The sequence below is a fragment of the Campylobacter concisus genome (assembly GCF_902460895.1).
GTDB lineage: Bacteria > Campylobacterota > Campylobacteria > Campylobacterales > Campylobacteraceae > Campylobacter_A > Campylobacter_A concisus_BC.
Map to the genome: position 1 here is coordinate 29722 of NZ_CABPVL010000002.1, position 81275 is coordinate 110996.

An 81275-nucleotide genomic window follows, 5' to 3' on the forward strand; every position below is an offset into this window, starting at 1 on the left:
ATAAAGATGATTATTATTTGATCGTTGTTTTTATTATAGGCTTTATCGCTTCTATTCTAAATTTAGATCATATTGATTTTAAAAAGGCAAAGTATAAAATTCTTTCATTGCTTTTAAGTTCTCTTAGTTCTATGTTTCTTTGCTGGATAAGCTATGAGATATTTTTTTATTTTTTAAATACTTTTAAGGTTTCTCTTGCTCTCAGTGGCTTCGTTTCTTGGCGTGGCACCGAGTGGATAAATTCAATAATTGATAGAGCAATTAATAAAAAACTTGAAAAGGAGTAATAATATGACACTTGGCGAAAATCAAGAAGCGTTCATGCGTGATGTTGAAAAGCTTTTGATCTATCTTCATATAAACGGCTATTCTGTAAGGGGTGGCGAGCTTGAAAGGACGCAAGCCCAGCAAGAAATATACTATAATACTGGCAAAAGCAAGACGATGCAGTCAAATCATTTGAAACGTTGTGCTATTGATCTTCATATTTTTAAAAATGGCGTATGGCTTCAATCTAAGCAAGACTTACAAGAAATAGGCAATTACTGGGAGAGCCTAAATAGTCTTAATCGTTGGGGTGGCAATTTTAGTTCTTTTCTTGATACGCCACACTTTGAAAGAAATTGTTAAAATTTCTTGACATTTATCTTAAAATCTAGGTCTCGCAAAGCTTGCCACTAAAATCAGAGCCGAAATTACTCGTTCATGAAATTTTAAAATTTTACTTGACGATGACTAAATAAAGAAATTTTCGCCATAGGGTTTTTAAATGCATGTAGTGCTTTAGCACTGAAGCATGCCACCTTGAACGTGCGAGGGGTTTTTACTTCGACTTCGTCTCGTAACTGCAAGCAGACAGGGGATTTTTAAAAAAAAGGGGGGGGACGGCTTTTTTGCAAGCTCGCAACTGCATGCAGACCGTAATTCAAGCTCTCTTCTCACTTAACAAAGAAACAAAATTTAAATTTCTAAAAATCTATTTTTGCAAATTTTTAAAATTGTCAGCTACTTTTATCCTGCACAAACGAAATGGCAAAAATTTCAGGTTTTGCGATCTTTTTTATCTCTTCTTTTGCCATGGCAAATTCTTTTGCGCCCTCTATTTTTAGTGTGTGGCCGCTAAACTCAAAGCTTAAATTTAGCTTCTCACAGGTTATATCAAGTGCCTTGGCTAGCGCAAGGATGAAGCTTAGCCACCTTACACACTCAGCCTTCGGTAATAAATTTTTATACTTTTCAAACTCATAAATATTTTTCTTGCCATTTGTGCCGATGACTGCGGCTATTAGTGCCTTTTGCTCGTGTGAAAAGCCGTAGTTTAGGGCATTTAGTATGATATAAGCCGAGTTTTTGTGATCGCCGTAAAAGCCTATCTCTTGACCGACGTTGTGAAGCTTTGCGGCAATTAGCAGCGTCTCAAGATAGCTCTCATTTAGCCCATGAAGCTTTTTAAGTGCCACAAAGATGTCCTTTGCGTATCTTGCCACGGCTTTGTTGCAAGAGAGGATGAAACGGTCTTGCAGGCTTTTGACGCTTGGGTTAAAATTTTCTGGAAATTTAAGACTTGGACGCAAAAAGTCTTTTAAAAAGACGCCCTCTCTTACGCCAACGCCACTTGTGATGACATTTTTGGCATTTAGCGCCTTGGCAAGGGCTAAAAATATATGTGCGCCCTCTCTGATGGTATCGTATCTATCTTTTTTTATAGGGAATTTATTTAGTTCAAGCACGCTAACATTTGCTATGCTCTCGATGTAGGCTTGCTCGTCGCTAAGCTTGTAGCAAAAGCCATGCAGTGATGAGAGCGGATATAAATTTTTGCTCATTATGGCCGATGAGATCGCTCTTAAAGAGCCACCGATCGCTATTAAATTCGGGCACTTAAATCGCTCATCTATCTGCGCCGTGATCTGCGATAGAAATTTGGGTAGTTTGTTTAAATTTTTCTTATCAAAAAATAGCTCTTTTAGCCTCACTGTGCCTATATCAAGCGAGAGGACATCGACTATCTTGCCGTTACTTATCCTAGCAAGCTCGGTCGAGCCTCCGCCGATGTCGATAGTGACGCACTCGGCTAGATTGTGAAGCAAATTTTTAGCCGCTATCGCTCCAAAAGTAGCCTCTTCTTTGCCGTCAATTACTTTTAAATTTATGCCAAGTTTTTTTCTTAAAAGAGAGATCAAAACACCTGAGTTTGGAGCATCTCTAAGTGCTGAAGTGCCTACACATAGGACTTTAGAGCATTTGTAGCTTTTTATGATGTTGTCAAATTCGCCAAAAGCTTTGATCGCTTTTTGCATTGAAGCTTCTGAAATTTCGTTGTTTGAGCCGTATCCGCCTTCGCCTAGTCGCACTTTGGTTTTGTATTCAGCTAGTATAAAAAATGCTAAGCGTGATGTGCGCTCAAATATCGCCATACGCATAGAATTTGAGCCAAGATCGATCACTGCGGTTCTCTTTGCCATTTTTTATCCTTTTAAATTTAAAACGATGCTTGCAACTGCTCCGCTTGCACCCTCTCTATTTTTGATAGATATCTCAGCCCCAAGTGCCTGTGCTGCGCCTTTTGCTAGAAATAGTCCAAGTCCAGCACCACCTTTGTTGCCGTATCTTTTAAATGGAGCAAACAAGTCCTTGCTCTCGTCTATGCCCACGCCTTCGTCGGCAACCTCGATGATAAATTTGCTCTTTTCAACCCTTGAGCTAATCGTAATCGTGCTATTCTTTGGAGAAAATTTGATAGCATTTTGGACGAAATTTTGCACGATGTGAGTTAGCAGGCTGGTTTGGATATTTAGGTTAAAAATTTCAGGTTTTAGATCGAGTGCGAGATTTTTTTCTTCACCTTTTGCGAGCACTTCGTAGTTTTTGCCTAGTTTTTTTAAAAATGCGATCACATCGGTATTTACTGGCTCTTCAAACTGCGCGCCCTCTTGACGACCGATCTCAAGAACTGAGCCTATCATAGCGTTCATGCCGTTGATCGCTTCGTTGTTTGATTTTAGCGCTTCTATATATTTTTCGCTCTCGCGTGGTTTTAAAAGCGTAACTTCGTTTTTGGTTTTCATGACAGCAAGTGGAGTTTTTAGCTCGTGTGCAACGCCTACAAAGAGCTCTTTTTGGTATAAGACGAAAGTTTGTATGCGAGTAATTAGCCTATTTATGCTATTACCAAGTGGCAAAAACTCATCTGGCAAGCTTTTGATATCGATCTCTTTTAGAAATTTCTCATCTAAATTTGTAAGCTTGTGACTTAAAATTTTTATAGGTATTAAAAGCATTCTTGATAAAAATAGTGCATAAAATAGCACCAAAAGTATCGCTGTGACGTTTACGATTATAATATCTATAAAAATTTCTTCAACTATCTGGCTTTGAAGCGTCGTCTCTTTTTCTAGGACTAAGTAGCTACTGTCATCTAGCCTTGTTGTTAGAGTGGTTATACTCTTATCTTTTATCTTTTGCATCACAAGATAGGGCTTTTCACCTTTAAGCTCGCCCACTTTTACGGTGGCTAGAGTTTTGTTTGGGATTTCTATAGTAAAAGTTTTTAGATTGTTAGGATTGAAATTTTGTGGATTGTTTTTGTAGTCTGCTGCTTGCTGATTTAGTTCATTAACTACGCTTTGAAAAACGGTAACTCTTATGTAGTGATAGAGCATCACCGAAACAACGGCAATTAGCATCATCGCACCAGATGCTAATTGCAGTATAAATCTATTTCTTAAGCTTTTTTGGGAAAGCAAAATCTATATCCGCGTCTTCTAACAGTTTCTATTGTCGAAATATTTAGCGGTTTGTCCATTTTTTGGCGAATTTGGTTGATAGCAACCTCGATAACGTTTGGAGTTACAAGCTCTGGCTCTTCCCAGATAGCGTCAAGTAGTTGCTCTTTAGACACGATCTGATCTGAGTGTCTTGCAAGGTGAGTAAGCACCTCAAATGGCTTACCTTTTAGCTCGATGTCGCGGCCAAGATAAGTGATCTTCTCTTCGTCAGGGTTGATGATAAGCTCGTCTATTTTGATGATATTTGTGCCGCCAAAGCGTAGTCTAGCCTCTAGTCTAGCTACTAAAATGTCAAAATCAAATGGCTTTTTGATGTAGTCATCAGCGCCAGCTCTAAGTGCTTTTATCTCGCTCTCTTTGTCGTCTTTTGCAGAAAGAACTACAACTGAGGTGCGTGGAGATTTATGTTTTATGATGTTTATAAGATCAACGCCGTCGCCATCTTGAAGCATCCAGTCAGTCAAAACTAAGTCGTAGTTTCTGATGCCGATATAGTACTCAGCGTCTTTGAAATTTTCAGAGCTATCTGTCTGATAACCAAACTCTTGCAACCCCTCAGCAATCGTCTTATTTAGCGTTACTTCGTCTTCTACTATTAAAATACGCATTTCTTTTCCTTAAACTAAAATTTATGGTCGATTGTATCATAAATTAAGAAATATTTCAAGATACTTTAATAAATTTTTAAAAAACAGTGCTGATTTTTGCACCGACAATTGCATTTGGTAAAATCTCGGTTTTTAAAATCTCCATATCCAAACTAGTAAGTGAGCTAAACCTCTCTTTTAGCGCTTTGCAGGTCGCTTCTAGCGACTCTTCTACGCTTTGAAATTTCATCTCATTGTAAAATTCTTTTATAAAATCAGCCACCAAAACATAATCAATCAAGCTAGTTGAGCGAAATTCTAAGCTTACTTTTACCTCTTGCTTTGCAACTCGCTCAAAGTCAAACATCCCGATAACGGTTTGAAATTTATAATCCTTAATAATCGTTGTTATTTCACTTTTCATACGACTTTTTGCTCCTTGCCTGAAAGCAGGCGAACGATATTTGGAATGTGCTTATAAACTACCAAAAATGCGATGATAAGTATCGGTGCGTGAGTGTAAATTTCATCAAGCTCTGGGTGGATGATAAAGCTTGATGCGATGAGAGCTATCAGCGCACAAAGCGAGGCTAGAGAGCTTATCTTTAAAAATTTACCGACCAAAAACCAAACTACAAGAGCGATGATGATTTCAACTGGCAAGAAAAATGCAAGCACGCCAGCCCCGGTTGCCACTCCTTTGCCACCTTGAAAGCCTAAAAATATAGAAAAACAATGTCCCGCAACGCTTAAAACTGCCATCGTCCAAAGCACGCTTTGGCTAGCTCCAAGCAAAGAGGCGACGATAAGTGGCAAAACGCCCTTTAAAACGTCACAAACTACGGTTAAAATGGCTAGTTTTTTGGCGAGTTTTGGGTTAGTTTGTTTTAAAACCCTTAAAACATTTGTCGCGCCTATGCTTTTGCTGCCCTCTTTTTTTATATCAACATGTCCGAAAATTTTTGCTAATATGAGCCCTGATGGGATGCTGCCAAGCAGGTAGCTAACGGCATAAAGTATTAAATTTTGCATATTTTACCTTTTAAATTTAAAGAGAAATGATATTAAAAAAATACTAATTTTTTTATAAATCATCTCCACAAAAGCACGACTTTTTCGTCGTAGATGTCGCTTTTCTTTGGCGAAATTTGCGTTTCGTTTATCGCGATGTTTTTAACATCATTTGCCTCTTTTAGAGCATCGCACTCTTGTGCAAATTTCTCTTCAAGCTCGCTTATGGCTAAGCTTATATCATTTACGCTTTGCTCGCTAAGCTTGACGTCGCTTCGCTCTTTTAAGACCTTGTTTGCGCTTCTGGCACTTGAGGCGATCTTGCCGGCATTTTGGCGAGATAAGAGCTTGTTGCCAAATATCGCTCCAAATATACTTGCGCCTATGCTTATAGCTGCGTCAAGGCTGCTTGTGGTCATCTCTTTTTGCTCTTTATCAAGCTTTGCAAGGGCTTTGTTTAGCTTATCTTGCAAGCTCTTTTGCTCTTTTTCAAATTTGGCCGTGAGTTTTGCGGTTTGCTCCTCTAAAATTTCATTGCACTTATCTTGAAGCCTTATGAAAAACTCCTCTTTTGACTCGTTTTCTTTTGAGTAAATTCCCATCGCCTCAAAGGTGTTAAATTTGAAATTTCTATATAAAAACTCTTTAAATTCTTTTTCTAAAGCGTCAAAATTTTTAGCGCTCGTTATGAAATTTGGCACAGCTGCAAAGCTTGCACCGCTTGGCTCATTTTCGCTTGCATCAATGCGCATGCCTTCGCTAGCCTCACTCCAGTTTGGCTCTTTGTCGTTTTCGCTAAGCTCATAAAGGTAGCTCACCTCACAAACGCTATCAATGCCTTTTTTGGCGTCATAAATTCTCACCTTTGCGCTTGCAAGCAAATTTGGTGTGAGACTTTTTGAGCTGGTATAAAGCTGCGTGATATCGCTTGAGATGATAGGTTTTGCGCTAAATTTCATCTCGCTTTTATCTACATTTTGGCTACTTAAATTTTCTTTTTTATCTTTCATTAAATTTGAAATTTGCTCGCGGCTAAGCGGACCTTTTAGATAGCTAAGTGCCCAGCGCGTGGAGATGACGTTTAAGCCGTCCTCGTTTATATTTTTGAGTAAGAAATTTCTTTTTGCTAAATTTGATATGAGATTTTCAAGTGAGGCTTTATCTAGGTTTGAGCCTGCGATGCCGCTTAGTCCGTCGATCACGCGGGCTTTGTCCTGCGCTGTCTGGAGGCGACCGATGAACCAAGTGCCGATGTTGCTAAGACCTTTGTAGTCAAGATCGACCGGGTTTTGTGTGCTTAAGACGCAGCCAAGACCAAATGCACGGGCTTGTTTTAAGAGCGTGAGCATAGGCGTTTTTGACGGCGGATTTGCGTTTGGCGGGAAAAAGCCAAAAATTTCATCCATATATAGGATCGCTCTAAGTGAGCTAGTGCCCTCTGTGCCGCGCATCCACGCGATGATCTCGTTTAGCAAAATGGTGACAAAAAACATCCTCTCAGCGTCATTTAGGTGTGAGATTGTAAAGATATTGCACTTTGCTTTGCCGTTTTCGTCAAAAAGCATCTTTGAAATTTCTAGTCTAACGCCCTGCGTCCAGCCCTTAAAACTTGGGCTTGCGATGAGTGCGTTTATCTTCATGGCAAGCTTTAGACGCTCACTGCTTGGATAGAAGGTATCCACGTCAAAAACGCCTATCTTTTTAAACGGAGGATTTGCTATGAAATTTATGAGCTCCTCGATGCTGACGTCTTTTTGCTCTTTAAATTTGCTCTCAAATATAGTGGATATTAGCAGCTGTTCTTTTGAACTCATATCCTCAGAACTCATGCCAATAAGCGATAGCACCGATGCTGCGAGTGAATTTATATAGTTGCTAAAAATTTCTTCGTCATTGATATTTGGGCAAGCAAAGTCGCTAAGTAGTGCCACGCCTATGCCAGATGAGCTTTTTGGTGTGTAGATGTTAAAGCTAGCGCTTTCTTTTAAAATTTTTACGCGCTCAAGGTCTTGAAAGCTAGACTCTATGCCGTTTTTCCACTGCTCGGCCTGAGAGGCGGCAAATTCCTCTACGCTTTGACCTTTGTTTGTTGCCTCTGCTTCATCGACATAAGGTAAAAAATCCTCCGCTCTCATCTGCGGAAAAGTTAGGGCTAAATTTGTGATATCGCCCTTTGGGTCGATGATGATAGAGGGGATGTTGTCTATGCAGGCCTCTTCTAAAAGCGTGATACCAAGGCCTGTTTTGCCGCTACCAGTCATACCGATAATGGCTGCGTGGGTGGTTAGGTCTTTGTTTTTATAAAAAAATGGCTCTTTATCTTTTAGTCCGATGTAAAAAAGTTTTAAATTTTCTTGTATGGTTTTCACTAATTGCCTTATTCGTATAAATTTATGCGCGAGCGAAGCTCGTCCAGTGTCTCTTTGACGCGCTTTTGCGTGAAGTCTTTTATCGTTTTGTCATCATCGACTAGCTGCATGCAGTATCTGATGTAGCCCTTGTATGCTAGCTCTGTGACAAGTTTTAGCTTTAAAGATACGTTTTTTACTTCATCTGGTGAGAGCATGATGTCAAAATTTGCCTCTAACTCTTCGCCGTCTTTAAAATTTGTAGCTTGCGAGCTTAATATGCTCATGCCGCCCTCTGAGATGTCATAAAGGCTGCCTTCAAGCTCGCCTTGCTCTCCTTTTAGAGAAATTTTGGTAAAGCGGTTTGGCAAGACGCGCTGGAATTTTCTCTTGTTTGCATGCATGGTCGCTGTGCGCGAGAAATTTGAAAGAGTGACGCTTTTATCGGCGATATTATAGTCGATGATGTCGGCGCGAAGTTGCTTTGAGAAGAAGCTGTTTGGCAGGATAAAGCCCTTGCCATCTTGCTTCATGGCTAAAATTTGCATCATATCTACGCGAAAAACGACGCTATCTTCTTTAACTTCTAAAATTTCGGCTTCGTATTTTATATTTAGTCCGTCGTATAAATTTAAAAACTCAGGGCGGACCTTGGCATTTTTCATGCGTGTAAATGTGTTGATCGGATCTTCGTAAAAAAATGAGCCAGTATCGATCATCGTTTTTACGGTGGCTTCTTGGTGATCCTGGGTGTTATATAAAATTTCTTTCATCCTTGAGACAGCATTTACAAAGTAGCCCACATAGACTGCATCTTTGCAGGCGTGACTAAAATTTAGTGTCAAATTTAAGAGCAAGAAATTTACTAGCTCATCTTTTGCATTTAGTTTTGGTATAAGGCTGTTTAAGTCGTCGCGAATTTGTGTGGCATTTGGTTTTTGGATGAGTAGCGCGTCAAATATACTCTCAAGGCAAATTTTCATCTGCTCGTGTGGCACTACAAGGGTCAGTTGTCTGCAAAATTTGATACCCTCATCTATAAATTTAGCTCTTAAACCAAGTATGCAATCCTCGCAATTTTCGACAAGTTCTTGCCTGCCCTTAAACTCCATGGGGTCTCCAAAAAAGGTTATTTATTAAAACATCGCTATCATATATAAAGTTATATTAAAAAAATATTTAAATTTGTGTAGAGAGGAAATTTCTAGGCAAAGCTGCCTAGAAATTTGAATAATTATAGTTTGCTTTCGTTGTGTGAAAGGTAGTCAGCAACACCTTCTGTGCTTGGTTTCATACCAGCGTCACCTTTGTGCCAGCCAGCTGGGCAAACTTCGCCGTGCTCGTTTGTAAATAGCATAGTATCTACCATTCTGATCATCTCGTCGATGTTTCTGCCAAGTGGTAGGTCGTTTATAACTGCGTGGCGAACTGTGCCATCTTTGTCAAGTAGGAATGATCCACGAAGTGCTACGCCAGCGTCTTCTAAAAGTACGTCAAAGCCACGAGCGATTGATTTTGTCATGTCAGCTACGATCGGGAAGCGAACTTTGCCGATACCGCCTTTATTTACTGGAGTCTCTTTCCATGCAAAGTGTGAGAACTGGTTGTCGCAAGAAACTGCGATAACTTCGATACCGCGTGACTTGAACTCGTCATATCTTTTATCAAATGCGATGATCTCGCTTGGGCAAACAAATGTAAAGTCCATTGGATAGAAGAATACAACAGCGCCCTTTTCGCCGATGTTTTTGTAAAGGTTGAAATCATTTACGATTTGATTGTTTCCTAAAACTGCTGCAGCTGTAAAGTCAGGTGCTTTTTTTGTTACTAACATTTTTTCTCCTTAATAATAAATTTTATTGATTGCGAAATTATATCCATAAAAATTTAAATTCTAATTAAATAGATCTGGAAATTTAAAACATTGTAATTTTAATATGCATTTGAAAATGAATGGAAATTTTTTAAAATTTATAGAAGATGCCGTAGAAATTTTATTAAATTTAGAGTTTTTGGGTATAGAAGCGGTTAATTATAATAGATCGCTAAAATTTCTACCGCCAAATTTTAGTATCGCCGAACCCCAAGTAAAGCCACCACCAAATGCATCAAGAAGCAAAACAGAGCCATTTTTGATGCGTCCATCCTCGTAAGCATCATTTATCGCCATTGGGATCGAAGCAGAGCTTGTGTTACCGTATTTTGCAACTGTCAAAACGCACTGCTCGTCAGTGAAATTTAGCCTATTTTTTACGGCGTCTATTATCCTGATATTTGCTTGATGAGGTATGAAAAAGTCGATATCTTCGCTTTGCATTTTGTTTGCGTGTAAAATTTCTATCACGCTTTTGCTAAGCGTTTGAACCGCTATCTTAAAGACCTCATTTCCGCTCATGTGGATGAAATTTAGCCTATTTTTTAGCGTCTCATCGCTAGCTGGAAATGCACTGCCACATCCTGGAGTTATCAAAAGCTCAGCCTGTCTGCCATCGCTTGCAGTGTGGATGTCGATGATCTCGTTTTCTTCGCTAGCGCTTATCACTGCTGCTCCTGCTCCGTCACCAAAAAGTATGCATGTGCTTCTATCTGTATAATCAACTATCGAGCTTAATTTTTCAGCTCCTATGATCAAGACATTTTTTTTAGCACCGCTTACGATAAGAGAATTTGCAAGCTCCAAAAGATAGATAAAACCTGTGCAAGCCGCACTTATATCAAAAGCTGTAATGCCAAAATTTAATCCTAAATTTGAAGCTATCTTGCAAGCAGTTGAAGGCATGCAAAGATGATCTGGAGATATCGTAGCGCAGATTACCGCGTCGATTTGTGACTTTTCAAGCCCTGAGCGTTTTATAGCTAGCTCGGCAGCTTTTGTGCCAAGATCGCTTGTTATCTCAGTCGTTGCGATATGTCTTTGCTCTATACCGGTTCGCTTCACTATCCACTCATCGCTTGTATCAACCATTTTTTCAAAATCAAAATTTGTTAAAATTTTTTCTGGGACATATGACGCAATGGAGATCAATGAAGCTTTTGGCATATTTTACCTTGCAAAGTGTGAAAGTTCTTCTTCTATAACTTTATTTATATTTGAGTTAGCAAATTTAATTGCTTGAAAGATTGCATTTTTTATGGCTTTTGAGTTGCTTTTGCCGTGGCTTATGATGACGCAGCCATTTACGCCAAGAAGCGGAGCGCCGCCATACTCATCGTAACTGACCTGTTTTTTTAGAGTTTTGAAAACTTTTCTCATAAGCACCGATCCAGCCATAGCTAGAGGCGATTTTTTAACTTGCTTTTTGATGATCTTACCTATAGCATCAGCAACGCCTTCGCTCGTTTTTAATAGGATATTTCCCATAAAACCATCACAAACCATTACATCAATGCTGCCATCAAAAATTTGATTGCCTTCCGCGTTTCCAACAAAGCTATCAAGTCTAGAAACCAGCTTAAAGGCTTCTTTGCTGACCTCGTTGCCTTTGCTCTCTTCTTCGCCGTTTGATAAAAGACCTACTTTTGGCTCTTTTCTGCCTAAAATTTCTTTTGCGTAGGCTTCACCCATTATAGCAAATTGAAACAAGTGTTCGCTTCTGCAATCAACATTTGCACCAACGTCCAAAACCAAAGTAGCTGTCTCTTTTGAATTAGGCATAAGTGTTGCGATCGCTGGACGAGATACATTTTTTAATCTACCAACTCTTAATGTAGCTAAGCTCATAGTAGCACCGCTGTGACCAGCAGAAACGACAGCATCAACATTTTTATCTTTTAAAAGCTCAACAGCTTTGTAGATCGTGCTATCTTTCCTTTTAAGTGCGTCTGTCGCTCCGTCAGCCATAGAGATGACTTCGGTAGCTTCTATAAATTCTATATTTTTTAAATAGGGTTGTGGGATGAGTGGTTTTATGGCATTGCTATCGCCAACTAATACAGCTTTAAATTCTGCCTCTTTCAGTGCTTCAATAACGCCAGATATTATAGGCTCTGCACCAAAATCACCACCCATAGCATCAATAGCAATGCGAATCATATTTTAGTATTCACCTGTTGTTTTGTTTATGCGGTGAGGCATTTTCCAAGAACCATCTTTGTCTTTTACAGGCACTGGAAGTGTAACTTTGTAATGTGTTCTACGTTTTGCTGCACGAGAATGACTCACTCTTCGCTTTGGTACTGCCATTTTACTCTCCTTTATAAATTTTTACATTTTTCACAATAAAAATAATCGCTCTTAAAAGCTTCTAGCTCACTTTCAAAAACTTCTTTTAAATCAATATTGCCATCAAAAAATTCAACTGTATCGCTAAGCTCATTTTCTCTGTCTTTATAGACACCATCACTTAAATTTAGCTCTACGTCTTGATCGATAGGTAGCATAAATTCATCACCACATCGATCACAAATATATTTTATCTCGCCCTTTATAGTACCTTGGCATTTTACCAAAAAAGGGTCTTTTCTTTTTAAAATTCCACTAAAAACTAGATCATTGTTTCTTACTAGCTCAAAGTTTATCTCTTTGTTTGCTATTTTAGAAAACGGAATAATCAAATTTTAGTCCAAAATTAGCAAATTTCTCTTGAAGCAAAAAAGAAATTTATCTCATTTACAGCGTTTTCTAGGCTGTCGCTTCCGTGAACCGCATTTGCGTCAATGCTATCAGCAAAATCAGCTCTAATAGTGCCAGGAGCTGCTTCTTTTGGGTTAGTTGCGCCCATTAGCTCGCGGTTTTTAGCAACTGCATTTTCGCCCTCTAAAACCATAACCACAACTGGTCCGCTTACCATAAATTCAACTAGATCGTTGAAGAAAGGTCTATCTTTATGAACTGCATAAAATGCTTTTGCATCGCATTTGCTAAGTTTTATTTTCTTTGCAGCTGCGATTCTTAAGCCATTGCTTTCAAATCTATCTATAATCTTTCCAACAACATTTTTCTTAACAGCGTCAGGCTTAATAATAGAAAGTGTTCTTTGCATAAATTTTCCTTAAAATTTAGGTTATTTAAATGAAGTTGGCAATTATATCAAATAAAGCTTAAAAATAAAATAGGCTCAAATTTGAGCCTAAAATTTGTAAATTTATTGGATAACTGGAGTGCTGCCAGTGCGAGCGTCAGCGCCGATTTGATCACGTGAAGGTTGTCCTGCTACTACGGCATCCCAAACGATGCAACCATCAGTTGGACAGGCAGATGCACAGGCTGGCTCATCATTGTAGCCTACGCACTCAACGCATTTGTTTGAATAAACATAGTATGTATCTGCTCCAGTTGGGTTGTCGCTATCATCAACAATAGCTGAAACTGGGCACTCATCGATGCATGAACCACAGCTTATGCATATATCGGTTATTTTTACAGACATTTTTTCTCCTTAAATAAAATTTTGGCGTAGAATATCAAAAAAAACTGAAAATGATATAAATATACTCTTAAATTTTCACAGCACGCTTAATTTCTCTAAACTGCTTTATAAAGTTTTTATCACTTTTAGACTAAATTTACAGATTAAAATTTTAAAAAGGTCGTATAAATTTAATGAATGATAATATACAAATAACTGGCGCAAGAGAGCACAATCTTAAAAATTTAAATCTTGAAATTCCAAAAAACAAACTAGTAGTTTTTACCGGTCTTAGTGGCAGTGGCAAGAGCACTCTAGCATTTGACACGCTCTATGCTGAGGGGCAACGAAGGTACATGGAGAGCCTAAGCAGCTACGCTAGGCAGTTTTTGGACCGTGTGGGTAAGCCTGATGTTGATAAGATAGAGGGTTTAACGCCTGCAATCGCGATCGATCAAAAGACAACCTCTAAAAACCCGCGCTCAACGGTTGGCACGATCACTGAAATTTATGACTATCTAAGGCTTTTATACGCAAGGGTTGGCGTGCAGCACTGCCATAAATGCGGCAAACCTATCTCAAAAATGAGTGCGAGCGACATCATAAATGAAATTTCAAAGCTCCCACTTGGCGCAAAAGTGATCATCTATGCGCCGCTAGTTCGTGAGAAAAAGGGCACATGGGCGGATCTGATCGAAAATTTACGCCAAAAAGGCTTTGTAAGGGCGCAGATAGATGGCGTTGTGGTGAGGCTTGATGAGGAGATCGAGCTTGCAAAAACAAAAAAACATACGATAAAGGTCATCGTTGATAGGATCGCTATTGATGAGCAAAATCACGAACGCCTTGCAAGCGACGTTGAAAAGGCGCTAAATGAGAGCTTTGGTGAGGTCGAGATAGAGATCGCAAATGCTGACGAGCTGGGCTTAAAAGAGAGCTTTATACATTACAGCGAGCACATGGCTTGTTTTGACTGCAAAATTTCATTTACGCCGCTTGAGCCGCTAAGCTTTAGTTTTAACTCACCAAAGGGCGCTTGCGAGCACTGCGACGGACTTGGTATAAGGTATAGCCTAGATATGAGCAAGATCATCGACGAAGAAAAGTCGATAGAAAACGGTGCGATCAAGCTACTTTACGGCTACAATATGAGCTATTACTATAAATTTTTACTTGCGTTTTGTGAGCAAAATAAGATCGACATTAAAAAGCCATATTACGAGCTTAGTGAAGATGAAAAAAGGCTCGTTTTATACGGCAACGTCAAGGATGTTGAGTTCTTTTGGAAACGAAACAAACTACTTAGAAAATTTGACGGAGTGGTTAAAATTTCACACGGACTTTTGAAGGATTACAAAGACTTTGACGAGTATATGAGCGAGAAAATTTGTGACGCTTGTAACGGCCACAGACTAAAGCCTCAAAGTCTAGCGGTCAAGGTCGCTGGTCTTGGGCTTGGTGAAATTTTAGATATGAGCATAGAAAACTGCACCGCTTTTTTCTCAAACGAAAAAAATTTTGCCTATCTTAGCGACTACGACAAGGCGATCGCAAAGCCCATCTTAAAAGAGATCAACGAAAGGCTTTTCTTTTTGTATGACGTGGGACTTGGCTATTTATCACTTGGGCGTGATGCTAGGACGATCAGCGGTGGCGAGGCACAGCGTATAAGGATCGCAAGCCAGATAGGAAGTGGGCTCAGTGGCGTCATGTACGTGCTTGATGAGCCAAGTATCGGACTTCATGAGCGAGATACGCTAAAGCTCATAAAAACACTTAGAAATTTACAAGCCAAAGGCAACTCCGTGATCGTCGTCGAGCATGATAAAAAGACGATAGAAGAGGCTGACTATATCGTAGATATCGGCCCTGGAGCTGGTAAATTTGGCGGTAGCGTGGTCTTTGCAGGCACGGCAAAAGAGCTTTTAAGCTCAGACACTCAGACTGCACAATACATAAATGGCAAGAAAAAGATCGACTATCAAAAAAATAGAAAAGCTGAGAAGTGGCTCGAAATTTCAAATGTAAATATCAACAATATCTCAAATTTAACCGCTAAATTTCCACTTAGAAATTTAGTTGGCATCACTGGCGTTTCAGGATCTGGCAAGAGCTCGCTAGTGCTTCAGACCTTGCTCCCAGAGGCGCAGGAGCAGCTAAATAGAGCCAAAAAAGTGAAAAAAATAGCTGGGGTAAATTTAAGCGGACTTGAGAATTTAGACAAGGTCATATATCTCGATCAAAGCCCGATTGGCCGCACCCCACGCTCAAATCCAGCGACATACACTGGCGTGATGGATGAGATAAGAAATTTATTTGCACAGACTAAAGAGGCCAAGCTTAGAGGCTATAAAATAGGGCGCTTTAGCTTCAACGTCAAAGGCGGGCGCTGCGAGAAGTGCCAAGGTGAGGGCGAGATCACGATCGAGATGCACTTTTTGCCTGATATCAACGTGGTTTGTGACGTTTGTAATGGCGCTAGATATAACGCTCAGACCTTGGAAATTTTATACAAAGGCAAAAACATCGCCGAGGTGCTAAATATGAGCATAGATGAGGCGGTTGAGTTCTTTAAGGCTGTGCCAAAGATCGCTTCAAAGCTCACTACGCTGCAAGACGTGGGGCTTGGCTACATCACGCTTGGACAAAACGCAGTCACACTTAGTGGCGGCGAGGCGCAGCGTGTAAAGCTAGCAAAAGAGCTTAGTAGAAGCGACACTGGAAATACGCTTTACATCCTTGATGAGCCAACGACGGGACTTCATTTTGCCGATGTTGATAGGCTGGTTAAGGTGCTAAATCACCTAGTCGATCTTGGAAATTCAGTCTTTGTGATCGAGCATAATATGGACGTCATCAAAAACTGCGACTATATCGTAGATATGGGACCAGAGGGCGGCGCAAAAGGCGGTAAAGTAATAGCTTGTGGCAGCGTCAAAGATGTAGCTAAAAACTACAAAAAAACTGGCAGCTACACAGGGGAATTCCTAGCGCAAGAGCTTGAAGAGATGAAGAAAAAATAAGACCAGCTTTTATGCTAATATTATGAAAAAATTAAGGGATAAATTTTGAAAATATTGCTTTATAACGTGACAACTGCACTAAAAATTGGCGGTGTTGAGACATTTTACTACTCAGTCGCAAAGGAGCTTATCAAAGAACACGAGGTGACCATTTGTACTGGCAGAGGTAAATTTATACCAGCATTTTTAAAAGACAGTAGCATTGATCTAAAGATGTTTGGTTTTTGCCCTAGAGAAAAGGTCGTAAAAATAGGCAATAGATTTAGAAAATTTATTGAAAGAGTTAGTTTTTATTTTAATGCCAGAAAATTTTTAGAGACTGAGAAATTTGATATTTTGGTTGTGCATAAGCCATTTGATTTTTTTGTTGCATGGGCTTTAAAGAGGCGTGATAAGAATTTAAAAGCAGTATTTGTAAGCGGTGGTGAGGATTTTTACTTTTTTGATAAATTTTTTATCAAATTTATAGATAAGATCATTAGCGTTAGCGACGCAAATGCGGAGATTTTAAGAGAAAGATATGGCAGAGAAGTTAAAGTCGTTTATAATGGCGTAGATAAAGAGAAGTTTTATCCAGATGCATCACTAAAAGAGAAGACAAGAGAGAAATTTGGTGTAAAAAGTGATGAAATTTTGATAGGAAGCGTAGGTAGAGTAGTTGGCTGGAAAGGCTTTGGCATGATGGTAAAAAATATAGACAAGATCAAAAACGCCAAATTTATGCTAGTTGGTGATGGAGAAAATTTACAAAGCTTAAAAGAACTAGCAGCTAAGCTTAACTTAAATCAAAAGGTCATTTTTGTTGGTGCTATCGGACATGATGAGCTAAATGAGTACTATAACGCTTGCGATGTCTACTTGCAACCAAGCATAGGCCATGAAGCTTTTGGTATAACCGTCATTGAGGCATTAGCAGCTAATAAGCCTTGCGTAGTTAGCATAAACGGTGGCATGAAAGAGATCATAAAAGACGGAGTAAATGGGTATAAATTTAAAATTTCTGATGAAAGTGACATGATAGAAAAGATAAATTTAACGCTAGAAAATATAGAAAATTTAAGACCAAGAGAGAGTATAAAAGGCATGTATGAGTGGTCAAAATTTGCACAGGAGCTAGTTGAGGTATGAAAGGATTTTTTCAAGAAAAGCTAAAAGCTACCAGATATTTAAATATAGCAATTTTAATTTTTTTATCTTTATTTTTAATAGGTCAGTATAACGAACACATAACTGCTATTAAAAATTTAGCCATATATTTAGCTCTATTTTTAACATTGATCCTTTTTACAGTCGATACTAAAAATGTTATACAAAATATAAAGAACAATGCAAAGAACAATAAAGCTATTTTGTTGCTATTTTTGCTTTTAAATTTATATGTTTTTGGCATATCATTTTTTCCTTATGATGCTACGCAAAATGCAGCACTTTCAGCTCTTCATGAATTTAAAAGAGCGTTTATATTTATTTTTATCGTTCTTCTTTGGCATGATGGTAGCTATAAAAACTCAAAATGGTTATTTTTTGCTATGGTTGCAGCACTTAGTATAGATAATATACATTTTTTTGTAAAAGGGATAGAAGACGGCACTCTTTTAAATTTAAAAAATGAAAAAGACCAATGGACGCAACCTATAGATAGATTTTATGCAGGCTTTTTTGATAGTTTATTTATTTTTTCTTTGGTCTCAATATTTTTTATCAAAAATAATTTTTACAAATTTTTTATCATAGTTTTTAATATTATTGTTAGTTTAATTTTTATTTTGCTTACAGGTGCTAGGGGCTCATGGCTTGCACTTGCTCTAAGTTTGATGGTTATGTTGGCTCTAACTTTTAAAAATGAAAAAATTAATCTTATAAATAAAAAATCCATGATATTTTGCCTATTTTTACTTGCTGCCTCTACTTGCGTCTATCATAACTCTACGCTTTTGCAGTTAAAAGTTGCTCAAGGATTTTATACTTCTGGTAGAGGAGATATTTTAACAAAGAGGTTGCCGCTTCTTTTTAACTCTGATAGAGCTTATATAGGTATAGGCTTTGGTGGTAAACAATATACTAAATTTTTAAATGACAAAAATGTTAATAATGATGATCTTGGCCCAACTGGTGTAGGCGCTGATGGAACTAAGTATCCGCATCATGACGAGCCAGTATTTATTGGTCAGTATTATCATTACGGTGTAGTAGGTACTGCTTTTTTTGTTGCGTTTGTTTTTTATATGCTTTTTGTTTCTTTTAAAAGGTATTTGTCAAACAACAAATTTTATATAGCAATATTTGGAAGCATACTTTGCACTTATATATTTAGGGGATTATTTGAAACTATGTATTTTACTCATCTTTATGTAATGCTTGGTCTTTTTATAGTATTTTTGTGCAAAAACAAGGAGTGATTTATGAAACTGTTTTACATATATCCAGAACAAATTCCGCAAGGTAATGCAAGAGAGATAGCAATACTAAATACATTTTTTGAGCTTAGTAATATGTGCGATGCTAAGCTGGTTTTACCGCAGTCTCCTTTAAATTTAAATGAGGTAAATGAGAAATTCGCTTTAAAGCTAAAAGCTAATGACATATTGTTTGTAAGAAAAAAGATTCTATTTTTAAAAAGTAATAAAATTTTTAATTTTTTTCTAAAAAAGATAATAAATAACTACTCAAATAAAGACGCAATATTTTATACGAGACATTTAAAGATAGCTAAATTTTTACTAGAAAATAAAATGCCCGATCAAAAGGTTGTATTTGAAGCGCATGAGTGTTTTACTTTGGGTAACAAAGCACTTTATGATATGGAAAAAGAGATACTACAAAATGCCGATTTTGTATTTTCGCACAATAGCAGTACGCTAAACGAGCTTAGAAAATTTTTCGGCTTACAAATAGTAAATTCGGCAGTTGTTTATAATGGTTGTAAGCAAGATTCTGATTTTAAGAAGAAAGATTTTGATTTTTCAATTATAAACTATTATGGCTCATTCTTGTTATGGAAAGGCCTTGATTTGATGCTAGATTTTGCCTTAAAAACTAGTATAAAACTAGAACTTTATGGCAAAAATAGTGGAAATAGTTTTATGACTTTAAAAAACACTCTTAAAGAAAGAGAGATTGAAAATTTGGTATGTTTTAAAGGACTGCTACCTCAAAATGAAGTTGTAAAAAGTCTTATTGAAAACAATACTATTTTGATAATACCTAGTGTAAAAAGTGATTATTCGCTTTATAGCACTCCATTAAAGCTTTTTGAATATATGGCAAATTCAAATGTCGTCTTAGCTCCAAATTTCCCACCAGTTGCTGAAATAGTAAAAGATGGCGAAAATGGTTTTTTATATGAAGCGGGTGATGAAAAAAGTTTAGAAGAAAAATTTAACTATATAAAGACTTTAGGTAATGAAGAGCTAAATAAAATTTCAAAAAATGCCTATGAAAGTATGAGTAAAAATACTTGGCAAAATAGAGCTATAAAAATAATCAAAGAATTAGAAAAGATAAATTAAATTTTTGAGTGGATTTAAAAAGAAAAAAAGGGGCGAATGCCCCTAGGATTATGCAGCTGGATAAACAGATACTTTTTTTCTGTTTTTATCAAGTCTTTCAAATTTTACAAAGCCATCGACTAATGCAAAAATAGTGTGATCTTTGCCAAGACCTACGTTATTTCCAGCGTGAGTTGCTGTTCCTCTTTGGCGGATGATTATATTTCCAGCACGAACGAACTCGCCACCAAATTTCTTAACACCTAATCGGCGTCCGATACTATCACGGTTATTCTGGGTTGAACCTTGACCTTTTTTGTGTGCCATATCTTATCTCCTTAAGCTGCGATACTTACGACTTTTACACGTGTAAATTGTCTTCTAAAGCCGCGTTTTAGTTTTGAGTCTTTACGTCTGCGTTTTTTGTAGATAACTACTTTTTTGTCTTTACCTTCATTAACGACCTCAAGAACAACTTTTGCACCCTTAACAAATGGCGCACCTACCTTTACTTCGCCGTCATTTACAGCTAAAACTTCTGTAATCTCAACGGTTGATTTAGCTTCAGCACTAAAGTGATCTAGCTTAAGGAACTCGCCCTCGCTAACACGATATTGCTTACCGCCATGCTTAAATATAGCGTATTTTGACATACTCTACCTTTCTAAAATTTGGTAAGACCAAAAAGCACTTTTTTGCAAAAGATTTATGGAGCTTTGTTGGTTGTAAGGTGTGAATATTAGCCAAAAGTTTATAAATTCTACTTTAATGCCCCTGATCTTATGATCTCATCGGCTAAATTTCTTATCATAGATGTATGATCTAGAAAGAAGGTTTTGTCATTTGGCAAATGTGGCTGATATACCAGCGTTTTGGCTACTGGTGCGCTTAAGATCATATTTATTAGTTCAAATTCAGGCGGAAAAACAAAATAAAGTTTTGGCTTAGGAATTTCATTTTGAAAGAGCCTTTGTGCGTAAAATTTACTGAAATTTTCGTTTTTTGGTAGCTTTATCTCTTTAAAGAGCTCAAATGGCAAAAAGTAGCGCGCCAAAGCATGAAGTCCGTGCGCGAAGATGTAGAGGCGTTTTTCAAATTTAGGCGCCTCCGTCCTGCCAAAAGTGGAGCAAAATTTCTGCAAATGCTCGCTCGCGGCAGCCGTATTTTTTTCGTGTATGGCAAGCACAAATTTAACCGCCTCTCTTTCGTTTGTCGGCTTTTTAGAGTCCGCAAAAGTGCGTGCTTTTTCTAGGGCTGGGGCAAGCAAATTTTCATCTTGCCAAAGTATCGCTGTGAGTAGATCATGCATAACACATAGAAATTTATAGCCGTTTTTGCTAGGTGGCAGGCCTTTTGGAAAGATACTTGCCATGCTATCTGTGTCACCACAAGCGATAGCAAAAAACGCAGGGATCAGCTTCTCACACTGGTCATATCCGCCGCTGCAGCCTGGGAGTAAATTTAGCTTAGCGTATTGAAAGATAAGATCATTTAGTGCCTCAGCGTCGCCATCAGCTAGGCACTTCTCAAGGCAAAAGTCGTAGCGTCTGGCTCTTGAAAAAGAGAGTAATCGTATGAGCTCACATAAAAAGTCGTAATCGTTTAAATTTTTCTCTTCTATCTCGGTGTAAATCATTGCATACTCGTCTAAAAGTAGCTCTTCGTCGCTTTTTGGTGGTTTTTTGGCTCTAAAAATGTTAAACAAGCTTTCTAAAAATGACATTTTGCGTCTCCTTATTTTTGCTAATTTTAGCCAAAAACGCCTAAAAGGGCTTAGTTTTTTGAATTCCAAAAAGTTAAATTTAGCGGATATTTTAACCTTGTTTTGGCTATAATCGCCCAAATTTAAGCGAGCTTAGGACAAAGATGGCAGGCGAAGATCAGGAAAAAACCGAAGAAGCGACCCCCAAAAAGATAGAAGACGCCAAAAAGGACGGCAACGTCCCCAAAAGTCAGGATCTATCAGGCTTTGTGACCCTAGTTATAGCTATTGGCGTGCTGCTTGCGATGCTAAATTTTATGAAAGATCAGGTCATCTCGCTTTACATCTACTACTCTAAATTTATCGGTCAGCCACTGACCTTGCCAACGGTAAAAATGATCGTTGTAAATACCTTTGGCAGGGCGCTTTTGATGATCCTGCCAGTTTGCATCTGCGTCGCGGTTGCCGGTATAATCGCAAATGTAATGCAGTTTGGCTTTATATTTACCACAAAGCCCATAACGCCAAATTTTGGCAAGATAAATCCGCTAAAAGGGCTAAAAAATTTATTTTCTATGAAAAAGGCGATCGAGAGCGTCAAGATCGTCGTTAAAGTAAGCATCGTCTTTGGCGTTGGATTTTACTTTTTCTTGCAGTTTATAAAAGAGCTTCCGCACACGCTCTTTTTCTCTATGTTTGACCAGCTTGCGTGGCTAAAAGAGAAACTCATCATCTTAGTTAGCGTCATGCTTTTTATACTTTTTGTGATCGGTCTTGCTGACCTGCTTATCGTGCGTTTTCAGTATTTTAAAGACCTTCGTATGAGCAAGCAAGAGATCAAGGACGAGTATAAGCAGATGGAGGGCGACCCACAGGTAAAAGGCAGGATCCGCCAAGCACAAATGCGTGCAGCTAAGCGGCGAATGATGCAAAATATCCCACAAGCTGACGTCGTCATCACAAATCCAACTCACTACGCCGTGGCGATCAGATACGACAAAAGCCGCGATGAAGCACCGATAATACTTGCTAAAGGGGTTGATTTCTTAGCGCTTCAGATAAAAAAGGTAGCGGTTGAAAATGGAGTGCAAATTTATGAGAATCCACCTCTTGCAAGGGAACTTTATAGAGTTTGTGAGGTCGATGATACGATACCAGCGCACCTTTTTAGGGCTGTGGCTGAAGTGCTAAGCTTTGTTTATATGAGTAATAAGCAGAAATTTAAAGATAAGCTTTGATGAAGAAATTTCTTGCCACCAAAAGGCAGCAAGAAATTTATCTATTATAGATAGCCAAACGCAGTAGCGAAGATATAGCCAAATATACAAGAGACTATAACGCCGATAAGGCCTGGGAAGATGAAGCTGTGGTTGATAACAAATTTACCGATGTGTGTCGTGCCACTTCTATCAAACTGAATAGCCGCAAGGTCGCTTGGGTATGTTGGTAGGATGTAGTATCCATAGCAAGCTGGCGCAAAGGCTAGGATTACAGCAGGGTTAACGTCGATGTTTAGTGCTAATGGCACGAACGCAACCAAGGCTGCAGCTTGAGAGTTAACAAATTTAGAGATGATAAGTAGCATAACCGCATAGGTCCAAGGGTGCTCTTTTACGATGCCACCAAGAGCTTCTTTCATCATCGGAGTATGTACTGCAAACATAGTCTCAGCCATCCAAGAGATACCAAATACCGCAACAAGAGCGATCATACCTGATCTAAATATCTCGTTTTTACCGATCTTGCTAGCATCTGTTGGAGTAAATATCAAGATGATGGCACCTGTTAAAAGCATGAAAATTTGGATAACATGAACCATGCTTAGGCTCTTTGAAGAGGCTAGTTTGTTGCTTATGTTGATATAAGCGCCTTGAAATTCCTCTTTTGCGCCTTTTTCATTTATATATGTTACTGCACCATCAGCTGTGCGAGTAAGAGTTTGATTTGCATCTTTGCCGATGATTTTGACTGATTGAGCTTTTTGATTTGAGTTTAGCTTGTCGTTTGAAACTTTTAGCTCAGCAGCTTCAGTTTGGATGCTGGCATCTTTTATCTTTAAGGTTTTTAAGACTTTTTGCTCAGTTGGAAGGTTTGCTACTATTTGAACGACTGTTGCGTCTTTATAGGTAGGCCAGCTTGGGCGAAGATCTTTAAAGTATCCAAGAAGTGCGACTACAAGGATAGATCCTAAAAATATCCACATTGCAGCCCATTGGTGCATAGGAAGTTTTTTGCCTAGAAGTGTTGCGCTGTCGCCATAAACGTATTTTTTAAACTCAGGGTCTTGAAGCTTTGCTTGAAAGACTTCATCTTTATCAAGGTCTTTGCCTCTAAACCAACTAAAAATTCCTATAGCCAGAACGCCACAAAATGTTGATGGGATAGTGATCTTTAAAAGGTCCAAGTATCCATCAAAGCCAGCTAAGTGAGTTTTAGCATTGATAAGAAAGCTAGTAAGGGTTACAACAGCGACTGAAACTGGGCTAGCGATGATACCCATTTGTGAAGCGATAGAGCTTGCAGCCATTGGACGCTCTGGGCGGATGCCGTTTTTGATAGCGATATCATAAACGATAGGAAGCACGGTATAAACAACGTGTCCAGTTCCGCATAAAATAGTAAGCGTACATGTTACAAATGGAGCTAAGATACTTACATATTTTGGATTTTTTCTAAGTATGGTTTCTGCTATTTGAAGCATGACGTCAAGACCGCCACTAGCTTGAAGTGTAGCACTTGCCACAACGACAGCAAGAATGGTTAGCATAACATCGATGGCAGGCTTACCAGGCTCAATGTTAAATCCAAAAACGAGAACTATAAGACCGATACCGCCTAGCATACCAAGTGCTATACCGCCTTTTTTAGCTCCGTAGAACAAACAGATAAGGACGATGAGAAGCTGGATAGCAAACTGCACGCCTTCACTTAAATTCATGAGAAAATCCATGAAACCTCCTAAGTTAAATGTAAATTTAATGTTGATTATATCTCTTATGAATTGAGATTAAACTTATATTTTAAGATTAATTTGACAAAAGCGAGAGTTTTGCATTAGATAAAAGCTTGTGTTAGGTGGTTTTGGTCTAAAATTCTGCATCATTACCACTCTTTTGAAATTTATAAATTTTACTTTGTATAAACTATAAAATCTAAATTTTTCATACTTTGTTTTTAAAAATTATTAATAAAAAAATTTAAGTTTTATTTTATATAATCCTAAAATCTGAGAAGCATTTTTTATCTGTGTTAAAATCTGCGAGATAAATTTAAAAGGATAAATTTGAAAAAAGATGCTAAAGAAACTATAAATTTGCCTATAAAAAAAGATGAGTTTAGCCAAAAAATAAGAGTAGGTTGGGCGGTGATCGGCGTTATTATTTTGGCGATAGAAATTTACATCGCTATCTTTATAAAAGGCGGTTTTATAAGGCACTATATCGGCGATGTGCTAGCTACTGCGATGCTTTATGCGTTTGGGCGAGCTATATTTAGGGTAGCTCCTATAAATTTAGCCATTGTTGTCTTTGCCATTTCACTTTTTATAGAAGCCTTACAATACCTCAAAATTCTTGAAATTTTAGGTGTGAAAAGCTCAATATTACGGATAATTTTTGGTGGGACATTTGACTTGACGGACATTATTTGCTATTTAGCTGGCTGCATTTTGGCTTACGTGTTTGAAAATTTATCTATGCAAAAAAGCAAAGCGCAGTAAATTTATACCTAATTATATATGCCGTTTAAATTACAAGATAAAAATAGGCTGGCTCATTTAAATTTAGATAGGCCAGCCTAAAATTTACTCTATTTTAACTCGCCCCAGTTTTTGGCGATATTTAGCGATGTTTTAAGTGGCACATTTAACGTGTAAATTTCTTCCATCGTCTTTTGCGTTGCTCTGCCAAATTCCTGCGCAAACTCGTCTTTTACTTCAAAGATCAGCTCGTCGTGGATCTGAAGCAACATACTCGCTTTTTCATCTAAATTTGCTCTAACTTTTACCATCGCCATCTTAACTAGATCTGCTGCGGAGCCTTGAAAGACCGTATTTACCGCTTCGCGCTCAAACATCGCTATTTGCATAGGTGTGGCGCTTTTAAAGTCAAAGTAGCGCTTTCTACCAAGTAGTGTCTGCACAAAGCCATCGTTTTTGGCTGAAATTTTTATGCTCTCTAAAAACTCTTTGATCGTTGCAAATGCCTTGAAATAGCGCTCTATATACTCTTTTGCCTCGGCTCTTGTGATATTTACTTGATTTGCTAGTTTGCTTGAGCCCATGCCGTAAATGAGGCCAAAATTTATACTCTTTGCCACGGCTCTATTTTGCCCGTCGCTGCTACCAAATATGCTAATAGCCGTCCTTGCGTGGATATCCTCATCATTTTTAAACGCCTCAAGCAGTGCAGGATCACGGCTAAAGTGAGCTAGCAGTCTAAGCTCGATCTGGCTGTAGTCAAGCCCCACAAAGCTATAGCCTTCGCGCGCCTCAAAGCACTCTCTAACGTCCTTTGCGAGGCTGCCACGAGCTGGGATATTTTGCAAATTTGGATTTTTACTTGAAAGCCTGCCAGTACTCGTGCCAGTTTGTAAAAAGCTCGTGTAAATTCGCGAGCCCTCGTCCTTTTTCGCAAGCGCTAAAAGTGGCTCGCAGTAGGTGCTTTGCAGTTTATATAGCTCGCGGTAAGCTAAAATTTTCTCTATCACTGGATGAGCGTCCGTAAGCTCAGCTAGCACGCTCTCATCGGTGCTATATCCTGTTTTTGTCTTTTTTTTGGTTGGGAGTTTTAGGTGTTCAAAAAGTATGACGCCAAGCTGTTTTACGGAGTTTATATTGAAATTTTCGCCGCTTAGCTCGTAAATTTCACTTGTTAGCGCCTTTAGTTTGGTGTCGTTTTCAAGGATGAGCTTTTGCATCTTAGCTTCATTTATCTTGATGCCATTTTGCTCCATATCAAAGAGCGTGAGGATAAAAGGAAACTCGTGCGTATCGGCAAGGGTGAGTAAATTTTTATCAAGCGTGTTTAAAAAAGTTTTATAAAATTTAAGCGTTATCCAAGCGTCCTCACTCGCGTATTTGGCGGCATTTTCTAGCGGCACATCGCCAAAAGTTTGCCCCTTTTTGACCACATCTTCAAATTTGATCGTGTCATAGTCATAAAGCCTCTTTGCCAGCGCGTCCATGCCGACACTTGAGTTTGGGTCGCTAAGCCACGCAAGTATCATCGTGTCTTTGAAATTTGCTGGAGGGTTGAGCCCAAGGTTGTTTTTCACGATCTCAAAGTCATATTTTAAATTTTGTCCGATCACGCAGCATTTATAAATTTGCCCTACCGCCCAAGTGGCAAATTTTAGGCTGATTTGCTTTGGCGCGCCTAGGTAGTTGTGAGCCACTGGCACGTAGTAGGCGTCCTCGTCGTTAAAGCAAAAGCTAAAACCAACGATCTTTGCGCTCTTGCTATCAACGCCCGTGGTCTCGGTGTCAAAGGCGACGATGGTCTCTGGCGTGATGTCAGCAAGCAGTTTCTCAACACTCGCTTCATCAAGTAGTAAATTTGCTCTAAAGCCAAGCTTAAATTCAGCATTTTCCTCTTTTTGCAAGCTCTTAAGAAGCCTGTTTAGATCGTACTTTTTTAAAATTTCTGAGATGTTTATCAAAGGATTTTGCTCTGGAAATTTAGATTGCTCAAGATCAAGCGAAGTGATCGCGTCATCAAAGAGCGTGGCTAGCTTTTTACTCAAAAACGCCTCGTCTCTTGCAGCTGCTAGCATATTTTTGGTGCGCTCGTTTCTAAGAAGGGCTAAATTTTCATAAATTCCCTCTAAGCTGCCATACTCAGCTAAAAGCTTTTTAGCTCCCACTGCGCCGATACCTTTGACGCCCGGGATGTTGTCTGAGCTGTCTCCTGCGATCGCTAAAAAGTCCCTCACCTGAGCTGGATAGACGCCATACTTTTCAAAGCAGCTAGCGCTATCGTGGTCGATCTTGCTTTGTGGGCTGTAGATGCTCACTTTGCCGTCTTCTATGAGCTGGTAAAGGTCCTTATCATGCGTGACTATTCGCACAAATATATCTTTATCTTTGCAAATTTTAACTGCACTTGCGATGATATCATCGGCCTCGTAGCCCTCACGGCTAAGACTGTAAAGTCCCATTTTTTCTATCATATCTATACAAACTGGCAGCTGCTCTTTTAGCTGAGCTGGCGGCTCGCTCCTGTTTGCCTTGTATTCGCCCAAAATTTCGTGGCGCAGGGTCGTGCCCTTGCTATCAAGTGCGAAGATGAGGTAGTCGCTTTGGTACTCATCTTTTAGGCTCGCTATGAAATTTGCAAAGCCACTTATCATGCCACTTGGTTTGCCCTCTCTGTTTTTAAGCCCGCTCATAGCGTAGTAAAGCCTAAAAAAGAAGCCAAAAGTATCAATAATCGTAAGTGTTTTCATTCTCTATCCTTTTGCGCCATTTTATGAAATTTAGGCAAAAATTTGGCTGATTTTATAAATTTATCAGACGCTAAAAGCAAATTGAGATTTTAAACGCAAAACAAATTTTAATCATTTAAAAGATATAATCTCGCCTAAAATTCAAACTAAATAATAGATAAATTTAAGGTAAAAAATGTTTATAGATAGCGTGAAATTAACCCTAAGCTCAGGCCATGGCGGTGCTGGTGCAGTAAGCTTTCGCCGCGAAAAGCACGTCATTTTAGGCGGCCCAGACGGCGGTGACGGCGGTGACGGCGGAGATGTATATTTTGTCTGCGACAACAACACCCACACACTGGCAAACTACAAGGGCAAAAGGGCGATGAGAGCGAGCGACGGCGAGGCTGGCATGGGCAAAAGAATGACTGGTAAAAAGGGCGAGAGCCTAGAGCTCATCGTGCCACCAGGAACGGCAGTCTATGACGCACAGACAAATGAGCTGCTTTGCGACATGGTAGAAGAGGGGCAAAGGACGCTATTATTAAAAGGTGGCAAGGGCGGACTAGGAAATTTTCACTTTAAAAACTCTATCAACCAAGCTCCAGAGTACGCTCAAAAGGGCATGCCAGAAGAGAGCGTAGAGGTTAGGCTCGAGCTAAAACTGATAGCTGACGTGGGACTTGTTGGCTTTCCAAATGTCGGCAAATCAACCCTCATCTCAGCCGTTTCAAACGCCAAACCACAGATAGCAAACTACGAATTTACCACACTTACACCAAAGCTTGGACTTGTTGAAGTCGATGAGTTTAGCGGTTTTGTCATGGCTGACATCCCTGGCATCATCGAGGGAGCGAGCGATGGACGCGGCCTTGGCGTGCAGTTTTTAAAGCATATCGAGAGAAATAAAATTTTGCTTTTTATGATAGATAGCGCAAACTACAGAAGCATGAGCGAGCAGTTTAGCGTGCTAAAAGAGGAGGTCGCTAAATTTTCAAGTGTGCTTGCTAGCAGGGACTATGCGATCGCTATCACCAGAGTCGATGCGGCGGAAAATTTAGATGAAAATATAAAAGAATTTATGAAAAGCATAAATTTAGAGCCAAATCAAGTTGGTAAATTTGTCTATAAGCAAGACCTATACAGCTTTGACGCGAAAAAACCATACTTTGTTTTGCCAATTTCATCAGCGACAAACGAGAATATCAACGAGCTTAAATTTGCACTGCTTGAGCTACTTAAAAAGGAGCTTTGAGTTGCGACTTTTTGGCACTTTGAACTTAGAAATTTAAGAAGATAAAATGAAGAAAATTTTTTGCATTATGCTATTTTGTCTTGGTGCATATAGCTGTGATCCAGCGGATCCAATATATATGTTTTTGGATTTTAATGACATAGATCGTGACGGCATGCTAAATTTAGATGAGTGGATGGCGTGCAAGGCGCCTTCTGAACTAAAAATAGCGCCAGATCTATGCACTAGTGATGAATTTAAAAGGCTGGATCTTGATCGTAGTGGCAAAGTTAGCGTTAATGAGCTAAGAAATTTAGTATTGCAAAAGATTAGTTGGCAGAAAGATCCATGCGCCTCTTGGCCGCCAAGCAGTCAAAATGCAGATCAAAATAAAAGTCGTTGAAATTTAAAGGAAAGTGATGAATATAGTTTTTATGGGGACGCCTGATTATGCTGTTAGGATACTTAGGCGCATAAAAGAGGCTGGCTTTAATATAAAAGCGGTATTTACCCAGCCTGATAAGCCAGTTGGCAGAAAGCAAATTTTAACCCCAAGCGAGGTTAAAATTTACGCGCAAAATGAGCTAGTAGGCGTGCCAGTCTTTACGCCAAATACACTAAAAGATGAGGCGGTGGTTGCCGAGCTAAAGGCATTTGAGCCTAAATTTATCGTAGTGGCAGCTTATGGCAAAATTTTGCCTGGGAGCGTGCTTGACGTGGCGACTTGTATAAATTTACACGCTTCAATCTTGCCAAAATATAGAGGCGCAAGCCCAATCCAAAGCGCGATCCTAGCAGGCGAGAAGCAAACAGGCGTGACTGCAATGCTAATGGATGCGGGCCTTGATACTGGCGATATGCTAGACTTCATCTACACGCCCTGCGAAAACAAGATGTCAAGCGAGCTTTTTAGTGAGCTAGGCGAGCTTGGCGGTGAGCTAATCGTAAAAGTGCTTAAAAATTTTGAAAATTTAAAGCCACAAAAGCAAGACGACGCGCAGGCCACGTACTGCAAAAAGATAAGCAAGAGCGACGGACTTTTTAGCTTTGATGAAGAGGCAGGGCAAATTTATAATAAATTTCGTGCGCTCACACCTTGGCCGGGGATTTATCTGGCAAGCGGACTAAAAATTTTATCGCTTGATCTAAGTGAAAAAAGTGGCAAAAGCGGAGAAATTTTAAGCATAGAAAAGGACCACGTCGTGGTAGCTTGCAAGGGTGGGGCGGTCAAAATTTACGAGCTTCAAGAGCCAAGCAAAAAGCCAACAAACGCAAAAGCATATATAAATGGTAAGCGCCTTAGCGTTGGCGATGAATTAAAATAAATTTAAAGGAGCGGTTATGAAAAATGCGCTAAGTATAGCAGGTGTTGATCCAAGCGGCGGAGCTGGAGTTTTAGCTGATATAAAGGTATTTATAGCACACGGCGTATATGCGATGGGAGCGATCACGGCGGTCACTGCTCAAAATACAAAGGGCATCTTTGGCATGCAGTTAGTTGAGCCAAAGCTCATCGAGGATCAGATCAAAGCGATATTTGATGATATAAGAGTTGATGTGGTAAAAATAGGCGTTGTCCCAAGCGTTGAGATCATCAAAAGCGTCGCAAAAACGCTAAGAGAGATCAAAAATTTACCACCAGTCGTGCTTGACCCAGTCATGAGCTGTAAAAATGGCGACATCTGGCTAGAGGGCGCTGCAAAAGACGCGATCGTGGAGGAGCTTTTCCCACTTGCAAACGTGATCACGCCAAATATCTTTGAAGCGCGCGAAATTTTAAAGCGTGAGCTAAAGGGCGAGGGTGAGCTAAAAGAGGCTTGCAAGGATCTTTTGAAATTTGGCACAAAGAGCGTCTATCTAAAATGTGGAGAGATAGAAGGCAAGTCGCTTGATATATTTTATGATGGCAAAGAGTATGAAATTTTTAGCGACGAGCGCATAAAAACGACTGCGACTCACGGCTCAGGCTGCTCGCTATCAAGCGCGATCGCTTCAAATTTAGCAAATGGACATAGTCTAAAAGAGAGCGTGAAAAATGCGCATGATTATATCTTTAACGCTATCAAAAACGCGGTCATCATCGGCGGCGGACAAAATCCAGTAAATCACTTTTATAAATTTAAGGTGTGATTTGAAAGTAGAGTTTTTTCAAAGTCTGCCTTCGACGCAGGAATTTTTGATAGAAGCCCTAAAAAACGGCGAGATAAAGCCACCGCACATGATCGTAGCACACAATCAAACCAAGGGGGTCGGCAGCCGCGGCAACAGCTGGGAGGGGCTTGGCGGAAATTTATTTATGTCATTTTGCATAAACGAAGATGAGCTGCCAAGCGACATACCTCCGCCCTCGATCTCAATATATTTTTCTATGCTGATGCGTGATGTCTTGAGCGAACTTGGTTCAAAATGCTGGCTAAAATGGCCAAATGATTTTTACGTGGACGAGCGTAAAATAGGCGGCACTTTGACAAATAAAGTGGATGAAATTTACATCTGCGGCATGGGGATAAATTTAGCTAGCGCACCCGAAAACGCGGGCATTTTGGATATCAAAACTAGCGTAGATGAGCTAGTTTGGGGCTTTGTTAGCATGCTTGATAAAAAGATTTTATGGAAGCCAATTTTTAGCAAATTTAGGATAGACTTTTGCAAGTCAAAAAGTTTTATTACGCATATTGCAAATAGAGCTGTTTCGCTTCAAGATGCTGAAATTTGCGATGATGGAGCGATATTATTAAACGGGGAAAAGGTATATTCGTTAAGATGAGCGAGATAATAACAATAGCTAACCAAAAAGGCGGCGTTGGCAAGACCACAACGGCCGTAAATTTAGCCGCATCACTGGCGGTTGCTGAGAAAAAAGTATTATTAATAGACATTGATCCGCAGGCAAACGCGACTACTGGGCTTGGTTTTAGCAGAAGCGACTACGAGTTTAACATCTATCACGTCTTAACAGATAGAAAAAAGCTCTCACAAATCGTACTAAAAACTGAGATACCAACGCTTTTTTTAGCTCCGTCAAACATAGGACTTGTCGGCATCGAGCAAGAATTTAACGACCAGAGCAAAGACTATAAACTAATCCTTAAAAACAAAATTTCAGAAGTTGTAGACGACTATGATTTTATCATCATCGATAGTCCTCCAGCACTTGGAAGCATCACGATAAATGCTCTTAGTGCAAGCGATAGCGTGATCATCCCGATCCAGTGCGAATTTTACGCACTTGAGGGCTTGGCGCAGATCCTAAACACTGTAAAGATCATCAAAAAAACGATAAATCCAAAGCTAAATATAAAGGGCTTTTTGCCAACGATGTTTAGCTCGCAAAACAATCTCTCAAAAGAGACCATTGCAAATTTAAAGCAGCATTTTGAAAATAAGCTCTTTAAGAGTAAGGACGGAAAAGAGGAATTTGTAGTCGTTCCAAGAAATGTAAAACTTGCTGAAAGCCCAAGTTTTGGCAAGCCGGTGATACTTTATGATATAAAATCACCAGGCTCGATCGCATATCAAAATTTGGCATATTGTATTTTAAACTAAAAAATAAGGAAAAAAATGGCGAAAAAAGGTGGATTAGGGCGCGGACTTAGCGCGATACTTGAAGATGTAGAGCAGGCCTACAGCAAAGAGATCGCAAATTTAAACGACTCTGAGATAGTCGAAGAGATAAATATAGATGAAATTTTACCAAACCCTTACCAGCCAAGGACGCATTTTGACGAAGAGGCTTTAAAAGAGCTAAGTGCCAGCATCAAAAGGCACGGTCTCATACAACCAATAATCGTCATCAAAAAGGATGACGGCTATATGCTAATAGCTGGTGAGCGTAGATACCGTGCTACAAAGATGCTTGGAGCAAGCAAGATAAAGGCGATCATCGCTGATATTAAGTCTCAAAATTTAAGAGAGCTTGCGCTTATCGAAAACATACAACGTGAAAATTTAAATCCAATCGAACTTGCAAAGTCATATAAAGAGCTCATAAATGAGTATAAGATCACACAAGATGGCTTAGCAAATATCATCCATAAGAGTAGAACCCAGATAACAAATACAATGAGACTCTTGCTACTTAGCGACTACACACAAAGACTTTTGCAAGAAGACAAACTCACGCAAGGCCATGCTAAAGTCATCGTAGGACTTAGCAGCGAAGAAGAAAGGATGGTTGTTGATACGATCATCGGTCAAAAGCTAAGTGTTAGAGATACAGAAATCTTAGTAAAAAAGATAAAAAATAAAGAAGAAGTAAAAGAGCCAAAGCCTCAAATTTCAGAAGAAATGAGCAAAAAATTATCAAATTTACAAGAAATTTTTAAAAATTTAAAGATAAAGACGAAAGTAAAATATAAAAATTTAATATTAGAATTTAGCGACATTTCGCAGGTAGAAGAATTTATCGCTAAGCTAAAATAGAATTACAAATTTATTTTTATTTTTAGTAATTTATTGTAAAATCAGACTTTGATTTGAATATTAAATAAAACTTAATAACAAAATAAGGAGAGTGGATGTTAGAAATAGATGTGCCATTGATGCTTTTAACGGCTATCGTTCTCTTTGTCTTGATCGCCATTTTAAATCCTTTGCTATACAAGCCAATGCTTAAATTTATAGATGACAGAAATGCCTCTATAAAAAACGACGAAGAGAGCACTAGCAAAAATGCAAGCGACTTAAGCGTTCATGAAAAAGAGATCGAAGAGATCATACAAAATGCAAGATCTGAGGCTAACAAAATAAGACAAGAGGCCTTAAATTTGGCAAAAGAAGAGTCTTTAAAAGAGATAAATGCGGTAAAAAGTAGCTTAGAGGCTGATTATAATGAGTTTTTAAACGCTTTAAGCTCTCAAAAAGATAGCCTAAAGGCAGATCTATCAGCTAAACTACCTGAGCTTAGAGCAGCTTTAAACGCTAAGCTCTCTAAAATTTAAAGGAAATTTATGAAGATAAAAATTTTATTTTTTCTAGCACTTCCATTTCTAGCATACGCTAGCGAGCATGGTGGAACAAACTACGACATAGTCGAGAGAACGCTAAACTTCTTACTTTTCTTTGCTATTTTGGTCTATTTTGCTGCTAAGCCACTAAAAGCTCTTTATCAAAGCAGGATCGATAGGATCGCAAATAAGCTTGAGAGTATCCAAGAGAAGCTTCGTGAGTCAAAAGCTAAAAAAGATGACGTTTTAAAGCGTGTAGAAGAGGCTAAGCAAAATGCAAATGCTCTAATCGAAACCGCGAAAAAAGAGGCTGTAAATTTAGCTGCTAAAGTTAAAAAAGAGGCTCAAAACGATATCGCAAATATCGAAAAAGGTTACAAAGAGCAAAAAGAATTTGAAGAGCGCAAGATGACAAAAGGCGTTGTAAATGAAATTTTGAGCGACATTTTCTCAAGCGATAGCCTAAAAGTCGATCAAAAAGAGCTTGTAAATATCATACTTAAAAAGGTTAGCTAATGAATGAAGTAGTAGCTAAAAAATACGTAAAGGCGATCTTGAGCGACGTAAAGTCCAATGAACTTAATGTATTTGTTGAAAATTTATCAGAGCTAGCTGCTGCTTTTGCTAGCGATAAATTTAAAAGCATTATAAGTTTGCCGACACTAAAGGCTTCACAAAAGGTTGAATTTGTGCTATCTTTGGTTAAAAATCAAGATGCTAAATTTGCAAATTTTATAAAGCTTCTTGGTGTAAACAAAAGGCTAGAGCTTATACCTGCGATACTAGACGAGATGAAGATAGAGCAATCTCTGCTTGAAAATACATATCGCGGAGAGGTTGTTGGAAATTTTGATCTAAGCGCTGAGCAGCTAAAAGCTTTGGAAGAGAATTTCTCTAAGAAATTTAACTCTAAGATCAAGCTTGATGGCTCAAAGAGCGGTTACAACGGTGTAAAAGTTGAGTTAGACGATTTAGGTGTCGAGGTAAATTTCTCTATCGACAGACTAAAAAGTCAAATGAGTGAATATATATTAAAAGCAATTTAAAAAGGAGTGAAAGCGTGAGTGCAAAAATTAAAGCTGACGAAATTAGCACGATAATCAAAGAGCGTATTGAAAATTTTGATTTAAGTGTTGATGTAGAAGAGACCGGTAAAGTCATCTCAGTCGCTGATGGCGTTGCTAACGTTTATGGTTTGAAAAACGTTATGGCTGGTGAGATGGTTGAATTTGAAAGCGGCGAAAAAGGTATGGCTCTTAACCTTGAAGAGAGCAGTGTTGGTATAGTTATTCTTGGAAAAACTAGTGGTATCACAGAAGGAAGCTCTGTAAAAAGACTTAAAAAACTTCTACGTGTGCCAGTTGGCGACGCATTGATCGGCCGTGTTGTAAATTCACTCGGTGAGCCAATCGACGCAAAAGGGCCAATCGAAGCTACTGAATCTCGCTTCGTCGAAGAGAAAGCAAAAGGTATCATGGCAAGAAAAAGCGTTCATGAGCCACTTCAAACAGGTATCAAAGCTATCGACGCACTTGTACCAATCGGTAGAGGTCAAAGAGAGTTAATCATCGGCGACCGCCAAACTGGTAAAACAACAGTTGCTATAGATACTATCATCAACCAAAAAGGTCAAGATGTCATTTGTATCTATGTAGCTATCGGTCAAAAGCAATCAACTGTTGCTCAAGTAGTTAAAAAACTTGAAGAATATGGCGCTATGGACTACACAATAGTTGTAAATGCTGGTGCTAGTGACGCAGCTGCGCTTCAATACCTTGCACCATACGCTGGCGTAACAATGGGTGAATACTTTAGAGATAACTCTCGCCACGCGCTAATCATCTATGATGACTTGTCAAAACACGCGGTTGCTTACCGTGAGATGTCTTTGATCTTAAGAAGACCACCAGGTCGTGAAGCTTACCCGGGTGACGTTTTCTACCTTCACTCAAGACTTCTAGAAAGAGCAAGTAAGCTAAATGACGCACTAGGTGCTGGATCTTTGACAGCTCTGCCTATTATCGAGACTCAAGCAGGCGATGTTTCAGCTTATATTCCAACAAACGTTATTTCTATTACAGATGGTCAAATTTTCCTTGAGAGTGACCTATTTAACTCAGGTATCCGCCCAGCGATCAACGTTGGTCTTTCTGTATCTCGTGTCGGTGGTGCAGCTCAGATCAAAGCTATCAAGCAAGTTTCTGGTACACTAAGACTAGACCTTGCTCAATACCGCGAGCTACAAGCGTTTGCTCAATTTGCAAGCGACCTTGACGAGAGCTCAAGAAAACAACTAGAGCGTGGTCAAAAGATGGTTGAAGTACTAAAGCAACCTCCATATTCTCCGCTTCCAGTTGAGAATCAAGTAGTTATCATATTTGCTGGCGCTAAGGGTTATCTAGATGACGTTGCAACTGCAAATGTAACAAAATTTGAAGCTGAGCTATATCCATATATCGAGGCAAAATACCCTGAAATTTTTGAGCAGATCAGAACTAAAAAAGTTCTTGATAAAGAAGTAGAAGAAATTTTACATAAAGCGTTGAAAGATTTTAAAGCGACTTTTGCCGCTAACTAGGGCTAAGATATGTCAAATTTAAAAGATATAAAACGAAAGATCAAGAGCGTCCAGAACACTCAAAAGACGACGCGTGCGATGAAGCTTGTCTCTACAGCAAAGCTTCGTAAAGCTGAAGAGGCTGCACGCTACTCTAGAGTTTACGCACTTAAGATTAATGAGGTTTTATCGGAGATAGCTTATAAGATCAATCAATACGCTTCAGTTATGACTGAGAGTAAATTTTTTAACACAACAAAGAGTGTAGAAAAGGTTGATATTATATTTGTTACCGCTGATAAAGGGCTTTGCGGTGGCTTTAATGTCCAGACTATAAAGACAGTTAGGCGCATGATCGATGAGCTAAAAGCCAAAAAGATCAAAGTTAGACTAAGAGCTGTTGGTAAAAAAGGCATTGAATTTTTCAATTTCCAAGGCGTTGAACTACTTGAGACTTATGTCGGGGCTAGCTCTTCTCCTACTTATGAAAAAGCTCAAAAGATCATAAAAGATGCCATTGATGACTTTACAAACGGCATAACAGATAAGGTCGTGCTAATACACAATGGCTATAAAAATATGATTTCTCAAGAGATTAGAGTAAATGATATTGTGCCTATTGAGCCGTCTAAGATAGTTGCGGTTGAGACAAATTCTTTGATGGAATTTGAGCCAGAAGACAACTATACTAAGATTATGGATGAATTGCTCAATAAATATTTTGAGTATAGTATGTATTATGCTTTGGTTGATTCTTTGGCGGCTGAGCACAGCGCTAGAATGCAAGCTATGGATAATGCAACAAACAATGCTAAACAACGCGTAAAACAGTTAAATCTTGCTTATAATAAAGCAAGACAAGAGTCTATTACCACTGAGCTTATCGAGATTATCAGTGGTGTTGAATCAATGAAATAAAAGGAGTATGAATGAAGGGTGTTATTAGTCAAGTTATGGGCCCTGTGGTCGATGTTGACTTTAATGACTACTTGCCGAAGATCAATGAAGCTATCGAAGTTTTCTTTGAGGTTGAGGGCAAGAAACATAAACTAATATTAGAAGTTGCTGCTCACCTAGGTGATAATAGAGTTAGAACTATCGCTATGGATATGAGTGAAGGTCTGACTCGTGGCTTAGAGGCTAAAGCGCTTGGTGCACCTATAAGCGTGCCAGTTGGCGAAAAAGTTTTGGGTAGAATTTTTAACGTAGTTGGCGATTTGATCGACGAGGGTGAGGGTATAAATTTCGATAAGCACTGGTCTATCCACCGCGATCCTCCTCCATTTGAAGAGCAAAGCACTAAGAGCGAAATTTTTGAAACCGGCATCAAGGTAGTTGATCTTCTAGCTCCTTATGCGAAGGGTGGTAAAGTAGGTCTATTTGGTGGTGCTGGTGTTGGTAAAACGGTTATTATCATGGAGCTTATCCACAACTTTGCATTTAAACACAGCGGTTACTCTGTATTTGCAGGCGTTGGTGAGAGAACTCGTGAAGGAAACGACCTTTATCACGAAATGAAAGAAAGTAACGTTTTGGATAAAGTTGCCTTGTGCTATGGCCAAATGAACGAGCCACCAGGAGCAAGAAACCGTATCGCGCTAACTGGTCTTACAATGGCTGAGTACTTCCGTGATGAGATGGGACTTGACGTTTTGATGTTTATCGATAACATCTTCCGTTTCTCTCAATCAGGTGCAGAGATGTCAGCTCTACTTGGACGTATCCCATCAGCTGTTGGTTATCAGCCAACTCTTGCAAGTGAGATGGGTAAATTCCAAGAGAGGATTACATCAACCAAAAAAGGTTCTATTACGTCTGTTCAAGCTGTTTATGTTCCAGCTGACGACCTTACAGACCCAGCTCCTGCGACTGTTTTTGCTCACCTTGATGCCACGACAGTTCTTAACAGATCGATCGCAGAAAAAGGTATCTATCCAGCTGTTGATCCACTTGATTCAACATCAAGAATGCTCGATCCTCAAATTTTAGGAGCAGATCACTATAAGGTAGCTCGCGGCGTTCAAGCTGTGCTTCAAAAATATAAAGACCTTCAAGATATCATCGCTATCCTTGGTATGGACGAGCTTAGCGAAGAAGATAAGCTAACAGTCGATAGAGCAAGAAAGATAGAGAGATTTTTATCTCAACCATTCTTCGTTGCTGAAGTATTTACAGGCAGCCCTGGTAAATATGTAAGTCTTGACGAAAATATCGCTGGCTTTAAGGGAATTTTAGAAGGTAAATATGATCATCTACCAGAAGCAGCATTTTATATGGTTGGAAATATAGATGAGGCTTTAGCTAAAGCTGAAAAACTTAAGGCTTAAATTTAAAAAGGAAGCGTAATGGATAAATTACATTTAGAGATCGTAACTCCTCAAGGTCAGATATTTAATGATGACGTGAGTAGTGTAGTGCTTCCAGGTAGCGAGGGTGAGTTTGGTGTTTTGCCAAACCACGCCTCATTAATATCTCTTTTAAAAGCAGGTATTATAGATATAGAAGATAAGCATAAAAAGCATGATGTAGTTGCTATTAACTGGGGCTATGCAAAGATAGATGAGGGCAAAGTAGTTATACTAGCTGACGGTGCGGTCTATGTCTCTGGCAATAGTGAAAGTGAGCTTGCAAATTCATTAGAAGCTGCTAGAAATTTGATAGAGAGTATGAGCAGTGATACAAATGCTTTTGCAGCAACTATATCAAAAATGGAAAATGTAGTGAGAGCAAGATAAGTGGGCGGAATAGATATATTTTTAAATTACATTCAAAGAAGTAGTTTTATTACAATTATAGTTTTAACTTGGTTGTCAATATATTTTATAGTTAGTTTTACAATTCTTTTTTCAAGAATGGCTGGTATAGGAGCTTGGCAAAAACGCGAGCAAAATGCGCTTGAAGCACTGCTTATGGGCGCTAAAAATATACCAAATGACTCATCTTTAAAGAAATGTGCAAGCGGTAGAATTTCAAAAGAAAAGCTAAATGTTTGCATAAGCATTGCCGAAAAAAATGCTACAAGTGGGCTTACATGGCTTAGCGTAATAGCTTCTACTTCTCCATTTATCGGTCTTTTTGGAACAGTAGTATCTATCTTGGAGACATTTTCACAGCTAGGAAATGGTGCAGGCTCATCTCTTGGAGTTATAGCCCCAGCTATCTCTGAAGCACTTGTCGCTACCGGATGCGGAATTTTTGTTGCCATCCCAGCATATACATTTAACTTGCTTATAAAAAGAAAAGCTTATGAATTAATGAGCGTTATCGAGCGTCAAGCTGACGTTATGATAGCACTTAAAAAAGATGACGAGACGTTATAGATGGCTCTTAAATTTGACGACGAAACACCAGAGCTAAACATAACGCCTCTTGTTGATATCATGCTTGTTTTGTTGGCTATTTTAATGGTTACAATGCCAACTATAACATATCAAGAAGATATAACATTGCCAGATGGCTCAAAGGCAAAAACATCTACGTCTAAACAAAAAGATCTTATAGTGTCTATAAATGCACAAGGACAAGTTAGAATAGATCAAAGTACAATGAGCCTTGCTGAACTTCCAGATAACATTGCACTAATGAGTGCAAAATATGACAAAACCTCGCCTATATACATAAAGGCTGATAAAAATTTAAAATACGATGATGTTATGTTTGTATTAAAGACTTTAAAAGGTGCTGGTTTTAATAAAGTAGCTTTAGAGACAAACGGTTAAGATGCCTAATAAAGTTAAATTTCCAACGCTTAGTTCGTTTTTTGTAGCGTTTTGTATTTACATTATCATTGTGCTTGCTTTGTTTATAAAGCTTACTTTTTTTAGCGAACCTCCTAAAAAATATACTGATGACAAAGATGCTATTATGGACGTAGTTATGGTTGATAGAGAAGTCGATCAAACCATAAAAGCGCCAAAACAAGCAAAAGAGGTCGTAAAAGAGACAAAACCAGAACCTAAAAAAGAGTCAGAAGAAGATAAACAAGAGACTACAAATAAACCTGTTGTGCCAGATGAACCATTGCCAACCCCAAGCTTGCCAACTCCTCCAAAAGAAGAGCCAAAACCTGAGCCTAAAAAACCAGAACCAAAGCCTGAAATCCCAAAACCTAGCGAAGAGCCTAAAGAGGATGTCAAACCAGAGCCAAAACCTGAGCCTAAACCTACGCCAAAGCCAGTTGAAAAGCCAAAACCAAAAGAGCCAAATATAAAAGATCTCTTTAGCGACATAGACTCGACTAAGCTTAAAAAAGACGATGGTATAAAAAAGGCTGAAAATAAAGTACAAAGCCGCAAAAAAAGCGAGGCTTCTAGCTCAAAAGCTGCAAAAGAGGCTAGCGACATCATCAAGAGCTTAAAAATAGATCAAAACCCAACAGCTCCAAAGTCACAAATGACAGGCACTTATGATCCGTTGATGGGAGCCATAACAAAGCAAATTCAAAGAAGATGGCAAAGCTATAAAGCTGACTCTGCAAACCTTGCCAAAGTAAAAGTCATGATAGATCAAAGTGGAAATTTTAGCTATGAAATTTTAGAGCTATCATATAATGAAGAGTTTAATGCAAAGGTTAGAGAGTGCCTGGAAAAGCTTACTGCAGAGAAATTTCCGTTTAATCCAGACAAAAGTACTACTTTTAATTTAAATTTAGAAGATAAAATAAACTAAAATTTATAAATTTACGGAGTAGAGATGAAGAAAATTTTTCTTTTTTTGTGCGTTGCTCTAGGGCTTTATGCTGCTGATGCGACGATATCTGTTATAAACCAAGGTGTTGCTTTGCCAAAGATAGCTTTGCAAGATGCAACTACAGCTGTTAGTGATGCAGGCTTTAAAGATAAATTCTTTAAGATCATGCTAGGTGACTTGAAAGTTAGCTCAGACTTTGAGGTTATCGAAGATCACGTGCCTTCAACCTACGAGGGAACAGCAGCTACAAATACAATGAGCGACAAAGGTGTTGAGCTTATTTTTAGATATGCTCTTGAAGGCTCTATGGGCTCACCTCTTACTTTAAGAGTAAAACTCATTGACGCGAAGACTGCAACTACAAGGTATGAGAGAGTATATAACATGCCTGATGGTGCGAAGTATCCGTTTTTAGCACACAAAAGTATAGTTGAGCTAACAAATGAGCTAAATTTACCACCAGTTGGCTGGATGGAGAAATTTATCATCCTAGCAAAATACACTTCAGCGCGCCAAAGCTCTATTATAGTGGCTGATTACACGCTTACATATCAAAAGACAATCGTAAGCGGTGGTCTAAACATCTTCCCTAAATGGGCAGGCGCTGATCAAAGTAAATTTTACTATACATCTTATGTGAATAACAAACCAACTTTGTTTAGATACGACCTAAATTCTGGCACAAAAACAAAGATAATTGACAGCGTTGGTATGCTTATAGCTTCAGACGTTAGCAAAGATGGAAGCAAAATTTTATTAACTATGGCGCCAAAAGATCAGCCAGATATTTTTATCTACAATACAGGTAGTAAGAATTTAACTCAGATAACAAACTATCCAGGCATTGATGTAAATGGAAATTTCGTAGATAATGACAGCAGAATAGTTTTTGTCTCAGATAGACTTGGATATCCAAACATCTTTGCAACACCTGCAACTTCAGGCGGAAGTGTTGAGCAAATGGTGTTTCATGGCAAAAACAACAACTCAGTAAGCACTTTTGAAAACTATGTAGTTTATTCAAGTAGAGAGGCTAGTGGCGGCTTTAATATCTATCTGATCTCAACTCAGACTGATTTTATTCGCCAGCTTACAGCAAATGGTAAAAACAACTATCCAAGATTTTCAAGTGATGGTCAAAGTGTCGTTTTTATCAAAGAATTTGGCGGTCAAAGCTCGCTTGGCGTTGTTAGATTAAATGAGAACAGAAGTTTCCAATTTCCACTAAAAGTAGGTAAAATTCAATCTATTGATTGGTAATATTCTGGTAATATTTAAAAAAAATATGTTATAATTCGACCAAATTTTTCAAAAAGGATATGGAATGAAAAAAGTAGTTCTAGCAAGTGTTGCAGTTGCAACTTTATTGTTGAGCGGTTGTAGCTCTAAAAACCCTGAAGTTGATATGAATGCAAATTCAAATCAATCTGCAGATAACTCAGGTAGCATGAGTGATGCTGATAGATTAGCAGCTCTTATCGCTAACATCGAGAGCCAAGTTAAAAGTGTATACTTTGACTTTGATAAATTTAATATCAAAGCTGACCAACAAGGTGTTGTTAGCTCAAATGCATCAGTATTCAACCAAGCTGACGCTCAAGCTCTTTCTATAAAAGTAGAAGGTAACTGCGACGAGTGGGGTACAGATGAGTATAACTATGCTCTTGGTCTAAAACGTGCTAAAAGTGCTAAAGACGCTCTTGTAAGAAATGGCGTTAGCGCTGATAGAATCGCTGTAGTAAGCTTTGGCGAAAGCAATCCAGTTTGTACAGACAAAACAAAAGCTTGCGACGCTCAAAACAGACGTGCAGATTTCAAAGTACTTCCTTAATCTGTAAGTAATAATGAATAAAAAAATAATCATTGCGGCTCTTCTTGGAGCCGCTTTCTCTATAGGTTCAGCTCAAGAAGTTTCAGCATTTGACGCAGGTAATATGGATAGCGCAAATCCATACGGACTAACAGATGATGAAAAGGCAACTCTAAGCAACAAAAGAAGCGTTCAAAATATTGAAGAAAACATGGATAATGTTTCAGAACAACTTCAAGGTTTGCAAAGCTTGATCGAGAGCATGAGTGCTAGGATGAACAAGCTTGAGCAAAGAATGAACGATATCGAAACCAAAGTCAATGGTGGTATAAGCGATTCTGGTGTAAGTTTGACATCATTAAAAGCTTATGTTGATGAGACTAGAGATATACAAGATAAAAACTATAAAAACATTACTGCTGCCTTAAATAAATTAGGTGCGATAATGGATAAAAATGCTGCTCAACCAAAGCAAAATGCAAATCCAAAACAACAAAATAAGCCAACTTCAAATTTTAGTGGCAAAAACGACAAAGATATTTTAGCTGATGGCATTAAACTTCTAAATTCTGGCAATAGCACAGAAGCAGCTGAATATTTTGAATACTTAAATAAAAAAGGCTATAAAACTGGTGCTTCAAATTATTATCTAGGTGAAGTTGCTTATAGTCAAAAATCTTACAGCACAGCCATACAATACTATAAAAAAAGTATACAAAGTGAAGATAAGGCTGACTACACTCCAAAACTTTTGTATCACACAGCTATAAGCTTTGATAAGATCGGTGATACTCAAAGTGCCAACAGGTTTTATAAGGCTTTAAAAGTAGGCTATCCAGATAGCAAAGAAGCCAAAGCCGCTCCTAACAGAAACTAAAATTTACTCTTTTTTAGATATAATCTCACATTAATCAAAACTAAATTCCAAGGAGATTATTGTGAGTAAAGATCAAGTTATAACAATGTTTTATGAGCTAAAAGACGCTAATACTGGCGAAATTTTAGAGTCAAATATGCAAGAAGGTGGTCAAATTTCTTTTATTACGGGACATGGCCACATTATAGAAAAGCTTGAAGAAGAAGTTAGCAAATTAAAATCAGGCGACAAAGCTACTATAAACATTAAAGCAGCTGAGGGTTGTGGTGAATACAATAAAGATGCCATCCAGTCACTTCCAAAAGAGCAATTTGCTGGTATAGACCTACATGAAGGCATGGAGCTTTTTGGTCAAAATGAAGATGGCTCAAGCGTTCGCGTCATCGTTAAAGAGATCAAAGATGACGAAGTAACAGTTGATTTTAATCACCCATACGCTGGCAAAGACTTGCTATTTAATGTTGAAATTTTAGAAGTTAGAGACGCGACTGATGATGAAAAAGCAACTGGCATGGTAGCAGGCGCTCACACTTGCGGTTGTGGAGGACATGATCATGATCACGAGCATGAGTGCTGCGGCGGTCACGGACATGGTGAAGGCGGTTGTGGTTGTGGCGGTCACGGACATCATCACCACTAAGAAGTCAAAATGAAAAAATTTGCTTTTATTTTTGCGGGTCAAGGCTCGCAAAGTGTTGGCATGGGGAAAGACTTTTATGAAAATTTTCCTTCGGCAAAACTTCTATTAAATGATGCTTGCAACGACACAGGCATTGATTTTGAAGAGCTTTTATTTACTCAAAACGACAAGCTAGATAAGACAGAATTTACTCAGCCTGCCATTGTTTTAAACTCGCTTATGAGCTATCTAGCTTTTAGTGAGCGCATAAAAGCTAAGCCAGAGTTTAGCCTAGGTCACTCGCTAGGAGAATTTACAGCCCTTGCGGTTAGTGGCGCATTTAGCTTTGTTGAAGCGATTAGACTTGTAAATTTACGTGGTAAATTTATGCAAGAGGCCTGCATTGGCAAAGATGCTGGCATGATGGTGGTGCTTGGACTTAGCGATGAAGTCGTTGAGGGGATTTGCAAAAACGCACAAGGTGAAGGTCTAAAAATTTACGCTGCAAACTACAACTGCGATGGTCAGATAGTTGTAGCTGGCGTGAGGGCTGACCTTGCTAAATATGAGGCAAAATTTAAAGAAGCAGGTGCAAAAAGAGCGATACTTTTAAATATGTCAGTAGCGAGCCACTGCCCGATACTTGAGACAGCTAGTGTTAAACTAGCAAACGAGCTTGAGAGCGTTTTGGCTGAGAATTTTACCCCAGTCGTTTCAAACGTAAATGCAAAAATTTACACTGATAAAAACGAAGCGCTAGTGCTTTTAAAAGAGCAGCTAACGCATCCAGTTCGCTATAAGCAAAGCATCAAAAACTACGAAAACGAGGTTGATTGCTTTATCGAGCTAGGTGCTGCGACACTTAAAGGCATAAACAAAAAGATCACAGAAAAACCGACATACAGCGTCACTGACATGGCGAGCCTTGAAGAGATTGTGAAGATTTTGGAGGAGAGATGATAGCGATACTTGGAGCGATGCAAGAAGAGATAACGCCGATCCTTGAGATGGTTGGCGAGTATAAAACTACCGAATATGCAAATAATAAATTTTACGAGGCAAACTACAAAGGCAAAGACCTAGTCATCGCCTACTCGAAGATCGGCAAGGTAAATGCGGCGATCACTGCGACCTTGATGATAGAGAAATTTAAGGCTTCAAAGCTGCTTTTTACGGGCGTTGCTGGCTCACTTGATGAGAGCTTAAAGATAGGCGATATGCTATATGCCACTAGCCTTGCGCAGCATGACCTTGACATCACAGCTTTTGGGCATCCATACGGCTTTGTGCCAGGAACTAGCATATTTGTAAAAAGCGATGAGAGCCTAAATGAGCTAGCTAAAAATGTCGCTAGCAAAAAGGGCATGAGCCTAAATTCAGGCATCATCGCAACTGGCGATCAGTTCATCTGCGACAACGAGAAAAAAGAGTGGATCAAAAAGATATTTAACGCGAGTGCTACCGAGATGGAGGGAGCGAGCGTTGCGCTAGTTTGCGAGACGCTTGGCGTGCCATTTTTCATCCTTAGAGCCATCAGCGACGGAGCTGGCAATGAGGCTGAGTTTGACTTTGATAAATTCTTACAAGACTCAGCAAACGTCAGCGCTAAATTTATCCTAGAAATGGTGGAGAGCTTATGATAGAGCTTAGCAAGAGACTGCTTAGGCAAGTTGGCCAGACAAATGCTAGATACAAGATGATAGAGGGCGGAGATAAGATCTTGCTTGGTCTTAGCGGCGGCAAAGATAGTCTCGCACTCGCTCACGTGCTAAAGCACATCCAAAATGTCACACCTGAGAAATTTGAGTTTAAGGCGGTAACGCTAAGCTACGGCATGGGCGAAGACTACGCATATCTTACCAAGCACTGCAACGAGCATGGCATAGAGCACGAGGTGATCGATAGCTCGATATTCGAGATATCAAAGGAGAAGATACGCAAAAATTCTAGCTTTTGCAGCTTTTTCTCGCGCATGAGAAGAGGGTATCTTTACACCTATGCGCTAAAGCACGGCTTTAACAAGCTTGCGATCGCTCACCACTTAGACGACGCAGCAGAGAGCTTTTTTATGAATTTTACCTACAATGGCGCGCTTAGGACGCTTGCTCCAAAATATAGAGCAAAAAATGGCATCGTCGTGATCAGACCATTTATCTTTGTGCGTGAGAGACAGCTTCGCGAAAATGCGATCAAAAATGAGCTAAGAGTTGTTGGTGATGAGGCATGTCCTGCGATGAGATTTGACGTGAAGATGCCACACGCTAGATATGAGACCAAACAGCTTCTAGCAAATTTAGAAAAAGAAAATCCAAAGCTCTTTACATCGCTTAAAGCAGCATTTGAAAACATCCACACAGATACATTTTTTGGTATCAACGAAGGCAGTGAAGAGTAAATTTAACTCTTCATTTTTGCCATTAATGCTAAATTTAAAACCAAATTTCTTACAACCACCCAAAAGCCACAACTCATTTTAAAGCAGGAACGCTCCTTGCTTACTAAATATAAATTTGATAAGCAAGGATGAAAAATGAGCATTTTTAGTGTTAGCACGCAAAAGTATAGCTCAGTAGCGACTGAAGCAAAAGCAAGGAAACTTCAAAAAGAGCAGTCTGAAAGTGTCAAATTTCAAAACGCTCTTGCAAATAATGAAAAAACAAAAGACATTGCACAAAATTTACAAAGACTTGAGCTTACAAAAGATACACAGCAAAGCATTTATAGCGTGAAATTTAAAGATAAAAACGAGCTAGCTTATTAAAGCGACAATGCTGGCTTTATGGATGCTAGCTTTAATAAAGCAGCCAGCTTGCCACAGGACTTTAAGCTTCACAAAAGCACGTTGAAAGAGTTTCTAAACTTCGTAACAAAGCAAAATAACATAAATAGCGTCCTTTACAGCAACGCAAGCGGCAAGCTTTTTGACAATGACGTCTTTGAAAATATCGACATTGCAGACACGATAGGTCAGTATTACGCTATCTTTTCTCAAGTAATGGGTAAGAGTTTAAACAAAGATAGTTTTACAGATAGCGACCTAGCAAGCCTGCCAAAAGGCTACATCTCACAAGGGATGAAAGGCATTGATTTTAACGCAGATTTGAGCGATAGATCAAATATTGACTTTTTAAATAGTCGCAAAAACGAGGTCGTGACAAACATCTTTAGTAGCGAAGATGAAATGAAGCTCGCATCAAATTTAAAGAACTATCTAGCAAAGATAGGCTTTATAAAAAGGTAGATACGAGAGTTTAGGAGTAAATTTATGCTTGAAATTTGACCCATTTCTCTTAAAAAAATATGAACTAAAACCAGAGTTTGTTTTCTAGAAAAAGTATAGGAAATGATAGGTAAGCTTATATATGATATTTTATCATAAAAATAAATAGATAATTAATAATAATTTAAGTTTAAGAAAGACAAAATATCGTCTATATAGTTTACATTAAGGAGGTAAAAACATGAAAAGAATTTTAGTTTTACTTGTAGTTTTATTTTCTATTGGATTTTCCAAAGATCTTACTGAATTGGGATACGAAGCTTACGTTAAAGGTGACTACCAAAAAGCAGCCCAGCTTTATCAAAAAGCTTGTGATAGTGGAGTGGCTGGGGGTTGCAATAGCTTAGGGTCTTTATACGGCGAAGGTAAAGGTGTAAATCGAGATTACCAAAAAGCAACCCAGCTTTTTCAAAAAACTTGTGATGGTGGAAATGCTGAGGGTTGCTTTAACTTAGGGGTTTTTTATGAAGACGGTTACGGTGTAAATCAAGATTACCAAAAAGCTACTGAGCTTTATCAAAAAGCTTGTGATGGTGGATGGTCTATGAGTTGCTTAGGCTTAGGTGTTTTATACAAAGACGGTCAAGGTGTAAATCAAGATTACCAAAAAGCAGCCCAGCTATTTCAAAAAGCTTGTGATAGTGGAAATGCTGATTGTTGCGCTATCTTAGGGGTTTTTTACCAAGACGGTAAAGGTGTAAAACAAAATTTTTCCACTGCAAAACAATATTATGGCAAGGCTTGTGATTTAGGACTTCAGTCAGGATGTGTTATTTACAGAGGGCTGAATAAAAAAGGCTATTAAAAAATTAATTAGCATGAGATGTTCTTTACCGTTGTTAGACAATTACGAGACGCTTTTAAAAGAAGAATGGAATCCGACCTAGGTGGTTGGTAAAAATTTAAGTGGCCTACAAATTTTATTGTAGGCCATTACTTTCAAAGGAATTGAAAATGATAACTAGCATAAACGGAGTTAATAACACATCGATACAAGAAACCACTATCCAAAAAGAAAATATCCCTAAAGATACCAAAGATGATGAAAAGGCCAAAATAGAAGCTTTATGGTATAGTCCAGTTGGAAAGAGCATAAAAGAGATTATTGACATAGACGAAAATGAAGATAATTGGGTTGCAAAAACGATAAGCAAAATAGATAATATGCTTTCTAAGCGTTACAATACCGAACAAGATCGCAACGCCATGTCGATGAAACAGCCAAAAACTTTAGAAGAGGCGAAAGATCAAGTCCTTATAATGTATTCTGATATATTAAAGGAAAACTCTGTTGATGGCAAGCCAACCATGATGGGCAAACTAATAGGTCTTGGCACAAAAGAAGAGGAGGCTGACCTAAGAGCTTTTATGGATAGCATGTCTTCTCTTTATCCAAATGAAAACAAGGAGTCACTTAGTCTTTTAGATAGAACCGACCTAAGCATAGATGAATTTAAAACATTATTTGCCAAAGCAAGAGAGAAAGCTACAAAGGATGTTGAAGAACAAAGAAAGCAGATAATCAAAGAAGAGCAAGAATATAATGCAAATTTTGCCAAAGAGCAAAGTGAGAAGAAATTTAAACCTATGCAGGTTAAGAAGAAGTATGAGACCTATGATATAAACAAGGATCAAAAATTTCTCTATGCAAGAGAGCTTTTAAATTTCAAAGAAAAAAGAGGCATAGATGTCTTAGAGCTTATGCAAAAGATAGATAAGAAGCAAATTTTAAATAAGATGGCTTGATAAATTATAGAAAGCAATGATTGCTCTAAATTTAGTCCTTTATGCGATTTTATCAACTTTTTTATTTGCGACTTTTTCTAAAATTTCAAATATGCTTTCGCCATTATCAAATTCAGTTTTTATAAATTTGTAAAATTCTTTAAATTTCTCATCGGCTTGCATATCATAAGTTTTAAATTTCTTAGTTACTTGCATGGGCTTAAAGGCTTCTTGTTTTTGCGTGTCAGTTTGATTGTCTTGTTCTTCATGATCGCTTTTTTGATCTATTAGTCCATAGTCACCAACCTCTTGCGGCATACTCCTATTTATAACTTTAGAATATTTCTCAATAAATTCATCTACACTTATATTAGACGATTCAAGAAGCTTACGACCCTCATTACTAAAAGACACACCAAATCTTTCTAAAGTTCGACGTATCTTTTGTCCTTCTAGATCATTATCTGACGTTTTGCCCCAGATGGTTTTTTTATCATCATCGTAGAATTTAAAAGCTCCAGTAAAGTTTGTGCTATTGCCCATCACTTTCTTATAATTAACTCTACTCGCAAATTCTTTTCCTTCAAATAGTGAATTGTTATTTAGATTTGGCGAATAGGCTATATTATTAAGCATTGCTAAGGTCTCACTTTATTTAGGTATTCCAGCATCTCTTTCATAGGCTTTAATTCTTTTTATGGTATTAATTTGCATTAGAGCATCTTACTACCACCTATCCAGCAATGCTGTTTTTATACACTAACACATATTCAGCTAAAGAATATAAATTCAACCTACTTAGGTTTAATGCTTTTATGGGCTAGAGTATAATCAATAACTAAATCGACCTTTCAACAATTTAGTTTATATATATCCTATCTCTACACAAAATGCTTCCCTGCTGATAAAAATTTTTCGGCACAACTTTTGCTTACTCTTTGAAGCTAATTTTCAAGGAGTAAGCTATGAAAATCTCTTATAACTCCATCTTAACAAAACAGCACTACCAAAAACAGACAAAAAGCGAAGGCTTTGCAAACTTCTTGCCTAACACTCCAAATATAAATTCGATCAGCCAAACCACTATTCCTAAAAATGACTTTGTTTCATCTAGCGCTATCGACTCTCTTTATCAGGCTAAATTTACTTCACAAGAGGGTTATGGATATAGTGTAGATGCTAAAGGGATTTATGGGGGCTGATTTTAACAAAGCTGCAGGTTTGCCGCAGGACTTTAAAATCCACAAAAGCACACTTGATGCGATAGTGCTACACAATCAAAAACATCCAAATAGTATAAATTTTTCAATGGAAACAAAAAAAGATAACCAACTCTTTGGAGAGGATAGTTTTGCAAATATCGATCTAGCAAATACCATAAAGCAATACTATAAAATTTTTGATCAAATTTCAGCTGGAGTGATCAGTAAAGGTAAAGAGTTTTACTCAAATGAAGATCTAGCAAAGATGCCAAAGGGCTACTTTTCAAAAGATAAAAAAATAGATTATTCTGAATATCTAATGGGTAGGATGTCAAGTGATGAGATAGATGGGCTAACTGATAGGAGCAATGAAAAGATAACTCATGTCTTCAGGACAACACAAGATGCAGACGATGCACATAGGCTGTGGGATGATCTAAGCGATATAAATGTAGAAGTCAATGGAAATTTCCTTGACTTTTCTCCAGAAGTGATGACAACTGAGCATACTATCCCTTATATGTGGGTTAGTAGTGCTGGATATGACTTCAAGCCTGATATGTCTGTATATGACAATGAACAAGGCTATACAAAGGAGCAAATCTTTGTAGCATTTTTAAAAAACGAGCAAGGTCTTGTGTTACAAGGTGGCACAACAAGGATTACTGATGAGGCTCGCAATGTATATAGAGACACACTCATACTTACAAAACAAGATAGAAGCGAGATAGGCATACCAAAGGCTTATTATAATGAGATACTATCTGGCAAGAAAGATCTAAAAGATATACTAGCTAGGATTTTAAAGCTTAGAAATTTAGAGCTTAAAAAAGATCAAACGCTTGAGGGACTAGCAAGTAAGATAATGGATGTTTTAAAAGAATTTGATGAGAGGACGAAAGTAAAAGCCTAAAGCCCGTCAAGTAAAATTTTATAAAGGCGGTTTATCTCATCGTCGTTTAGCTCGATTGTGCTTTTTGTATCAAATAAATTTTTGATCTTGCTAGCGTCAAATTCGCTCCTATCAAGGCAGTGCTTGTGAGAGGGCAAAAAGCCACGAGTTAGGCATAGCTCACTTTCTATCTCCTCGTCGCAGATAAAGCACTCAAGCTCGCTGTGAAGCCTGCCTTCATACTCTAAAATTTTGACGTAACTTTCGATGATAAGGCGCTTTGGATTTTGCAGCTGCATCTGTTTGGCGCAGCGATCAAGCTCGTTAAAGTAAATTTCATCAAGCTGCTCAACCTCTTTTAGATGATCATAAAGTAGGCGCATAAACTGTTGCCAAATGATGAGCTTGTCACGCTCTAGCAGCCATTTAAAGCCAAGATGAAGTATGCTTCTAAGTTTTGGTAGAAATTTCGCCTCTTGCTCGAGCTCAAAGTCGATCTTGTAGCCAGTCATGATGTTTGAGTGGCGAGCGCCAAAAAATCTATATGACTTTACGAGCAAATTTGGCGTTAGCACAAAGACTAAAAGGTCCTCGTCTCTGACCTTTTGCACGCGCAGGATGTAGCCTTGCATCTAGGCAAAAAACTCCCTTATGCGCTCTCTCATCGCTGCCATATCTTTGATAAAATTTACATCGTTTCTAAAGGTTGTTGCGCCGTCTATGCCCTTGCTGTATTGGTGGAGATGCTTTCTAAATATGCAAAGTCCGTGCTCGCCGTAGTGCTCGATCATAGCGTCAAAGTGAGCTAGTATGATCTTTTGCTTTAGCGCCTTATCCACGCTACTTTTGGTCTTTATCTCGTGAAATATCCAAGGGCTACCGATGCTTGCTCTGCCGATCATTAGGGCGTCACACTTTGTGAGATTTAAAATTTCATCTGCATTTTGTGCGTTTATATCGCCATTTGCGACGACTGGGATTTTTACGCTCGCTTTTACTCTTGCGATCGCTTCGTAATCAACCTTTGCGCTGTATCCGCCAGCTCTGGTGCGCCCATGGACCGCGATGTAGTCTGCGCCGGCTTCTTCGCAGGCTTTTGCGATTTTCTCTTCGTTTTTGTCGTTAAAGCCAAGTCTAAATTTAACGCTTAGGCTCTTCTTGTTTGAGACGCTTTTTATGGCTGAGATGATGCTTTGAAGTTTGTCAAGATCATTTAGTAAAGCCGATCCCGCACCTTGTCTAACGACTTTTGGCACAGGGCAGCCGCAGTTTAGATCGAGCCCATAAATTCCATCAAATTTATTGATTATCTGCACGGCCTTTTTTAAATTTTCTATATCACTACCAGCTATCTGGACGACGTAGGGCTCTTCGTTTGGGGATTTTTTAAGCATTTCAAGAGTTTTGTCACTGCTCTCATAGACTAGGGCATTTGCGCTGATCATCTCGCTAACAGTGACGTCGCAGCCAAATTTCTTGACGACGCTTCGTAACGGCAGGTCAGAAAAGCCAGCAAGTGGCGCTAAGAAAAGTGGCTTTTTACTAAAGTCTATCATTTAAAAAATAGCGAGCTAGGCACCATTTTGCCGTTATCTCGCAAAAATAGTAAAACCTTTATCTCTTTAAACTCATCAGGGTCGCTGCCCTCGATGGCTTCTCTTACTTTATCAAGCATCTGAAGCTCAAATAGCGCATATACGTAGGCTTCATCAGCGTCAGCATGGATGCTTTTTAGCTTCTCAAAGATGCCGATAAATGCGTCTGGTTTTAGTTTATTTTTAAGCATTATAGCTGCTTTGTCGTATTGTGCTTTTGTTACTTTTGCATTATTTAAAAGATCAAAAATTTCATCGCTGCTTAGGTCGATCTCATCATTTACGAAACGCGTGATAATGGTCATTATATCTTCGCTTGCTAGCTCTGGATCGATTTTTTTAATATCGCTAAATGAAGCTGTTTTTATGAGCTTATCGAAGGCTGCCTTTTTAAGGCTATCGTTTTGCTCTTGGTTTTTAAGCACGTCAAGATAGTAAGTAGGCAGCTGCTCGATCTTGTTTAGCTCGTTTAGGATGTTTAGCTTGCTATCTTTTGCTAGTCTAAATTTCTTTAGATCGACGATCTCTTTGTTTTTTATGCTTTTTATGGTTTGTAAGATATTGTTTATCTCGCCGTCATCAACACCAACATCTTTAAGCTCGCCTACTGGTGAGATAGAGCGAGTGAGCTGTGAGGCGATCTTGTAAGTATCGGTTTTGAAGTCTTTGTTACTCTCAAAGCCAAGAAGCGTCTCTTTTGCAAGGTCTTTGTAGAGTTGGCTATCTTTTTTTATCCATTTTTTATATCTATAAAAGGCGTATCCGTGATATGCGATGTGAAGTAGGGCAAGGAGCGCTAGAAGGGCTACTGGAAGTGCCACCCAGACAGCTACTGGCAAGGTTATGGCTTGACCTAAGAGCTCAAAGGTGAAGTCTGAACTATTAAGAGAATAGGTAAGTCCTGCAACAACTGCTGTGTAGATGATGCAGTAGACGAGAAATTTTCTGGTTTTCATATTTTCTCCTTAGTTTTTTGCTGTTTTTTCTATTATCTCACGACAAGCTATGCAGTATTTTGCATGCGGTTTTACTTTTAGGCGAGGGATGCCGATCTCCTCTTCGCACATGTCACAAATTCCATAAGTCTTGTTTGCTATCTTCTCAAGCGCCTCGTCGATCTCGTGAAGCTCGGCTCTTTGCTGGGTTGAGATAGACTGCTCTATAAGTTGGTCGGTATTTACTGAAGCGATGTCAAATTCATCGCTTACTCCACTATCTCTTAGACCGCTTACTTCAACTGATGAGTCATAAATATTTTTTTTGATTTGTAACTTTCTATCTTCAAGTAGTTTTTTGAAAAAATTTAGCTCGTTTTGAGTCATTTTATATTCCTTTATTTGTGATATGGGTGGTTTGCATTTATGCAAAGCCCTCTAAAAATTTGCTCAAAAAGTACGAGCTTGGCGACTTTGTGCGCCATAGTCATCTTGCTTAAGCTTACGACTTTTTGTGCCTTGTTTTTTAAATTTTGGCTAAGCCCATAAGCTCCACCTATGAAAAAATTGATCTGTGAATTTGAGTTTAAAATTTGAGCAAATTCTTGGCTGTCAAGCTGTGAGCCATTTTCATCAAGCATCACGCAAAAGCCTTTTAAATTTGGCTCATAAATTTCATCATAAGCTCTTAGTGCGTCACTTTTGCCACTACTTTGAGCCTTTGCTATCTTTTCATTAAATATGATTTTGTCGTTTATCTTGGCAAATTTTGCACTCATTTTTATATATTCTTGTATCTCGTTTTCAAAGTTGTCACGCGATGATTTTTGAATGCTAAAAACCGAAATTTCCAAACTTACCCTTTGGTTTTTAGCTTTAGCTCAAAGCCATTTTCGCCCTCACTTGGCGCCTCTTTTTTAACGGCTGTTTTGTTGCTTGTGAAAAATTTGACCATGTCGCTTATATATTTTTTGTGCTCGCTTCTTGGCACGATGTCATCTATAAGACCATGTTCAAGCAAAAATTCAGCCCTTTGAAAGCCCTCTGGAAGATCGGCGCCTATGGTTTGTTTGATGACCCTTTGCCCTGCAAAGCCTATTAGCGCGCCAGGTTCAGCGATTATTAGATCTCCAAGCCATGCAAATGATGCACTAACGCCGCCCATCGTAGGATCTGTAAGGATAGAAATATATGGTAATCTTGCTTCATCAAGAAGTTTTAGGGCTGCTGAAGTCTTTGACATCTGCATTAAAGAAAATGTGCTCTCTTGCATTCTAGCGCCACCAGATGCACTTACGATGATTAAGGTTTGGCGTTTTTCGATCGCGCGTTTTATCGCTCTTACGATCTTTTCGCCCTCAACTGAAGCTAGTGAGCCGCCCATAAAGCCAAAGTCAAAAACAACTAGCTGAATTTCTTGTCCGTTGCATTTGCCTTCGCCGCATATCACTGAGCTTGTGTGTCCTGTTTTTTCTTTATTTTCTGTAATTCTTTTTTTGTATGATTTTTTATCGACAAAATTTAAAGGATCTACTGGCTTTAAATTTGCGTCAAATTCTACAAAGCTACCTTCATCGCAGATCAAATTTATGCGATCATCAGCTTTTAATCTCATGTGGTAGCCGCATTTTGGGCATACATTAAAACAAGCTTCAACTTCTTTGTAATACATCAGTGAGTGGCAGTTGTCGCATTTTACCCAGTGTGTAGGTGCTTCTTCTGGACGAGGTTGAGCTTTTCTTATCTTTGAAAAAATGTCTGAGAAATTCATCTTTTTACCCACTTATATTAAAAATTGTGGGATTATATCTAATGTTAGCCTTGCTTTTTCTTATATGACTTAAAGTTTGTTTGTTTGCGGGAGATTTAAGGGGCTAGCTTGCCCCTTAAAAGTATTTTATTAGAAGCGTCTTCCGATAGTAAATTCAAATGTATTTGTATCATCGCCCTCTTTAGGTTTAAGAGCTTTTGCGAAGATTAGTTGAAGTGGTCCGATAGGTGTTATCCACTCGATACCTGTGCCAACTGATGATCTTTTTATCTCATTTAGACTATTTTCACCGATCATGCCATAGTCATAAAACACAACACCACGCATTTTAACACGCTCTATGATAGGGAAGCTCATCTCGACTGAGTTGTTAAATGATGTTTCGCCGCCGTATTCATAATAGTCGCCTTTGTATTTTACTTTTGGAGATACGGTTCTACTCTCGTAGCCACGTAAGCTTCTTATACCGCCAAGGTAAAGTCTTTCGTTGATCGGAGTATAGCCTCTCTCCCAAATTTTGCCAAAACTTGCTTTGTATCTTAGGATAAGATCGTAGTCGATGTATTCTCTAAGACCTAGATAGTAGTTGAAATTTGTGCGGTTTTTAACAAAATCCATATCACCACCAAGTCCTGCTATCTCAAATGATGTGCTAGCTATGATACCGCGTCTTGGCAAGTAGTAATCATCAGTGCTATTATATGTTAAAGCCGGAGTTATAGCGCTTTTTATAGCCTTGCCTTCTCTATAAATTTCTTTGCCTGTGTCTTTATTTATATTTCTTAGTTCATCATCTTTTAGAGTAACTTTACTTTGCTCGATGTTATAAGTAAGTGATGCACTTAAATTTCTGGTTAATTTTCTACCAAGCGTTGTGCTAAAGCCATAGCTTCTCTCTTTATATGTTCTCCAGTCATAGTCGTTTGCATAGAGTGTTCCGCCAAGGCTATACTCTGAGTCAAAAATTCTTGGATTTGTAAGACTTATCTGACCTGAAAGCTCTCTATCGCTCTTATCAACGCTTACTTGTCCTTGAAGACCAGAGCCAAAGATGTTTGTGTCAGAAAGGGCAGCGTTTAGTAGCAAGCCATCGCTACTTCCGTATCCGATACCACCGCTTATCGAGCCAGTTGAAGCCTCTTTTACTTTTACTTTTAGATCGACTGTATTTTTATCAACTGGGTCCTCTTCTATCTCGACATCGTCAAAGTAGCTTGTTCTTTTTAGTGCATCTTTTGAGTCTTGAAGGTCGGTTCTACTATATAAATTTCCCTCAGTTAGATATAGCTCACGTCTTACGACACGATCAACTGTTCTATCGTTTCCTGAAATTTGAACGTTTCTTATATATACTTTTTCACCAGGATCAACTTCGTAGTCGATATCAACTGTTTTATTTTCATCAAATTTATCAGTCTTTGGATAAACTTTGACAAATGCATAGCCCTTGTCAGCTACCATATCGTCAAGCTTTTTCATATCTTGGCGAAGTCTTGCTGAGTTCATCGTATCGCCAGCTTCAAGTCTAAAGTCATCTATGATCTTTTTAGTATCAAGTCCTAGCTCTTCAGGTGCTGTGATGCTTACGTTTGAAACCTTATAAGGCTCGCCCTCATGGATGTAGTATGTAAGATCAGCTGTGTAGTTATCAAATGACGCATTTAGATAAGGTGACGAAACTGTCGCATCTAGATAACCTTTTTGAAAATACTTATCTTGAATTCTTGCTGGGTCATTTTCAAGCTCGAAAAGTTTAACTTTACCGTCGTTTCTGCCCCAAAGCCAGCCCATAAATTCTCTACTTTTGTTTGCAACTACTGGCTCGATATCGTCATAGTCAAATTCTTTTGCCCCGACTAAATTTACCTTTTTGATTATCATATTTTCGCCACGGTTGATGTTTAGAGTGATGAAAAGTGAGCTATCGTTGTCTGCGACCGGCTGTTTTTCTACGTCGACAACTGTGTCAAAATAGCCTTTTGACTCGTAGTACTGGCGAATTCTCTCTTTTGTTTTTTCGATAGTTAGCTCATCATACATATTGCCAGGTTTGATGTTGATTAGTGATTCGATCGCAGTTTTGTCATTTGTCACAACACCCTTTAGATCGACTCTAGCAACACTTGGCTTCTCTTTTACTTTTACTAAAAGATTGCCACTACCTGTATCCTCTATATAGATATCATCAAAATAATTTTGCTTGTATAAATTTGTGATGGCCTTATCGCTAAGCTTTGGAGTTAGCTCTTGACCGACTTTTAGCCCCATTATCTGAGTGGCTACATCAGGTGAAAGGTGGATTAGACCTTTGAAATTTATTGACTGAATCGTTTGCGCATTTAGACCGCTTAAAGCTAGTGCTAGTAAAAATAATTTCTTTTTCATTAAATTTAACCTAGAGTTTTAGTATAAGTGCGTATAATATCATATTTTATTTTTAAAAAATTTAAATTTTATAATTTTAAAGGTTTTTTATGAAAATAGGTATCATCGGACTTGGTCTTATGGGTGGCTCGCTTGGTCTTGCGCTAAAAGATGAAAAACTAATCTCATGTGTCAGCGGATATGATAAAGATGAAAATCACAGTAAAAAAGCGCTTGAACTTGGCTTGGTGCATGAAATTTTAAGCATCGATGAGATGAAAAAGAAGTGTGACATCATCTTTTTGGCTGTGCCAGTCGAAGCTATCGTGAGCATCGTGCAAAATTTAACTGACATTAGCGAAGATACGACGATCATTGATTTTGGCTCGACCAAACAAAAGATAATAGAAGCCGTGCCAGAAAAAATTCGTAAAAATTTCATCCCGGCTCACCCGATGGCAGGTACTGAATACTCTGGTCCTGAGGCTGCCTTTAAGTCGCTTTACACAGGGGCAACTGTCATAGTTTGCGACTTTGCTGAGAGCGCAGAAAAACATGTAAAAAGAAGCGTTGAACTATTTTCTTGCCTCGGTATGAAGATCATTTTCATGAGTGCAAAAGAGCATGATCATCACGTGGGTCTCATCTCACATCTACCTCATGCTATTGCATTTTCGCTTGCTAGCGGGATCTTAAAAGAAGAGGATAAAAGGCACATCGTAGCACTTGGAGGGCCGACATTTAAGGGCATGATACGTGTCGCAAAGAGTTCGCCATTTATGTGGAGCGATATCTTTAAGCAAAATAAAAACAACGTCGTTGCCGCGATAAATATGTTTGAAAAAGAGCTAAATTTATGCAAAGATCTCATAAAAGATGAGCGCTGGGACGAGCTTTTTGATTGGATGAGCGAAGCTAGAGCTGTAAGAGAAATTTTGTAATTAACTAAAAATTTATTGATTAAATGTAAAATTTCGCAAATAAAATTTAAGGTAATAATATATGTATAGACGTGGAATAGGCGGTTTTGGTATTGTTGTAGTTTTACTTGTTTTGATATTAGCTGGTGGTTTTGGCTATGCTTTGATGTCGAAAGACTTTGAGCGAAACGAGCCAATTATCGGCGTTGCTGATAAGGTTTATTGGAACCTTCGCTCGCCTATGAATATCAAATTTAAAGATGACAGCGGCATAAAATTTGTGCGCATTAGCATAAATGACGGCAAAAATGATCTAAATTTACTAAATCAAATCATACAAAATCCAAGCACTGAGCTTGATGTAAATTTAACCTTTCCAAAGACTGGCTTTTTCGCTCAAAAAGATACTTATGAGATGAGCATAGAAGCGGTTGATACTAGCAAATGGGGCTTTTTTACAGGCAATAAAGCAAGCAAAAAAGTTGAAGTCGTGCTTGACACCTCTAAGCCTGATCTTTACGTGCTTTCTCAGTCTTACTCTATCTCAAAAGGCGGTAGCGCTGTTGTTGTCTTTAGAGCGACTGATAATCAGCTAAAAGAGGTCTATGTCCAGACAAATTTTGGTAAGAAATTTAAGGCCGTGCCATTTTACAAAGAGGGCTTTTACGCAGCACTTGTTGCTTGGCCAGTGCAGGTTGAAAACTTTAGCGCTGAGGTCATCGCAAGAGACTTTGCAGGTAACGAGAGCAAGTCTCACGTGAGATATTTTTATGAAAATGTAAAATACAAAACTTCAACCATTGCTTTAAATGATAGATTTTTGGACGGAAAGATCGTTGATCTAACAGATCAATACGCCAAAGATCCAAACGCTCTTTCAAGGCTTGAGAAGATGAAATTTGTCAATGAAACACTAAGAAATTCAAACGAAGAGAAGATAACAGCACTTACTTCAAACGTCGATACTGACATCACAAACGGCTTTAATATCATCCCATTTTACCCGCTTAGAAATGGCAAAAAAGTAGCTGACTTTGCCGATCACCGCTTCTATACATATAATAACGAGCAAGTAAGTGAGTCATGGCACATGGGTATAGATTTTGCAAGCGTGGCATCAGCTCCGATAATAGCTAGCAATGCGGGCCGCGTTGTGCTAGCATCTGAGAATGGAATTTATGGTTTAAACATTGTGATCGATCATGGATTTGGACTTTATTCGCTCTATGGACACTGCTCAAGTGCGAAGGTAAAAGAGGGCGACATGGTTGCTGCTGGCGATCAAATAGGCACAACTGGAACGAGCGGTCTTGCGCTTGGAGATCACCTTCACTTTGGAATTTTGGTCCAAGGCGAAGAGGTAAGGCCTCAACAATGGATGGATAAAAAGTGGATAAAAGACAATGTGACAAGTGTCTTAGATGCCGCAAAGGCGATGATAGATAAGAATTAAATTTGCAAATTTGATTTTTTAGTGCTATCATAAGCGAACAAAAAAATATAAGGAAAATTTTTGAAACAAACTACTATCGCAAGACGCGTTGAGACCGTTGGTATAGGGCTTCATAAGGGTGAGCCGATAAGACTTATACTAGAACCTCTTGATGCAAATTCAGGTATTATTTTGCACCGCGAAGATCTTGGTATTAGTTTTAAAGCCGAGCCTAAAAACGTTATAAATACGCAAATGGCAACCGTCGTTGGCAACGAAAAGGGCTTTATCAGCACGATAGAGCACCTAATGGCAGCTGTAAATGGATACGGCATTGATAATATTAGAATTTCAGTTGATGCAAACGAAATTCCTGTCATGGACGGCAGTGCGATAAGCTTTTGCATGTTGCTTGATGAAGCTGGTATAAGACATCTTGACGCTGGTAAAAAAGTCATCCTTGTCCGCCGCGAGGTTGAGGTGGTTGAGGGGTCAAAATTTGTGCGAACTTTGCCTTCAAGAAATCCAAAATTTGACTATACGATCAAATTTGACCACCCAGTTATCGGCGAGCAAAGATATGTTTTTGAATTTAGCAAGAGCTCATTTGTAAAAAATATCGCTCGCGCTAGAACTTTTGGCTTTTTAAAAGATTTGCAACGCCTTCAAGCTCAAAATTTAGCCCTTGGTGCATCACTTGATAACGCCGTGGCTATCGATGATACGCATATTTTAAACCCAGAGGGTTTGAGATTTGAAAATGAGTTTGTAAGGCATAAAATTTTAGACGCAGTTGGCGATTTGAGCTTGCTTGGAGCACCTTTACTAGGTGACTACACAGCATTTGCGGGCAGCCACGATCTAAATCACAAACTAACACTTGCTTTAATGGCAGATGAGAAAAATTATGAGATCGCAACGCTTAGTGGCGAGCTTTTAAAAGAGTATCAAAAGGTATTTGCATAAAAAATATTGAAATTTTAGTAGTCTCTTTATCGACTCCGCTTTTAGTTGGAGTCTATAAAGATGGCGTAAAATTTGATGAGATCACAACTGACGAGCATGTCAGCGAAGCCTTGATAAAAATCCTAGAAAATTTATCCTCTAAATTTAACATCACAAAGATTATCTACGCAAACACGCCAGGTAGCTTCATGGGGCTAAAGGTGGCCTACGTTATCTTAAAGACTTTTTCTTTGGCAAAGGGCTGTGAATTTTACGCAGTAAGTGGCTTTAGTCTAAACGGCGGCCAAGCGATCAGAGCAAATAAAAATTTAAGTTTTGTCTTAAAAAATGGCGAAATTTCACTTGAAAAAGTTGAGCCAGTGAGATTTGTGTTGCCTTTAAATTTAGATGAATTAAAACTAAATTCAGATACACTTCCAAATTATATCATCCAAGCTGTTTAGGAGAAAATTTGAATATCTTAATCCCTGCTACGAGTGCAAATTTAGGACCTGGTTTTGACGCTTTAGGACTTAGTTTAAAGCTTTTTAATAGCGTAAAGATCGAACCATCTAAATTTAGCTCAGTTTCGATAAATGGCGAGGGAAGTGATAGCACAAATTTAAAGAGAAACAACATTTTTCTAAGCATTTTTAATGAAATTTTTTTAGAGCTAACTGGGAAAAATGAAAATTTTAGAGTCGTTTTTGAAAACAATATCCCATTTTCAAGAGGGCTTGGCAGCAGCTCTGCAGTGATCGTTGGTGCTATCGCTTCAGCTTACGAGATGGCTGGGTTTAAGGCTAGCAAAAGCGTCGTTTTAAATAAAGCGATCATCTATGAAACCCACCCGGACAATATCTCGCCAGCAGTTCACGGAGGATTTATCAGTGCTATCGTAAAAAACGGCAATGTTTATGCAAATAAAATAAATTTAAGCGATGACATAAAAGCAGTCGTCGTCATCCCAAATAAGCCGATGAGCACGGCATCATCAAGGCAAATTTTGCCAAAAAACTACACCATGAAAGAGTGTGTAAATAACCTCTCTCACGCTGCATTTTTGACATCTTGTTTTTATGAAAAAAGGTATGATCTTTTGAGGATAGCAAGTGAAGATATGATGCACGAAGAGCGCAGAATGAGCGCTTTAAAAGAGCTTTTTGAAGTGCGAAAAGTAGCTTATGAAAACGGCGCGCTAATGAGCACACTTTCAGGCTCAGGCTCAAGCTTTTTAAACATCGCTTACAAAGATGATGCTAAAAATTTACAAGATGTTTTAAAGAGTAAATTTGGTGATTTTAGAGTGGAAATTTTTTCATTTGATAACGATGGATACGAAATCACGCAAAGCTAAAAACAAGTTTAAAAAGGTATAATGAATAAAAATAATCCAGTAAGGACATGCGTCGCTTGCAAAGTCAAATTTTCTCAAAACTTGCTAAAAAGATACCGCTTGGTAGGCAAGAATTTGGAGTGCGGCAAAGGAAATGGTCGCAGTTTCTATCTGTGTGATGGCTGTTTGCAAAAAGACGACAAAATTTTAAAAAAAATAATTGATAAACAAACTAAAGGTGCCCTCGGACTTGACGCACCGAAGTTAAAGGAGATACTCTTAAATGAGCAATGTTAGGATTTCAGAGATCGCAAATGAGCTTGGCTACCCAAGTAAAGAGATAGTCGAAAAAGCTCAAGAACTAGGCCTAAAGGTCAAAACTCACTCAAATGCTGTGAGCCTTGAAGAGGCTGAAGCAATATATGAATACGTTCAAACTGGCGTAATACCAGATAAATTTAAAAAGAAAAAGAGCGAGCCAAAGGCAAAAAAAGAGCCTAAAAAAGAGACAGAAAAAGAGCCAGCAAAAAAAGAAGAAAAACCTAAAACTGAGCCTAAAAAGGCAGCTACTAAGGCTGAGCCAAAGCCTGAAAAGGCAAAAGTAGAGCCTAAAAAAGAGGTGCAAATTTCAGAAGAAAAACCTAAAGCTGAGCCTAAAAAAGAAGAGCCCATAAAGGTCGAGCAAAAGCCAGCAGAAGCACCAAAACCAAAAGAGAGCTTGGCTGATGTGACCCAAAAAAGACGCGGCCTTGTGATAGTTAAAAAGAAAAAAGATTACGAGGCGTCAGCTCCTGTAAAGGAGGAGAAAAAGGCTGAGGCGGCTGTAACTAATATTAGTGATTTTAAGAGTATGTTCTCTGCTAGCGATGAAAATTTGGCTAGAAAAAAGAAAAAAGAGAAAAAAGTAACAGTTGTAAGTAAAAAAGATAGCGCTGAGAAGATGGACTTGCTTGGTGGAAGCGACTTTGGCGACATCGTGCTTGAAGATGAAGATGTGGTGGTGCTACCCGATTTTAGCTTTAAAACCCCAGCTCCAGCTCCGATGCAAAGGACAAAACAGCCAAATGCGATGAAAACAACCGTCAATAACACGATAAATTCATTTGGCGAGGGCGGCATACAAAGAAGAGCTAGAAAAAAACACAAAAAGCCTGAAAATAAACAAAATAGCGAAGCTGTAACATCGATAAATATCCCAAAAGAAATTCGCGTTTATGAATTTGCTGAAAAGCTAAACAAACAGCCTAGCGAGGTCATAGGTAAGCTATTTATGCTTGGTATGATGACAACTAAAAATGACTTTTTGGATGAAGATGCGATAGAAATTTTGGCTGATGAGTTTAACGTCGAGGTAAATATCATCGACGATCAAAAAGAATTTGACTATGTAGCAGCCTACGAAGAGGAGATAAAAGACGATGAAAATCTCCAGCCAAGAGCGCCAGTTATAACCATCATGGGTCACGTAGACCACGGTAAAACCTCGCTACTTGACTACATAAGAAAGTCTCGCGTAGCAGCAGGCGAGGCTGGTGGCATCACTCAGCACGTGGGCGCTTATATGGTAAATAAAAATGGCAGAAACATCACATTTATCGACACTCCAGGTCACGAGGCATTTACAGCTATGCGTGCAAGGGGTGCTGGTGTAACTGATATAGTTATCATAGTTGTTGCAGCAGATGACGGCGTAAAACCACAGACAAAAGAGGCGGTCAGTCATGCAAAAGCCGCTGGTGTGCCAATAATCATCGCTATAAACAAAATGGATAAAGAGTCAGCAAATCCAGATCTAGTAAAAACTGGTCTTGCTGAGCTTGATATCATGCCAACAGAGTGGGGTGGCAAGTATGAATTTGTGCCGATCTCTGCAAAAACAGGTATGGGCATAGATGATCTACTTGAGATCGTGCTTTTACAAGCTGATCTTTTGGAGCTAAAGGCAAATCCAAAGGCAAACGCAAAGGCTACTGTCATCGAGAGCTCACTTCAAAAGGGCCGTGGTCCAGTAGCTACCATCATCGTTGAAAACGGCACGCTTCATGTCGGAGACACCGTCGTAGCAGGCGTTGCATACGGTAAGATAAGAAGCTTGCTTGATGATCAGGGTAGGCTATTAAAAGAGATAAAACCAGGCGAATGTGGCGTGATAGTGGGTCTTAGCGAGATAGCAGAGGCTGGCGAGACGCTAATAGGCGTAAAAACTGATAAAGAGGCTCGTGAGTATGCACAGAAAAAGGCTGAATATATCCGCCAAAAAGAGCTTAGCAAGAGTACAAAGGTTAGTATCGATGAGCTTAGCGCTAAGATCGCTGAGGGTGAGCTAAAAACACTTCCAGTCATCATCAAAGCTGACGTTGGCGGCTCACTTGAAGCGTTAAAAGCAAGCCTAGAAAAACTAGCAAATGACGAGATCAGAGTAAATGTGATCCACTCAGGCGTTGGCGGTATCACGCAAAGCGACGTTGCACTTGCAAGCGCAAGTAACGACTGTATCATACTTGGCTTTAACATAAGACCAACTGGCGAGATAAAAGAAAAAGCAAAAGAGAGCGGCGTCGAGATAAAAACTTACAATGTTATTTATAATCTAATCGACGACGTGAAGGCGATTTTAGGCGGACTAATGTCACCTATCATCAGAGAAGAGCAGCTTGGTCAAGCTCAGGTTCGCCAAGTGATCCATGTGCCAAAAGTTGGCACTATCGCTGGATGTATCGTCACTGAGGGCACGATAAACAGAGGGGCAAAAATTCGCCTTATTAGAGAAGGTGTGGTCGTTTATGAGGGCTTAGTAAGCTCACTAAAACGCTTCAAAGATGACGTCAAAGAGGTTGCTAAAGGCTACGAGTGTGGCGTTGGTATCGAAAATTTCAACGACATCAGAGAAAATGACTACATTGAAAGCTTCAAAGAAGTCAAGGAGAAAGCTACTCTATGAACGCTAACGAAATAAAGCGTATGAGAACAGAGAGTGTGCTAAAAGAGCTCATACCAGAGGCTCTAGCCACTCTTGAAGATAGCATTTTAAAGGGACTTTGCGTCACTGACGTCGAGTGCAAAAAGGGCAGATACGACGCTTTTGTCTATCTTGACAAGATGATGTTTGATGAGCGCGAGCAAGAGTATATTTTGGGGCATTTAAAGCGCGTTTGCAGGCATTTGCAAAACCACTGCATGGCAGCTGAGGGCTGGTATAGATGTCCAAATTTTCACTTTAAATTTGACGATAGATTAGAGTATCAAAACCATATGGATAAGTTGTTTGATAAAATTTCAAAGGATTTAAACAAAAATGGATAATTTAGACAAACTAGTACGCGAATGCGGCGTTGAGCTTTACGACAGCGAGATCGCAAATGAAAATGGCAGGGCTATTTTTAGAGTTTACATTACAAAAAATGGCGGAGTGAGCCTTGATGACTGCGAAAAAGTGAGCCGTCTGCTCTCGCCTATCTTTGACGTGACACCGCCAGTTAGTGGGGATTATAACCTTGAGGTTAGCTCGCCTGGCCTTGAGAGAAAGCTTAGCAAGCCTTCACACTTTAAAGCGAGTGTTGGCGAGCTAGTTAAAGTTCAAACCGAGGCTGAGAAATTTGCAGGAAGGCTTGTAAAAGCGGACGAAGAGAACATCGCAGTAGAAAACGAAGAGGGAATTTTTGAGATCAACATCAGTGAGATAAAAAAAGCAAAAACATATTTGGAGTGGTAAAATGCTAAGCGACATCGAGATAACTCACCAAACGAAACTTGAACACATCAGTAAAGTTGCCGCAAAACTAGGCTTAAACGAAGACGAGCTTGAGCTTTACGGCAAATTTAAGGCTAAAATTTCTCCAAGGCTTGAGCCATCAAACTCAAAGCTCATCTTAGTCACCGCGACTAATCCAACCCCATACGGCGAAGGCAAAACGACTATGTCGATCGGCCTAGCCGACGCACTAAATTCACTTAATAAAAAGGTCTGCCTAGCACTTCGCGAGCCATCTTTGGGACCAGTTTTTGGCATAAAGGGTGGAGCAGCAGGTGGCGGCTACTCGCAGCTTGCACCTATGGAGGATCTAAATTTACACTTCACTGGCGATTTTCACGCGATAACTTCGGCAAATAACCTCATTTCAGCGATGATAGATAATAGCCTCTATCAAGAAAACCCACTAAAAATCGAGAAAATTTTATGGAAGCGCTGTATGGATATGAACGACCGCGCGCTTAGATTTATCACTGTGGGTCAGGGTGGCAAAACGGACGGCGTGCCAAGAGAAGATGGCTTTAATATCACCGCCGCAAGCGAGATCATGGCTGTACTTTGTCTAGCAACAAGCTTATCAGATCTAAAAGAGCGCGTAGCAAACATCATGGTTGCTTACGATAGCGATAAAAAGCCTATCTACGTGCGTGATCTAGGTTGCCAAGACGCTGTTTGCATACTTTTAAAAGATGCGATCAAGCCAAATTTATTTCAAACACTAGAGCGCACACCTACACTCGTGCATGGTGGTCCATTTGCAAACATCGCACACGGCTGCAACTCTGTCATCGCAACAAAAACGGCTCTAAATTTAGCTGACTACGTCATAACTGAAGCTGGCTTTGGCTCGGAGCTTGGCGCGGAGAAATTTTTAGATATAAAGTGCAGGGTTGCTGAGATTAAACCAAGCGCTGTGGTGCTTGTAAGCACGATCAGATCGCTAAAATATAACGGCGAAGCAAATAAAGACGAGATCACAAAACCAGACATGAATGCCCTTAAAAAAGGCATAGAAAACCTTGGCGGCCACATCGAAAATTTAAAAGTCAAATTTGGTCAAAACGTAGTTGTGGCGCTTAATAAATTTGGCTTTGACACTGATGAAGAGATAAATTTCGTAAAAGAGTACTGCCGTGAGCTTGGCGTAGAAGTAGCAGTTTGCGAGAATTTCTTAAAAGGCGGCAAAGGTGCGCTTGAGCTTGCCGAGCTAGTTTTAAAGGCGTGCGATAAGCCAAGCAAGATAAATTTCACCTACGAGATGAGTGACGATACGAAAACTAAAATAGAAAAGGTCGCTAAGGAAATTTATGGAGCTGGCGAGGTGGTCTTTGAAGAGGCTGCTCTTAAAAAGCTTGAGATGATAAAAGAGCTAAAATTGAGCCATTTGCCAGTTTGTATCGCAAAAACTCAGTATTCATTTAGTGACGATGCGAAGCTTTTGGGTAGAGCAAAGGGCTTTACTTTTAGTGTAAAAGACCTTGACATTAGAACTGGAGCTGGCTTTATCGTCGCAGTTTGCGGTAAGATCATGCTAATGCCTGGACTTCCAAAAGTGCCGGCTGCGGTCAATATGAGGATAGATGCCAACGGCAAGATTGACGGCTTGTCGTAAATTTAGAAAATATGAAATTTGTAAAAATACTATTTTTAATAGTTTTAGGTGCTTTCTTTGTTGGATGCGCGGGAAGATATAAATATAATGTTGAGCCAACGCCGATACAAAAAGGCGTGGCTAAATACATTGTTAGTGATTTTAACCTGACATTGACAAATCAACCAACTAGATACGAATACAATCCTAACTATAAAAATGAAAGCGAACTTCGTGATGAATTTGTGGAATTTATAAACAAACATCTAAAAAAGCAGGGCATTTTAGGAGACGAAAATAGCTTTAAGATAAAAATACAAATGGATTATGAAAGATGGTTTAACTGGGGTGGCAAGGCGTTAAACAAGCCTCACTTTAGCTACAGCGTGAAAATTTATGATAACGCAGATAGGCTATTGGTCTCTTATGCTATACCAGTCTCTACGACAAAATATAGCTATTTTAAAGAGATAGCTGTTTTGGCGGAGATTGCTGCATTTAGGTGGGATGCACAGGATGAGCCAACCGATATCGACTTGATCTCAAAAACTCTTGTTGATGAGATAAAAGATATAGGAAAATAAATATAGTCTGCTAAGATGAACGACGAATTTTACATGGGTCTTGCTTTAAGCGAGGCTTGGAAATTTCAGATCCTGACCTACCCAAATCCAGCCGTTGGATGCCTTATCCTTGATGAAAATGGGCAAATTTTATCTTGCAAAGCTCATGAAAAGGCTGGATATTTACACGCTGAACCGACAGCGATACTCTTTGCGCTTTGCAAAAAAAGTGAAAAATTTAAAGATGATTTTATAAAAGCATATAATGCTAAATTTAGCTCCAATATAAAAGAGGGCGAATTTGGCCTTTTAGAGCCAAAATTTACCTATAAATTTATACTAAACAACCACTCAAATTTACTAAAAAATGCAAAAGCTTATGTCACGCTTGAGCCTTGCTCGCATCACGGTAAAACGCCACCTTGTGCAAATTTGCTAAAAGAGCTTGGCTTTAGCGATGTGATAATTGGCAGCCACGATGAAAATAAAATAGCAAGTGGCGGTGGAAATTTGCTTCAAAGTGCTGGAGTGAAAGTTAAATTTGGCGTTTTAAAAGAGCGCTGCGATAAGCTACTTGAGCCATTTTTGGCTTATCAAAATGGTGGATTTAGCTTTTTAAAAATAGCTCTTAGTAAAAACGGCGTGGCAAGTGGTGGCATCATCACAAATGAGCTTAGCCGCACGCATGTGCATAAACTTAGAAGCGTCATAGATACGTTAATAATCGGTGGCAACACAGTGCGGACAGATCGACCAAGGCTCGATACCAGACTTATAAAAAATGGCAAAAACCCAGATGTCATAATCTACTCAAGAGGCGATAAATTTGATGAAACATTGCCACTTTTTAGCGTGCCGGATCGCAAAGTTAGCATTCAAAAAGAGCTTGATCTAAAAGGTCTTAGCATGTTTGAAGGAGCAGGTGAGTTTTTAAAACTTGCAAAAGAGGGCAAACTAGCAAATGTAAAGTGGCTACTTATCTATCAAAGCTCAAATTTCAAAATTGGTGAAAATTTGAGTCTTGATCTAAATTTAAAACCACTTTTTAGTGGGAATTTTGGGGACGATAGCTACACTTGGTATGAAATTTTGGATTAAATATCTAGTCCAAAATAGTGTTTAACTAAAAAGCCGATGCCAAAAGATATGATCGCAACGCCAAAAGTTATCACGCACATCTCAATCACTCTTGGTAAAAATTTAAGCTCTTTTGCCACGCTTATATAAAAGTTGTAAGTGATGATAGCAACCAGCGCAAAGAAAAACATCGACAAGACGGCGTAAAGACCGCTTGTAAAGATGAAAAATGGAAGTATTAAAAATGCCGTTGTTATGATGTATGAACCGCCTGTGTAAAGCGAGTAGGTAAGCGGTTTGATCTCGTCGCTTGGATTCTCTTTTGACTCGAGATATGCTGAGCCAGCCATAGAGAGTGCAGCTGCTACGCCCATGATAAGGCCTGTTGCGCCAACTGATTTTGTATTTGAAAAAGCAAGCGCGATGCCGCTAAGTGTGCCTGTTAGCTCAACTAAAGCATCATTCATGCCAAGCACGATGCCACCAGCATTTACGAGTTTTGTGTCTTTTAACATGGAGATTAGACTATTTTCGTGGTTCATCTCCTCTTCGTAAATATCACGAGCTTCAGGATATTCATCTACTATGTCAAGATAAAATTTCTCTGCATTTTCTTCGCGTGACTCCATAAATTTTAGAGTAAAAGAGGTGCCAAAAATTTTAACAAGTATCGTATAGAAAATGACTTTGAATAAATTTGCACTTCTGCTCTCGCCAGTTATCTTTTGACAAAAAGCATAGTGGCGTCTCTCTTCTGCGATTAATTTTCGAAGTACCTTTTTGTTCTCTTCGACTTTTTCGCTAGCTTCTAGAAGTGAGTATATAGCAACATCGTCTGCTTCGTTTTGTAATTGTTTTAAGGCACGTTTTTTATCTAACACAAAATTTTCCTTTTTTATAGCTTAGAAATTTAAGATTTTGATTTAGAAAGAGAGATAAGATGGTGCGATCAGCGAGACTCGAACTCGCACACCTAATGGCACTACCCCCTCAAGATAGCGTGTCTACCAATTCCACCATGATCGCAAAAAAGAACAAAAGCCCCAAAAGAGGGGCTAAATTTAAGCTTTACGCTTAGCCAAGCATTGGGTTTGCGTAAAGAACGATAAGTGTAATAACAAGTGCGTAGATAACTTGTGCTTCGATCATCGCAAGAGCGATAAACATTGTAGTCATAAGTTTGCTACCTACACCTGGGTTTCTAGCTGTTCCGCTGATAGTTGCAGCAGCTGTGTTACCCATACCTATAGCACCACCAAGAGCTGCAAGGCCAAGGCCGATACCGCCAGCGATAACTGAATATGATCTGATCATCTCGCCGTCAGCGCCAAATGCAAATGCAGCAAGACCAAGAATTAAAAACACGATCTTTTTCATCGTTGCTCCTTTAAAATTTTAAAGCTCTTTCGGATCTGTCCCCTACTTAAACTTTATGAGCCGTAATATTACAAAAACAAAACTTTGTTTCAAATAAAAACACTAAAAATTTAAATTGCCTATAAAAAATTCTTGGCTTAGAAAAATGAAAGTTTTTTTATGCTATCTTTGAAAGAATTTAATTTATTCTTAATCTTAGGTTTTCAATGATAAACGAAAAATTTTCAAAGATAGGCTTTGTTCTTGCGATGGCTGGTTCTGCTGTGGGTCTTGGTAATGCCTGGAAATTTCCTACAATGGTGGGAAATAACGGCGGTTCGGCATTTATAATTTTATACTTGCTTCTTACATTTGCTATCGCTTTTGTGGCATTTTTAGCGGAGCTTAGCATCGGCAAGCTTGGCGAAAGCGACATCGTAAGCTCTCTTTACAAGCTCGCTCCAAAAAATAAAAAAGCGTGGTCGCTCTCTGGCTTTTTCATGATCGGCGCGATACTTATAGCTTCATTTTATATGGTTGTTATTGGCTGGATATTAAAGTATATCTATCTTAGTTTTTCGCCACTTTTATCTGACTCAAAAGCGGCAGGCGAGCAGTTTAACACACTTTTATCAAATGACCTAAGCAGTGCCGTGCTTTGCTTTAGTTTGGTTTTTTTAATGGTATTTTTTGCCGTTTCAAAAGGCGTAAAAAGTGGCATCGAAAAGCTAAATATATGGATGATGCCAAGCCTTTTTGTCTTGCTGGTTTGCATGCTTTTTTACGCGCTTAGCATGGGAGATGGTTTTGTTAAGGCGGCTAAATTTTTATTTGTACCAAATTTTAGTGCGATCACGCCAGATGTTATCTTGCAGGCTCTAGGCCTTGCGTTTTTCTCGCTATCTATGGGCGTTGGCGTCATACCGACATATGCTGCAAATTTACCTGAGAAGACAAATTTAATAAAATCAACACTCTCTATCATCTTTATAAATATCTTAATAGGTATTATGATGGGGCTTGTCGTATTTACATTTATATTTGCTTATGGGGCTGATAGCACGGCAAGTGGTCCAGGCCTTATCTTTATCTCGCTTGTCACGCTTTTTGCAAAGCTTGGCATCGTTGGCAACGTTATGGCGGTCGCATTTTTCGTATCACTCTTGTTTGCTGGTATCACGAGCGCGGTTTCGATGATCGAGCCTTTTGCTTATTATTTGGTTAGGAAATTTGAAATTTCAAGAAAGATGGCGCTTCTTTACATCGGCGCCTTTGTCTATATCTTGGGCATCTTTTGCATACTTTCATATTATTCAGACACTTCAAGTGCTTTTAGCGTTTGCGGTAAGCCATTTTTTGACGCGCTTGACTTTCTCACATCAAATATCATGATGCCAATAGGCGCTATCGTATTTAGCTTTTTTGTTGGTTATAAACTTAAAAAAGAGAGTTTATATCTGCTCTTTGGCGATTTTATGGGAAGAGCGTTTTTTGAAATTTGGTACTTTTTTTTAAGATATGTCGTGCCAGTTGCCATTTGTGCGATAATGATCTACCAGATGGCAGGTAAATAATGGCAGAGAGATTTAGTAAAATTGGCTTTGTCTTATCGATAATTGGAGCGGCTATCGGCCTTGGTAATGCGTGGAAATTTCCATACATGGTCGGCAGTAACGGCGGTTCGGCATTTATCCTTATATATCTATTTTTTGCCTTTGCTGTTGGTCTTAGCATATTTTTTGCTGAGATGGCGATGGGCAAAATTTCACGTCTTGATACGGTTGGAGCGTTTAAAAGTTTAGCTACAAAAGGGGCAAATTCTTGGAAATTTGCCGGTGTTATCATGGTGACTGGGCTATTTATCGCTTCGTTTTACACGCTCATCATTGGCTGGGTTTTAAAATACGTCATTTTAAGTCTTAGCGAGCTACCTAAAGATATGGCAAGCTCAGAGACGCTTTTTGTAAATTTCACTTCAAATGGCATAAATGAACAAATTTTATACTTTAGCATCGCATTTTTTGCCTACTTTTTCATCCTTACAAAGGGTGTAAAAAGTGGTATCGAGCGCATAAATGTCTATCTCATACCAGCTCTTTTTATCTTGCTTTTGCTTATGCTTGGCTACTCTTTTGGCATGGAGGGCTTTGATAAAGCGGCTAAATTTCTACTAGTGCCTGATTTTTCAAAGATAGATCAAGCAGCTGTTTTAAACGCTCTTGGACTTGCTTTTTTTACGATGTGCGTTGGCATTGGCTGCATACTTACTTACTCATCAAGTCTAAGCGATGATACAAATTTATTTACCTCTTCGCTCTATGTCGTCTTTGCAAATATCATAATAAGCGTCATCATCGGCCTTATCGTATTTACATTTACATTTGAGTTTGGCTCAGAGCCATCAAAAGGCGCAGGGCTTGCTTTCATCTCGCTACCGACGCTATTTGCTAAGCTTGGATTGCTTGGAAATTTCTTGGCATTTACATTTTTTATATCACTATTTTTTGCTGGCATCACCTCGGTTATCTCGATGGTTGAGCCATTTATATTTTTCTTAAGCAAAAGCCTAAATTTTAGTAGAAACAAATCGATCCTAATCGTCGCTTGCGTGGTTTATATTTTAGGAATTTTATGTGCGTTAAGTGGCACAAGCGAATTTAAAGATGCACTTACATTTTTTGGTAAGAGCTTTTTTGACCTGCTTGATTACCTTAGCTCAAATATCATGCTCCCACTTGGTGGTATCTTGTTTGCTATCTTTGTTGGCTACTTTATGAAATTTGAGCTTTTAAAAGAGCTATTTGTGCCTTATATGGGCAAGGTTGTATTTAAAATTTGGTATTTTTTAATTAGATTTGTGGCTCCACTTTTAGTTCTGGTGGTGTTAATAAGGGAGATCTCATAATATGGCAAAAGAACAATTTTCTAAAATAGGCTATGTCCTAGCAGTCGCTGGATCGGCTGTCGGACTTGGCAATGCATGGAAATTTCCATACATGGTTGGTGAAAACGGCGGTTCGGCGTTTATTATCCTATATCTTTTGATAACTTTTCTAGTCGGCGTGCCTATCTTTATGGCAGAGCTTAGTATCGGCAAGCTTAGCGAGAGTGACAGTGTCAATGCTTTTAGAAAGCTGGCAGCTAAAAATAAAAATTTATGGCAGCTGGTTGGAATTTTAGCCATGGTTACAGCAGCTATCATCTCGTCATATTACATCGTGATAATAGGCTGGGTGTTTAAGTATTTTGTCCTATCTTTTTCTGGCTTGCCAAGTGATATAGATAGCTCAAAAGTGATATTTAACGATCTTTTGACGCATGGTCTTGGAGAGCAGACGCTTTATTTTGTTATAGCATTTGCAGCTTGCTTTTACATCCTTTCAAAAGGCGTAAAAAGCGGCATAGAGAAGCTAAATGTTTGGATGATGCCAAGCCTATTTATCATGGTTTTAATTATGCTTATATTTTCTATGACGATGGATGGCTTTTCTAAATCAGCCGAGTTTTTGCTCATCCCTGACTTTAGTAAAATTTCATTTAACTCGCTCTTGCTAGCTCTTGGACTTGCATTTTGGACACTATCTCTTGGCATGGCAGCGATCATTACCTATTCAGCTAGCTTAAGTGATGATACAAATTTAGCCACTTCAACGCTAAGTATCGTCTTTATAAATATCGCACTTGCTATTATGATAGGTCTTGTTATTTTTACCTTTATATTTGAATTTGGAGCTACTCCGTCTCAAGGACCAGGACTTGTCTTTATCTCACTGCCAACGCTATTTGCTAAGCTTGGTGTGATAGGTCAAATTTTAGCGGTGGCATTTTTTGCTGCACTTATCTTTGCTGGTATCACTTCAGCGATCTCTATAGTTGAACCATTTGTATTTTTCTTGATCAGAGAGTATGGCATGAGTAGAAGAAAGGCTCTTAGCATAGTTGGAGCTGGGATTTTCATAGTGGGATTTTTATGCCTTTTGTCAAATATAGAAAATGTTGGCGATAAATTTATGCTCTTTGGCAAAAATTTCTTTGACTTCCTAGACTTTACCGCTTCAAATATTTTGCTACCAATTAGCGGCATCGGTGGGGCGATATTTGTAGGATATTTTATGAAAAGAGATGCTTTATATGTGCTATTTAGCCCATATATGAGTGATTTTGTATTTAACGCATGGTATTTTTTACTAAGATATGTAGCGCCAGTTTGTGTGCTCATTATCATGATAAATGAACTATTAAAGGTTTTTAATGGATAAGATTGAGAGATTTTTCGATAAGGCTGGCGATATAGTCGGCTATATTTGTATGTTTATTATGGCTTTGATGATAATAGACGTATTTTTTAACGTTGTGGCAAGATACTTTTTCTCTTACGGCAACGTTGCATTTCAGGAGCTTGAGTGGCACTTTTTTGCTGTGATATTTCTGCTTGGCATGAGTTATGCTCTAAAAGAGGACGCGCACGTCAGAGTTGATATCTTTTATGCTAAATTTTCAGAAAGACAAAAAGCCCTTGTAAATATGCTTGGTACTGTATTTTTTGTCATACCATTTGCGCTTTTGGTTTCAAATTTATCATTTGGATTTGTAGGAGATGCTTATAGTTCAGCAGAAGCTAGCGCAGATCCAGGCGGTCTTACCCATAGATGGATCATAAAAGCGATGATCCCTTTTTCATTTTATGTGCTTGTATTTTTTGCGATCGGCTTTTTTATAAAAAATTTAAATCGCTACAAGAAAGCTAGTAAGGAGAAAATATGGCGGGATTAATAATGTTTATAGCCGCGCTATTGATGCTTGGCATTGGCTTTCCAGTGGCATTTACCTTTGGTGCGGTTGCGATGATATTTGGCATGGTTGGCAGCGTCGTAGAGAGCCTTAGCGATGGCGATGGACTACTTGGCAGTATAGAGGTATTTAAAGATATGTTTAACTTCATGCCATATAGAATTTTCTCTATCATGGAGAGTAGAATTTTCATAGCAGTTCCACTCTTTGTCTTTATGGGTGTCGTGCTTCAAAAGTCAAAGCTAGCCGAGAGACTACTTGAGAGCATGGGTATGCTATTTGGAGAAATCAGAGGCGGTATCGCGATAAGTACTATCTTAGTTGGAGCGCTTTTGGCTGCTTCAACTGGTGTTGTAGGTGCTAGCGTTGTTGCTATGGGCGTTATAAGCTTGCCTGTAATGCTAAAGTATAAATACGACCAATCCCTAGGATGTGGCACGATATGCGCTGCTGGTACGCTTGGTCAGATCATCCCGCCTTCTATCGTGCTTATCATCTTGGGCGACATCTTCTCAGTGCCAGTTGGCGAGCTTTTTCACCAAGCCATTGTGCCAGGATTCACGCTAGTTGGGGTTTATATAGTTTATATTTTGATAGTTGCTTATCTTAAGCCAGAGGTCGCTCCTGTGGTAAAAGACGAGAGTGGCGTTAGTAAATTTAAGCAGATCGTTAGAGCGCTAATTGCGATCTTTCCGCCACTTTTGCTAGTTATTTGTGTGCTAGGATCCATTTTTGCAGGTATCGCTACACCGACCGAAAGCTCAGCATTTGGCTGCGTTGGCGCTATCATCTTAGCAATATTTTATAGGACATTTTCATTTTCTATGATGAAAGAGGCTTTGGCTGAGAGCGTAAAAACGACAGCTCTAGTCTTTGCTATACTTGTTGGTGCGACTGCCTTTTCTATGGTCTTTAGCTACACTGGAGGCGATGAGATAGTTGAAAATTTCATGACAAATTTACCAGGCGAGAAGTGGGGATTTATCATCTTTAGTATGGCTGTTATCTTTGTGCTTGGCTTTTTTATCGATTTTGTTGAAATTTCATATATCGTGCTTCCTATCTTGGTGCCAATCGCCGCAAAACTAGGCATAAACCCAGTCTATCTAGCGATCTTAGTTGCTATGAATTTACAAACTTCATTCTTGACGCCGCCATTTGGATTTAGTCTATTTTTCTTAAGATCAGTCGCACCTGCTGAGATAAAAACAGCTGCTATTTATAAAGGCGTGGTGCCTTACATCATCATCCAAGTGGCAGTTTTAGTCTTTTTCTGCGTCTTTTTGATGGAGATAAAGCCGATGCTTGATACGAGCCACGGCGGATTATTTAACTTCTTACTCTCACTTTTTAAATGATATAAAAGTTTTTGGTTGTAAAATACCAAAAACAAGCAAAATGGCTAATTTGAGTTTCTATCAAATTTAGCCATTTTTTATGACCGCTTTTTAGTAAATTTATAAATTTAATGAGGTGAAATATGGCAAAGAGATTTATCGATGTTATGGATACGACCTTTAGAGATGGCTTTCAGTCAGTTTATGGCGCTAGAGTGCTTATGAACGACTTTTTGCCCGCGCTTGAAGCAGCCAAAGAGGCTGGCATAGAGCATTTTGAATTTGGCGGAGGAGCGAGATTTCAAAGCCTTTATTTTTACCTAAATGAAGACGCTTTTGCGATGATGGATAAATTTAGAAGCATCGTAGGACCAAAAGCAAACCTTCAAACCCTAAGTAGGGGCGTAAATACCGTCACCCTTGACACTGGTAGCCGCGAGCTAATCGACCTTCACGCAAAACTTTTCAAAAAACACGGAACTACTACTATTAGAAATTTTGACGCACTAAATGATGTTGAAAATTTAAAATATTCAGGCGAGAGGATCGCTCATCACGGGCTAAAACACGAAGTTGTCGTTACTATGATGGATCTGCCTAGTGGCTGTGTGGGAGCTCATGATGTTAAATTTTATGAGAAAATTTTAAGAGAAATTTTAGATGCAAATATCCCTTATCACAGCGTTTGCTTTAAAGACGCAAGCGGCACAAGTAGCCCACAAAAGGTCTATGAAACCATAAAAATGGCTAGAAAACTACTCCCAGAAAAAACTCATATCAGACTTCACACACACGAAACTGCAGGCGTAAGTGTTGCTTGCTACCTCGCAGCGCTTGAAGCTGGCGTTGATGGCATAGATCTAGCCGCAAGCCCAGTAAGTGGCGGAACTAGTCAGCCAGATATCCTAACCATGCTTCACGCAGTAAAAGGCAAAAACTACGATCTTGGCGGACTTGACGTGGAGAAAATTTTAAAATATGAAAGCGTTTTGAATGATTGTTTAAAAGAGTATTTCTTACCGCCTGAAGCTGTGCAAGTAAGCCCACTCATACCGTTTTCACCGATGCCAGGTGGCGCGCTCACCGCAAATACCCAGATGATGAGAGATAACAACATCTTAGATAAATTCCCAGAGGTCATCCTTGCGATGCGCGAGGTGGTGCAAAAGGGCGGATACGGCACTTCAGTAACTCCTGTTAGCCAGTTTTACTTCCAACAAGCATTTAACAACGTGATGTTTGGCAAGTGGAAAAAGATCGCTGAGGGATACGGTAAAATGGTGCTTGGCTACTTTGGCAAGACTCCAGTTACGCCTGATAAAGAGATCATTAAGCTTGCTAGCGAGCAACTAGGACTAAAACCAACTACAAAACACGCAGTCGATATAGCTGATAAAGATGAGAGCAAGTCACTTGCGCATGTAAAAGAAATTTTAAAACAAAACAAGATCAAGGTTACCGAAGAAAACGTCTTTATAGCAGCAGCTTGTAAAGAAAAAGGCATCGCATTCTTAAAAGGCGAAGCCAAAGTAAATGTAAGAAAGATCGATCTAAACACCAAGGCAAACGATGGCAGACAAACTCAAAGCGGCAGATATAGCGTCGTGGTAAATGGTAGTCGCTACAACGTTGAAGTAAGCGAAGGTTTTAACGACAGTATCCAAGTAAAATCAATCACTGAAGTTGAAGGCAAGAGCGTAAAAAGTGCCAAAAGTGCAGTAACAGGCGCAACAGAAAATGATATCGTTGCAAGCTTGCCAGGCGCTGTGCATAAAATTTTAGTTAGCGCAGGAGATCATGTCAAAAAAGGTCAGGCCATAGTCGTGCTTGAAGCGATGAAGATGGAGATAGAGGTCAAAGCCCCAAAAGATGGCATCATAGGCTCTATTGAGGTTAGCAAAGGTCAAAGTGTCGCGAACAATCAAGTGGTGGCTAGATTTAAATAAATTTGCCACTTTTAAAAAGATAGTGTTAAGCGAAATTTGATTAACATTTTGATGACTTTTAGGTCAAATTTATAAAGAAACGAAATTTAAAGGAAACAACATGATAAATAAGCTAGACGAGCTAGGTCTAAAAGAGATCAAAAAGATAAATCACAATCTAAGCTACGACGAGCTTTTTGAGCTTGAAAAGGCAAACAACGAGGGCAGAGTCTCAAGTAACGGCACATTTATGGTCGATACTGGAATTTTTACAGGCAGAAGCCCAAAAGACAAGTACTTTGTCAAGCAAGACCCAAGCCAAAAATACATCGCTTGGGGTAAGATAAATCAGCCTATCACAAAAGAGCTATTTGATAAGCTTCTTAAAAAAGCAAAAGAGCAGCTAAGTGGTAAAGAAATTTTCATCCAAGATGCATTTTGTGGAGCTAGCAAAAAGAGCAAAAAATCAGTTCGTTTCGTCACCGAAGTAGCGTGGCAAGCGCACTTTGTAAAAAATATGTTCATCCGCCCAAGTGAAGCGGAGCTGGCTAAATTTGAGCCTGATTTTGTAGTATATAACGCTTGCAAGACAAAAAATGAGGATTACAAGGCTGATGGGCTAAATTCAGAGGTTTTTGTCATCTTTAATGTCGAGGAAAATGTCGCGGTAATCGGTGGCACATGGTATGGCGGCGAGATGAAAAAGGGCATTTTTTCTATGATGAACTACTGGTTGCCACTTGAGGGCAAGCTAAGCATGCACTGCTCTGCAAACGTAGGCGAGAAGGGTGATACGGCGCTATTTTTTGGTCTATCTGGCACTGGTAAAACGACACTTTCAACCGATCCAAAACGCAAACTAATAGGCGATGACGAGCACGGCTGGGACGATGATGGCGTGTTTAACTTTGAGGGCGGCTGCTACGCAAAATGTATCAACCTTGATCCAAGTAGCGAGCCAGAAATTTACGCAGCGATCAGGCGTGACGCGCTACTTGAAAACGTAGTGGCTGACGAAAATGGCGTGGTTGATTATAAAGATGGCTCAAAGACTGAAAACACACGCGTGAGCTATCCGATCTATCACATCGACAACTACGAGCCAAGCTCAAGCGCAGGCCATCCAAAAAACATCATCTTTTTAAGCGCTGACGCTTTTGGCGTGCTTCCTCCAGTTGCGAAGCTCACAAAAGAGCAGGCGATGTATTATTTCTTAAGTGGCTACACAGCAAAAGTTGCTGGCACAGAGCGCGGTATAACTGAGCCTGTAGCTACTTTTAGCGCTTGCTTTGGCGAGCCATTTATGCCACTTCACCCAACCGTCTATGCAAAACTGCTTGGCGAGAAGATCGATAAACACGGCGTTAATGTCTATCTTGTAAATACAGGCTGGAGCGGCGGTGCTTACGGCGTTGGTAAGCGCATGAGTATAAAAGCAACTCGTGCTTGCATAAATGCGATCTTAGACGGCAGTATCACAAAATGCGAATTTGAAAATTTTGATAAATTTAACTTCGCTATCCCAAAAGAGCTAGGTGGCGTTGAGACAAAACTGCTAAATCCTATAAACACATGGGCAAATTCAGCTCAGTATAACGCTTCACGCGACAAGCTTGCTAAAATGTTTGTTGAAAATTTCAAACGTTATGAAGATGTAAAAGAGGGCGTTGAATACGCCAAAGCTGGTCCAAAAGCTTAAAAATTTTATAGCCTTGTGGGTATTTTGCCTACAAGGCTTTTTAAATTTAAACTTTTAAATAGTAAAAACGTAGCTCACTTTTAAATTTAATTTTTAAACTTTTTGCAAAAATGCCCCAACCAAATTTAAAGATATTTTCTAGATTTCACTATAAAATTTGCTTTTTGTGATACTGCCGTCTAAGATCGCATTTATGCAAGCACGAGTTGCTTTTATACTCATGCGCTTACCAACGCCGTAAGCACCGCCGCTCCAGCCTGTATTTACAAGATAGACATTAACGCCGTGTTTATCGATCTTCTCGCCAAGCAGTTTTGCATAGACGGTTGGGTGAAGTG

The 81275-nt window shown here is 39.0% G+C and carries 86 protein-coding genes, 1 tRNA gene and 1 pseudogene; 57 read left to right on the forward strand and 31 right to left on the reverse strand.

What is annotated here, in order from left to right; translation table 11 throughout:
• Both F3G98_RS10710 and F3G98_RS01335 read left to right on the forward strand, forming a co-directional pair.
• On the forward strand, positions 1–287 hold a 287-nt coding region (locus F3G98_RS10710; RefSeq protein ID WP_223231284.1), incomplete at its 5' end, for a hypothetical protein.
• Positions 288–291: 4 nt separating this feature from the next.
• Positions 292–630, forward strand: a complete 339-nt coding sequence (locus F3G98_RS01335; RefSeq protein ID WP_103607837.1) for a M15 family metallopeptidase — start codon at positions 292–294, stop codon at positions 628–630.
• A 371-nt stretch (positions 631–1001) separates the two neighbouring features.
• On the opposite strand, the gene F3G98_RS01340 is transcribed toward F3G98_RS01335, so the two are convergent.
• The 14 genes from F3G98_RS01340 to F3G98_RS01405 all read right to left on the reverse strand — a co-directional run bounded on the left by F3G98_RS01340 (position 1002) and on the right by F3G98_RS01405 (position 13103).
• Positions 1002–2465: a Ppx/GppA phosphatase family protein gene (locus F3G98_RS01340; RefSeq protein WP_103607836.1), complete on the reverse strand. Its 1464-nt coding sequence runs from the start codon at positions 2463–2465 to the stop codon at positions 1002–1004.
• Positions 2466–2468: 3 nt separating this feature from the next.
• Positions 2469–3686, reverse strand: coding sequence for a sensor histidine kinase (locus F3G98_RS01345; RefSeq protein WP_188116971.1), 1218 nt, complete (start codon positions 3684–3686; stop codon positions 2469–2471).
• A gap of 38 nt (positions 3687–3724) precedes the next feature.
• A complete protein-coding gene (gene hsrA / locus F3G98_RS01350; RefSeq protein WP_002942555.1) occupies positions 3725–4396 on the reverse strand; it encodes a homeostatic response regulator transcription factor HsrA in 672 nt (223 codons plus the stop codon).
• A gap of 76 nt (positions 4397–4472) precedes the next feature.
• On the reverse strand, positions 4473–4799 hold the full coding sequence (locus tag F3G98_RS01355; RefSeq protein ID WP_002942574.1) for a dihydroneopterin aldolase: 327 nt from the start codon (positions 4797–4799) through the stop codon (positions 4473–4475).
• Positions 4796–5407 carry a glycerol-3-phosphate 1-O-acyltransferase PlsY gene (gene plsY, locus F3G98_RS01360; protein WP_103607835.1) on the reverse strand — a complete coding sequence of 204 codons (612 nt, stop codon included), beginning with the start codon at positions 5405–5407 and terminating at the stop codon, positions 4796–4798. The genes F3G98_RS01355 and plsY overlap by 4 nt, the downstream gene beginning before the upstream one ends.
• A gap of 59 nt (positions 5408–5466) precedes the next feature.
• Positions 5467–7755, reverse strand: a complete 2289-nt coding sequence (locus tag F3G98_RS01365) for an ATP-binding protein (RefSeq protein WP_103607834.1) — start codon at positions 7753–7755, stop codon at positions 5467–5469.
• 8 nt (positions 7756–7763) lie between these two features.
• Positions 7764–8846, reverse strand: a complete 1083-nt coding sequence (locus tag F3G98_RS01370) for a PilZ domain-containing protein (RefSeq protein ID WP_149725646.1) — start codon at positions 8844–8846, stop codon at positions 7764–7766.
• A 122-nt stretch (positions 8847–8968) separates the two neighbouring features.
• Positions 8969–9568 carry a peroxiredoxin gene (locus tag F3G98_RS01375; RefSeq protein ID WP_002942572.1) on the reverse strand — a complete coding sequence of 200 codons (600 nt, stop codon included), beginning with the start codon at positions 9566–9568 and terminating at the stop codon, positions 8969–8971.
• A gap of 198 nt (positions 9569–9766) precedes the next feature.
• The gene (locus F3G98_RS01380; RefSeq protein WP_149725647.1) at positions 9767–10774 is read right to left on the reverse strand and encodes a beta-ketoacyl-ACP synthase III; all 1008 of its coding nucleotides are present in this window, start codon (positions 10772–10774) and stop codon (positions 9767–9769) included.
• Between the two features lie 3 nt (positions 10775–10777).
• Entirely contained in the window at positions 10778–11767 is a 990-nt protein-coding gene (plsX, locus tag F3G98_RS01385; RefSeq protein ID WP_103598196.1) for a phosphate acyltransferase PlsX, read from the reverse strand.
• Positions 11768–11770: 3 nt separating this feature from the next.
• Positions 11771–11917 carry a 50S ribosomal protein L32 gene (gene rpmF, locus F3G98_RS01390; RefSeq protein WP_002942540.1) on the reverse strand — a complete coding sequence of 49 codons (147 nt, stop codon included), beginning with the start codon at positions 11915–11917 and terminating at the stop codon, positions 11771–11773.
• Between the two features lie 11 nt (positions 11918–11928).
• Complete coding sequence (locus tag F3G98_RS01395; RefSeq protein ID WP_002942543.1) at positions 11929–12288, reverse strand: DUF177 domain-containing protein; 360 nt, start codon at positions 12286–12288, stop codon at positions 11929–11931.
• A gap of 14 nt (positions 12289–12302) precedes the next feature.
• Positions 12303–12716: a nucleoside-diphosphate kinase gene (gene ndk, locus F3G98_RS01400; RefSeq protein ID WP_087584078.1), complete on the reverse strand. Its 414-nt coding sequence runs from the start codon at positions 12714–12716 to the stop codon at positions 12303–12305.
• A gap of 102 nt (positions 12717–12818) precedes the next feature.
• A complete protein-coding gene (locus tag F3G98_RS01405; RefSeq protein ID WP_002942606.1) occupies positions 12819–13103 on the reverse strand; it encodes an NADH-quinone oxidoreductase subunit I in 285 nt (94 codons plus the stop codon).
• A 173-nt stretch (positions 13104–13276) separates the two neighbouring features.
• Between F3G98_RS01405 and uvrA the strand changes: the two genes are divergently transcribed.
• The 4 genes from uvrA to F3G98_RS01425 are packed head-to-tail and all read left to right on the forward strand — an operon-like array spanning position 13277 to position 19614.
• Entirely contained in the window at positions 13277–16105 is a 2829-nt protein-coding gene (gene uvrA, locus F3G98_RS01410) for an excinuclease ABC subunit UvrA (RefSeq protein WP_103607831.1), read from the forward strand.
• Positions 16106–16150: 45 nt separating this feature from the next.
• Complete coding sequence (locus F3G98_RS01415) at positions 16151–17233, forward strand: glycosyltransferase family 4 protein (protein WP_103607830.1); 1083 nt, start codon at positions 16151–16153, stop codon at positions 17231–17233.
• A complete protein-coding gene (locus tag F3G98_RS01420) occupies positions 17230–18504 on the forward strand; it encodes an O-antigen ligase family protein (protein ID WP_149725648.1) in 1275 nt (424 codons plus the stop codon). The genes F3G98_RS01415 and F3G98_RS01420 overlap by 4 nt, the downstream gene beginning before the upstream one ends.
• A gap of 3 nt (positions 18505–18507) precedes the next feature.
• The gene (locus tag F3G98_RS01425; protein WP_149725649.1) at positions 18508–19614 is read left to right on the forward strand and encodes a glycosyltransferase; all 1107 of its coding nucleotides are present in this window, start codon (positions 18508–18510) and stop codon (positions 19612–19614) included.
• A 48-nt stretch (positions 19615–19662) separates the two neighbouring features.
• Here F3G98_RS01425 and rpmA read toward each other — a convergent pair whose 3' ends face one another.
• From rpmA to F3G98_RS01440, 3 genes are all read right to left on the reverse strand, one after another.
• Positions 19663–19920 (reverse strand): 50S ribosomal protein L27, encoded by a 258-nt coding sequence (gene rpmA, locus F3G98_RS01430; RefSeq protein WP_002942569.1) that lies wholly within the window; start codon positions 19918–19920, stop codon positions 19663–19665.
• An 11-nt stretch (positions 19921–19931) separates the two neighbouring features.
• Positions 19932–20246 (reverse strand): 50S ribosomal protein L21, encoded by a 315-nt coding sequence (gene rplU, locus F3G98_RS01435; RefSeq protein WP_002942523.1) that lies wholly within the window; start codon positions 20244–20246, stop codon positions 19932–19934.
• 107 nt (positions 20247–20353) lie between these two features.
• Positions 20354–21316, reverse strand: coding sequence for a hypothetical protein (locus F3G98_RS01440; protein ID WP_149725650.1), 963 nt, complete (start codon positions 21314–21316; stop codon positions 20354–20356).
• A gap of 143 nt (positions 21317–21459) precedes the next feature.
• Between F3G98_RS01440 and flhB the strand changes: the two genes are divergently transcribed.
• Positions 21460–22533, forward strand: coding sequence for a flagellar biosynthesis protein FlhB (flhB, locus tag F3G98_RS01445; protein WP_103612126.1), 1074 nt, complete (start codon positions 21460–21462; stop codon positions 22531–22533).
• Between the two features lie 44 nt (positions 22534–22577).
• Here the strand turns inward: flhB and F3G98_RS01450 are convergent, their stop codons facing one another.
• The gene (locus tag F3G98_RS01450; RefSeq protein ID WP_149725651.1) at positions 22578–24245 is read right to left on the reverse strand and encodes an anaerobic C4-dicarboxylate transporter; all 1668 of its coding nucleotides are present in this window, start codon (positions 24243–24245) and stop codon (positions 22578–22580) included.
• A 333-nt stretch (positions 24246–24578) separates the two neighbouring features.
• Here F3G98_RS01450 and F3G98_RS01455 point away from each other — a divergent pair, with 333 nt between their 5' ends.
• Entirely contained in the window at positions 24579–25013 is a 435-nt protein-coding gene (locus tag F3G98_RS01455) for a ribosomal maturation YjgA family protein (RefSeq protein ID WP_223231285.1), read from the forward strand.
• A gap of 89 nt (positions 25014–25102) precedes the next feature.
• Here F3G98_RS01455 and polA read toward each other — a convergent pair whose 3' ends face one another.
• Entirely contained in the window at positions 25103–27739 is a 2637-nt protein-coding gene (gene polA / locus F3G98_RS01460; protein WP_149725652.1) for a DNA polymerase I, read from the reverse strand.
• Positions 27740–27914: 175 nt separating this feature from the next.
• On the opposite strand from polA, the gene obgE reads away from it, so the two are divergent.
• The 28 genes from obgE to F3G98_RS01595 all read left to right on the forward strand — a co-directional run bounded on the left by obgE (position 27915) and on the right by F3G98_RS01595 (position 49476).
• Positions 27915–28973, forward strand: a complete 1059-nt coding sequence (gene obgE / locus F3G98_RS01465) for a GTPase ObgE (RefSeq protein ID WP_149725653.1) — start codon at positions 27915–27917, stop codon at positions 28971–28973.
• Between the two features lie 46 nt (positions 28974–29019).
• Positions 29020–29355 carry an EF-hand domain-containing protein gene (locus tag F3G98_RS01470; RefSeq protein ID WP_149725654.1) on the forward strand — a complete coding sequence of 112 codons (336 nt, stop codon included), beginning with the start codon at positions 29020–29022 and terminating at the stop codon, positions 29353–29355.
• A 16-nt stretch (positions 29356–29371) separates the two neighbouring features.
• Positions 29372–30277 (forward strand): methionyl-tRNA formyltransferase, encoded by a 906-nt coding sequence (fmt, locus tag F3G98_RS01475; protein WP_149725655.1) that lies wholly within the window; start codon positions 29372–29374, stop codon positions 30275–30277.
• Between the two features lie 16 nt (positions 30278–30293).
• Positions 30294–31082 carry a bifunctional hydroxymethylpyrimidine kinase/phosphomethylpyrimidine kinase gene (gene thiD, locus F3G98_RS01480; RefSeq protein WP_103608351.1) on the forward strand — a complete coding sequence of 263 codons (789 nt, stop codon included), beginning with the start codon at positions 30294–30296 and terminating at the stop codon, positions 31080–31082.
• Position 31083: 1 nt separating this feature from the next.
• A complete protein-coding gene (locus F3G98_RS01485; protein ID WP_103608350.1) occupies positions 31084–31719 on the forward strand; it encodes a biotin--[acetyl-CoA-carboxylase] ligase in 636 nt (211 codons plus the stop codon).
• Positions 31716–32498 carry a ParA family protein gene (locus F3G98_RS01490; protein WP_002939402.1) on the forward strand — a complete coding sequence of 261 codons (783 nt, stop codon included), beginning with the start codon at positions 31716–31718 and terminating at the stop codon, positions 32496–32498. The genes F3G98_RS01485 and F3G98_RS01490 overlap by 4 nt, the downstream gene beginning before the upstream one ends.
• A 15-nt stretch (positions 32499–32513) precedes the next feature.
• A complete protein-coding gene (locus tag F3G98_RS01495) occupies positions 32514–33374 on the forward strand; it encodes a ParB/RepB/Spo0J family partition protein (RefSeq protein WP_012001331.1) in 861 nt (286 codons plus the stop codon).
• Between the two features lie 95 nt (positions 33375–33469).
• Positions 33470–33892, forward strand: coding sequence for a FoF1 ATP synthase subunit B' (locus F3G98_RS01500; RefSeq protein ID WP_009294346.1), 423 nt, complete (start codon positions 33470–33472; stop codon positions 33890–33892).
• A gap of 9 nt (positions 33893–33901) precedes the next feature.
• The gene (locus tag F3G98_RS01505) at positions 33902–34414 is read left to right on the forward strand and encodes a F0F1 ATP synthase subunit B (protein WP_012001332.1); all 513 of its coding nucleotides are present in this window, start codon (positions 33902–33904) and stop codon (positions 34412–34414) included.
• Positions 34414–34944 (forward strand): F0F1 ATP synthase subunit delta, encoded by a 531-nt coding sequence (locus tag F3G98_RS01510; RefSeq protein WP_103608349.1) that lies wholly within the window; start codon positions 34414–34416, stop codon positions 34942–34944. The genes F3G98_RS01505 and F3G98_RS01510 overlap by 1 nt, the downstream gene beginning before the upstream one ends.
• Positions 34945–34958: 14 nt before the next feature.
• Complete coding sequence (atpA, locus tag F3G98_RS01515; RefSeq protein ID WP_009294343.1) at positions 34959–36476, forward strand: F0F1 ATP synthase subunit alpha; 1518 nt, start codon at positions 34959–34961, stop codon at positions 36474–36476.
• Between the two features lie 9 nt (positions 36477–36485).
• Positions 36486–37373 carry an ATP synthase F1 subunit gamma gene (gene atpG, locus F3G98_RS01520; protein WP_002939426.1) on the forward strand — a complete coding sequence of 296 codons (888 nt, stop codon included), beginning with the start codon at positions 36486–36488 and terminating at the stop codon, positions 37371–37373.
• A gap of 11 nt (positions 37374–37384) precedes the next feature.
• Positions 37385–38782: a F0F1 ATP synthase subunit beta gene (gene atpD, locus F3G98_RS01525; RefSeq protein ID WP_149725656.1), complete on the forward strand. Its 1398-nt coding sequence runs from the start codon at positions 37385–37387 to the stop codon at positions 38780–38782.
• An 18-nt stretch (positions 38783–38800) separates the two neighbouring features.
• Positions 38801–39190, forward strand: coding sequence for an ATP synthase F1 subunit epsilon (gene atpC / locus F3G98_RS01530; protein ID WP_002939398.1), 390 nt, complete (start codon positions 38801–38803; stop codon positions 39188–39190).
• Positions 39191–39775 carry a MotA/TolQ/ExbB proton channel family protein gene (locus F3G98_RS01535; protein ID WP_009294341.1) on the forward strand — a complete coding sequence of 195 codons (585 nt, stop codon included), beginning with the start codon at positions 39191–39193 and terminating at the stop codon, positions 39773–39775. It begins immediately after the preceding gene.
• Complete coding sequence (locus tag F3G98_RS01540; protein WP_002939405.1) at positions 39776–40174, forward strand: biopolymer transporter ExbD; 399 nt, start codon at positions 39776–39778, stop codon at positions 40172–40174.
• Between the two features lies 1 nt (position 40175).
• Entirely contained in the window at positions 40176–41123 is a 948-nt protein-coding gene (locus F3G98_RS01545) for a TonB C-terminal domain-containing protein (RefSeq protein WP_002939376.1), read from the forward strand.
• A 24-nt stretch (positions 41124–41147) separates the two neighbouring features.
• A complete protein-coding gene (gene tolB / locus F3G98_RS01550) occupies positions 41148–42404 on the forward strand; it encodes a Tol-Pal system protein TolB (protein ID WP_103608348.1) in 1257 nt (418 codons plus the stop codon).
• Between the two features lie 64 nt (positions 42405–42468).
• On the forward strand, positions 42469–42975 hold the full coding sequence (locus F3G98_RS01555; RefSeq protein ID WP_002939415.1) for an OmpA family protein: 507 nt from the start codon (positions 42469–42471) through the stop codon (positions 42973–42975).
• Between the two features lie 13 nt (positions 42976–42988).
• Positions 42989–43831: a tetratricopeptide repeat protein gene (locus F3G98_RS01560; RefSeq protein WP_103608347.1), complete on the forward strand. Its 843-nt coding sequence runs from the start codon at positions 42989–42991 to the stop codon at positions 43829–43831.
• 55 nt (positions 43832–43886) lie between these two features.
• Positions 43887–44471 carry an FKBP-type peptidyl-prolyl cis-trans isomerase gene (locus F3G98_RS01565; RefSeq protein WP_223231310.1) on the forward strand — a complete coding sequence of 195 codons (585 nt, stop codon included), beginning with the start codon at positions 43887–43889 and terminating at the stop codon, positions 44469–44471.
• A 9-nt stretch (positions 44472–44480) separates the two neighbouring features.
• On the forward strand, positions 44481–45410 hold the full coding sequence (fabD, locus tag F3G98_RS01570; RefSeq protein WP_149725657.1) for an ACP S-malonyltransferase: 930 nt from the start codon (positions 44481–44483) through the stop codon (positions 45408–45410).
• Positions 45407–46090 carry a 5'-methylthioadenosine/adenosylhomocysteine nucleosidase gene (locus tag F3G98_RS01575; RefSeq protein WP_103605471.1) on the forward strand — a complete coding sequence of 228 codons (684 nt, stop codon included), beginning with the start codon at positions 45407–45409 and terminating at the stop codon, positions 46088–46090. The genes fabD and F3G98_RS01575 overlap by 4 nt, the downstream gene beginning before the upstream one ends.
• Positions 46087–46845: a tRNA 2-thiocytidine biosynthesis TtcA family protein gene (locus F3G98_RS01580; protein ID WP_103597313.1), complete on the forward strand. Its 759-nt coding sequence runs from the start codon at positions 46087–46089 to the stop codon at positions 46843–46845. Before F3G98_RS01575 ends, F3G98_RS01580 begins: the two co-directional genes overlap by 4 nt.
• Positions 46846–46980: 135 nt before the next feature.
• On the forward strand, positions 46981–47211 hold the full coding sequence (locus tag F3G98_RS10300) for a hypothetical protein (RefSeq protein WP_180995380.1): 231 nt from the start codon (positions 46981–46983) through the stop codon (positions 47209–47211).
• Between the two features lie 18 nt (positions 47212–47229).
• On the forward strand, positions 47230–47691 hold the full coding sequence (locus F3G98_RS10305) for a Cj0814 family flagellar-dependent secreted protein (RefSeq protein ID WP_188116956.1): 462 nt from the start codon (positions 47230–47232) through the stop codon (positions 47689–47691).
• A 220-nt stretch (positions 47692–47911) separates the two neighbouring features.
• Positions 47912–48535 carry a tetratricopeptide repeat protein gene (locus tag F3G98_RS01590; protein WP_103635748.1) on the forward strand — a complete coding sequence of 208 codons (624 nt, stop codon included), beginning with the start codon at positions 47912–47914 and terminating at the stop codon, positions 48533–48535.
• Positions 48536–48684: 149 nt separating this feature from the next.
• A complete protein-coding gene (locus F3G98_RS01595) occupies positions 48685–49476 on the forward strand; it encodes a Cj0814-related protein (protein WP_149725658.1) in 792 nt (263 codons plus the stop codon).
• Between the two features lie 39 nt (positions 49477–49515).
• Here F3G98_RS01595 and F3G98_RS10715 read toward each other — a convergent pair whose 3' ends face one another.
• Positions 49516–50091, reverse strand: coding sequence for a Cj0814-related protein (locus tag F3G98_RS10715; protein WP_223231286.1), 576 nt, complete (start codon positions 50089–50091; stop codon positions 49516–49518).
• A 329-nt stretch (positions 50092–50420) separates the two neighbouring features.
• Here F3G98_RS10715 and F3G98_RS10720 point away from each other — a divergent pair, with 329 nt between their 5' ends.
• Entirely contained in the window at positions 50421–50657 is a 237-nt protein-coding gene (locus F3G98_RS10720) for a hypothetical protein (protein WP_223231287.1), read from the forward strand.
• On the forward strand, positions 50632–51570 hold the full coding sequence (locus F3G98_RS01605; protein ID WP_223231288.1) for a Cj0814 family flagellar-dependent secreted protein: 939 nt from the start codon (positions 50632–50634) through the stop codon (positions 51568–51570). Before F3G98_RS10720 ends, F3G98_RS01605 begins: the two co-directional genes overlap by 26 nt.
• On the opposite strand, the gene recO is transcribed toward F3G98_RS01605, so the two are convergent.
• The 7 genes from recO to bamA form a co-directional block, all read right to left on the reverse strand.
• Positions 51567–52181 carry a recombination protein RecO gene (gene recO, locus F3G98_RS01610; RefSeq protein ID WP_021087592.1) on the reverse strand — a complete coding sequence of 205 codons (615 nt, stop codon included), beginning with the start codon at positions 52179–52181 and terminating at the stop codon, positions 51567–51569. The genes F3G98_RS01605 and recO overlap by 4 nt on opposite strands.
• Positions 52182–53105: a tRNA dihydrouridine synthase gene (locus F3G98_RS01615; protein ID WP_103608341.1), complete on the reverse strand. Its 924-nt coding sequence runs from the start codon at positions 53103–53105 to the stop codon at positions 52182–52184. It abuts the gene before it with no gap.
• Positions 53102–54100, reverse strand: coding sequence for a uroporphyrinogen III synthase HEM4 (locus tag F3G98_RS01620; protein ID WP_103608340.1), 999 nt, complete (start codon positions 54098–54100; stop codon positions 53102–53104). The genes F3G98_RS01615 and F3G98_RS01620 overlap by 4 nt, the downstream gene beginning before the upstream one ends.
• Positions 54101–54109: 9 nt before the next feature.
• Entirely contained in the window at positions 54110–54466 is a 357-nt protein-coding gene (gene dksA, locus F3G98_RS01625) for an RNA polymerase-binding protein DksA (RefSeq protein ID WP_103597315.1), read from the reverse strand.
• An 11-nt stretch (positions 54467–54477) separates the two neighbouring features.
• Complete coding sequence (locus F3G98_RS01630; protein ID WP_103608339.1) at positions 54478–54933, reverse strand: 23S rRNA (pseudouridine(1915)-N(3))-methyltransferase RlmH; 456 nt, start codon at positions 54931–54933, stop codon at positions 54478–54480.
• Positions 54934–54935: 2 nt separating this feature from the next.
• Positions 54936–55850 carry an acetyl-CoA carboxylase, carboxyltransferase subunit beta gene (accD, locus tag F3G98_RS01635; protein WP_103608358.1) on the reverse strand — a complete coding sequence of 305 codons (915 nt, stop codon included), beginning with the start codon at positions 55848–55850 and terminating at the stop codon, positions 54936–54938.
• Between the two features lie 129 nt (positions 55851–55979).
• Positions 55980–58235: an outer membrane protein assembly factor BamA gene (gene bamA, locus F3G98_RS01640; RefSeq protein WP_103567588.1), complete on the reverse strand. Its 2256-nt coding sequence runs from the start codon at positions 58233–58235 to the stop codon at positions 55980–55982.
• Positions 58236–58324: 89 nt separating this feature from the next.
• Here bamA and F3G98_RS01645 point away from each other — a divergent pair, with 89 nt between their 5' ends.
• The 12 genes from F3G98_RS01645 to ribD all read left to right on the forward strand — a co-directional run bounded on the left by F3G98_RS01645 (position 58325) and on the right by ribD (position 69850).
• Positions 58325–59155, forward strand: a complete 831-nt coding sequence (locus F3G98_RS01645; RefSeq protein WP_009294324.1) for a prephenate dehydrogenase — start codon at positions 58325–58327, stop codon at positions 59153–59155.
• Between the two features lie 61 nt (positions 59156–59216).
• Positions 59217–60587: a peptidoglycan metallopeptidase Pgp6 gene (pgp6, locus tag F3G98_RS01650; protein WP_004317224.1), complete on the forward strand. Its 1371-nt coding sequence runs from the start codon at positions 59217–59219 to the stop codon at positions 60585–60587.
• A 60-nt stretch (positions 60588–60647) separates the two neighbouring features.
• Positions 60648–61532, forward strand: a complete 885-nt coding sequence (lpxC, locus tag F3G98_RS01655) for a UDP-3-O-acyl-N-acetylglucosamine deacetylase (protein WP_103608338.1) — start codon at positions 60648–60650, stop codon at positions 61530–61532.
• 80 nt (positions 61533–61612) lie between these two features.
• On the forward strand, positions 61613–61975 hold the full coding sequence (locus tag F3G98_RS01660; protein ID WP_087582679.1) for a glycoprotease: 363 nt from the start codon (positions 61613–61615) through the stop codon (positions 61973–61975).
• A gap of 8 nt (positions 61976–61983) precedes the next feature.
• Positions 61984–62868, forward strand: coding sequence for a homoserine kinase (gene thrB / locus F3G98_RS01665; protein ID WP_103598956.1), 885 nt, complete (start codon positions 61984–61986; stop codon positions 62866–62868).
• Positions 62869–62889: 21 nt separating this feature from the next.
• A complete protein-coding gene (locus F3G98_RS01670; protein WP_021085774.1) occupies positions 62890–63144 on the forward strand; it encodes a YlxR family protein in 255 nt (84 codons plus the stop codon).
• Complete coding sequence (gene infB, locus F3G98_RS01675; protein ID WP_103608337.1) at positions 63131–65788, forward strand: translation initiation factor IF-2; 2658 nt, start codon at positions 63131–63133, stop codon at positions 65786–65788. Before F3G98_RS01670 ends, infB begins: the two co-directional genes overlap by 14 nt.
• Positions 65785–66150: a 30S ribosome-binding factor RbfA gene (rbfA, locus tag F3G98_RS01680; RefSeq protein WP_004317240.1), complete on the forward strand. Its 366-nt coding sequence runs from the start codon at positions 65785–65787 to the stop codon at positions 66148–66150. The genes infB and rbfA overlap by 4 nt, the downstream gene beginning before the upstream one ends.
• The gene (gene rimP / locus F3G98_RS01685) at positions 66143–66559 is read left to right on the forward strand and encodes a ribosome maturation factor RimP (RefSeq protein ID WP_103608336.1); all 417 of its coding nucleotides are present in this window, start codon (positions 66143–66145) and stop codon (positions 66557–66559) included. Before rbfA ends, rimP begins: the two co-directional genes overlap by 8 nt.
• Before the next feature lies 1 nt (position 66560).
• The gene (locus F3G98_RS01690) at positions 66561–68210 is read left to right on the forward strand and encodes a formate--tetrahydrofolate ligase (RefSeq protein ID WP_103597321.1); all 1650 of its coding nucleotides are present in this window, start codon (positions 66561–66563) and stop codon (positions 68208–68210) included.
• Between the two features lie 11 nt (positions 68211–68221).
• On the forward strand, positions 68222–68773 hold the full coding sequence (locus tag F3G98_RS01695) for a hypothetical protein (RefSeq protein WP_103597322.1): 552 nt from the start codon (positions 68222–68224) through the stop codon (positions 68771–68773).
• A 15-nt stretch (positions 68774–68788) separates the two neighbouring features.
• Entirely contained in the window at positions 68789–69850 is a 1062-nt protein-coding gene (ribD, locus tag F3G98_RS01700; protein ID WP_103597323.1) for a bifunctional diaminohydroxyphosphoribosylaminopyrimidine deaminase/5-amino-6-(5-phosphoribosylamino)uracil reductase RibD, read from the forward strand.
• Here the strand turns inward: ribD and F3G98_RS01705 are convergent.
• The 3 genes from F3G98_RS01705 to F3G98_RS01715 form a co-directional block, all read right to left on the reverse strand.
• Entirely contained in the window at positions 69847–70710 is an 864-nt protein-coding gene (locus tag F3G98_RS01705; RefSeq protein ID WP_103597324.1) for a VIT1/CCC1 transporter family protein, read from the reverse strand. The two genes, ribD and F3G98_RS01705, sit on opposite strands and share 4 nt — an antisense overlap.
• Before the next feature lie 60 nt (positions 70711–70770).
• Positions 70771–70855: transfer RNA gene (locus tag F3G98_RS01710), tRNA-Leu, on the reverse strand.
• 48 nt (positions 70856–70903) lie between these two features.
• On the reverse strand, positions 70904–71206 hold the full coding sequence (locus F3G98_RS01715) for a F0F1 ATP synthase subunit C (RefSeq protein ID WP_004317263.1): 303 nt from the start codon (positions 71204–71206) through the stop codon (positions 70904–70906).
• 206 nt (positions 71207–71412) lie between these two features.
• Here F3G98_RS01715 and F3G98_RS01720 point away from each other — a divergent pair, with 206 nt between their 5' ends.
• The 7 genes from F3G98_RS01720 to pckA all read left to right on the forward strand — a co-directional run bounded on the left by F3G98_RS01720 (position 71413) and on the right by pckA (position 80937).
• Positions 71413–72759 (forward strand): sodium-dependent transporter, encoded by a 1347-nt coding sequence (locus F3G98_RS01720; protein ID WP_103608335.1) that lies wholly within the window; start codon positions 71413–71415, stop codon positions 72757–72759.
• Complete coding sequence (locus F3G98_RS01725) at positions 72759–74090, forward strand: sodium-dependent transporter (RefSeq protein ID WP_103608334.1); 1332 nt, start codon at positions 72759–72761, stop codon at positions 74088–74090. The genes F3G98_RS01720 and F3G98_RS01725 overlap by 1 nt, the downstream gene beginning before the upstream one ends.
• Before the next feature lies 1 nt (position 74091).
• Entirely contained in the window at positions 74092–75444 is a 1353-nt protein-coding gene (locus F3G98_RS01730) for a sodium-dependent transporter (protein WP_004317243.1), read from the forward strand.
• Entirely contained in the window at positions 75437–75958 is a 522-nt protein-coding gene (locus tag F3G98_RS01735; protein ID WP_103608333.1) for a TRAP transporter small permease subunit, read from the forward strand. The genes F3G98_RS01730 and F3G98_RS01735 overlap by 8 nt, the downstream gene beginning before the upstream one ends.
• Positions 75946–77334, forward strand: a complete 1389-nt coding sequence (locus F3G98_RS01740; RefSeq protein ID WP_103608332.1) for a TRAP transporter large permease — start codon at positions 75946–75948, stop codon at positions 77332–77334. The genes F3G98_RS01735 and F3G98_RS01740 overlap by 13 nt, the downstream gene beginning before the upstream one ends.
• A 122-nt stretch (positions 77335–77456) precedes the next feature.
• A complete protein-coding gene (locus F3G98_RS01745) occupies positions 77457–79259 on the forward strand; it encodes a biotin/lipoyl-containing protein (protein WP_103608331.1) in 1803 nt (600 codons plus the stop codon).
• Positions 79260–79362: 103 nt separating this feature from the next.
• Positions 79363–80937 carry a phosphoenolpyruvate carboxykinase (ATP) gene (pckA, locus tag F3G98_RS01750; RefSeq protein ID WP_180999490.1) on the forward strand — a complete coding sequence of 525 codons (1575 nt, stop codon included), beginning with the start codon at positions 79363–79365 and terminating at the stop codon, positions 80935–80937.
• 153 nt (positions 80938–81090) lie between these two features.
• On the opposite strand, the pseudogene F3G98_RS01755 reads toward pckA, so the two are convergent.
• Positions 81091–81275, reverse strand: a pseudogene (locus F3G98_RS01755) (phosphoenolpyruvate carboxykinase (ATP)); the annotation flags it as partial.

Excerpts from the sequence above, each read along its gene's own strand:
- F3G98_RS01355 (WP_002942574.1), bottom strand. The coding sequence starts at position 4,799 with ATGAAAAGTGAAATAACAACGATTATTAAGGATTATAAATTTCAAACC.
- atpG (WP_002939426.1), top strand. The coding sequence starts at position 36,486 with ATGTCAAATTTAAAAGATATAAAACGAAAGATCAAGAGCGTCCAGAAC.
- F3G98_RS10305 (WP_188116956.1), top strand. The coding sequence starts at position 47,230 with ATGGATGCTAGCTTTAATAAAGCAGCCAGCTTGCCACAGGACTTTAAG.
- F3G98_RS01505 (WP_012001332.1), top strand. The coding sequence starts at position 33,902 with ATGAAGATAAAAATTTTATTTTTTCTAGCACTTCCATTTCTAGCATAC.
- thiD (WP_103608351.1), top strand. The coding sequence starts at position 30,294 with ATGAAAAATGCGCTAAGTATAGCAGGTGTTGATCCAAGCGGCGGAGCT.
- ndk (WP_087584078.1), bottom strand. The coding sequence starts at position 12,716 with ATGCAAAGAACACTTTCTATTATTAAGCCTGACGCTGTTAAGAAAAAT.
- bamA (WP_103567588.1), bottom strand. The coding sequence starts at position 58,235 with ATGAAAAAGAAATTATTTTTACTAGCACTAGCTTTAAGCGGTCTAAAT.
- F3G98_RS10720 (WP_223231287.1), top strand. The coding sequence starts at position 50,421 with ATGAAAATCTCTTATAACTCCATCTTAACAAAACAGCACTACCAAAAA.
- F3G98_RS01510 (WP_103608349.1), top strand. The coding sequence starts at position 34,414 with ATGAATGAAGTAGTAGCTAAAAAATACGTAAAGGCGATCTTGAGCGAC.
- tolB (WP_103608348.1), top strand. The coding sequence starts at position 41,148 with ATGAAGAAAATTTTTCTTTTTTTGTGCGTTGCTCTAGGGCTTTATGCT.
- F3G98_RS01725 (WP_103608334.1), top strand. The coding sequence starts at position 72,759 with ATGGCAGAGAGATTTAGTAAAATTGGCTTTGTCTTATCGATAATTGGA.
- rbfA (WP_004317240.1), top strand. The coding sequence starts at position 65,785 with ATGAACGCTAACGAAATAAAGCGTATGAGAACAGAGAGTGTGCTAAAA.
- hsrA (WP_002942555.1), bottom strand. The coding sequence starts at position 4,396 with ATGCGTATTTTAATAGTAGAAGACGAAGTAACGCTAAATAAGACGATT.
- F3G98_RS01690 (WP_103597321.1), top strand. The coding sequence starts at position 66,561 with ATGCTAAGCGACATCGAGATAACTCACCAAACGAAACTTGAACACATC.
- recO (WP_021087592.1), bottom strand. The coding sequence starts at position 52,181 with ATGCAAGGCTACATCCTGCGCGTGCAAAAGGTCAGAGACGAGGACCTT.
- F3G98_RS01620 (WP_103608340.1), bottom strand. The coding sequence starts at position 54,100 with ATGAAAACCAGAAAATTTCTCGTCTACTGCATCATCTACACAGCAGTT.
- F3G98_RS01490 (WP_002939402.1), top strand. The coding sequence starts at position 31,716 with ATGAGCGAGATAATAACAATAGCTAACCAAAAAGGCGGCGTTGGCAAG.
- F3G98_RS01745 (WP_103608331.1), top strand. The coding sequence starts at position 77,457 with ATGGCAAAGAGATTTATCGATGTTATGGATACGACCTTTAGAGATGGC.
- F3G98_RS01595 (WP_149725658.1), top strand. The coding sequence starts at position 48,685 with ATGATAACTAGCATAAACGGAGTTAATAACACATCGATACAAGAAACC.
- pgp6 (WP_004317224.1), top strand. The coding sequence starts at position 59,217 with ATGTATAGACGTGGAATAGGCGGTTTTGGTATTGTTGTAGTTTTACTT.
- infB (WP_103608337.1), top strand. The coding sequence starts at position 63,131 with ATGAGCAATGTTAGGATTTCAGAGATCGCAAATGAGCTTGGCTACCCA.
- F3G98_RS01370 (WP_149725646.1), bottom strand. The coding sequence starts at position 8,846 with ATGGAGTTTAAGGGCAGGCAAGAACTTGTCGAAAATTGCGAGGATTGC.
- F3G98_RS01645 (WP_009294324.1), top strand. The coding sequence starts at position 58,325 with ATGAAAATAGGTATCATCGGACTTGGTCTTATGGGTGGCTCGCTTGGT.
- F3G98_RS01335 (WP_103607837.1), top strand. The coding sequence starts at position 292 with ATGACACTTGGCGAAAATCAAGAAGCGTTCATGCGTGATGTTGAAAAG.
- F3G98_RS01470 (WP_149725654.1), top strand. The coding sequence starts at position 29,020 with ATGAAGAAAATTTTTTGCATTATGCTATTTTGTCTTGGTGCATATAGC.
- F3G98_RS01735 (WP_103608333.1), top strand. The coding sequence starts at position 75,437 with ATGGATAAGATTGAGAGATTTTTCGATAAGGCTGGCGATATAGTCGGC.
- F3G98_RS01670 (WP_021085774.1), top strand. The coding sequence starts at position 62,890 with ATGAATAAAAATAATCCAGTAAGGACATGCGTCGCTTGCAAAGTCAAA.
- atpC (WP_002939398.1), top strand. The coding sequence starts at position 38,801 with ATGGATAAATTACATTTAGAGATCGTAACTCCTCAAGGTCAGATATTT.
- F3G98_RS01375 (WP_002942572.1), bottom strand. The coding sequence starts at position 9,568 with ATGTTAGTAACAAAAAAAGCACCTGACTTTACAGCTGCAGCAGTTTTA.
- obgE (WP_149725653.1), top strand. The coding sequence starts at position 27,915 with ATGTTTATAGATAGCGTGAAATTAACCCTAAGCTCAGGCCATGGCGGT.
- F3G98_RS01345 (WP_188116971.1), bottom strand. The coding sequence starts at position 3,686 with ATGCTAATTGCCGTTGTTTCGGTGATGCTCTATCACTACATAAGAGTT.
- rimP (WP_103608336.1), top strand. The coding sequence starts at position 66,143 with ATGGATAATTTAGACAAACTAGTACGCGAATGCGGCGTTGAGCTTTAC.
- rpmA (WP_002942569.1), bottom strand. The coding sequence starts at position 19,920 with ATGGCACACAAAAAAGGTCAAGGTTCAACCCAGAATAACCGTGATAGT.
- F3G98_RS01740 (WP_103608332.1), top strand. The coding sequence starts at position 75,946 with ATGGCGGGATTAATAATGTTTATAGCCGCGCTATTGATGCTTGGCATT.
- dksA (WP_103597315.1), bottom strand. The coding sequence starts at position 54,466 with ATGACTCAAAACGAGCTAAATTTTTTCAAAAAACTACTTGAAGATAGA.
- rpmF (WP_002942540.1), bottom strand. The coding sequence starts at position 11,917 with ATGGCAGTACCAAAGCGAAGAGTGAGTCATTCTCGTGCAGCAAAACGT.
- uvrA (WP_103607831.1), top strand. The coding sequence starts at position 13,277 with ATGAATGATAATATACAAATAACTGGCGCAAGAGAGCACAATCTTAAA.
- rplU (WP_002942523.1), bottom strand. The coding sequence starts at position 20,246 with ATGTCAAAATACGCTATATTTAAGCATGGCGGTAAGCAATATCGTGTT.
- F3G98_RS01730 (WP_004317243.1), top strand. The coding sequence starts at position 74,092 with ATGGCAAAAGAACAATTTTCTAAAATAGGCTATGTCCTAGCAGTCGCT.
- F3G98_RS01450 (WP_149725651.1), bottom strand. The coding sequence starts at position 24,245 with ATGGATTTTCTCATGAATTTAAGTGAAGGCGTGCAGTTTGCTATCCAG.
- fabD (WP_149725657.1), top strand. The coding sequence starts at position 44,481 with ATGAAAAAATTTGCTTTTATTTTTGCGGGTCAAGGCTCGCAAAGTGTT.
- F3G98_RS01615 (WP_103608341.1), bottom strand. The coding sequence starts at position 53,105 with ATGATAGACTTTAGTAAAAAGCCACTTTTCTTAGCGCCACTTGCTGGC.
- F3G98_RS01590 (WP_103635748.1), top strand. The coding sequence starts at position 47,912 with ATGAAAAGAATTTTAGTTTTACTTGTAGTTTTATTTTCTATTGGATTT.
- ribD (WP_103597323.1), top strand. The coding sequence starts at position 68,789 with ATGAACGACGAATTTTACATGGGTCTTGCTTTAAGCGAGGCTTGGAAA.
- F3G98_RS01580 (WP_103597313.1), top strand. The coding sequence starts at position 46,087 with ATGATAGAGCTTAGCAAGAGACTGCTTAGGCAAGTTGGCCAGACAAAT.
- F3G98_RS01340 (WP_103607836.1), bottom strand. The coding sequence starts at position 2,465 with ATGGCAAAGAGAACCGCAGTGATCGATCTTGGCTCAAATTCTATGCGT.
- polA (WP_149725652.1), bottom strand. The coding sequence starts at position 27,739 with ATGAAAACACTTACGATTATTGATACTTTTGGCTTCTTTTTTAGGCTT.
- F3G98_RS01380 (WP_149725647.1), bottom strand. The coding sequence starts at position 10,774 with ATGCCAAAAGCTTCATTGATCTCCATTGCGTCATATGTCCCAGAAAAA.
- F3G98_RS01545 (WP_002939376.1), top strand. The coding sequence starts at position 40,176 with ATGCCTAATAAAGTTAAATTTCCAACGCTTAGTTCGTTTTTTGTAGCG.
- F3G98_RS01575 (WP_103605471.1), top strand. The coding sequence starts at position 45,407 with ATGATAGCGATACTTGGAGCGATGCAAGAAGAGATAACGCCGATCCTT.
- F3G98_RS01440 (WP_149725650.1), bottom strand. The coding sequence starts at position 21,316 with ATGTCATTTTTAGAAAGCTTGTTTAACATTTTTAGAGCCAAAAAACCA.
- atpD (WP_149725656.1), top strand. The coding sequence starts at position 37,385 with ATGAAGGGTGTTATTAGTCAAGTTATGGGCCCTGTGGTCGATGTTGAC.
- accD (WP_103608358.1), bottom strand. The coding sequence starts at position 55,850 with ATGAATTTCTCAGACATTTTTTCAAAGATAAGAAAAGCTCAACCTCGT.
- F3G98_RS10300 (WP_180995380.1), top strand. The coding sequence starts at position 46,981 with ATGAGCATTTTTAGTGTTAGCACGCAAAAGTATAGCTCAGTAGCGACT.
- flhB (WP_103612126.1), top strand. The coding sequence starts at position 21,460 with ATGGCAGGCGAAGATCAGGAAAAAACCGAAGAAGCGACCCCCAAAAAG.
- F3G98_RS01715 (WP_004317263.1), bottom strand. The coding sequence starts at position 71,206 with ATGAAAAAGATCGTGTTTTTAATTCTTGGTCTTGCTGCATTTGCATTT.
- F3G98_RS01605 (WP_223231288.1), top strand. The coding sequence starts at position 50,632 with ATGCTAAAGGGATTTATGGGGGCTGATTTTAACAAAGCTGCAGGTTTG.
- F3G98_RS01425 (WP_149725649.1), top strand. The coding sequence starts at position 18,508 with ATGAAACTGTTTTACATATATCCAGAACAAATTCCGCAAGGTAATGCA.
- F3G98_RS01555 (WP_002939415.1), top strand. The coding sequence starts at position 42,469 with ATGAAAAAAGTAGTTCTAGCAAGTGTTGCAGTTGCAACTTTATTGTTG.
- plsX (WP_103598196.1), bottom strand. The coding sequence starts at position 11,767 with ATGATTCGCATTGCTATTGATGCTATGGGTGGTGATTTTGGTGCAGAG.
- F3G98_RS10715 (WP_223231286.1), bottom strand. The coding sequence starts at position 50,091 with ATGCTTAATAATATAGCCTATTCGCCAAATCTAAATAACAATTCACTA.
- F3G98_RS01560 (WP_103608347.1), top strand. The coding sequence starts at position 42,989 with ATGAATAAAAAAATAATCATTGCGGCTCTTCTTGGAGCCGCTTTCTCT.
- fmt (WP_149725655.1), top strand. The coding sequence starts at position 29,372 with ATGAATATAGTTTTTATGGGGACGCCTGATTATGCTGTTAGGATACTT.
- F3G98_RS01495 (WP_012001331.1), top strand. The coding sequence starts at position 32,514 with ATGGCGAAAAAAGGTGGATTAGGGCGCGGACTTAGCGCGATACTTGAA.
- F3G98_RS01405 (WP_002942606.1), bottom strand. The coding sequence starts at position 13,103 with ATGTCTGTAAAAATAACCGATATATGCATAAGCTGTGGTTCATGCATC.
- F3G98_RS01540 (WP_002939405.1), top strand. The coding sequence starts at position 39,776 with ATGGCTCTTAAATTTGACGACGAAACACCAGAGCTAAACATAACGCCT.
- F3G98_RS01695 (WP_103597322.1), top strand. The coding sequence starts at position 68,222 with ATGAAATTTGTAAAAATACTATTTTTAATAGTTTTAGGTGCTTTCTTT.
- plsY (WP_103607835.1), bottom strand. The coding sequence starts at position 5,407 with ATGCAAAATTTAATACTTTATGCCGTTAGCTACCTGCTTGGCAGCATC.
- F3G98_RS01720 (WP_103608335.1), top strand. The coding sequence starts at position 71,413 with ATGATAAACGAAAAATTTTCAAAGATAGGCTTTGTTCTTGCGATGGCT.
- F3G98_RS01500 (WP_009294346.1), top strand. The coding sequence starts at position 33,470 with ATGTTAGAAATAGATGTGCCATTGATGCTTTTAACGGCTATCGTTCTC.
- F3G98_RS01420 (WP_149725648.1), top strand. The coding sequence starts at position 17,230 with ATGAAAGGATTTTTTCAAGAAAAGCTAAAAGCTACCAGATATTTAAAT.